The sequence below is a fragment of the Loktanella sp. Alg231-35 genome, assembly GCF_900143545.1.
Lineage (GTDB): Bacteria > Pseudomonadota > Alphaproteobacteria > Rhodobacterales > Rhodobacteraceae > Yoonia.
In genome coordinates this window covers 222,547-333,591 of the sequence record NZ_FREV01000004.1, presented here as the reverse complement: position 1 = coordinate 333,591, position 111,045 = coordinate 222,547, and the positions used below count along the sequence as shown (strand labels likewise).

Here is a 111,045-nt window from a genome sequence, read left to right as displayed (position 1 = left end):
CGCCGACAGCGAAGACTGATCGCGCGCAAATCTTGACCATGAAAAAGGGCGTCCCAACTGGGGCGCCCTTTTGCTATTCCGGGCGTCGCGCCACGATGAACCGCGCCGAGGTATTCTTGCCAAAATAGCCCGTTTCGACCACATCAAATCCCGCTTTGCGGAAGCTTGCCTCAAGTGTTTGTGCATCAAACACCAGCACATGCGGGGCTTTGCCAAAGAACTGCATCACCTTGATCATCGGTTTGATCAGAGAATTCATGTCGCTCAGGCAGGTGGTCTTTGAGATGACGTGCCCGCCGGGCTTAAGCTGGCTGCGCAAGTGCAGCAGCGTCTTGTCCAGGTCATCTACCAGATGCAGGATACTGAACGCGCAGATTGCATCGAAAGGTGCGTCGGCCAGCGGTTTGGTGATCTCGGACTGCACGAAATTGATGTTATGGGGGCCATCACCCGCAATCTTGCCGTCGGCAATCGCCAGCATCTTGCCAGAGATATCGGTGGCAGTGATCCGTTTCACGGATGGCGCAAGTCGAATGGCGGTGCTGCCAGTGCCGCAGCCAACTTCAAGCAAATGATCGTCAGCACGAAGGACGCTGCGGGTGCGCGTCAGCGTGTCCTCATAGGCGGTCATGTCTTTGATCGGAGAGGCCGCATATTTCTTTGCGGCGTTGTCCCAAAACGTGGCGGTGGCCATTGGAGGTTCCTTTATGGCTGTCATATTTGCGATCTCGACAACTATACCTATGCAATAATTCAATATAAATTGCGAAAATTTGGCGAACAGATATACACAATTGTATGAATTGGCAGGCTGTCTCATTCGACTGGAACCAAATCCGCGCGTTTCTCGCCACGGCGGAAGAAGGCTCGTTAAGTGCCGCCGCCCGCGCACTACAGTCAACCCAGCCAACCGTGGGCCGTCAGGTCGCCGCGTTAGAGCAAGACCTTGGCGTGACCCTGTTCGAGCGGGCAGGGCGGTCACTGGTGATCACCTCTGCCGGGCAGGATTTACTAGAACACGTGCAAGCAATGGGCGACGCGGCCAGCCGCATTTCGATGGTTGCGGCAGGGCAAAGTCAGGATGTTGCGGGCAAGGTGTCAATCACGGCCAGCGATCTGTTCGCGGCGGCATTCCTGCCTCAGGTTTTGAAAAAACTGCGCAAACAAGCGCCGGGTCTGATCATCGACATTGTGGCGTCCAACCGGCTTGAGAACCTGACCCGGCGCGATGCCGATATCGCCATCCGCCACGTGCGCCCTGATCAACCTGATCTGATTGCGCGCCAGTTGGCCGATGCGCAGGCAGGGTACTATGCGGCGACCACGTATCTGGATGATCACGGGCGTCCGCAAACCACCGACGATCTGAAAGATCATGATTTTGTCGGGCCGCGTGACACCACGCAGATGCTGTCCTTTCTTAAAGACCGGGGCATCCAACTGTCACCCGACCAGTTCAAAGCCAATTCCGACAGTGGCGTCGTGATATGGGAATTGATGCGCGCTGGGCTTGGGGTTGCCATTGGGCCGGATGGGCTTTGGCCCGACAGGCCTGGTATCGAGCAGATTTTGATCGATCAGGACCCAATCGAATTCCCGATCTGGCTGGCCACACATCGGGAACTCAAGACCAGTCGCCGGATCAGGACCGTTTTTGACGCTTTGGCCGGGGCGTTTCAATCGCCGCGCGCAGCACGGGTCAGCTTGGATTAACCATCTGATCCAGCATGTCCTGAAAGCTGCGGCGGTTGAGCGCTGTTTCATCCGCATAGACCGCAAAGCCGACCGTGGCCTCAAGCCGTTGCGGATTGGTACCCGCGGGCAGGGCTTCCAGATCGGTGATCCACAGTTCGCGCACATCAAGAGTGACATTGGCAAGCACACAGTTGCCCAGTTGCGCACGCAAAGTGTCACAGAGCGCCTGCGCCTGCAGCAAGATCGCTTGTCGCGTCGTGGCATCATTGGCCGGACCGACGTTACCTTCATAGGGCAATGGGACGCGCGCCGTCACGATCTCACCGTTTTGGACCGCAGAAGGATCGCCAAACTCTGCACGCGGGACAAAGCCGAGCCTGCCGGTCAATTCGTATTTGCCAGTGCGGTTCAGGCGGACGCTTGAATAGACAATGTCGCAGGTTGTGCCAACCGTAGCCAGAACGTCGGTGCAATAGGCCATTAGGCGTGCGGGGGCACGTGCCGTGGCATAGAGCGCATGCAATTCTTCGTCAGGCATGTCTTCGTCGGTGGTCAACAGATCTTCAAATGCGACGATTTCTTCGATGTTGATCAGCCGCCGCGCGTTGATGGCCTCGGTCGAAAATGTATCGCGTACCTCGGCGCGGCCCCTGATCCAGCTTGGCGGGGTTTCCGGCATCGGTGGGATGATCACGTCTTCGGCGTTGCCGTTGAGGACAGCCTCGTTCTGGGCTGTGACCTCATCCACCCACAGCGTCATTTGCAGCCCCCAGACGTTTAGCGCAATGAAGGGCGTTGCAATCAGCAACCCAACAACAAACATGATCACGCGCAGACCTGTCATTGTGACACCTCCACCATTGGATCAGGGTTCAGGGCATCGATACCCCCGCCAATTGCCGCCAAAAGCAAGCTGTCATGCAGATCATCAGTAGTCGATTGCCGCGTCGCCGTATCACCGGTGAACATATGGTCGGTGCGCATGACATAGACATCCTGACCAGCCATGGATTGATAGGCGATGGGTTCAGCGGGCACAGGGCCTAGCAACGCATGTGCGGCATCACGGGCTGTGACAAGGTGCGTACTGGCATCAACGCCTAAGGTCTGGGTGAACCATGCGTTATAGGCGTCATACCCTTTCTGATAGGTATGGACCTGATTTTCATACAGCATATTGCCGTCCGCCGCCTTGATCGAGGCAATCCAGTCAGCTTGTGGTTTGCGCCAGGGCCGGATCATGCACTCGCGAACAACATCATCTGCGCCAAACTCGTGACGCGAGACAAAGTCACTGACCAGCAAGGCCTCAAAACTGGCGTCATTGGGCGGGGCGACCAACCCGGAATAGCCGGAAGAAACAATCGCCACATGCGCAATCGTCACGTCAGGGGCCGTGTGGATGTTCCAAATCACACCCGGCCCGAGGTTTTGCAACACCAGATAGATAGGGGCAGAACTATCGGTCACAAAGACATCCATCGCCGTCTTTTGCCCGGTTACCTGCGCTGTGGCATCATAGGCGCGCCCGTCTTGCGTGACGTTTTCGATGTTATCGATCAGGCGATTGGCCAGTTGTTCTTGCGAAAAGGCCTGCACTGGGGCGGTTATCAGCGCCGTCTGAATGCGCAGGTTCATGACCTTTTCGGTTGGCAAAGGTTGGCGCAGATCGCACATCGCGTTGCGGTCAAATCCGATCAACTGCCCGATGGGCGTGTCGCCCGTGGGCAGGTCTGCTGTATCGGTGATCGCGGCAAGCTCTAGCGGCTCAGGGCTTTGATTGGCGACCAGCGGTGAAGCCAATGTTGGCCCCTGATCCGACATCAGCGCTGTTTCACGCGTTGGCGGAGAACCCGCCGAGATCGACGCGACGCCTGCTGTCTGCATCGTGCTTTCGGACGTGGACGCCATACCTGCGAGTGCATCAACCATGTCCTGCGGCAAAGCCTTCCACCCATAGTAGCCGCCCGTGCCAAGGGCCGCAAAAATGAATGCCCAGATGATGCCGTTGCGTATCCGGTGATCTTCTTGCTCTACGCCATACCCGTAGTTGGAGGACGGCTGCGGCCGCGCATCTTGCCCCGGTGTGGTCGGCGCGCCAGTGCGCTGCTCTTCGATCCGACGCAGGCGTTCAGCGAATTGTTCTTGGCGGTAGTCGTTGGTCATGTCAGGCAAATCTCTTGTTGCCTGGCCTGACTAGATGCCGATTGGGGCAGGTGATGTGCGAAGTTATGGCAATATCTGGGTATTGATCGGTTTGCGGGTCACAGGGCTTTGCGCGCATTTAGCGCCGCTGTGATTGTGCCATCATCAAGATAGTCCAACTCGCCCCCTACTGGCACGCCCTGCGCAAGGGATGTGACTGTCAAACCGGGCAGTTGATCGGCGATATAATGCGCCGTGGTCTGGCCATCAATTGTGGCCGCAAGCGCAAGGATAACCTCGGTGATACCCTCTGCCTTGATGCGGTCCAGCAACTTGGGAATACGCAACTCATCCGGACCAATGGCATCCAAGGCGGACAAAGTACCGCCCAGCACATGATAGCGCCCCTTGAAAACCTGTGCCCGCTCCATCGCCCAAAGATCGGCCACGTCCTCGACTACCGCAATCTGGCCGGTCGCCCGTTTTTCGGACTGGCAAATGTCGCAGATATCGCTGGTGCAGACATTACCGCAGTTCAGGCACTCGCGCACTGTCGCCCCCACCTTTTGCATTGCATCTGCAAGCGGGAGCAGCACCAAAGACCGTTTCTTGATTAGATGCAGCACCGCACGCCGGGCCGAACGCGGGCCAAGACCCGGCAGTTTGGCCATTAGAGCGATCAGGTGGTCTAAATCTTCGGTGTCGTTTGTCATGCGGCTCTCGGTGTAGCGAACAAATTTCGAGAAATTTGTTCTGACAGAAGAATTTTCACGAAAATTCTTCGCAGACCTAGAATGGCAGGTTCACACCCGGTGGCAGGCCAAGACCTTCGGTGATCTTGCCCATTTCTTGCTGCATCCGTTCAGAGGCTTTGGCTTGCGCATCTTTGATTGCGGCAAGGATCAGATCTTCGACAACTTCCTTGTCGTCACCGTTAAAGATCGATGGGTCGATATCCAACCCCTTAAGCTCACCCTTGGCGGTCGACGTTGCCTTGACCAGACCGGCCCCGCTTTCGCCGGTCACCATGATATTCTCAAGGTCTTCCTGCATCTGGGCCATTTTGCCCTGCACTTCCTGTGCCTGTTTCATCATCTTGGCCATATCGCCAAGCCCGCCTAGTCCTTTGAGCATCACACTCTCCTGTCTCGATCCTAGTTTCAGATAGGCGTTTGGGCAGCAGGTCGCAAGGATGGCTTTTCTTGATTAAATTTGTCAGATATAAATCCCGATAGAATCACTCAGGTATATAAAGGAGCTTCCCATGCCACGATTCCTAACTACTCTTTTGTTCGGCACAGCCGCTGTCCTACCCTCCGCAATGATTGCGCAAGAGGCGACCACATCCGATCTGGTTTCTGCACTTAAAGGTGGTGGGCACGTCATCTACCTGCGCCATGCAATGACCGAGACGGACTATGCGGATCAGGTTGCTGCCGTCCTTGGGGATTGCGCCACTCAGCGTGTGCTAAGCGCGGACGGATGGGTGCAGGCAAAGTCAATCGGCGGGGCGATCGCGGCGTTGGACATTCCTGTCGGAAAGATCGTTTCGTCAGAATATTGCCGCGCCTGGCAGACGGCTGATCTGGCATTCGGGCAGTTTGAAATGACCGCGGCCCTCAACTTTGCGACGGCAGAGGACTACACGGATGCAGACATTTCGCAGATGCGAGACGGCGTGGCGCCGTTGATCAGTGCTGTGCCGACAGCAGGTAACACCGTCATTGTGGGCCATGACGACCCCTTTGAGGCGGCAACAGGGATTTATCCAGAACCGCAGGGCGTGGCTTATGTCGTGTTGCCAGATGGTGCAGGTGGGTTCGAGGTGTTGGGGCGTATCGGCCCAGATGATTGGTCAGACGCGATGTAGGCAGGTCGCTTCACAGGTGAATGGGATCAATCGTTGTCGAAAGGATCCCATTCATCATCCACTTCCGGCAGTGCATCTTCCAATGCGTCCTGTTCCAGCTCCGCCTCTGTACGGATGTCGGTGATCTTTGCCTTGGGGAAGACGGCAATCACGGCTTGCACCAACGGGTGTTGTTCCGCCTCTGCCCGCACGGCATTCTCGGCGGCATCACGGGTTTCGGCAATGGTCGGGGCACCGCCTTCGGCCACACTGATGGCCCAGCGGTTACCCGTCCAGGCTTGCAACCGCGATCCCAGACGCCCCAACAGGTCTGCGGCTGCCTGCGGCGTCGGGTTCACTTCAATCCGGCCCGGTTGATAGCTGACCAGACGCAAGCCGGTTTCAACCTCAACCAGCAGTTTCACATCTCGGTGCGCGCGGATCAGTTCGACCACATCTTCAAACCGGGCGTAGTGCTGCAAGGCGTCCGAGGCGACCGCAACAGCAGTTTGTGCGCCAGACGCGGTTGGGCCGCTTGGCGCGCTATGCGTAGGCGCTGGCGTGTTGCTCATCGCTGTCGCGCCGCCGCCTGTCGGCGCGGGGCGCCCGCCTGATGGTCCACCGGGTGGAGGTGTTGCATCTTGCAGCTTGCGCACCAGTTCCTCGGGGCTGGGTAAATCTGCTACATGGGTCAGACGGATCACCGCCATCTCTGCGGCCATCATCGCGTTAGGGGCCATTGCGACTTCCTCTAGGGCCTTCAACATCATCTGCCACATGCGCGACAGAACACGCATGGGCAGCGTGCTCGCCATAGCCTGACCACGTGTGCGCTCATCAGGGCTGATCGTGGGGTCCTCGGCCGCTTCGGGTGTGATCTTGATCACGCTGATCCAATGGCAGACCTCGGCCAGATCGCGTAGCACGGCCATGGGGTCGGCCCCATCAGCATATTGTTCGGACAATTCCGTGAGCGCCTTTGCCGCCTCACCACGCAGGATCATATCAAAAAGATCAAGCACGCGGCCACGGTCCGCCAGCCCCAACATCGCCCGGACCTGATCGGCGGTGGTTTCACCTGCGCCATGGCTGATCGCCTGATCCAGCAAGGACTGGGCGTCACGGGCAGAACCTTCGGCGGCACGCGTGATCAGCGCCAGCGCTTCATCGGTGATTTCAGCCCCCTCAGCGGTTGCAATTTTGCGCAACAAGGCAATCTGCGTTTCGGGTTCAATCCGGCGCAGATCAAAGCGCTGGCAGCGCGACAGGACTGTGACCGGCACCTGCCGGATTTCGGTCGTAGCAAAGATAAACTTCACATGGGCGGGCGGCTCTTCCAGTGTCTTCAACAGGGCGTTGAAGGCATTTTTGGAAAGCATATGCACTTCGTCGATAATGTAGATTTTGAAGCGGGCCGAAGCGGCGCGGTAGTGGACGCTGTCAATAATCTCGCGGATATCACCGACGCCAGTACGGCTGGCCGCATCCATCTCCATCACGTCGACATGGCGGCCTTCCATAATCGCCACGCAATGTTCACATTCACCGCAAGGTTCGGTTGTTGGGCCACCGGTTCCGTCCGGGCCGATGCAATTCATGCCCTTGGCGATGATACGGGCGGTTGTTGTCTTCCCGGTGCCTCGAATGCCAGTCATGATGAACGCTTGCGCAATCCGGTCTGCGGCAAAGGCGTTTTTCAGTGTGCGCACCATGGCGTCCTGCCCCACCATATCGGCAAAGGTTTCGGGCCGGTATTTGCGGGCGAGCACTTGATAACTGGGTTGGTCTGTCATGATGGCCTTGGGCTGGGATTCGGACGTTGGCTCAGACTAGGTGCTGCCGAGGCAGAGGTCTACCACATCAAAGCGACCACAGGATGACGCCCGTGGCACATGCTGCAAATGACAACACGCGGGCAATCAAGGTGAAACTCTGCGTTGACGCCGCTGTAAAGAGAAATACCGGGGCGACGGATTTGGCAGCCCATGTCGGATCAAACGCGCCAAAGACAGCCTTGAGGCAGATTGCCCCCAACCCCGTGCCCATCCAATTGGAAAAGGGGCGCTGTTCGGCTTTTTGTTCATTGCTGCTCATATCGGTGAACATAGCAGGGCGCTTGCGCAAAGTGAGTACCCGCGCTATCCAAAAGAGGGCCGTGTTGGGCGGCCACCTGGTTCGCGGAAAGCGTGACGCACCCAATAACGATCAGAACGACCCACATATGTGGTCTTTCTCATTTGCCCAGGCCAGCGAACCACGGGCGCATATGGTGAGGAAGCCAATGACAGACCCACTTGATGACCTGCGCAGGCAGGCAAAGACCCTTCAAAAACGCTATGAAACCGGAGATCGCGACGCGATTGCGCGTGTGGATTTGGCTCAGCTGCGGCGCGATGGCGCGCTGAAACACGCGGATTTCCTGCATATTGTGGCCCGTGAAAACAACTTTACCAGTTGGCCGCAGATGAAGACAGCGGTTGAGACGCGAGGGATGGATCGTGCGGCCAAGGTGCAGCGCCTGAAAATCGCGCTGGCGCATGGGCAAACCGAAGTCGTGCAGCAACTGATCTGGGACACGCCGGACCTTGCCGATGGCGCATTTTGCCTACAGGTCGCGCTTTATGACCTGCCCGCGGTGCGTGCCGCCTTGGTCGAAGACCCGCAACTGGCCACAAAAGCGGCAGGCGGCAGGCGCCCGATCTTGCATCTGAGCTATTCGCCTATGTTGCGCGGTTGGCCCGAAAGGCAGGCCGACATGCTTGCCATTGCTGATCTGCTGCACGTTCATGGGGCCGATGTGAACGACAGCTACACGCCACAGATTGGTGCCGATCATCCGCTTTCGGCACTTTATGGGGCGATTGGGCATGCGCAAAACATGCCGATGGCGCGGTGGCTGCTGGACCGTGGGGCTAATCCCAATGACGGCGAAAGCCTCTATCATGCGACCGAGATGGGGCATGATGCAGGTGTGCGTATCCTGCTTGCGGCAGGGGCCGATCCCACCGGCACCAATGCCTTGTTGCGGGCTATGGACGCTGATGACGCAGGCATGGTGCAACTGTTGCTGGATGCTGGCGCCGATCCGAACGAAGACAACGGCGCCATGACCGCATTGCACCATGCGGCCTTGCGGATGTGTTCGCCTCAGATTTGCCAAATGTTGCTTGCCGCAGGTGCGGACCAAACCTTGTCGCGCAAAGGTGTCACAGTCTACGCCTGCTCTCGGGTTTATGGCAACGCGGCGCTGTCTGACATGCTGGACCCCACACCCCTGTCAAAGGTCGAGACGCTACTGGCCACCGCCGCGGATCAGACCGTGCCGGACGCTACATTTGTGGATACCGCACAGGTGCCCGAGGTCTTTACCAATATCCTGCGCGATGTCCTGCATTTGCCAGGCAAGTTGGCGCATGTGCAGGCGCTCGTGGGCATCGGCATGCCTTGGGACAAACCCGATGACATGGGTGTTACGCCGGTGCAAAGTGCCGGTTGGGAAGGGTTGCCCGAGATGATGGCCTATCTGTTGGCGTTGAAACCTGATCTTGGCCACATCAACCACTATGGAGGCACATTGTTGTCAACGATCATTCACGGGTCTGAGAACAACCCCACCCGCGCAAGCCGCGACTATCTTGGCTGTCTGGAACTTGCATTGAAAGAAGGAGTCGCCCTGCCCAAACGCGCGATCGATCTGGCTGGTGCACCCGATGTCGCGGCATTTCTGGCCGAATGGGCCGCGCGTTTTCCTGGCCAAGTGGTGGAGCACGGGATTGCCTGAGTTCGTCATTCATAGCTTACAGGCAGGGGGTGGTGTGCTTGCCATCAGCCCCATGCCGGGGCGCACCCGGCACTATTATACCGATTGGCTGCGCCTGATAGCGTGGCGTCCTGCGCTTGTGATCACGATGACAACGCAAGCGGAATTGGAGCGCAAGGGTGCGGGGACCTTGGGCGCGGATCTGGCCAATGAGGGGGCTGATTGGCTGCATTTTCCGGTGCCCGATTTCGGCACACCCTTTGGGCAGGACTGGCCCGCAGCGCGCGATCAGGCGCTGGCCGTTCTGGCCAAGGGGGGCCGGGTTCTGGTGCATTGCTATGGCGGTTGTGGGCGGTCTGGCATGATGGTTTTGCGTCTGATGATCGCGGCGGGTGAAGGGCCGGATGAAGCCTTGGCGCGGTTGCGCCACATCCGGCCCTGTGCCGTTGAAACCAGTGCCCAGATGGACTGGGCCCGGCAGGGCTGACGGTCGAAAACAGATCAGCAGGGCTTGTGCGGCTAGCGTCCCTTCTTCTTGGACTGCGCTGACCGATACATCTTACCCAGCTTGCGAAAACGGTCCCGTGCCTGCGCGATGGTCTCGGTGGCATAGGCGTTTTCTCGTTTGAGCTTTTTGAACCGTTTGAGGCGGTCGGGGTCGACCTCACCACTTTCAATACCAGCCTGCACAGCACATCCCGGTTCGGTCTCATGCTCGCAATCGCGAAACTTGCATTGCGTGGCCAGTTCCGAGATTTCGGGGAAGGTGGCGTCAATCCCATAGGCGACCTCTGCCACGCCAAGCCCGCGCATGCCGGGTGTGTCAATAAGCCACCCGCCGCTGCCCATTTGATGCAACGACCGTCCGGTAGTGGTGTGCCGTCCACGTGCATCGTCTTCGCGGATGTCTTGTGTTGCTGCGTCACCGCCCGTCAGCGCATTGGCCACTGTCGTTTTACCAACACCGGATGAACCCGCCAGCGCGACCGTCTGCCCATTGCCGCACCAAGGCGCCAGCAATGTCGGCACATCATCGTTTTTGGCATCAAAGGCGATAACCTCTAGATCGCGCCCCAAACCTTTGGCCTGATCAACGTAGGCCTCTGGATCGTCAGATTGATCGGCCTTGGTCAGCAGGATGACTGGCATGATCATCGCATCATGTGCCAGTGCCAGATAGCGTTCCAGCCGCGCTGGGTTAAAGTCGTTGTTGCAAGACGATGTGATAAAAAGCGTATCAAGATTGGCCGCAATAAGTTGCTTTTCACCGGTGTGGTACTCGGTCCCGCGGGTCAGTTCTGTCTTGCGGTCAAGCACCCGGATCAGTCGGTGTTGCTCCGGCGCGCAAAGCACCCAGTCGCCAACCGCGACTGCCGCTGTGGTGATGCCGGGATCAAGGGTTAGTTCCTGCGGGCCAATTTCAGAAAACCCCACCACACGGTCACGGTGAACCGTTACAATGCGGGCAGGGGTAAGGGTTTCCAACTCTTCGATTTCAAGTTGGGTCATATAGAAGGGCGACCAGCCAAGGGCGTCGCGTGTGAGATCTGTCAATGATCTGTCCTCGTCAAAGGGAAGTCGTGTGCCAGACGCGCAGACGCGTCAGCAAGAGCCGGACGAGGGGGCGGAAATAGCTTCAGCGCACCCGGACCGGGAGGGCGTGTATTGCGACAATCATGAACATCCTCCTTTGCTGGATGCGGTTTCATCAGCGACCCGACTCCGCCAAACTGCTGCGCAGTTTCGCTTGGTTGGGCAACATGTTTGCCGGTGCAAACACTTGGGTGAGAGGCTGACAACGACCCAAGCGGGGCTCGTTATGGCTGCTTCCTTCCGGACCTGACCAGGTTGGCGAGGCGCTCGCCCGCGCCAACCTCTCGGCCTTGATATAGCCTTGCCTACCCCGGTGTGCAAGATGTCAGAAGCGGATCTGATACCGTGACAGCCCGGTCCGTGTCGGGCCAATCAGCGCAATATTGGCAGGCAAGTGCTGCGCGGCTTCTACTGCGCTTTCAAATGTGGCGGTCGCTCCGGGGTTTGGGGCAAAGCGCCAGTTTGGTGTGACGGAAATGTCGATCGTTTTCAGTTGGGTCAGATAGTCAACCAACACAGCGCGCATCTTCCGCTTTGAGCGATAGAGGACGTCATCCTCTGGCACGGGAACAAAGCCACCACCACCCTGAGCGCGAAAACTGGTTGTTGCCACCACGAACTGATCCGTTGCGGCGACAGGATGGCCGTTCCAGCAAAGCGCGTTGATCCGCGTGGCATGCGGCCTGATGCATTTGCCGTGGGCATCAAACCGGGCAGGCTGCGTCAGGTCGATTTCATAGTGTAGATCCGAGATGGTATCGCAGTGATAACCTGCATACAGCGGGTTGTTCAGGGATTGGCCGGATGTGTCGGGGGTGATTTGATTATAGTAGGACGCGGCCCGCTCTAGCCAATCCATCAGTTCCAGCCCTGTGCGCCGCACGGCGACAAGCCGGTCAGCAAATGGAAAAATTGCTGCGGCGTCGTGCAAAGTGATCGGCCCCGGCGGAATGCTGATGAACTGGCCCAAACCGCTGCGCCCGCCAAACCGAAAGGGGGCCGTGGCCGCAAGAAGCGGCATTGTGGCGGTCACATTTGCGGCAAGACCGCGTTTTGCTGTGTCTTGCATGGCCTTCGCCAAAAGCTGTTGTGGCAGGTCCGGGGCGACCGTCGCAAAGTAGCTGTGGATCGGGTCGCTGGTCTGGGCAATGGGTTGACGCATTTGCCGCAGTGTTTCGTCGTGGGCGCGTTGAACAAGTTCGCCAAGCTGGTCTTGCAGCGGCCCATTGGCCGTCGACTGCGGAGCGGGGCGTTCCAGCCGCACGGTGTGGGCCTTAATCGTCCAGCCTTTTGGTTGCCAGCCAAGATCCAGATCAATCACCCCAAGGGCCTTTCCAAATGACGAAGCAAGCACAGTTGGTTTGCCATGTAATGTGCCTTTGACCGGATCGACGCCCGCGGTTACCGGCCGCTCTGCGTCCGGAAATCTGTCATGGGTATGCCCTGCGACGATCACATCGATCCCCGGCACAGCAGCAAGCGGGACGGCGGCATTCTCCATCCGTGCGGTGGGCGTAACGGCCCCAATGCCCGAGTGGCAAAGCGCAATGATGATGTCCGCACCAGCGGCTTTGATTTTCGGCACGATCCGCTCGGCCGCGCCAACAATGTCATCGGTTGCGACCAGTCCGTCATGACTGCTGTAGTCCCAATCAGCGATCTGCGGCGGGCCGAACCCGGTGATCCCGATGCGAATGGGACGGCTGTGTCCGTCATTGCAGCGGACGTCGCGTTTGAGAATCGCGAAGGGTTGCGCCAGCGCGTCACCTTCGGGAACATGGATGTTGGCACTGACGATGGGAAACTGGGCACCTCGTAGCGCCTGCCGCAAGAATCCAAGTCCAAAGTCAAAATCGTGGTTGCCTAAGGTCATGGCGTCGTAGATCAGCAGGTTGAGCGCTGCGATCATCGGGTGGGTGTCATTGGGGTGCAATGTGTCGGCCAAAAAGTCGGCCAGCGGTGTGCCTTGGATCAGGTCACCGTTGTCGCATAATATCGTGGTGATATCAGGGGCGTCGCGCAGCCGCGCAATCGTCGCTGCAAGGTTGACAAGACCAAGCGTGTGATCGGGACGATCTGCAAAATAGTCATACCCAAGCAATTGCATATGCAAATCGGTCGTTGCCAGAATGCGCAACCGTCCTTGGGCAGGATTGTAGTGGTCTGTTGGTGGGGCCGCGCCATCCATTCTACAACTTTCGCGGGAATCTCAAATTCATTTCTCACTATAAAAACAGAAAAAATTGCACTTGAACATGCAGCGTGGCATCCCGGCGGGATGAAGATTGCAGAAACAGTGACATTTGGTGGCTCTGGCCTTGATCGTGCCGCAGAATTGCGGCGCCAGGCCAGTGATTTGCAGACGCAACCCGGCGCACAAATGATCCTGCTGTGGCGGGGCAAACCAATGATTGGCGAGGGCGGCCTTATCCGTGTGGCGGGGGATCATCCGGTGCTTGGTGATGCGGCGCAGGATATGGTGTTTCTGGGTCGCGAGGATGGCGTGCCAACATTTGCGGCAGACCTCTCTGCTTGGACACCCGCCGATCTGGATGAGACGCAACTGGGCGGCTTTCTTGACCCTACCGAGCAGGTACATCCCGCGGTCCCTGATGCAATGTTTTCTGAACTGCGCGCCATCATGACCCGCCTTTCGCCGCGTGACGCTGAATTGGCGGCAACCGCGAAGGCAGTGATGGGCTGGCATCTGTCGCATCGGTTCTGTGCGCAGTGTGGCGCCGAAAGCGCTTTTGCCATGGGCGGTTGGCAGCGTGACTGTGCTGTTTGTGGCGGGCACCATTTTCCACGCACCGATCCGGTTGTGATCATGCTGATCACGCATGGGAACTCAGTCTTGCTGGGACGGTCGCCGGGCTGGCCTGATGGCATGTATTCTCTGCTGGCCGGATTCGTGGAACCGGGCGAGACGATCGAAGCGGCGGTGCGCCGCGAGGTGTTTGAAGAGGCTGGCGTGCGTGTAGGAGCCGTCAGCTATCTGTCCAGCCAACCTTGGCCATTTCCTGCTTCACTGATGTTTGGCTGTGCGGGCGAGGCGATTGATACGACGCTGACCATTGATCCCGAAGAAATCGAAGATGCGATCTGGGTCACCCGCGAAGATGTGGCCCTTGCATTCAGTGGAAATCATCCCACAATCCTACCTGCGCGAAAGGGCGCAATTGCGCATTTTCTGCTTGAGGCCTGGTTGGCTGATAGGCTTGATTGATCCCATGCGCGCAGGACGACCAGCATGAAACTAAGCACCCGCGAAGATCTTGAAGCGCCAATTGATTTTGTTTTTGCGCGCGTTACTGATTTTGCAGCGTTCGAGCGGCGTGCCTTGCGCAACGGGGCGCAAGTTGTGCGTCACGATGAAGGCGCCGCACAGGTCGGCACCATCTGGGACGTCGATTTCACCTTTCGCGGCCGAGATCGCTGCGTGCAGGCCACGCTGGTCCAATTTGATCCACCACATGCGTTGAAAGTGGACAGCAAGTCAGACGGTGTGATTGCCGTGACAGAGGTTGAACTGGTGGCCCTGTCACCCGCCCGCACACGGGTCATTGTCGGATTCGAGATGCGCGCGCGGACATTGACAGCACGGCTGTTGCTACAATCGCTAAAGCTGGCCAAGGCCAAACTGACCAAGCGCTTCAAGGCGCGGGTGCTGGACTACGCCGAAGACGTAGAGGACCAGTATCGGGCCACACGCTAGGGGTTTGGCCCGAACGTTGGTTGTTCTTGCCTTCTAGCCATCGACTGAACTGAGAATTGAAATGGACGTTCGCGCAGAGCGTGGCCGATGGGAAATTTGAACCCAGATCGACCTTTGCTGTGTAACGCACCAATGTCAGCTATCGGCTTCTAAGGCCAACCGTTTGACCAGCACCAAGGCCAGCAGCACTGCAATGAAAAGAAAAACTGCTCCCACGATCCACGCGATAGGAGTGGAGTATATTTCGGCGACGGCTCCGGCAAACACCAGACCTAAAGCGGCACCCAACTGCTGTATCAACGATCTCAACGACAGCATGGTCGACCGCTGATGGTCGCCTACGCAGCGATGCAGAATGCTGCTGGCAGGCGTTTCGCTGGCGCCAAGGATCACAGAATACAGGATAAAAATCGCGGCAAAGCTGATGATATCGCCCTGCAATGCCAGTGCGATCTGAACGCCCGTTAAGCCAGCGAAAGTCGCTGCCAGTGTCATGGCGTGCCGACGTTTGAAGATGCGGCTGATATACGGTGACAAAGATGCGCCGAAGGCAATAGAAAAGAAATAAGTCGCAGTCAGAATACCAATCACGCTGTTTGCGTAACTGTCATCCAACATAGGCTTTGCATGGGTTGGCCAGAGGACCTCGACGGGGTTGGTCGCCATCAAAAAGAACGCCAGTGATCCCAGAAGCATCGACAGCGTAGGATGTTTCAGGGCAAGGAGGCTCGCGTCTTTTATCACTGTTGGTACGCTTGCGAACCCTTGCCTAAGTGCATTGCCGTTCTTTGGACGTGGCTTTTCGTCAATGGCCAACATCGTGAAAACAAACACGCCCAGCATCACGCCAAAGCTTGCCGCATAGGACACATCATAGATGCTGAACCCGAGGCTTTGCGCCACCGCGCCGAAAACATCCGGCAAGAGACCTCCCAGTACAGCGCCAATGGCCAACCCCACGGCATTGGCCCATTGCGCTTTGGCCAGTGCTGGCTGCACATCCACATTTGGCGCGGCTGCCCTGAAAGTTTCGACAAACCACGCATCAAGCGTGCCAGACCGAAGCGCCCGTCCAAAACCGATGAATGCAAATGAAAGTGCGAGAACATGAAAATCGCTGGTTGAGAGAAAGAGCGCGAGCGAAATCAAGCTAGCAATCACCGCCGTCAAAAACACCGGCTTGCGTCCGATATTGTCAGCCAGACCACCGAAAGGCAGTTCCATCGCCATCGTCGTAAGCGAGTAGACCCCGAATAGAAGCGAGATTTGGAAAAGGTCCATACCTCTGTCAGTCAAAGCCAGCGCAACAACAGCAACCGTCAGCCCCATCGCAAAACGGTCAAGGAACTGGTGTATCTGAAACACCCGAATGTGTCGTCGTGCCGAACTTGTTAGTGCTTCTAAGGAAAACTCTACTTCTGTTGCCATGCTTGCAACATCAACATTGCTGGCACCGTGTACAATACCTTGGGGTCGTAAGGATCTATCCGACGCAGGCCGAAGCAGCGGTTCGAACAAGCAAAACGAATGGCGGTTCTATCCCGCAGAACTGCCGAGACGCAGCCTGCAACGAACTTTCGGTTTGCGTCCGGATCGCTGGGCGTTAGGGCCTATACAGCGTTCTGCATCCCACCCATGATGCGAGATCGCCCACCCTTAGCCGCCACTTTTTTCGTGGCGCCGCGCGGCGGCGGGATAAACCCCCATCACATGCAGATGGTCGGTGAAATAACCAAGCTCTTCCATCGCAAGCTGCACATTGGCGTCGTCGGGGTGGCCTTCGATTTCGGCGTAGAACTGTGTTGCGGTGAATTCGCCACCGACCATATAGCTTTCCAGCTTTGTCATGTTCACGCTATTTGTCGCAAAGCCGCCCATCGCTTTGTACAGCGCTGCGGGGATGTTGCGCACGCGGAAGACAAAACTTGTCATCATGCCGGATGCCCCACGGCGGATGTAATCCGGCTCGCGTGCCATGATCAGAAAACGTGTGGTGTTGCGGGCGTGATCCTCGATATGGCGCGCCAGCACCTTGAGGCCGTAAATCTCGGCGGCCAGTTCAGAGGCAAGTGCCGCCACCGTCGGATCACCTTCCGATGCGACCTCGCGCGCGGCGCGCGCGTTGTCAGAGCTAACACGCCCCCGAATCGCATGTTCGCGCAGGAATTGCCCGCATTGCGGCAGGATGACGGGGTGGCCATGGGCCTCTTTGATATCGTCCAGCTTTGCCTCTGGCGTGCCCAGCAGGTTGATATGCACCCGCACAAAGGTCTCATCCACGATATGCAACCCGCTTTCAGGGAGCAGAGAATGCACATCGGCCACCCGGCCATAGGTCGAATTTTCAACTGCGATCATGCCAAGATCCGCGTTGCCCTTGCGGACTGCGTCAATTGCCGTCTCAAATGTGGGGCAGGGCAGCGGGTCATAGTCCGGGCGTGCGGTCACGCAGGCCTCGTGCCCATAGGCTCCCAATTCACCCTGAAATGCGATTTTCTGTGGCATTCTGCTGGCCTCTCTGCTCGCGCCCGTCAAAAAATGGGCGTTTGGTCGCGCCACTATACCTTGCAACCCGATGTGGGAAACGGATAGATAGCGGCAACGCTTTGAACGGAATGGAACGCGACATGTTCGACACAATGACGATGACAAAACTGGTGGGCGGCCTTTGTGGCACGTTTCTGGTCTTTTTGCTGGGCGCCTGGCTGGCCGAGGAAATTTACCACAGCGGTGGTCACGACGATCATCAGGCTTATGTGATCGAGGTCGAAGGTGCTGAAGGCGGTGCTGATGAAGCTGTAGAAGAGGTTGATTTCGCCGTTGTTTTGGCATCTGCCAGTGCCGAAGAGGGCGAAGGCCTGTGGCGCGCGTGTCGGTCTTGCCACGCGCTTGAACCCGGACAGCATGGTACCGGCCCCTCACTGCACGGTATCGTTGATCGTCCGGTCCAGTTCTTTGATGATTTTGGCTATTCTGGTGCATTGGCCGAGGCGGCAGACGTTTGGACCCCGGAGAACCTGAATGCCTTCCTGGAAAAGCCAAGCGCCTATGCGCCCGGCACTGAGATGTCCTACAACGGTATGCGCAAGATCGAGGATCGCGCGAACCTGATCGCCTATCTGGCGGCATTCAACTGATCAACCCGCGCCCTGTGCAGGTAAATGAAAGGTCGCCTGCTGGGCGGCCTTTTTCGTTTTCACGGATGCGTCAATCACCATTTCATCACGCAAACTCAACTTGAATGTTTGCCAAACACCACATTTACTTCATTTAACGTCTCTAAGATCAAAACGAACCGGAGTGCCCCATGCCAAACCGCCCGCAAGCCCGTGCCACAGCCGCCACGCGTGATCGCAATGATGGCGCTGTACGACAATGGGTGATCGGGTCGGTGATCGGTATCGCCGCAATTTTGGCGGGGGCGGACGTTCTGGCGGAAAACCATGAAGAGATCACAGTCAGCCATGGCTACGTGAATTTCGGGGCGTTGAAGTATGGGCCGGATGCGGTTCTTGATTACGTCAACCCGAACGCGCCCAAAGGGGGCGAGTTTTCACAATGGGCGCAGGGAACATTTGATAGCTTCAATTTGTCCACCCGGAAAGGCGTACCCGCGGCCCTTTCGACGATCGGTTATGAGTCGATCCTGACGTCATTTGCTGATGATCCCTATGGGGTCTACTGCTATATGTGCGAAACGCTAGAATACCCCGAAAGTCGCGATTGGGTGATCTTCAATCTGCGCGATGATGTGACGTTCTGGGACGGAACAACCATGACCGCCGAAGATATCAAGTTCACCTTTGAGCTATATCTTGAGCAGGGCATCACCGAATACCGCAGCGTCTATTCGCAGTTCATCGACAGTGTCGAGGTGCTCGACACGCATAGAATCCGCTTTAACTTTACCGAAAGTGCGCCGCGCCGCGATGTAGTCAGTTGGGTTGGCGGCACATCAGCTTTTTCAAAGGCATGGTTCGAAGAGACCGGCACGCGCCTTGATGAGGCCTCTGATGAGCCATTCATGGCGACCGGCCCCTACCGTTTGGATGAGGTCGATATCGGACGTCAGATTATCTATCGCTACGATCCTGACTGGTGGGGCGCGGATTTGCCCATCAATCAGGGGCGCAATAACTTTCAGACCGTGCGTGTAGAGTATTTTGCCGACAGCGGCGCGGCATTTGAAGGCTTCAAGAGCGGTGTCTACGCGTATCGCTCCGAGAACAGCTCGATCCAGTGGGCGACCGGATATGATTTTCCAGCACGCAACAACGGCTGGGTGAATGTAGAAGAACTGCCAAATGGAGCGATTGGAACTGGGCAGGGGTTCGTTTTCAACCTCAACCAAGAGAAATTCCAGGATCCTCTGGTGCGGCAGGCCGTAGGTCTGATGGTCAATTTCGAGTGGATGAATGAATCGCTGTTTTATGGTCTCTACGAGCGCCCGCAGTCGTTCTGGGATAACTCTGATCTGAAAGCCGTTGGCATTCCGTCCGCCGAAGAAATCGCGATTTTGCAGCCGTTGGTTGATGAAGGCCTGCTGGATGCTGGTGTTCTGACGCAAGAGGCAGTGATCCCGCCGGTGTCCAGCACCTCAGAACGCCCACTGGATCGCCGTGCCTTGCGCGCCGCGTCTGAGCTACTGGATGAAGCGGGCTGGATGGCTGGCGATGATGGGATGCGCCGCAAGGACGGCGAAACCCTGTCGGTGACATTCCTTGAACGATCCCCGCAGTTTGATCGCATCATCAATCCCATCGTTGAGAACCTCAAACGTCTTGGCGTCGATGCAGAATTGGAGCGTGTCGACACGGCCCAGTGGATTGAACGGCGCCGGTCGGGCACCTTTGACATTGTGAACGCGTCGCTTGGGCAAGGCTATGAGCCGGGCCAGCAGTTGGCGCAGTTCTTTGGGTCAGAAGCGGCCGAAGACAGCTCGCGCAATCCGATGCGCCTGAAATCTCCGGCAGTGGATCGCATCATTGATGTGATCGTCGATGCGGAGACCCTGGAAGAATTGACGGTCAGCACCCGTGCTTTGGACCGTGTCCTGCGGGCAGAGCAGTTCTGGATCCCGCAGTGGCAAAAGGGCGTCCACACTGTCGCCTACTACGACATGTACCGCTTCAAAGAGATACCACCCTTGGCGCTCTCGCCCATCGATAACTGGTGGCATGATGCGGAGGCCGCAGAGGCGCTGCGCGCCGCCGGTGCGTTTCAGTAAGGTCGCGTAAATGGGCGCATATATCCTAAGGCGCTTGTTGCTTGTGATCCCCACGTTGCTGGGAATCATGATCATCAACTTCGCATTGATCCAATTTGTCCCTGGTGGACCCATCGAACAAATCCTGGCTGAGCTGGAAGGCGGCGGGGATGTGTTTGAAGGCATTTCCGGCGGCGGCAGTGAGTTGGTGGACAGCGGCGACAGCGACTATATCGGTGGGCGCGGTTTGCCTGCCGATTTCATCGCTGATCTGGAACGCGAGTTCGGTTTTGACAAACCGCCCTTGGAACGGTTCCTCAACATGATGTGGAACTATATGCGGTTCGATTTCGGCGAAAGCTACTTCCGCTCGATCAGCGTGTTTGATTTGGTGATGGAAAAAATGCCCGTCTCGATCACGCTGGGGCTGTGGTCGACACTGATCGCCTACATGATCTCAATCCCGCTGGGCATCAAGAAGGCAGTCAGGGACGGCACGCCCTTTGACACCTGGACTTCGGGTGCGATCATTGTTGGCTACGCCATTCCGGGGTTCTTGTTTGCGATCCTGTTGATCGTGCTGTTTGCAGGTGGATCGTACTGGCGCATTTTCCCGCTGCGTGGTCTGACATCCGCAAATTTTGAAGAGTTGAGCCTGATTGGCCAAGTGCTCGACTATTTCTGGCACATTGCCCTACCGGTTCTGGCGTCGACCATATCGGCCTTTGCTACTTTGACCTTGCTGACCAAGAACAGTTTTCTTGATGAGATTAAGAAGCAATACGTGATGACGGCGCGGGCCAAGGGCCTATCCGAGAACCGGGTTCTTTACGGCCATGTTTTCCGCAATGCGATGCTGATTGTCATCTCCGGGTTTCCCGCATTGTTCATCGGCGTCTTCTTTGGTGGCTCGCTGATTATCGAAACACTGTTCTCGCTTGATGGGTTGGGCCGTCTGGGGTTCGAGGCGGCGGTTGCCCGCGACTATCCCGTTGTCTTTGGTACGTTGTTTGCCTTCTCGCTTATTGGTTTGGTTGTGGGGATAATCACGGATCTGACCTATGTGCTGATTGATCCACGCATTGATTTTGAGGCGCGAAACTAATGGAAAAGCGCCCTATTCTGTCTCCGCTTAACAAACGTCGGTTGCGCAATTTCCGCCGCAACAGGCGTGCCTATTGGTCGCTCGTCATCTTTTCGGTGCTGTTTGGTCTGTCACTGATGGCCGAGTTTATCGCCAACGACAAACCCATCGCAGTCAGTTATCGCGGCGAAATCCGCATGCCGATATTCAGCTTCTATTCTGAGAAGGATTTTGGCGGCGATTTCCCGACCGAAGCCGGGTATGGCGAGGTCGAGGTCGATTGTCTGATCGTGACGGGCGGGCTTGACGCATGCTTTGACGCGCCCGAAGAACTGATCGCGGCTGTCGCAGCAGGCGAGGCGCTGGATGGCGATTTTCAGAAAGGCTGGATGCTCTGGCCGGTTATTCCCTATTCCTACAACACTATCGTTGATGTGCGCGGCGTCGCTCCGGCACCCCCAAGTGCAGAGAACTGGCTAGGCACGGATGACACCAAACGCGATGTAGTTGCGCGTGTTATATATGGTTTCCGATTATCAGTGACGTTTGCTCTGACCGTTACGGTTGCGGCCTCGTTCATCGGGATCATTGCTGGTGCCGTGCAGGGGTATTTTGGAGGCTGGATCGACCTGATCTTCCAGCGTTTTATCGAGATATGGACGGGCATGCCGTCGCTTTACGTTATCATCATTGTCTTTGCGATTTTGGGGCGTAGTTACTGGCTTCTTGTGTTTCTCACAGTGCTGTTCGGCTGGCCTGCCCTTGTCGGTGTGGTCAGGGCAGAGTTCCTGCGCGCGCGTAACTTAGAATACGTCCGTGCTGCCAAAGCGCTGGGCGTGCGTGATCGCACGATTATGTTCCGCCACATGCTGCCCAATGCAATGGTCGCTACACTGACCATGCTGCCGTTCCTTGTGACTGGTGCAATCGGCGGTTTGGCTTCGCTTGATTTCCTCGGTTTCGGCCTTCCGTCCTCGGCCCCGTCATTGGGCGAGATGACTTTGCAGGCCAAACAGAACCTGCAGGCCCCGTGGCTGGGCTTCACCGCCTTCTTTACCTTTGCGATTATGTTGTCGCTGCTGGTTTTCATCTTCGAAGGGGTTCGCGATGCCTTTGATCCGCGTAAGACGTTCGTGGCAGATGGCGACTTGATTGTGGACGACGACCTGTTTGCGCAAACCGCAGAAGCGGAGGCAGACCGCACATGAGAAACACTGTCCTAGACGTCAAAGACTTGCGCGTCGCCTTCCGTCAGGATGGTAACACAACCCATGCCGTGCGCGGTGTGTCCTTCACCGTGAACCGGGGCGAAACAGTGGCGCTGGTCGGTGAAAGCGGATCAGGCAAATCTGTGACTGCGCTGTCCACCGTGCAACTGCTCGGTGATAGCGCGGTGATGGCCGGGTCCATCACATATGAAGGCACAGAGATGGTCGGCGCTGATGAACCCGCGTTGCGCCGTGTCCGGGGCAATGACATCAGCTTTATCTTTCAAGAGCCGATGACATCGCTCAACCCCTTGCACACGATTGAAAAGCAACTTGCCGAAAGCATCGAGTTGCATTCAGGTCTGCGCGGTGCCGCGGTGACCAACCGTATCTTGCAATTGCTGCACAAGGTGGGCATCCGCGATGCCGAAAGCCGCCTTGGATCGTACCCGCATCAGCTTTCGGGTGGCCAACGCCAACGCGTGATGATCGCGATGGCCTTGGCGAATGGTCCTGAGTTGTTGATCGCCGATGAGCCGACAACCGCGCTGGATGTAACCATTCAGGCCCAGATTCTGGAACTGCTCGCGGATCTAAAGCGCGATGAAGGCATGTCGATGCTCTTTATCACCCACGACCTGACCATCGTGCGCAAGATTGCCGATCGGGTCTGCGTTATGAAAGACGGGGAGATTGTCGAAAGCGGCCCCACCGCCGAGATTTTCGCCCGTCCGCAGCATCCCTATACTCAAACGCTCTTGGCCGCCGAGAGCAGCGGCGTCCCTGCGCCGGTTGAGGATACAGCCCCGGTCGTGTTGGAAACCAACAGCACCCGCATCTGGTTCCCGATCCAGCGCGGGCTGCTCAAGCGCACTGTGGGCCATGTGAAGGCCGTCAATGACGCGACCCTGACCGTGCGGGCCGGAGAGACTTTAGGCGTCGTTGGCGAAAGCGGCTCCGGCAAGACGACCCTTGCATTGGCAGTCATGCGATTGATCCGCTCCGAGGGGCGGATTGCCTTTCAGAACACCGATATTCACCACCTCAACCAACGCCAGATGCGCCCTTTGCGCAGCGACATGCAGATCGTGTTCCAAGACCCTTACGGATCACTCAGCCCACGGATGACCGTGGAAGAGATCATCGCCGAAGGACTTGGCGTGCATGGCGTCGCACCGGGCCGCGATAAACGCGAGATGGTCGGCGAGATCATGGGCGAGGTTGGCCTTGATCCATCGCTGATGGACCGCTATCCGCACGAGTTTTCCGGCGGTCAACGCCAGCGCATTGCAATTGCACGGGCAATGATCCTGCGACCCAAGCTACTCATTCTCGACGAGCCGACCTCGGCCCTCGATATGACCGTACAAGTGCAGATCGTGCAGCTTTTGCGCGACCTGCAGCAAAAATATGGGTTGGCCTATCTGTTTATCAGCCACGACCTGAAGGTCGTGCGCGCTTTGTCGCATAAAGTGATGGTCATGAAGCAGGGCGACGTGGTTGAGGCGGGCGATGCGGATGCGATATTTGACGCGCCGCAGAACGCATACACCCGCGCGCTGATGGCAGCGGCGTTTGAGGGGAAAGTAGCCTAGATTTCTACCGCTGCGGCTGCTGCAATGTCGGGCAGGGCGGAATTGCCACCTTCGCCAATGACAACGTATTGCGCCGTTCCTGCACTCCAGTACACAAAATCGAACCCATTGATTGTGCGCTCGCCAAATGTCGGTGCGCCTGTGGTCGCGCCATTGCCATGCTGTAAGCACAAAGCGACGACAGCCCCGTCCGCGTCGCGGTACATCAATTGGGCAACCGGTTTGCCATTGGCCACCAAAAGCCGCCCGCCTTCGAAGGTCAGATCGAAACCGGAGAGATCCGGGATCGTGAAGCTGGTACCAATTGTATTGCCCAGCCATGTTTCGATGTGATCGGCCTCATCCGCCCCAACCTCAACCAGATGGCGGCCCTGACTGGCGTATACGGCGTGATAGTCGGCGATATCAGCCAGCCAACCTGCGGTCACGACAGGTGGTGTCTGACCTTTGAACGCGTAGCCGCCAAGACCACCCAAAGCAAAGACAACAGCCGCCGCCGCCAATGTTCCCCAGATGGGACGTGCCGGTGTAGCCGCAGGTGCGTTTGTCTGCAAAGGGGCCGCTTTGATCTGCTGTGCGAGGGCGAATGGTACAGGGTCCGCCAATTGCTCGCCGAATTGTTCGAGCGCTGCCGCGTCGGCCTCCATCATCGCGTCAAGCATGGCCTGGGCTTGAGGATCAGTGGCCAGTCGCGCTTCGACCTCTTGGGCAGCGGCGCCGTCTAATTCGCCATCCAGATAGGCGCTCAGTTTGATTGAAAAGTCAGTCATTTCGCGACCTGCTCCACTTCTGACAGGCTTGAGATCAAGAGTTTCCGGGCCCGGTGAATGCGACTCATCACGGTGCCGATCGGGATGCTGAGCAGCTCGGCCGCCTCGCGGTAGCTGTAGCCTTCGGCGCAGACCAGCAAAAGCGGTTGTGCCAAATCCTGATCAAGGTTGTCGACCTTGCCCCGGACCTGCCGGGCGGCAAGATCATCGGCGGCGGTGTCTTCGGTACGCAATTCTGCGGCTTCTTCGGCGGGGATTTGGCCTTCGCCTTGCCGCGTCTTGCGTTTGCGAATTTCGCTGATCCACATGTTGCGCACGATCCGAAACATCCAACGGTCCAGCGGCTGGGCCGGGTCGTATTGTTCCCATTTCTGTAGGGCGGCGGCGCAGGCATCCTGCAACAGATCGTCCGCATCCGGGCCAGAACGTGTCAGGCTCAACGCGAAACGGCGCAGGCGCGGCAACAGGCCAATCAATTCCGTTTTGAACTGGTCCGGGGTCATCACCACCGCTTTGCTAAGGGTCAGATCAGTGCAGGGGCACAAGTGTTTCACGTTTATCTGTCTGCGCGATGATGATGGTTTTGAAAGGATTTGCAATGTGCGCTGGGCAACAAATGGCTGATGCCACAGCGCAGAAAGAGGGAGAAGCACGATGCTGAGCAAGTACAGACCTCTCTCAGAACCACTTAGTTCGCGATATGCCACACACCGCCGACGCCGTCGCCGGTTGCATCACCGGGGGCCGCGTCACCCACCCAGAGGTAAAGCGGTGCGCCATCCTTGGCCCATTGGGCCATGCCGTCGGTGCGCTCGATCTGTGTGAACCCTGCGCCTGGCGCCTTCTGACCTGCGTCGACCAGATAGGGTGGCCAGCTTGCCGCACAGCTATCGTAACAGTTCGACTGGCCTGCGCTGTCGTTGTCGAAGGTAAAAAGCGTCATGCCATTGGCATCGGTCAGCGGGCCGTGACCTGCTGCAAGTGTGACCCCTTGCGGGGTCTTGTCATAACTGTATCCATAGGATTGTGCGAAGGCTTTGCCACTTGCGGCGACAAGCAGGGCAAGGGTGATTGCGGCAATCATTTTCATGGTCTGATCTCCAGATGCGTTGGTTTTGCAAGCGGCGTGATCGCCGCTCTTGCAAGGGTTACGCATGGAGAACCGGGTTTATTCCCGATGAGGGGGCATTTTTTTGCCAGCTAGGCTCTAGCTGTCCGCGCCGATCATAAAGCAGGTCGTGCCCCGCGCCTGAAGCCTGCGACATGCCAGATCAGCCCCTTCGCGGGTCAACCCCATGAAGTTCGCATCAAACCCGCCAGAGCGCTGCACAACCCGGCGTAGTGAGCCGTCAAGTGCGCTCATCTCGTTCAGGGCCACGCGCAAAAGCACGCGTTCGGCGTCATAGCGCGTATTATAGCGCCCGACGTTCACACCCCAATGCCGTCCGCCGGATGTGGAAATCCGCGTGACAATCTCGGGGCCCGTATCAATCGCCGGGGCAGGGGCTGCTGCAAGGATAGTTTCACCCGGCACAGGCCGTGCGACAGGTACAACAGTAGGGGCAGCGGCAGCAACTTGGACTGGCTCATCGGCTTGGATTGGTTCATCAGCCACACCTGCAAGTGCCTCGGCAAGCGCGGCGTCAACTGCCTCTGCCACAACGGCGTTGATTATCTCTGGGTCAACCGCTGGCGTGGGTGCGGGTACGGGCGCTGGTTCTGCTGCGGCAACGACGACTTCTGCCGGCGCCGCTGGTTCGGCCACTGGCCGCATCACGGGCCGGATACTGCGCGTGACAAGGCCACTGACACGGACGACCTTGCCGGGGTTGCCCACGGTGCCTGTTGTAGGTGCGTTCGTTAGCATGGCCGCAGGTGGGTTCGGCCGTCTGATTGTCGCGCGCGAAGGCGCGCGGTTAAAGCCCATATCCATCAGCTCTGTAATCCGCGCGTTGCGTGCCGACGTGGATGAACCGCCAAAGACCGTCGCAATAACGCGTTCTTGCCCGCGCTGGGCAGAGGCCACGAGGTTAAAGCCCGCTGCATTCGTATAGCCGGTTTTGATGCCGTCACCGCCTTCATAGCTGTCCAACCAACGGCGGTTGGTATGGCGCACCGTGGCGATGCCCGCATCAGCAGAGCGGCGCGAGAAGAGGTTATAATACTGCGGGAAGTCATAGATCACATGCCGCCCCAGCACCGACATATCGCGGGCGGTGGATAGGTGGCCCGATTGCGTCAACCCATGGGCGTTGCGGAAATTGGTGTTGCGCATGCCCATCGCCCGCGCAGTGCGGTTCATACGCGTGGCAAAGGCGGCCTCAGAACCCGAGATCGCCTCGCCAATGGCGGTGGCGGCGTCATTGGCGGATTTCACGGCGGCGGCACGTAGCAAGAAACGCAGGCGGATTGTCTGACCGGCACGCAAGCCAAGTTTCGATGGCGGCTCTGATGCCGCAAGGCGGCTGACCCTGACGGGGGTGTCGAGGGTGATCTCGCCCCGTTCAATGGCCTGAAAGGCCACGTAGAGTGTCATCATCTTGGTCAACGATGCCGGATGCAACCGCGTGTCGGCGTTGCGCGAATGCAGGACTTCGCCTGTGCGCGCATCCATCACCATGGCGGCATAAGGGGCTGCACCCGCGCGGATCGGCGCAAGCAGCAAAGATACCATCAATACCAATAGAAATAGCCCTTGGAGGGCCCACTGTCCCGGACGACTTGCCACGTCGCTTGCCTCTTTTTTGCTGCCTCTGACCCCGGATTTTTCCGGTGGTCTTATTGTTATGAAAGGACGCTAACATAGGTTGGGTTTTCAGAAAATACCCCAATTTCAAAGACTTTGCGGGCGTTCATCATCCGATCAATCCATATCTTGTGGTATTTTGGCGCTGAACCCCTATATGGGCCAGTATCCCGCGAATGTGGCATGCGCCGTCTTTGTTCAAAGACGGGGTTTTCATGCCGAACCTGTGCCTTATATATAACGCCTAGCACACCAAGGCGGAATGATGCAGGCTCAGGTTCATATGATGGCGGACAAGGAAGGGGACGGCGACAGCGATGTCGGGGTCGCCCTTGAGACGAAGCCAAAGACCAAACGCCCACCGATGTATAAGGTGATGATTTTGAACGACGACTTCACTCCGATGGAGTTTGTCGTCCATGTGCTGGAACGGTTCTTTGGCCTGTCCCATGCGCAGGCCTTTGAGTTGATGCTGACCGTCCACAAAAAGGGTGTCGCTGTAGTTGGTGTCTTTAGTCATGAAATCGCCGAGACGAAAGTTGCTCAGGTGATGGATTTCGCGCAACGCCACCAGCATCCGCTGCAATGCACGATGGAGAAAGAATAGCGCCTTTCGCGTTGTTCGCCCTGTTATGTCCCAATCTCGCCTCAGCACCGCCATTGAAGATGGCCTGATCGCGCTACCCGAAGGTGCGATAACGATCATGCGCCCTTCTGCAACCTATGATGTGTCCGCATTGCCCCGTGATGTGGTTCAGATATTGCATGGCTTCTACCCCGATGCGGCGGCCTGGCAGGGTGCGGGCTATGCGGTGTCGCAGACTTTGGGCAAATCTGCGGTCGCAATTGTTGTTGTGCCACGCGCCAAAGCGCTGGCTCGCGCGATGATTGCCGAGGCCTGCGCGCAGGCCGATTTTGTGATTGTCGATGGGCAAAAGACCGACGGTGTGGACAGCCATTTCAAAGCCTGCCGCAAGGTGCTGGGTGATTTGCCCTCACTGACAAAGGCGCATGGGCGCATTTTTTGGTTCAATACCAGCGATGCCTTTGCCGATTGGGCAGCGCCAGCTCCGCAAAAGGGCGCACATGGGTATTTCACCTCGGCGGGTGTGTTCTCAGATGGGGCCGTTGATGCCGGATCCGCGCTGTTGGCAGAGGCCCTGCCGGCCAAACTGCCAAAGCGCTTGGCTGATCTGGGTGCCGGATGGGGCTATCTGGCCGCCCCGGTTCTGGAACGCGCAGGCGTGTCATCACTTGATCTGATCGAGGCGGAAGCCCTGTCGCTGGATTGTGCCAGATTGAACGTCACCGACGAACGTGTGTCATTCCATTGGGCTGATGCAACCCGCTTTGCACCTGACGCGGTCTATGATGGCATCATCATGAATCCACCATTTCACACCAGCCGCGCCTCTGACCCGTCGCTGGGCCGCGCATTCATTCAGGCCGCTGCCCGCCTGCTGACCCCCAATGGCAAGCTTTGGATGGTTGCGAACCGCCATTTGCCATATGAAGCCACGATGACAGAGTGTTTTCGCAATGTTGACACGATCGCTGGCAATGGCGCATTCAAAGTGTTCCACGCGACCAAACCCACGCGATAAGACCTCGTTCAGGAGATCCCACATGTCCTTTTCCATTTCCGGCAAGACGGCTATTGTCACGGGGGCTGCAAACGGCGTTGGCCTCGCTATTGGGCGGCATTTTGTCCAGATGGGTGCGAATGTGGTCTTTGCCGATATGGATGAAAAGAAGCTCTGTAGTGAAATGGGCGAAGACGCGCAGAAAGAAGAGACTGTACGCACATTCTCTGGTGATCTGCGCAAGAAACTGACGATTGCCAACCTGCTGTCCGCGACGGTGGACGCATTCGAGCGTGTCGATATTTTGGTCAATGCCTCGCGGCAGGTGATGACAACCAACCCGCTTGATCCCGATGATAACTCGGTTGAGGAACTGCTGCAGCAGAACACCATGACGGCGCTGCGTGTCAGTCAGGCTGTCGCGCGACGGATGATTAAACAGGCAGGTGGGGAAACCAGCGGGCCAATTGGCTCTATCGTTAATCTTTCGTCCATTGCCGCGCGGCGCACGCATCCGGAGTTGCTGGCATATTCCGTCAGCTCTGCTGCCTTGGATCAGATGACACGGTCGATGGCCGTGGCTTTGGCCCCCAATGGCATTCGTGTAAACGCCGTGGCCTTTGGCAGCGTGATGAGCGCGAGCCTCAAGGGTTCGCTGAAGGATCAAGATACCCTGCGCGAAACGATTGTCGAAAACACGCCGCTCCAGCGGATTGCGAGCCCCGGCGAAGTATCAGATGCGGTGCAATACCTAGCGTCCGATGCCGCTGGCTTTGTGACCGGGCAGATTATCACGGTTGATGGCGGGCGCACGTTGATCGATCCCGCGCCCGTATCGGCGCATTGATTATTCGGGGTGAACCCTGATGCACTGCGCAACCGCCTGATTGGAGGCGCCTTGCGTCTGCACAAAGCGTTCCTGAAGTGACGCAAGTTTGGCGCGTTCGGCGTTTAGATCGATAGCAACAGGAGCCGTCGATGTGACGGTCTGTGTGTCCTTGCAAGGGAATGTGAATTCATCACCGTCCGGTGTGCGGCCAGTGCAACGGCTGTTGATCGTGCGAACATCCTGCCGTTCTTCCAATGCATAGCCGCGGGCGATGTTGCCTTCGGTCTCGGCGATCAGACTGCGCAGGATGCGGGTCTCGCGGGTGACATCGTTTATGCATTGCTCGCGCGGGGTTGCGCATGCGGCCAGGGCGACCAATGGTAGGATGATAAGGACAGGGCGCATGATGTCTCTCCGGTTTTGATCTGGATCATCGGTGTGTGATCGGTATGGTGCATAAAACCATAGCACAATGCTATTCAATAACAGAGGCACGGCGACGCATGGCTGACGGGTTCGCAGCAGAGAAAAACACGGCATCCGCGTGGTTTCGCACTTTACGTGATGAAATCGTGGCAGCCTTTGAGACGCTGGAAGATACGCAAGCCGGCGACGGCGCTGCGGGACGTTTTGAAGTGTCCGAGACAAAACGCACATCTGACGACGGCTCGGACGCGGGTGGTGGATTGATGTCAGTGATGCGCGGTGGCCGCGTCTTTGAAAAAGTTGGGGTCAATGTCTCAACCGTGTACGGCGAATTGGGCGCACCCGCGCAAAAAGCAATGGCGGCGCGCGGTGTGCCCGGCATGGCAGATGACCCGCGTTTCTGGGCGTCGGGTATTTCGCTGGTGGCGCATATGCAAAACCCCCACGCCCCGGCTGTGCATATGAACACTCGTATGTTCTGGACGCCCCATGCCTGGTGGTTCGGCGGCGGCTCTGATCTGAACCCCTGCATCGAATATGCCGAGGATACTGCGCATTTTCACGCGACCCAGAAAGCGCATCTCGATCCTCACGGCGCGGCATACTATCCCAAGCTCAAGGAATGGGCGGATGAGTATTTCTATATCCCGCACCGCAATCGGGCGCGTGGCGTGGGTGGTATCTTTATGGACGACCATTGCACCGGCGACTGGGAAGCTGATTTCAAACTGACGCAGGACATCGGAAAGGCCTTCCTGCCTGCCTATGTGCCCTTGGTTGAAAAGCGGCGGAACATGGCGTGGACCGATGCCGACAAGGACACGCAGCTGGTGCATCGCGGGCTCTATGCAGAATACAACCTTGTCTACGACCGCGGGACCAAGTTCGGGCTGACCACCGGGCATGATGCGAATGCTGTGTTGATGAGCCTGCCACCTTTGGCGAAATGGGTGTGATCAATCCACCTGAATGAAGCGTGGCCCGTCGATATCGCGGTCGCTTTGAATGCCGGATTCTGTGCGCATGGTTGCGGGTTTGCCAGCACCTGTTGCCAATTGGGTCATGGCGATACGCACAAACAGCGGTGAAACACCCTCACCCAGCATACCAGCGGCCATGACATAAAACCTGTCAGGAGCGATGGCGATAACCGCCCGGGCTGAACGCATGGGGCGCAGACCAAATGGGTACTTCTCGTCTGCGGCGGCCCCAAGTGCGGCCTGTTCCTCGGCGTTGGCGGGGATAAAGATCAGCCAGGCACAAAAGAATAAAAGTGCTGCCCGCATGGCAGAGCGAAAACCATGAAACGCAAAGCGCAATGTGAGAGGTATTTTCAAGCGACAAAGCTCCGATCGGTTGCCAGAGCCTAACCTTGGTGTGGTTATGTGGCTAGGCGCCGCGCACAGTATCGATCATCAATTGGACATTTTCAGGGTCAGCGTCGGGCGTGATCCCGTGGCCGAGATTGAAAATATGCGGCCCCTTACTCAGCGCATCGCAGATGCGGCGCGTTTCAGAGATCAAAGCGTCGCCGCCAGTGACCATATGGGATGATTTGAGGTTGCCTTGCACACAGCCGTCCTTTTGAACGTGTTCTGCAACCCATGCAGCATCAACACCGTCGTCTACGGCGACACAATCGGCCCCGGTTGACGCATGCACGCCTGCGTACTTCGGGCCTGCGCCGCGTGGGAATGCGATGACTGGGATGCCGGGGTGTTTTTCCTTCAGCGCTGCCGTGATCCGTTGCATCGGCTTGATTGAGAAGTTGGTGAAGTCATCGCCTTGCAGCGATCCGGCCCAACTGTCGAAGAGTTTGACGCATTCCGCACCCGCCTCGATCTGTTTTGACAGATAGGCGATGGTGCCTTCGGTCAGTTGGTCAATGATCCCTTCAAACACCGGGCGGTTCTCAGCTTTGAGCGCATGGGCTGGACCCTGATCTGGGGTGCCTTGCCCGGCGATCATATAGGTCGCGACCGTCCATGGCGCGCCTGCGAACCCGATGAGCGTCGTCTCTTTGGGCAGTTCGCGCGACAGTATTTTGACCGTCTCGTAAACGGGGTTGAGCGTGTCGTGGATGGCGTCAGTTGGTTTGAGCTTGGCCAGCTCGTCAGCCGAAGTGATCGTGGACAGGCGCGGGCCTTCGCCAGTGACGAACCACAGGTCCGCACCCAAGGCCTGCGGCAACAGCAGAATATCGGCAAAAAGAATAGCAGCATCAAAGCCATAGCGGCGGATGGGTTGCAGTGTGACCTCTGCTGCAAGCTCTGGATTGTAGCAGAGCGACAGGAAATCACCGGCCTGCGCGCGCGTCGCCTTATACTCGGGCAGATACCGCCCGGCCTGACGCATCATCCAAATCGGCGGGGTGGCAAGTGTTTCGCCTGCGAGTGCCCGGAGGATGGTTTTTTGCTGCGCCATGAGAAGTCCTTTTTGTTACCTGCGTGGTCCCAGTTGGATGCAATCATGTCAAGGGAGTTGTCAGGTTAGGTTGACAGGTCTAACAGTCGTCTCATGACATTGACTCTGCCCACCCCCGCGTCACCATTCAACATCGGGACTCGTGGATCGCCCTTGGCCTTAGCGCAGGCGTATGAGACCCGCGCAAGGCTGATGGCTGCATTTGATTTGCCCGAAAGCGTCTTTGAGATTTGCATCATCAAGGTGACTGGGGATGCCATTCAGGACCGACCGTTGAAAGAGATCGGGGGCAAGGGTTTGTTCACCCGCGAGATCGAAGAGGCGCTGCTGGACGGATCTATCGATATTGCTGTGCATTCGATGAAGGACATGCCTGTAGAACAGCCCGGTGGATTGCTGCTGGACACTTATCTGCCGCGTGAAGATGTGCGTGATGCCTTTGTGTCGCTGAGTGCCAAAGGTTTGGATGATCTGGCGCAGGGGGCTACTGTCGGCACCTCGTCATTGCGTCGCCGTTCGCAGCTTTTGGCCAAGCGCCCTGATCTGAATATCGTGGAATTTCGTGGCAATGTGCAGACCCGGTTGAAGAAATTGAGTGATGGTGTGGCCGAGGCGACATTTCTGGCGATGGCGGGGCTGAACCGTTTGGACATGACGGATGTGCCGCGCACGGCCATAGCACCAGAGGATATGCTGCCTGCGGTGGCCCAAGGGGCCATTGGTATCGAGCGACGTGGCGATGACAGCCGCGCGGCGGGCATGCTGGAGGCCATCCATGACGGCCCAACAGGCCAGCGGCTGGCCGCGGAGCGCGCGTTTCTTGCGCATTTAGATGGGTCTTGTGAGACGCCAATTGGCGGGTTGGCGGATCTGGATGGTGGATCGTTGCGGCTGCGTGGAGAAATATTGCGCACCGATGGCACTGAGGTGTTCAAAGATGATATGACCGGGGCCATTGCTGATGGGGCCGAGATGGGCCGCGCGATGGCTGCGACGCTTTTGGCGCAAGCCGGGCCGGATTTTTTCTAGGCAGCGAAGGAATTTCGCCGAAATTCCTTCTATCTACGCAAGAAAATTCTCGAATTTTCTTGCTCAGGCGGGCGGGATCACCTTGCCGGGATTCAGGATGCCTTTGGGATCAAGTGCCGCTTTGATCGCCCGCATCACATCCAATGCGACCGGATCTTTCCGCCGCTTCATGGTTTCCAGTTTTGACACGCCGATCCCGTGTTCGGCGCTGAATGAACCGCCCAGTTCTTGCACCACATCCTCGACCGCTTCGACCAAAGCATCCATCGCATCAGGATCGTTGCGGCTGATATAGCTGGTGTGGTGAATGTTACCGTCGCCCAGATGGGCCACGATGACTTCGCAGGCGTCGGGATCAATCGCCTTGATGCGCGGGGTCAGCATGTCCTCAAAAGTTGCGACCTTGTCCAGCGGCACGGCCACGTCGGTATTGACGAAGACGCCGCCAAAGAAGGCGACCTCGCCAGCGTCTTCGCGCCGTTTCCAGATGTCGCGGCGCTGGGCCTCGTTCTGGGCGATGACCGCATCAAGCACGGTGCCGTCGTCGAGCATTGCCCCCAGCGTGTTTTCCAGCATGGTTACAACGGGCAGGCTGCCGTCATCTGATGGCACTGCATCGCGGGCCATTGTGGCAGCCACTTCGATCATGATATTGACGCCATAAGCGGCTTCAAACGGAGGCGGCACATCGGGGAAAAGTTCGTGGTGTTTATCGATGTAGCTTCGCGGCATGTATTCAAAAGCCTCGACCCCGCCGCCTGTGGCACTTTGCAGCTTGTGCAGCAGGTCGAGTGCTGAGGGCAAGGACTGCACTGCCACCATGGCCGTTGCATAGGCCTGTGGTTTAGGGCGCAGTTTCAGCACAGCGGCTGTGATGATACCCAATGTTCCTTCTGCCCCGATGATCAGATTACGTAGATCAAGACCGGAGTTGTCTTTGTGCAGCTCGCTCATCAAGTTCATGATCCGCCCGTCGGCCATGACAACTTCAAGCCCCAGACACAGCCCGCGCGTGCTGCCGTAGCGTACGACGTTCGAGCCCCCTGCATTGGTGGAGAGCAGGCCGCCGATCATGGCAGAACCACGTGCGCCAAGGGTGAGTGGGAAGATCAGATCATGGGCTGCTGCCGCGTCGTGCAGGTTTGACAGGATGACACCGGCGCCAACGGTGGCTGTTTGACTTGCGACGTTGATGTCAGAGATCGTGTTGAGCCGTTCAACCGAGACCATCAACGCGGCTTCGGCCAAGGTTGCGCCTGTCAGGCCTGTGCGGCCAGAGGCGGGCACAACGGGTGTGTCGGTGTCGTTGGCGATCTTGAGGATGGCAGAGACTTCTGCGGTGCTTGCCGGGCGCAGGACGGCCAGCGGTGAGGATGTATAGGCGCCGGTCCAGTCCTTGCCATAGGGGGCAGCGTCTGCACCTGTCAGAATACGGTCTTTGCCGATGGCTGCGGCGATTTGGTCAAGAACGGACATAGCTATTCCCCAATAGTGGTGGCGAGACGCTAGCGGCATATTGAGCGCGGGGAAAGTGGTGGTGGCGTAGGGGAGATATGAACTCCCGCACTGAGGGTGGCTTGGCGCAGCCAAACGCCCGTTAGTCGGGCAGTCGGCTATATCTGACGGAGGTTTGGTGGTGGCGTGGGGGAGATTTGAACTCCCGACCTAACGATTATGAGTCGTTCGCTCTAACCAACTGAGCTACCGCGCCATTCCACGAGCGACGGGTTACGCAATGGGGGCTGGGCTGTCAAACCGATTCTGCGGGTCAGGTGGGTTAAAACCCACCTTACGTGTCGCAACTGTTGGCCAAGTAAGGTGGGTCGAGACCCACCCACGCCTAGTCGTAGCGCAGCTCGGTCGCTTTGCCCCGGAAAATAACGTAGGACAAGATCGTATATCCCATGATTGTTGGCAAAACGATGCATGTGCCGATCAGGATGATGAACAGGCTCTCTGGCGCGCTCGCCGCCTCATAGATCGTGATCTGCTCGGGCACCACATAGGGGTAGAAACTATATGCCATCCCTCCAAATGCCATCACCCATAGCACCGTCGCCGCCGCAAAAGGCTGCCATGACCGACGGTCCCCTGCGTAGGGCATTTTGCGCAGCATTGACCAGAGCCAAAACACCAGCGACGCCGAGAGGATCGGGAGCGGTGACAGGTAAAGCGCTTCGGGCCAGCTGAACCATTTGTCAAAGATGCGGGTGCTTACAAAAGGTGTTGCCAGTGATATTGCCCCGATCCCCAGCACCAGCCCCCAGATACCGCCCTTAGCCCACTCGACGGCTTTGATCTGCAAGGCGTCCGATGTCTTGTGGATCACCCAGGTCGCACCAATAAAGCTATATCCGACTGTCAGGAACAGGGCTGTCAGCATCGCGAAGGCGATGTTGATCCAGCTCCACTCAAGCCCCATCACATACATACCCAACATGAAACCTTGGCTGAGTGAGGTCATGAGTGAGCCTGTAAAGAACGCGTTATTCCACAGGCGCTTGTGTGGGGCGGGGGCCTTGGCACGGAACTCAAACGCGACGCCGCGCAGGATTAACCCGATCAGCATAATCGCCACGGGCAGATACAGCGCCGTCAAGATCGCCCCATGCGCCGAAGGAAAAGCCACCAGCAGCAGACCAACGGCCAGCACTAGCCACGTTTCATTTGCGTCCCAGAACGGCCCGATGGAGGCGATCATTCGGTCCTTTTCGTTGTCATTTGCGAAGGGAAACAGAACCCCAACCCCCAGATCAAACCCGTCCAAAACCACGTAGATCAGGATTGAGACGCCCATTAGGGCTGCAAAGACAAAGGGCAGCCAGATGGTTGGATCGCCAAAATAAGTCATCTTGTTACTCCGCTGGCGTGGATTTGGGGGCCGCTGTCGGTGACGGTGCGACGCGTGTGCCAATGTCTTCGCCACGTGCCGCTTTTCGCGCCAGGTAGAAGATGACGAAGATATAGGCGGCCAGAAGTGCGGCATAGACCGCCAGATAGGCGATTAACGTGGACAGCACCAAAGGTGCTGGCACGTCGCCCACAGCCTCTTTCGTGGTCATCACCCCGTGGACCAGCCAAGGTTGTCGCCCGATCTCGGTTATGTACCAGCCGGCCAGCGTGGCGAGCCAGCCACTGAAGCTCATGGTAACCAGCCCATAAAGCATTGGCTTGGGCAACCCTTCAACGCCACGTTTGCGGCGCATGATCAGATAGGCGGCGGACCAGCTTACCAGCAGCATCAATAGCCCGGTGCCAACCATCACCCGGAACGACCAGAACACAAGAGAAACACGTGGGTGAAGCACTTCGCCATCTTCGGTCACAAAGTCATTGAGACCTTTTACTTCGCCGTTCCAGTCGTGGGTCAGGATGAATGAGGCCAATTTTGGAATACTGATCTCAAGCCGGTTTTCACGGGCTTCTTGGTCGGGAAGGGCAAAAAGGATCAAAGGAACGCCGGTTTCGGTTTCCCAGTTGCCTTCCATCGCCGCCACCTTGGCGGGCTGGTATTCCTTGGTGTTCAGGCCGTGAAAATCCCCGACCAGAACTTGCACCGGAATCAATACGGCTGCCGCAAAGATAGCCGTTTTTAGCGCAACCCGTACCCCTTCGGTACGGCCGCCAATCAGCCAACGGAACGCACTGACACCTGCAATCAGGAAGCTGACGGTCAGGAAACTGGCCAAGACCATATGAGTAAAGCGGTACGGCATGGATGGATTGAAGATGATGGCGGACCAGTCGGTCGCATAAGCCACTCCATCGATCATCTCGAACCCTTGAGGCGTGTGCATCCACGAATTCAGCACGATAATCCAGAAGGCTGACATCATGGTGCCGAAGGCCACAAGGAATGTCGCCATGGTGTGCAGCCAGTTGGGCACGCGGCTGAACCCAAAAAGCATGATACCGAGGAACACCGCTTCGAGGAAGAATGCGGTCAGGATCTCATAGGCCAGAAGTGGCCCCGCAATATTGCCCACTTTCTCCATGAAGCCCGGCCAGTTGGTGCCGAACTGGAATGACATGGTGATCCCTGACACAACGCCCATCGCAAAGGATAAAGCAAAGATTTTGACCCAAAAACGATAGGCTTCCATCCAACGCTCTTCGCGGGTGCGGTTGTAGCGCAGCTTGAAGAACAGCAGAACCCAACCCAGGGCGATCGTAATTGTCGGGAACAGAATGTGGAATGAAATGTTGGCCGCGAATTGGATGCGCGACAGCAGCAATGTTTCGAGTTCCATAAGGCGCCTCTGTTTTCAGGCTGTGATATCCTAGTCCTGATATAGCTGCATTGCAGCATAGTTTAGGGGGGTGCGACAACAAAGCGCGGACCAGATGGTCCGCGGAGCAGCAGCTTTTCGAAGAGTGTAGCGCTAACGCGTGAAGCGCCAGCGAGTCACTTGGGCGTAAGGTTGATCTTCGGTCACGGCGATCGACCCAAAGCCCCTGTGATTGGGTGCATCGGGCCACGCCTGCGGCTCGATCACTAGCCCCTCGTAGCAGGGTTTGCCCGGCCTCTGCGAGGTGGCCGCATCATGGATTTGCATGCCCGCTTCTGTCGTGGCCACAGTCATACACAGACCAGACCTTCCGGTCAGCCACAGCACGTCGCGGAGCGTCTGCCTGCCGTCTGACAGGCAGAAGTTATGGTCCAGATCGGGTGCGCAAATGTGTGGCGCGCTGCCTTGGCGAAAATCCATGGCGGTACTCGCGACCGGCGCAATCTCTCCTGTCGGGCAGGTACGTGCATCAACGGGCAGATAGTGATCCGCCGCGATTTGTAACTTATGCCCGTCCCAGTTTTCGGCACCATCAAGGTTCCAATAGATGTGGCTGGCAAAGTTCATACAAGTTGCGGCATCGGTATTACCATCAATGGACATGGTCAGCGTTGCGGGCGCGCTGACCTGATAGGTCACCCGAATATCGCGTTGTCCCGGCAGTCCGGCTGCGCCGTCAGGTAGGTTCAGTGCCAACGTCACGCTATCGGCCGTTTGCACTGCGACCTGCCAGACCGAGCGATGCACGCCCTCCGACCCAGAGTGCAGGTGGACTGCGCCGTTTTCATTGCGCTCCAGCTCATACATCATGCCGTCCAGCCGCACCCGTGCATTGCTGATCCGGTTGGCAATGGGGCCGACAATCGCGCCGAAATACCCCATGGTGGTTTCGTAGTCTTGCAATTTGTCCGACCCAAGCGCGAGGCCATGTGGGACGTCAGACAGACGCACCTCTTGAACGATGGCACCGAAGGTCAGGACACTGACCGTCAGATCGCCCGCAGCGATTGTTATCTTTTCGACATCTTTGCCGTTCTGCGTTGTGCCAAAATATGCCATCAAAGGGTTTCCCAATGCACGCCTGCGGCTGGAATTTCCGTTCCCTGCCAGTCCTGCGGATGATCGGCGTAGTTAAAGACAAACCGATGGGTTGCGGTGTCACGGATACGCAGGCCGTCGGGTAGGCTGTGCGCAGTCAGGCTCGATTCAGTGCAAACGTCAGCAATGATTTGATCAAAAGTGGCCGGATCAGGCCAACCGGCAAGGTAGCGCAGATTGGCGCTACCCATCACAGCAGGCTGCCCGCTGGCTGTCGTGACGAAGACCTCCGCGTCACCTTCAAGATGCTCGAACCAATGCACGAATTGCCCGCCGCCTTGCAGCGGGACGGCGTCATCTGGGGGCATGCTTTCGGTCAGGCTGATAGTAACGTCTGCGCCGGACAGGTTGGGGCCAAGCGGGGAAGGGATGCTGAGTTCATCAGTCTTTGTGTCGGTGCGCGGGCCTACCAGAGCAATGCCCTTGAAAGCGGCAAGCGCCTGCCGCAATGGATCGGACAGTTTCATGATCCCCGGTGCCATCACCAGTTTGTAGGCAGAAAGATCGCCGGCATCCGGCGGCAAGATATCAATGTTCAGCCCCGCCCGGCGCATCGCGCAATAGGCGGCAAAGGCCAAACGGAACATCTCAAAATCGGCACCTTGGGGCTGGGCATCCCAAGCCCAGGCGCTTTCATAGTCCAACACCAGTGCAGCCTGCGCCTGTGCGGTTCCGACCTCTGCAAGTGTTTCGATTTCATCGGCCACCTTTCTTGCCTCGGCCAAGGCGGGCGCAGGCGCACTGTCAGGGCGCAATAGACCTGCGTGCATTTGTTCTTGCGCGAAAGGCGCCTGCCGCCAACGGAAATAGCAGACGGTTTCTGCCCCATGAGCAAAGGCCTCCCACGCCCAAAGCCGCGCCATACCGGGCAAGGGGGCAGGGTTGTAGGGCGCCCAGTTTACTGGGCCGGGCTGCTGTTCCATCACCCACAAACGGGTTTTACCCACGGCGCGATACAGGTCGTGGTGAAAGGCTTGGTTGTCGGGATGGCCTTGCCGCAGGAAAGCTTGTTTGAATGCGGGTGTGCCTTCAAGTCTGTCCGACAGAAATCCAATTGGGTAGCTGTCCCATGACGCCACATCCAGATCGGCCCCGACCTTCCAATGATCAAAGGTCATGATCCGGCCCATGTAGTTGTGGATCAGCGGGGCAGAGGTGTATTTGCGCAAAGCATCCGCCTGCGCCTTGTTAAAGGCCACCACCTGATCAGAGCTGTAACGCCGGAAGGCCAGCTGATGGGGGTGGTTGGGTTCGGTCACGGTCAGGTTCGGCAGGTCGATCTGATCAAAACTGTCGTATTCCATTGACCAGAACACATTGCCCCAAGCGCGGTTCAGCGCATCGCAGCTTTGATAGCGTTGCGCCAGCCAATCCTGAAAGCCCGTCCGGGCGGCGTCAGAGTAGCTGAGTGTGGTATCGTGGCAGTCATATTCATTGTCGATCTGCCAAGCGAGCACATGCGGGTTCTTGCCGTACCGCTGGCCCATGATTTCGGCAATCCGACGGCATTCCTCGCGATAGCCAAGGTGGCTGAAATCATAGTGGCGGCGCGAGCCGAACTTGCGCGGGCGATCTTCTGCGTCAACGGCAAGCATATCGGGGTGCTTGTCCACCATCCAGCGCGGTGGGGTGGCGGTCGGTGTGCCAAGGATGACCTTCAGCCCCGCATCGCCCAGCACTGCAATCGCCCGGTCTAGCCAATCCCATGTAAAATTGCCGGGTGTCGGTTCCATCCGGCTCCAGCCGAATTCACCAATGCGCACCCATGTCAGGCCGGTCGCGACCATTTGGGCGGCATCGCTCGTCCATTGGTCCTCGGGCCAATGTTCAGGATAATAGCAAACGCCAAGCGTGCGTTTCATGGCAGTCCTTTTTGCGTTTTGGGCCACGTTGAGACAAGGGTGTCTGCTAGCTACAGGATCACCCGGTGCTCGGCCTGTCCAGTGTAGCGGGTTTGGGTGGCAAATGTTTTGCCCTGTTCAGTACCTTTCACGCCGACAGCGGCAGAGGTGCAATAGAGTGTCGTCAGGTCATTCCCCCCAAAGGCCGGGCAGGAGGTTTGTTTTGCTGCAAAGCTGAAACTTTCAAAAAAGCTTCCATCTGGTCCATAACCAGCCACGCGGCCAACCCCCCATTGCGCGTTCCACAGGTTGCCCGTGGCATCCACGACCGCCCCGTCCGGGCGAAAGTCCGTGCCGCGTAGATCAATGTGCACGGTAGGTTCCGCGCAGGGCCAGCCGTCAGCGTCCAGCGCGACGCGCATGATCATTTGTGTGGGGGTGTCAGTGAAATAGGCCGTCTTGCCGTTAGGCGCGAAACAGATCGCGTTTGAAATCGTGATATCCGCGTAGAGCTTGCGCAACGCGCCTTTGTAGAAGCGGTAGATTGCCCCTGCCTTAGGCTCTGCTTCAATCCCCATTGTACCAATCCAGAACCCGCCCTGTGGGTCGGCGCGCCCATCGTTTGAGCGCGTGATGGGGTTGTCATCTTCCAACGGCACCACAACGCCGTGGTTGCCGGTAGTCAGGTCAAGATGACGGATTGCATTGCTCGTCGCGACAAGCAGATTGTTGTCGTCGATCCATCCAGCGGCACTGACGTAGTCGTCAAAATCCCAGTGCCGCGCCTTGCTGTGCAGGCGTTTACCCAGAATATCGAACCAAAAGAGTTCCTTGCGCACAGGGTGCCACAATGGCCCCTCGCCCAACTGACATTGCTTTTCGTCAAATATCATGAGGCCGCCGCGTCGTATGCCGCAACTATGTCGCGGGCGCGTGCCGTGACTTCGTCCACAGAAAGCCCCGGTTTGTAAAGAGCAGAGCCAATACCAAAGCCATCTGCACTGGCCGCCATCCATTCAGCGAAGTTGTCAGCTCCTGCGCCGCCAACCGCATAAACCTGCGTGCCCTTGGGCAGCACCGCGCGGATAGCTTTGATCCCTTCGGGGCCTATCAGGCTGGCCGGAAAAATCTTTAGCCCATCGGCACCGGCCTTGAGCGCGCCAAAACACTCGGTGGGGGTCATCACGCCCGGCCAGCTTTGCATGCCTGCGGTTTTGGTGGCGACGATCACTCGCTGGTCATAGTTGGGTGAGACGATCAGCTTGCCACCAACTTGGGCAACCCGCCCGACATCTTCAACCGACAGGACGGTGCCCGCGCCAATCAGCGCGTCATTGCCGTGCGCGTCCGCCATGGCCTTGATACTATCAAATGGATCAGGCGAGTTGAGCGGCACCTCGATCTGGGTAATGCCCGCATCGATCAAGGCGGCCGCAATGGGGACCGCCTCATCCGGAGTGATCCCGCGCAGGATGGCGATCAGCGGACGATCCATGGGTTATCCTTTCAAACGTTGATAAGCCGCCGTCAAACCCGCAAGCGTGACGGAGGTTGCATTCACCTGTGTTGCAGGCGCGCCTTGGGTGGCCAGAGCATCGACATAGAGCCTGGAAAGGCCGCTATCGCCGATCACGGCGATCTGCTGGCCCAGCCAATAGGGTTTTGAACCTGCAAGCTCTGCCCCGATCAACAGCCCCGACAGCCGCGCCCGCGCAGATGCGCCGTCCAAGCCGTGCAGCAGGCCTTCTGCGCGCAGCGAAAACAGGCGGCTGGCCAGCCGCTCGGGGCGGGCCAAGGCCGTATCCAAACCCGCAAGAAAGGCGTCCTTGTCCCAGCCATCAACCGCTATGGAGTGCTGTAGGACCGTCTGCTCCGCGATGGTCGCAAAAAGCTCTCCGGTCATGAAGGTTTGAAAGCTGACGACCTCCTGGGCGCTGATATGGGCCCATTTGGTATGGGTGCCGGGCAGGCAAATGACCCCGTCCCAATTGGGGTTCCGCGCCAGAAACCCGCTGATCTGGGTTTCTTCACCGCGCATCACGTCGGCGGGGTTCATCTGTTTGATGCCGGGAATGACATGGACCGAAAGGGCTGCGTCGCGCGTCACGGCGTGGGCAAATCCATCGGGGATCGTGGGGCAGGGCACGGCGGCATAGGGTGCCTCGACCCAGCCTTGCCGTGAGCCGACCATGCCACAAGCAACGATGGTGGTCGGTCCTGCAATCCAGTCGCCGACAACATCCAGCAAGACGCCCTCGAACTGATCTTGCGACAGCTGGCCCATGCCCTTGTCCGAACACGCCTCGGCCAGCACGGTGCCCGAAGCAGACATCGCCCAAGCACGCATGTTGCTGGTGCCCCAATCTACGGCGATCCAATTGGCTTTGATCGTGCTATCGCTCATCCGGTGCCTACTACGCCTGCATCAATCACGAGTGTCTGGCCGGTCATCATTGCCGACGTATCCGAGGCCAGAAAGAGCGTTCCACCTACCATATCGGACGGCTGGATAAAGTTCTTCAGGCATTGTTTTTCCAAAAAAGCGGTTTTCGCTTCTGGCGTTGCCCATTGGCTTTCTTGCTTTTCGGTAAAGACCCAGCCGGGTGCGATGGCGTTGACGCGGATACCCTTTGGCCCCCATTCGCGGGCCAGCGCGCGGGTCATGCCCATGATGCCTGCATTTGCGCTGACGTAGGGCGCCATGCCTGCTGCACCCATCAAATAGGAGATCGAGGAATAGTTGATGATCGACCCGCCTTCGCCCATCAGTGCGGCCGCTTTCTGACATGCAAAGAAGTACGCCTTGAAGTTGACCGCTTGCATGTCATCCCAAATCGCTGGTGTGATCTGCATCGCATTATAGCGCATGTCGTTGGCGGCATTGTTAACCAACGCGAGCAGCCCGCCATAGGTGGCGACTGTCTGATCCATCGCCGCCTGCAAGGCGCCGGTATCGGTGATATCGCATTGGATAAACAGCGGACGACGCCCGTGCTTGTCTGCCATCTCATCCACAAAGGCAGAGGCATCAGAGCGCCCGACAAACGTGACCTTGGCCCCTTGCGCCAAAAAACCATCGGTCAGCGCAGCACCGATACCGTTGCCTCCGCCGGTGATAAAGACAGATGCCCCATCAAGATCATGGAACGTGGCGGTCATAGCCGTGTTCCTTCGAGCACCCACATCCGTTCGGGGAAGGACCACGGCAAGGTAACACCGTGATGCATCAGATAGGTTCCGGACAGTTCCAATGCATCTGTTTTCAATGCGGTGGTGCCGCGTGACAAACGGTGCAACGCATTGCGATTGGCAAGATTGATCCGATACGTCGCATCAGGGTCAAGCCCGGTCAGCCGCAAAGGACGCGGCGAGATCTGCGAACTGGTGGCGGCCTTGCCTGCAAAGACCACAAAGCGGTCCTTTTCACGCGCCAGTTGCTGTTCGGCCAAAACCGCCGGGTCGGCGCTGTCCAAGCGCAGGATATCAGCCTTTTGCATCCAGTCGCGGTTATGCTTCCACCAGGTTGTCACTTCGGTCAGTACAGCCGTTTCAACCTCGTCCAACTCGCGCGGGTCCATCTCAAACCCCATGTGGCGCTGGGCGGCAACCCAGGCCCGAAAAGAGATATCAAGGTTGCGCCCTGACGTATGGCAATGGCGCGGGCCGACGTGACTTCCGGTGACTGAAAGAGGCAGAAACAGCGCTGCGTCATGCTGAATACGTAGGCGTTCCAACGCATCATTGCTGTCGGACAGCCAGACCCGTTGCGTGCGTTGCAAAATGCCAAGGTCGATGCGTCCTCCACCGGAGGCACAGCTTTCAATCTCTACATGCGGGAAGTCAGCGCGCAGCCGGTCGATCAATGCATATGACCCGCGTGTTTGCGCTGCATCGGGCATCGGTAGCACTCGGTTGTGGTCCCATTTAATGTAGTCGACGTCGTGGTCCCGTAGGATCGCTGACATGCGGTCATAAAGGAAATCGCGTACCTCTGGCAGCGCCATGTTAAGCGCCTTTTGCTGCCGTCCCAATGTCTGATTCTCGGCCCCGAAGACCCAATGCGGATTAGCGCGGTGGATGTCGCTGTCTTCGTTGATCATTTCCGGTTCGAACCAGATGCCGAATGTCATGCCAAGGCCATGCACATGTGTGATCAGCGGGTGTAACCCGTCGGGGTATTTGCGTGGATCAACTGTCCAGTCCGACAGGCTGCGCGTATCGTCATCGCGGTTGCCGAACCAACCGTCATCAAGGACGAAGCGTTCAGCCCCAAGCGCTGCGGCGCGGTCGGCGATGTCTGTCAGCACTGGCAGCTTGTGATCGAAATAGACCGCCTCCCAGCAGTTGTAGTGTACCGGGCGAGGCGCGTCAGGCTTTGGCCAAGTCACCACCCGGTCGCGCAGATGCCGTTGGAAGGATACCGCACAGCCGTTCAGACCTGTGTCTGAATAGACAATGTAAAGCGGTGCAGTTTTGAACTGCGTCGCTGGTTCCGTTTCCATCCGGGCGGCGTGGCCCCATTGGATTTGGCGGCGCCCATCCTGCAGTTCTTCTGCGATCATCTTGTGACCACCGGACCAGCCATAGTGAAACGCGTAAGCTTCGCCCGTGGTGTTGGTCGCACCACGGCACGGGATGATCAGACCGGGAAAGTGTTCGTGCCCCGTGCGCCCTGTGCGGTTTTCGCGGTAGCGCATGCCGGGCGCCCAAGCGGTGCGCGATAGTTGGAATTCACCGCACCAACGGCCGGACACGTCGATCATCTCGTCTGATTGTTGTGGGCCGGGAAGAACAGGAGCGGCGAGCCAATGCAGATGCACAGGGCGCGTTGCGTCCAGTGTGGTCTGGCAGGTGATCGTATGGGTATCGTGATCGCTGATAAAACTGACGGTCAGGGTCAGACCGTTGGCCTTGTCCGCGTATGTCAGCTCCAGCGTGCCGTTCTGTTCGGCATTCTCAAAACAGAATTTGGGCAGCAATGGCGTCCCGTCGGTGTCTCGCACGATCAGGCCGGGTTGGCCCGGAAAGCTGCGGGTGGCCTCTGGGCAGATCGACAGATCAGGGTTTTCGTCCAGCATACCGCCAGTGACATCAATGGCATGTGCGGCGTGCAATGTGTCGAGGTTTTCATCATCGGGAAGCGTCGCCCCCCAATAAACCGTCTCGGGCAGACGGTCGTTTCGCGCCGCCAGCACAAGTGTCTGGCGGCCATCGTCGATGCGATAGGTTCTGTTCATGGTCGCTTACTTTACAGCTCCGAGGGTGAGGCCCGCGATAAAGTGTTTCTGCATCAAAAAGAACATGGCGACAGGTGGCAAAGCAGCCACGATGGAACCAGCACTCATTAGGTGATAGGCGGCACGGAACTGCGAGTTGAACTCGGTGATCCCGGCGGTGACAGGTTGCGCTGTTGGTCCTTGGGTCAGCACGACAGCCCAGAAGTAATCGTTCCAGATGAAGGTAAAGATCAGCACGGCCAACGCGGCCAGCGCAGGCTTCATCAGCGGCAGGACCACAAACAGGAAGATGCGCCATTCCGAGATGCCTTCGACGCGCGCCGCTTCAATCAATGGGAACGGCAGGGCGCGAATGAAGTTACGCATAAACAGCGTACAGAACCCGGTCTGGAAGGCGATGTGGAACAACACGAGACCTGTCTTGGTATCGTAGAGGTTCATGTTCACAGTCAGGTCGCGCACTGGCACCATGAGGATCTGGAAAGGTACAAAGTTACCCGCGATGAAGATGAAGAAGATCAACAGGTTGCTGCGGAACTTGTAAATTCCCAACGCAAAACCGGCCATGCAAGACAGTGCCACGGCACCGATCACGGTCGGAATTGTAATGAAGAGCGAATTCCAAAGATACCGTGGCATGTTGGATTCAAAGAATACCTTGCCGTAGTTGGAAAACGCATCAAAGCTACTGGGGATGCCCCAATAGTTGCCGTTGACGAAATCGGCCTCTGGCTTGATCGAGAAGTTGGCGACCGCGATCAGAGGCAGTAGCCAGATGATCAGCATTAGCGGCAAAAGAACCTGATAGGAGATCTGCCACCGGCGCGAGGTTTTTTCGAGCGGAGTTGGAAACATCAGTGCGCTCCCTTTTCGTCACGGTACATGGAGTAGAGAAAATAGGTGATGAACCCCAGCATGAGGAAGAACAGGACCACAGCAATCGCGGCGCCATAACCCATACGGAACCCAAATTCCGACAGAGATTCTTCGAACATATAGAAGGACAGGACCCGTGTGGAACCGAACGGCCCGCCGTTTGTCATGACGCTGATCAGGTCGAACGACCGCAGCGCGCCAATGATCGTCACCACGAAGGCGATGAAGGTCGCAGGCTTGAGCTGTGGCAGGATCACATACCAAAGCATCTTGTGCCCCTTGGCCCCGTCAAGCCGCGCCGCCTCGACCTGTTCGGGGTCAACCGCGTTCAGGCCAGTCAAATAAAGGATCATGCAATAGGCCGTCTGCGGCCAGAGACCTGCGGCGATGATGCCGTAAGTGGCAAGTGTTGGATCACCCAGGATGTTCACCGGACCCGCGCCAAAGACGGCGAGGACAGCATTCAGCAAGCCTTCGCGGGGCAGATAGAACCAGCTGAACACCAGACCAACCACAACCTGACTGATCACAAAGGGGAAAAAGAACATGGACTTGTAAAAGCGGATGCCCGTCACTGTCTGGTTCAGGAACAGCGCAATAAACAGACCGGCAGGGATCGCCAGCAGGTAGAGGATCAGCCATTTGAGGTTGTTCCAGAACGAGACCGTAAACTTACGGTCCATGTTCTGGTCGCCAATGCCAAGCAGACGTTCATAGTTGGCTGTGCCAACCCATGTCTTTTCGCCCAAACCGTCCCAGTCATGAAGCGAGATCCAGAAGGACTGGCCGATGGGGATGATCACGTAGACCGCGAAAAAGATCATCGCGGGCAGCAGGAAAAGCCACGGCGTAATCGCAATCTCATTGCGCTTATACCAGCTTCGGGTTGGTGCAGCGGTTGCCATGGATTTGTCTCCCTTGCGGACAGCACATGTCAAAGACTACATGATCTTAAAGATGGGCTGGGCGATGTGGGTTGCACCCACCCTACGTGAGGGTGGGTGCGTTGGTAGGGTGGGTGAAGCCCACCGCTACGTTTTAGTTATAGATACGCTGACGTGTCTCTTCGAGACGGCCCAGGATGTCATCCAGATTGTCTGGGAACACCATGAACTCTTGCAGGCCTTCCATGCCGACAGATGCCATTTCCGCGTCAAAGTCGCGGTCAAAGAACTGCATGATACCGCCACCAGCATTGCCGGACAGCATATCAAAACCCTCTTTAAGGAATTTGTCGTCATCAATCGACGCGTTTGCGTTCACGGGCAGCTGACCCAGACCAGAACCGGAGTTGATTTCGGTTTGAACGTCAGCAGATGTCACAAAACGCAAGAACTCTTTGGCGGCGTCCATGTTCTGTGCGCCAGATGCGATGTGGAACGTATCTGTTGGCGCATCTTCTGCATAGTCAACGTCAGGGTTGATCACTGGGAACTGGTAGAAGTCCAGCTGATCATCTGTCAGGCCACCGTCGCGGAACGCCGCAACAGAGAAGTTACCCATCAGGTATGACGCAGCTTCACCGTTAACCATGAACGGCAGGGCTTCTTGCCAGCTGTAAGTCTGGTGATCGTCAATGAACGCGCCCATGTCGATCAGCTCACGCCAGTTGGCGAATGTCTGACGGACACGGTCGTCTGTCCATTCAATCTCGCCACGGGCCAGTGCGACGTGGAAGTCATAGCCGTTTGTGCGCGAGTTGATGTAGTCAAACCAGCCGCCAGCAGTCCAAAGGAACTTGGTGCCGATGGTGTAGCACTTGACGCCATTGTCCAGCAGTGTCTGGCAGTTGGCTTTCTCTTCGTCCCAGTTGGAAGGTTCGTTCAGGCCATACTCTTCAAAGATGTCTTTGCGGTAGTAAACACCCCATTGGTAGTATGTGTAAGGCACGCCCCACTGAGCACCGTCGAGTGTCATCGCACCTTTGGTGGATGACAGTGCTTCGAACTCGGGTTCCGCCCAAAGGTCAGAGATATCTGCAAAGAGGCCCGCGTCAACATATGGACGCATGCGGTTTGCCGCATACCAGTTCACAACGTCTGGTGGGTTTGCGCCCAGCGCGTTGCGGATCTGTGTTTTCCATGCTTCGCGATCAACGATTGTCAGGTTGACCTCAAGCTCAGGATGCAATGCGTCGAAATCTTCGACCATACCTTCCATCACTGCGCGCGGCGCAGGGTTGGACATGTCAGAGATGATATTGAGTTCGCCCGACAGCGCGTGGCCGTCAGCGGCAGCCGGGGACGCCGTAACGCCAGCAGCGACCAACGCCGCAAGCGACGTCTTCAAAATGGAATGCATGGTTTCCTCCCAGTATGCTTCCGTGAAAAACTAGTCTCATTATTTGAAACTTGGTTTTGGATGTTGATACTAAACCGTGACTCGGCTAGCCTTGTCAACAGTCGAAGGTAGCACCGGCGAGGAGACTGGTGTCAAAAGCCTCAATCGACGCAGGGAGGACGGATGGGACGAGTGACCGGTGACGGCACAGTCGGCAAAGCACTCGAAGTGCTTGATCAAGTGGCGGCTTTCGGCCGTCCTGTGCGCTTTGGTGAACTGCTTTCGCAATCAGATTTCCCCAAGCCAACGCTCTATCGGTTTGTGCAAACCCTGACCAATCAGGGCATGTTGGCGTATAACCCCGAACGACAGACCTATAGTCCGGGCCTGCGTTTGGTGCGTCTTGCCCATGCCGCATGGGATCAATCAACTCTGGCTCCGGTTGCCCGCCCGCATATTGATGCGCTCAGCAATGCGGTCGGTGAGACCGTGCATTTGGCCCAGCTTGATGCCGCACAGGTGCTTTATATCGACAAGCGCAACGCCGGGAAGCCGGTTGAGATGTACAGTCAGGCGGGCAAGGTTGGCCCAGCTTATTGTACTGGTGTTGGCAAGGTCATGATGGCCTTTCTTGATGAAGTGACGGCCGACAGGGTTATCGAACAGCAATCATTCCATGTCTTTACGGAACATACGCTGGATACCGCTGAAGCGCTCCGCGCGGAACTCAGCGATATCCGCCAGAACGGTTATGGGTTTGATCGGGAAGAGCATGAGCCGGGCATTATCTGTGTCGCCATGCCGATCCTGACCGATACCGGCCGGGTGCTGGGTGCGCTGTCGGTGACGAGCACCACCAGCCGTACGAATCTTGCGGGACTAGAGGCCTATGTGCCCATCCTGCGCGACACAGCCGCAAAGATTACTCGGGAGGCCCAGAACTGGAGCTTCCCCGACTATCACACAAAAGAAGCAACAAGGATTTAAGCCATGTCAGGTGTTACGCTGAATAAAGTGATCAAACGCTACGGCGATGTGCAGGTCATCCACGGAATCGACCTCGAGATTGAAGACGGTGAGTTCTGCGTTTTTGTTGGTCCGTCGGGCTGTGGTAAATCCACCTTGCTGCGGATGGTCGCCGGTCTGGAAGAAACAACCGAAGGCCAGATGAACATCGGCACCCGCGACGTGACCCGCATGGATCCGTCAGAGCGTGGTGTGGCCATGGTTTTCCAGACCTACGCACTCTATCCGCATATGACGGTGAAGGATAACATGGGGTTCGGCCTGAAAATGAATGGCCACCCCAAGCCCGAGATCGAAGAAAAGGTTGCCGAGGCGACTCGCATCCTGAAACTCGAGCCTTATCTCGAACGTAAACCTGCCGCCTTGTCCGGTGGTCAGCGCCAGCGTGTGTCCATTGGCCGTGCGATTGTCCGTGGTCCTGAAGTGTTCTTGTTTGATGAACCGCTTTCAAACCTCGATGCCGAATTGCGGGTAGAGATGCGGGTCGAAATCGCGCGCTTGCATAAAGAAATCGGCGCAACGATGATCTATGTGACCCACGATCAGGTTGAGGCGATGACGCTCGCCGATAAGATCGTCGTGCTGCGTTTGGGCGTGATCGAACAGGTTGGCGCGCCGATGGATCTGTATCGTGATCCGGACAACAAATTCGTGGCGGGCTTTATAGGCTCTCCGGCGATGAATTTTGTGAATGGCACCGCCAAAGGCGGCGCCGTAGAGGCCCCCGGCCTCGCGGCCACTTATGACGGGATGATCAATGCCGCATATGAGGGAAAGGCGCTTAGCGTGGGTGCCCGCCCGGAACACATCACGATTGATCCGGCAGGTGATACGCATACGGTCGAGATGACAGAGAGCCTTGGCGGTGTATCATTCGCCTATCTGACCAGCGCGAGCGGTGAGCGGATCGTTGTGGAAGAGCGCGGGGACGTGCGCAGCGACGAAGGGGCCACGGTCGGGATCGAGATCGATGCGAGCCGGATTTACCTTTTTGACGCAGAGACCGAGCAGCGGATCAGAGGCTGAACCTGGACAAATTGACCTCCAAACTTGCCGCGCCTTGATCAAGGTGGGTTTCACCCACCCTATGCAAGTTGGGTGAAACCCGCACGCTCTTAACGCTTGCCGTAATAAAGTCCAACCACATGCTCGGCCTGTGCAAAGAACAGCCAGCGCAAGGTCAGCACACCTGCGATATGGCTCACCACTGCGAGGGCGGCAAAAACATGGCTGAACGGCAAGATCAGCAGGACCACGGGCAGCAAAAACGCCAGCCCGATGGTAATGATCCGCAGCTTTTCAACATGCTTGCGACCCACCTGATGGATAAATTCACGCATCAGATAGTTGGTCCCTGTATGTGGCGGTTCAAACGCACGGACCGTGCCAATGTGGCCTAGTCCAGTGGCGCTTTCCATGGTGGTGCCGGATGCCTTGAACCGTGTATCTCCGCTGCCCCAGGCAAACATCTGCAAGATGCCACCCGCAATCAGCAGAACGGCTGCGATCTTGATTTGACCAGCCAACAGCGCACCACCACCCAAGGAGAGCATCAGATACATGGCTGGTGTTGTCCAATGCCGCCAACGCGGCACGGTCTTCATCTGGGTGTAAATCATCGATGTCGTGAACACGACACCAAGCGAAGCGATCGCGCCGATAAAGCCAGTGATGCCAAGCCGCGCGCCGGCAAAGACCAACCCCGCGCCATAAATCGCCATGACGATCAGGGCGAAAACAGCGCAAACGCCTTCACGGCTTAGCCAGCTGGTTTTCCATTGGCTGAACGCCTTGATCGCCCGCTCTGGGTGGCCAAGATGGAAGGTTGAGGCGATCAAACCACCAACCGCAAAGAGATAGGCGATGGCAAACCAGATGAATGCGCTTGTCCCTGTTGGAACAATGACGCCCATCCCCAGCCAGAACAACAGGCCAAAGCCGAGGCCAGAGAAGGTATTGAAAAGAATGACTGAATTCGCGGGATGCATTATTTTGCTCCTCCGGGCATAGCGGACAGGGCTTTATCAAGCCAACCGACGAAACCTTTGCCGTCTTGGGCGACAGGTTCCAGATAGGGGGCCAGCACGTCAAATTCCGGCATTTCGTCCTTGGGACGCGGTGGCAGGTATTTGTTGACCGGCTTGGTGCCTTGTTCGGGCATCAGATCGAACCCGCCGCGTTCGGCGACCAGTTGCGACACATCGCTGTTTTCATCACCCAAATCGCCAAAGTGGCGCGCACCTGCAGGGCAGGTCCGCACACAAGCTGGCTGCCGGTCTTCTTCGGGAAGGTTTTCGTTATAGATACGGTCAACGCACAGCGTGCATTTCTTCATCACGCCTTCTTTGGCGTCCAGCTCACGCGCGCCATATGGGCAGGCCCAAGCACAAAGACCACATCCGATGCAGTCACTTTCGTTGACCAGCACGATCCCGTCCTCAGTTCGCTTGTAGCTCGCCCCGGTTGGGCAGACGGTCACGCAAGGCGCGTCCTCGCAATGCAGGCAGGACTTGGGGAAGTGGATCAGTTGTGCCTCGCCTTGCTCTGGCTGCACCTCAAATGAATGGACACGGTTTAGAAAGGTGCCCGAGGGGTTCGCCCCATAAGCCTGTTGGTCAGACAGCGGCGCGCCGTAGTTTTCCGTGTTCCAGCCTTTGCAGGACACCACACAGGCATGACAGCCGACGCAGGTGTCCAGATCAATGACCAATCCCAGTTTTTTGGCGGATAGTGGTGGCAGTTGGGTCATGTTGCGGCCCCTTCGATGAATGCTGGCGCTAGCTGGCCAATCGGTTGTTCTTTGTCGGCGTCCCATGTTGCGATGTAGTAGATGAAGCTGCCCACAGTGAGCGTCAGGAACGCGGCGATTAGCAGGAGGACTTGGAGGTTTGTCATTTACCCACCTTCCAATCCAGCTCGCTCGGCCCTTTGCCGACTGGCGATTTGATCGCTGGCATGGCGGGCTGTGCTTCATTCGGGACGGCGGATTTTTCAATCTTCACGCGCAAGTCGAACCATGCCGCTTGGCCTGTGACGGGATCAGAGTTGGCCCATCTCAGACCGTCGCCTTTGGGTGGCAGCAATTCGTGGATAAGATGGTTCAGCAGGAAGCCTTTTGTGGCCTCTGTCGCCCCTTCATCCAGCGCCCATGCCCCTTTGCGTTTACCGATGGCGTTCCATGTCCAGACGGTGTTGGCGTTCAACGAGGCTTGATGTGCCACCGGCACAACGATGGAGCCGTGCGCGGAACTGACCTTGGCCCAGTCGCCTTCTGCAAAGCCATTTGCCTCCCAAATCTTGGTCGGCACATAAAGCGGATTATGCCCGTGGATTTGCCGCAGCCAAGCGTTTTGCGTGCCCCAAGAGTGGTACATCGCCATGGGGCGTTGGGTCAGTGCGTGGACGGGGTATTCATCCAGATCAACCTGATCATCCTCCAGCGCGCCATACCAGATGGGCAGTGGATCCATTGTGACCTTGAGCCGCTCACGTAAATGTTCGGGCGGTTGCCGTTCGCCAATACCCTCTGCCGCCGCTTGGAATTTGCGCAGCGGTTCGACGTAAAGCTGGAAGATGTAGGGTTGGACCGCATCGTAAAAGCCCATCTTCACTGCCCAGTCTTGATAATCCATGCTGAACGGTTTGTAGTAGGAAGCGTTTTCAGGGACATGTTCCAACCAGAAGCCACCGTTGTCGATGTAGTTCTGGATCTGATTGGGGTTCACGTCACCACGGCCTTTGCCGGACCCGTCCTCATTGCGGAAACCTGCCAGCGGGCCAACGCCGGGGCGGCGGATGTGGTTGGTGATGTAATCGGCATAGTCTTGATACTTCTGGCTGCCGTCTTCATTCACGAAACCCGGCATGCCCAGACGCGCGCCCAGATCACAAAGTACCGATTGAAAGCCGCGCACATCGCGGTCGGGTTCTACCACAGGCCAGCGGATCGCGTCGGCCACGCCGTCTGCTTCGCAGATCGGGCGGTCAAGCAGTGAGATGCAATCGTGCCGCTCCAGATAGGTGGTGTCAGGGAAGATCAAGTCTGCGTAGGCCACCATTTCCGACGAATAGGCGTCGGAATAGATAATATGAGGGATCACGTAGTCGCCGTTTTCGTCCTTATCCGTCAGCATCTTGGTCACGCCGCCAGTGTTCATGGACGAGTTCCACGACATATTCGCCATATACATAAACAGCGTATCGATCTTGTAAGGCACGCCCGCGTGGGCGTTAGAAATCACCATATGCATCAGACCGTGGGCGGACATCGGGTTTTCCCATGTGTAGGCCTTGTCGATCCGCTTGGGGCTGCCATCGTCATGCAGCAAAAGGTCTTCGGGGCCTTGGGTATAGCCAAGGTGCGGACCATCAAGTGCTGCGCCGGGTGTGACTTTTCCGTGCGGCTTGGGGTGTGCTGTCGCGGGCTTGGGGTAGGGTGGTTTGAAACGCATGCCGCCGGGCACCTCGACCGAACCAAGGATGATTTGTAGCACATGTAGCGCGCGGCAGGTCTGGAACCCGTTGGAGTGCGCCGAGATACCGCGCATTGCGTGGAAGCTAACAGGGCGACCGACCATTTTATCATGCTTCTTGCCGCGGAAGTCGGTCCATGGGCGATCTAGCTCAATCGCTTCATCAAAGGCCACACGCGCGAGGTCAGCTGCCAATGCACGAATGCGCTGGGCCGGGATGCCGCAGCGGTCGGCGACCGCTTCGGGTGCGTATTCGTCGGACAGGTAGCGGTCTGCCATCTGGTGGAACACAGGGCGGTGTGTGACGCCCTTGGCACGGTGCGTGCCTGCCAGATCAGGCTCCACCCCTTTGCCGTTCCACGGGGCCAGTTTTCCGGTGTTCCGGTCGATGACCTGCGGTTGACCGTCCTTGTCGCGCAGGAACAGGCCGAATTGTTCTGACTTGGGATCTTCATTGATCAACACGGACGCGTTGGTAAAGCGCGCCAGATACTCCAGATCGACCTTGCCTGCTTTCATCAGGCAGTGAACCATCGCGAGGATGAACAAACCATCTGTGCCGGGTGTAATTCCCACCCAATCGTCGGCCACAGCGTTATAGCCCGTACGGATCGGGTTCACCCCAATCATCCGGGCGCCGCGTTCTTTAATCTTGCCGATGCCCATCTTGATGGGGTTGCTGTCGTGGTCCTCGGCGACACCGAACAGCATGAACAGTTTGGTATGGTCCCAATCCGGCTGGCCAAACTCCCAGAACGCCCCGCCCATCGTGTAGATGCCAGCGGCAGCCATATTCACAGAACAGAACCCGCCGTGGGCAGCAAAATTTGGCGTGCCGAACCCTTGTGCCCAGAAACCAGTGAAAGACTGCGATTGGTCACGGCCGGTAAAGAACGCCAGCTTTTCGGGGTTCTGTTCGCGGATTGGCTTTAACCAATCGGTGGCCATGGTCAGGGCTTCTTCCCATGAGATTTCTTCAAATTCACCCGATCCACGTTCGCCCACGCGCTTGAGCGGTGCCCGGAGTCGCGAAGGTGCGTTGTGCTGCATGATGCCGGCCGAACCCTTGGCGCAGAGAACCCCTTGATTGACAGGGTGATCCTTGTTGCCTTCGATGTAAGCGACCTTGCCGTCCTTCATATGGACGTTGATCCCGCAGCGGCAGGCACACATGTAGCAGGTCGTTTTGCGCACCTCATCCGAGACAGCGGGCGAAGTATCCAGTTGGGGTTGATCCAAAGACATGAGCGAACCTTTCAAGCGATTTGCGTGCGGACGAGGGCGGCACCTGCCAATGTGCAAAGCAACGACAGGCAGAATGGACGATAGTAGGGGGCAAAGCGCGGCGTGAAGAGCCATTGCCCAATGAAAACACCCACAGCGGTGGGGATGGCGAGGGCGAGACCGCGCGCAACAGCGCTGCTGTCCATGACGCCGAACCAAAGTAACATGATCATTGATGTAAGAGAACTGACGAAGAGAAACAGCACCAATGCGGCGCGCATCTTGGCAGCGGGTGCATCTTGCGACAGCACATAGATGGCTATGACCATGCCGCCGATGCTGGCAATGCCAGTGACAATGCCAGCAAGCAGGCCAGAACCATAAAGCCCCGGTTTGGTCGCCAGAAACGGCAGTCGGATCTTGGCAAGTTGTGTCAATGCCAGCGTGATGATCAGCAGCAAAGCGAGGAGTTTGCTGAGTTCCGGCGAAATGGATGTGGTCAGCATCAAGCCGAAGGGCACACCGACCGATGACCCGATCACGAGCCCCAGCACGACGCCGCGATCCGCCTCTTGCCAGCCGCCTTTGGCCATCAGCACCGAGGCCGTCATCTCAAGCCACCAGCAAATAGGGATTAGCTGCACCGGGGGCAGGATGATCACCGCAGAGGCCATCACGATGGCCGACAGCGCAAAGCCCGAAAACCCGCGCACGATCCCCGCGACCGCCACGATGCTGGTCAGGATTGCAAACTCCTGCGCGGTCAGATCGGTCAATGTCAGCAGGCTATCAAGCATTCAACGACCCTCTGCGATCAGGGCAAGGGCATCGCGGGCGATTTGCTTTTCTTCATCAGCGGCGATCACATGGACCGGTACGTCGCCAAAGCAAGAGAGCAACGCCATGATCCGGTTACGAATAGGGGCTGCATTTTCGCCGATGCCGCCAGTAAAGGCGACGGCGTCCAATCCACCCATTGCAACCACGGCAGACCCGGCATGGCGGGCCGCCCAATAGCAGAAATGCTCGACAGCGAATTTGGCGGCGTCGTCGTCACGCTCCAGCAGGGTTTTCATGTTGTTGTCACCGGCAAGCGCCGGCAGGCCAGCGTTCTTGTTGAGCAATCGGTCGGTCTCATCCTCGCCCAGCGATTTGGACATGCGCAGCACTGCGGCCCCGTCGATGTCGCCAGAGCGTGTGCCCATAGTCAGGCCGGACAGCGGCGAATACCCCATTGATGTGGCGATGGATTGGCCATTTTGGATGGCACAAAGACTGGCCCCATTACCAAGGTGGAATGCCAGCAGATGGGCAGGCAGTGCATCGCCGAATTCTGCCACCATATTGGCGTAGGACAGCCCGTGAAACCCATACCGGCGGATGCCTGCGTCGTGGTGGGTTTGGGGAATGGCATAGCGGGTGGCGACCGCGGGGTTTGTTGCATGGAAGGCCGTGCCAAAGCTGCAGTATTGTGGCAAGTCGGGTGCCGTCTCTTGCAGTGCATAGACCCCTGCAAGGTTGTTGGGATTGTGCAACGGGGCCAAGGGGATCACGCTTTCGATGGTCGCAATCACGGGCGGACGCAGCCGTGCGGGTTGGGTCAATACAGTGCCGCCATGCACAATGCGATGTGCTGCGGCGGTGAATGATGAGATGGGAAAACCAGACTCTGCCAAGGCGGCCAGCATCAGCTTCAACGCAAGAGCGTGGTCGCGGGTTTCCACTGGCGAAGCTGTCTTGCCCAGCTTGAGTTCACCCGACGTGCCAAGGTTCGTCACGCGGCCCGAGATGACAGAGCCTAAGCCCTCATCAAATACCTCGATCTTCAACGAGGAGGAGCCAGCGTTCAGAACCAGGATCATTTTGGCAGACCGCAGCTGATGGCAGCAAGAGCCGCTGATGCGATACGCGCCGCAGGTGGGTCGGCGCGCGAGGTTAACAGGATCGGGACCTTTGCCCCGGTCACGACCCCGGCCGCACAGCCGCCGGTGAGATAGACGAAGGCTTTGAACAAAGCGTTGCCCGAAACGATATCAGGCACGATGATTGCGTCAGCATTGCCTGCAACCGGATCGTCGGTCAGTTTCTTGGTCGCAACGGCCTCGGGCGACATGATGAGGTCGAGTGCCAACGGGCCGGACACGTCGATACCCGCTACGTTTTCTTTTGCCCAATCTGCCAAGGCCTTGCCGTCCATCGAAGAAGGAACGGAGGGGATAGCACTTTCCGTGGCCGACAGGATCGCGATCTTGGGCCGGTCATTGCCCAGCTTATTCAGCAGGTTCTTGACCTCAATAATCGAGGACTGCCGGGTCGTCAGATCGGGGGTCACGTTCACGGCCGCATCTGAGATCAGGATCGGCTTGCCGCCGTCAGGGTGCGAAATGTGAAATATATGAACAAAACGTGCCCCGGTGCGCAGACCTGCATTGCGGCTGACGGCGGACTTCATAAAGACGTCGGTGTGTAACTGACCTTTCATCAGAACATCAGCCTCACCTGCACCGCAAAGGGCGGCGGCGGTCTGGCCTGCCTCTCCCTCTCCTGTGGTGTCGTGCAAAGCGTAACCAGAAATGTCCCAATCAAGTTTGTCCGCCTCAGCGCGGATCATATCCGCCTCGCCTACAAACACGGGGGTCATGATGCCTGCTTTGGTGGCGTCCTCTGCCGCCTCCATTGGCAAGGGTGATCCTGCGCGGGCAATTGCGACGCGTGGCGCGCCGAAGCCTTGGGCGCGGACAATCAGATCGGCAGGGGCAACGGCTTCTCGATTGGAAAGAAACGGGGAACTCATGTCATATCCTTATGATTGCGCGCAGCAGTCCCAGAATGGACAGCGCCAAAAGCAGCATCACCGCAAAGCGTCGAAATGTCGAAGGGGACGCTGCCAAAAATTGACGACCACCCAGCCAAACGCCCAATGCCAGCATTGGGAAGGCCAGTGCGATGCCGCGCGCTGTGTCCCATGTCACCAGACCGCCTGCCCAGAGAAACGGCATGGTGATCATATCGAGCCCTGTGAGGTAGACAATCATCGTGCCGCGAAACACGGCGGCTTCCATCGGTTGCGCTGACATGAATGCCGCGACTGGCAAGCCGCCGATCCCCGCGCTGTTGCAGATGCCTGAAATGATGCCAACGCCGCTGTGCCCTACCGGGCCGATCTTGCGCTGCAAGGTCCAGCCCGACAATAGCACCAGCGACAATACCAAAATGATGCACGAGATTACGACCCGTACTGTGCCCTCTCCCACCGACAGCATGAACGAAACCGACATAGGCAGAGCGATGGCAGCCCCCGCCAACAGCCACAAAACCCGACGCCAGTCTATGTGTCCGCGAATGCCGCGGGCCTGAAAGACTGTCATCAACATTTCGCATGCAAAGACCACCGGAATGAGAGGGAGCGGGTTTGTCAGAAGGGCTGCAAAGGCAATGAAGATCGCCGAGAACCCAAAACCCGAATAACCCCGGACGAAAGCGGCCCCCAGCAAAGCAAATGCGAGGGCCGCCGCCGTGCCGGGGCCTAGGTCAAATGGCAAACTTACTCAGCTGCCATGTCGGATGCGTCGATGCCTGCCACTTTGACTGGCTTCTTCATCGCATCACGGCGGAACGGCTCACCCAGTTCCTGGTTGAGGATCACCTCGATCAGCGTGGTTGTGTTGTTTTCCATCTGATCTTTGATCGCCTCGTTCAGTGCCGCTGTCAGCTCTTCCATCGTTTTCGCCTGAACGCCCTTAAGGCCACATGCGTTTGCGATGCCTGCGTAAGACACTTTCATGTCCAGCTCTGTGCCGACAAAGTTGTCATCGAACCACAGGGTAGAGTTCCGCTTTTCAGCGCCCCACTGGTAGTTGCGGAAGACGATCTGCGTGATGGCGGGCCATTCGTCGCGGCCAATCGCAGTCAGTTCGTTGACCGAAATGCCGAATGCGCCATCACCGGCAAAGCCAATTACAGGCACGTCGCGCTGGCCGATCTTGGCACCGATGATTGATGGCAGACCGTAACCGCAAGGACCAAAGAGGCCCGGTGCCAGATACTTGCGACCTGATGGGAAACTTGGGTAGGCGTTCCCAATCGCACAGTTGTTGCCGATGTCGGATGAGATGATTGCATCTTCGGGCATCGCGGCCTGAATGGCGCGCCATGCCATACGTGGGGACATCCAGTCGGGGCGGGCCGCGCGTGCGCGCTCGTTCCATGTTGTGCCCGGATCGTCCTGCTCGTGATCAAGCGAAGTCAGTTCCTGTGCCCAAGCCGATTTGGTCTGTGCGATCATGCTCTTGCGATCTGCGCGACCTGGATCGCCAGCACCATCTGCCAGTTGTTCTGTGATACCTGTCGCCACTTTGGCCGCATCGCCGACGATGCCGACGGTGACCTTCTTGGTCAGGCCAATACGGTCGGGGTTGATGTCGACCTGAATGATCTTGGCATCTGTGGGCCAGTAATCAATGCCATAACCGGGCAGGGTGGAGAATGGGTTCAAACGTGTGCCCAGAGCCAGAACAACATCAGCTTTGCTGATCAGCTCCATGCCAGCTTTGGACCCGTTATAGCCCAAAGGACCCGCAAACAGCGGGTGGTTGCCGGGGAACGCGTCGTTGTGCTGGTAGCCAACACAAACAGGTGCGTCTAACTTTTCCGCCAGAACACGAGACGCTTCGATGCCGCCTTCGGCCAGGACAACGCCCGCGCCGTTCAGGATTACCGGGAATTTTGCGGAAGAAAGCATTTCAGCCGCAGCGGAGATGGATGTTGTGCCACCAGGCGAGACTTCGAAGTTGATCGGCTCTGGGATTTCGATGTCGACCACTTGGGTCCAAAAGTCGCGCGGGATGTTGATCTGGGCGGGGCCAGACAAACGGTGCGCTTTTGAAATGACGCGAGCCAGCACTTCGCAGATGCGGGATGGGTCGCGGACTTCTTCCTGGTAGGCGACACAATCAGCGAACAGGTTCATCTGTTCCATTTCCTGGAAGCCACCTTGTCCGATTGTCTTGTTGGCCGCCTGTGGCGTGACCAGCAGGCAAGGCGTGTGGTTCCAGTAAGCTGTCTTTACTGAGGTCACAAAGTTTGTGATGCCGGGGCCGTTTTGCGCGATCATCATCGACATCTCGCCGGTCGCACGGGTGTAGCCGTCCGCCATCATACCAGCGGTCATCTCGTGGGCGCAGTCCCAGAATGTGATACCCGCAGCGGGGAAAATGTCAGAGATGGGCATCATGGCAGAGCCGATGATCCCGAAGGCGTGGCGGATGCCGTGTGCCTGGAGCGTTTTAACGAATGCTTCTTCAGTGGTCATCTTCATGGCGGTGGGTCCTTCCCTTGGAATTTGTCAGACAGGGCGCAGAATCCCTGTGTCTTGGCTGCGGCGACACTATGTTTTGCCACGGGTCTGAGTTAGGTCCAGATGGATTTGGTTCCTAAGTCCAGAGCAAATTTAATTGAGACTTCAGGTCTCAATAATCAGCTATATTGAATCACTCCAGCAATCAAGCGGATCCCTTCGGGGATCCGGGCAGAGGGGATCGAAGAGTATGCCAGACGCAAATACTCGGTTGGTGGTGCCTCGCCCCCAAAGAACGGAGCACCCGGTTCGACCAGCACACCATCGGCGCGCAATTTCTCGGCCAGAATAGTCGTGTCCGTCCCCGCGGGCAGGCGAAGCCAGATTGATGATCCGCCATAGGTGCCTTGCCCAGCAATTTTAAGGCCATGGTCATTCAGAGCGGCGGCCATCACCTCGCGGCGCTCATGATAGGCCTTGCTCATCCGGCGGACGAGGGCGTCGTAGTGTCCTAAGGACAGATAGTAAGCAACCGTGCGTTGGATATGCCCCGGCGGATGGCGTAGAACAGTGGCCCGCAATGCACGCGCCTCGCGGATGAAGGGGGCTGGTCCTACGAGGTAGCCAAGACGCAGCCCCGGGAAAAGAGATTTGGAAAACGACCCCACATAGATCACCCGCCCGTTCTGATCGAGCGATTTGAGCGAGGGTGAAGGCGATTTGAGAAATGACATCTCAAACTCATAGTCATCCTCGACGATCACGAAATCTTCGGCTTCGGCCTTCTCTAGCAGTGCTCGGCGGCGTGCCATCGGCATTGTCGCGGCGGTGGGGCATTGGTGGCTTGGTGTGGAAAAGACAACATCGGTGTCGGGTGGCAGGCTATCAGGTGGCAGACCATCCTGATCCACAGGCACCATGCTTAGCTGGCAACGCGATTGGGTCAGGATCGTGCGTAAGGCCGGATAGCAGGGGTCTTCAATCGCCGCACGGCGGCGACCATTCAGCAGGACCTGAGCAGAGAGCCAAAGCGCGTTCTGGGCGCCCATCGTCACGAGTATCTCATCGCTATTGGCAAGGATGCCGCGCCGGGGCAGGGTCTGGCGTGCAATGAAATCCACCAGCTGCGGGTCATCGCCATCAAAGTAATCCGCTGTCAGTGCATTGAAGTCCCGCATACCCAGGGCACGCAAGGCGCAAAGCCGCCAGTTGGCGCTGTCAAACAGCGTTTTGTCGGCCTGCCCGTAAATGAAGGAATAGCGGTAGTCGGCCCAGTCGGCAGGTTTATCGAGGCTCAGCCCCGGTGTGAATCGTTGCCCGATGGTGCGGTTCCAATCCACGGTTCCGGCGTTAAAACGTTGGGCGGGAAAGGCGGGTGGTTCTGGCGCATTGTCAGACACGAAATAGCCCGAGCGCCCGCGTGATGTCAGATAATCATCTGCAACCAGTTCCGTGTAGGCCAGCGTGACGGTAATCCGGCTCACGCCCAGATGGCCGGCCATTTTCCGCGACGAAGGCAACCGCTCACCGGGGCGAAAGCGCCCTGCAAGGATACCTTGCGCGACCATCTGCTGAATGCGCGCCTGCAGCGTGCCCTCGGCAGATGGATCAAGAAAGAAGGTTTCAACAGAGATTGACATCGACTGGCCCTAATTTGTGATCAGATTGGACCTATTCCGACAGAGGTGCAAGGCAGCGATATCTTTCTGAAAGGCAGGAGCGACGGAGACGGGCGTCGCGCGCGTTTAATGGTTAACGCAAGCGGAGATGCCCCATGAGATTTCTACAGTTCGCCTTTATTGCCGTGCTTGGCATGACGGCATTGGCGACTGTCGCCACATCCGCGACACTAAAAACAGGCTGTGAGGTAGCGGCGCAGGTGAAAAACCCTGCGCCGACCAATGGTTAACCCAGAACCCGTGTGATTGCGGCATCGACCGCCTCGGTCACTTGGTTCATGTCGTCTTTGGTGGCGACCAATGCGGGCGCGAACAACAGGGTGTTGTTGTAACCGGGCAAAGACCGATTTGTAGCGCCGATGATGATGCCTTGTGCCATGCAATCGGCGACGATGGCGCCAACCTGCTTTTCATCGACAGGTTCTTTGGTGTTGCGATCAGTGACCAATTCAGCACCAGCAAATAGACCCATGCCGCGCACGTCGCCGATCCACTTGTGCTTGTCCATCAGCGCATGAAGATTGTTTTGAAGATGCTCGCCCATCGCAACAGAATTGCCGCGCAAGTCTTCCTCTTCAATGATCTTCATGTTCTCGATCGCGGCGGCGGGACCGCCTGTGCAGCCACCAAAGGTCGAGATATCGCGGAAGTAGCCCATGTGATCGGTGTCATCCTTGAACATGTCAAAGACGCGGTTCGTCGTGACGCAGCAAGAGATCGCGGCATAACCAGAGGCAACACCTTTCGCCATTGTCACGATGTCAGGCTGCACGCCAAATTGCTGGTAGCCAAACCAAGTACCTGTCCGGCCAATGCCGCAGACGACTTCGTCGATATGCAGTAGAATATCGTATTTCTTGCAGATTTCCTGAACCCGCTCCCAATACCCCTTCGGCGGAACAATGATACCGCCACCTGCCGTGATCGGCTCAAGGCAGAGCGCGCCGATGGTATCGGCACCTTCAGCAAGGATGACATCTTCAATGGCTTGGGCGGCTTTCGCGCCGTACTCTTCACCAAGGCTGCCATCTTGTGACCGGTATTCCATGCAATGTGGGACGCGAACAAAACCGGGGGTGAACGGACCATATTGGGCGTTGCGCTCATCTTGGCCGCCTGCCGACATCGTGGCGATGGTCGAGCCGTGATAATCGCGCTCGCGGTAAAGAATTTTCTGCTTCTTGCCGCCATAGTGCTTGTGGCTGATCTGGCGAACCATTTTGAACGCCTTCTCATTCGCCTCCGAGCCGGAGTTCGCATAGTACACGCGGTCCAGACCTGGCATTTTGTCGATCAGCATCTCGGCAAATTGCGCGCCAGGGATTGTGCCAGCTGTGCCACCGAAGAAGCACATCTTGGTAACAGCCTCAGAGATCGCCTTGCCGATCCGCTCACGGCCATAGCCGACGTTGACGGTCCAAACACCTCCGGAAACAGCATCGATATGCTCTTTGCCTTTGATGTCCCAAACGCGCAGGCCTTTGCCTTCGACGATGATGCGCGGGTCAATGGTTTCATAAGGCTTGTGCTGGCTAAGGTGGTGCCAGACGTGCGCGCGGTCAGCTTCGACCACATGCTCGGGATCATTTGCGAAGTTCAGCGTGTCCATGTCCGTTGCTCCAATGTTATTCGGGGAAGGACGGCGCGAATCCATCTGCGAGGCCATCCCAATGGTTATATTTGCGCGTAGGTACGATCTGGCTGATAGGGCCAGATTTCATGCTTGCATATAGCCAAAAATTCCAACGACTGTTAGAATAGCTGCTGAAAGATCAGAGTAAATGATTGAAATATTTGGGTAAATTTTCAAGACGGCGTTCGACGTGGTTTAGTAAGACCATAAGATTGCGCGATATCCGTGATTGACCTGCGGCTCTGAATTTCTTTCGCTGCATTCCAACTTGTCGCTGCTTCGAGGTTTTGAAAAGGCGCGAGGGCACTCTGGCGTGTGACGGCGCCGATCAACCGGCTGGCGATGTTGGGGCTTGGAACCCATGCCATTTCATGTTCAGCTACCACACCAAGGCGGAACAAACCTGCCAAAAAGATCGGTCTTTCAACTAAAGGCCGGAACACGGGAGAAAAATTATGACAATCAAGAACGCACTTATGGGTGCTGTGGCTGGTGTTGCGCTGATGACAGGCGCAACGCAGGCGGTGGCCGATGGTCACGGTGAAATCACAGTAGCTTACTTCCTTGAGTGGCCAATGCCATTCCAGTTTGCCAAAGTAAATGGCACATATGACGAAGCTATGGGCGTGACGGTGAACTGGGTCAGCTTTGACAGCGGTACCGCTATGTCCGCTGCAATGGCATCTGGCGACGTACAGATCGCGGTCAGCCAAGGTGTACCACCTTTCGTTGTTGCTGCATCCGCAGGTCAGGACCTTCAGATCCTCGACGTGGCCGTATCCTATGCTGAGAATGACAACTGTGTTGTGTCCTCTGGCCTTGAGATCGACAAAGACAGCGCAGACGAGCTGGCAGGCAAAAAAGTGGCTGTGCCGCTTGGTACTGCTGCGCACTATGGCTTCCTGCGTCAGATGGACCACTTCGGTGTCGATCTTGCGTCTTTGGACGTTGTTGACATGGCGCCTGCCGAAGGTGCTGCTGCATTGGCCCAGGGCCAGGTGGACATGTCCTGCGGTTGGGGTGGCGCGCTGCGCCGCATGAAAGAGCACGGCAACGTGCTGCTGACTGGCGCTGAGAAAGAAGAGCTGGGCATCCTGGTCTTTGACGTGACATCTGCACCTGCAGGTTTTGTGGCTGAGAACCCCGAAATGGTTGCCAAGTTCCTCGAAGTGACAGCGGCTGCAAACGCATCCTGGAACGACGGGTCCGGCGTTGACGAAATGCTGCCCGTGATCGCAAACGACGCTGGTATGGACGAGGCTGCAACAGCTGAGACTATGGCAACATTCGTGTTCCCAGACGTATCCACACAGCTGTCCGAAGCATGGCTCGGTGGAGCGGCACCTTCCTTCATGAAGGGTGTTGCAGACGTCTTTGTTGACTCTGGTTCGATCCCATCGGCGCTGGACAGCTATGAAGGCGCTGTGAACACTGGCCCACTGACGGACGTCAGCGAGATGTAAGTCATCTTTGCCGGCGCGGGGATAATCCGCGCCGGCATCCCCCATCTTTTTCCGTGATAAGCCCTGCCCGTGACAGGCAAGGTTTATCTGGGGAAACAATGGGATACGCCATGTCAGGGTTACAAATAGATAAGCTGTCGATGCGGTTCGACCTGCCCAATGGGTCGTCTGTTCAGGCATTGAAAGATGTCTCGCTCGACCTCAAAGCAGGTGAGTTGCTGTCGGTGCTGGGCCCGTCGGGCTGTGGTAAAACGACGCTTTTGAACATCGTCGCCGGGTTTTTGGCCCCGACTGAAGGACAGATCATTCTCAACGAGCACACTGTGACAGGGCCAGCCGCCGAACGCGGGATGGTGTTTCAGCAAGGCGCGCTTTTTGAATGGATGAGCGTGCGCGAAAATGTAGGCTTTGGTCCTTCGATGAAAGGCATGCCCAAGGCTGAGAAAACCGAGATTGTGGATCACCTGTTGGACGTGGTCGGCTTGCAGGACTTCAAGGAAAAAGCGGTCTACGAACTCTCGGGTGGTATGCAGCAGCGTGTTGCGCTGGCCCGCTGTCTGGCCAATGAGCCCGATGTCATCTTGATGGACGAACCTCTGGGTGCTTTGGACGCGCTGACGCGCGAAAAGATGCAGGGCCTTGTGCTGAAGCTGTGGAAAGAAACCGGCAAGACGATCATCCTGATCACTCACTCGGTTGAAGAAGCACTGCTGCTGGGCGAACGCCTGATCGTCATGGCACCACGTCCCGGACGTATTCACACCGAGTACCGCCTGCCGTTCGCCGAAATGGGCGTTGGGCAAGACCTGCGTGAGGTCAAGAAACACCCCAAGTTTGCTGAAGTTCGCGAGGAAATCCTCGGGATGATCTGGGACATGGAAGAAGAAATCATGGGCCGGACGGAGGACGCATAATGGAACTTTTGGGAAACCTCTGGGGCGAACTTTGGGCTGTTCTAACAACCCTCTTCGCGGCGGCACCTTACATCATCGGGTATATCCTGATCATCCTGCTGATGATGGTGATCTGGAGTGGTGTAAAGCGTCTACTGACGCCAAAGCATGACTACGGATCGCTGAAAACAGTGACATTTGGCGATGAAAGTGCGGTGACCTCAAATACGGTCGCATCGGTTGTCTCTATCGTGTTGATCTTCGTGTTCTGGGGCGCGTTTACGGGCTCCAAACTCTTGCCGGGCTTCTTGCATGCGCCGGGTCCATTCGTTGGCGAAGGATCGTTTGAATACACGATCACAACGCCTGCCGGAGAGACGGACACAGCGATGGTCAGCGTGGTCGTTCACCCCGCAACACAAGAGACCGCAGCCCCTGAAGTAGAGCCAGGTGATGGCATTGCCAAGAACGATTCAACTGCCATCGCCAGCTACCGCAGCGCGCTGCTGCGTGTAGATCGCAACGACGATATGGGTCGCGATGAAGAGACGTTCATCACCGCCGTTGATGGCCAAGCGATTGCGCCCGGCGGATCAGTTGACGTGGCCTTTGGCCGTGTTGCGATGTCTGAGAAGGGCACGCTGAACATCGTCCCTGCCACCGGCCTGCAGATGGAGCCGATCTGGCTACCAGCCCCCGAAGCGGTCTGGAGCCGCCTAGGCGAGATTGCGACCGTGGGGTATCGGAATTCAACGTTGGCTGAACATCTTGGGTATTCCTTGTTCCGGGTGATTGTGGGCTTCCTGCTTGGCGCTATTGTCGGGATTCCATTGGGTTACGCGATGGGCTTGTCCAACTGGTTCCGCGGTTGGTTTGACCCGATAGTGGAATTTATGCGCCCCGTCCCACCACTCGCCCTGATCCCGCTGGTGATCATCTGGGCGGGTATTGGTGAGGTCGGCAAGATTATTCTACTGTTCCTCGCGGCCTTGTGGATCATGGCAATTGCGGCGCGTTCTGGCGTGTCCGGTGTGCGGATTTCCAAAGTGCACGCCGCTTATTCGTTGGGAGCCTCAAAGTGGCAGATCATGCGTCATGTTATCATCCCCAACTCACTGCCTGAGATATTCACGGGTGCCCGTGTTGCCATGGGTGTGTGCTGGGGGACGGTTGTTGCGGCTGAACTGGTTGCGGCCGAAAAGGGCGCTGGCATGATGATCATGGTGGCCTCGAAATTCCAAAGCACAGACATCGTCTTGATGGGCATTATCCTGATCGGCATCATCGGGTTCAGCATTGATATGCTGATGCGGCAGGCCGAAAAATGGCTGGTGCCTTGGAAAGGTAAGGGTTGATCCTTCCCTTCTGATTGACAGCTCAGAGATCAAGGGTGAAGGTGTAATTCCTTCACCCTTTTTTGATCGATTACATTGCAATTTTCTGACTTTCTTTTGCTTGTGCCTGCCTTTTTGGGCTTTGTCGTTTTGTTTGGCACGCGGTTGCTGCGCGCATCACCTCGGGCCGCAACGACCAAGGCAAAGTTGCCGCCCAATCCCATTCTCGTCGATGGTTCTAACGTGCTCTATTGGGGGCAAGAGCCGTCTCCTATGGTCTTGCAGCGGATCCTGCGGAACTTAGAAGAAAAAGGGTATACGCCCATCGTCTTTTTTGATGCCAACGTCGGATATGTGTTGGACGATCACTATTATGACGAAGCTAAAGTCGCCGGGCTCATTGGCGTTCCTGCGCGGCATGTTTGCGTTGTAAATAAAGGTGAAATTGCAGATGAAGGCATCCTCGCGTTTGCGACGGATCATAACTTGCGCGTCGTCACCAACGACAAATATCGCGATTGGCGGGTGCGGTTCCCGCATGCGGCCAAGAAGGGTATTTTGATCGGTGGAACATGGCGTGATGGCGCGGTTGTCTGGCGTGCCAATATCTAAGTAAGGTTGTTAGTCGGGCAGTTACGGAAGGCCGTGATGGCGGGTCCGATCCCTGACAAATCAAATCCGAGAGATGTCTCGCCAAGGATCGCATGGGCACTGATGTTGAACTCCAATCCGTTGAGAACATTGTCAAAGCCCCGGTCTTTGACGGTGAGGCTGCGACCGTCATTGCTTAGGATGTGCCGGTCCGTTTGGATGTTGATCGGGCGGTCGCCGACAAAGGCCATGGCGAAGGCTTGGGCGTCGGGCCACGTGCCGTCGGGCAGAGTTACGGTGATGGTGTATTCGGTGATAGTGGGGTCGTAGGTGACGGTGAGTTCACCTGCATCGGACGTGTCCGTCAGGGTACAGATTGGGCTGGGTGAAAATTCCCACGCGGCGGCGGGTTGGGCAAAGATGAGGAGGGTGAGGAGGGTACGCATGAGAGGGATGTAGCGGGATCGGCGCGGTGGGCAAGCAACGCGCGGTGGGGTTGATGAAGATGTGATTAATGTAGGGTGGGTGCAACCCACCGTAGGGTGACGCGTGGGTTGCACCCACCCTACGGCTGTCCGGCGCAAAGTAAGACCGCAAGATGCCTTCACGTACGCCTGGCAGGGTGCAAAACAAGAGCATCAGCATAACCGCCGTAGCCACAGAAAAATCGGTTTCAACTTCAAGGCGCGAGAGATTTGCCGTGAAAATTACCGTTTCTTCCCGCCATACCTACTTTTTCCACCGCGCATACCCCCACGTCCACCAGTACTCCGCCCGGACGCTTTCTGCGCATCATCAACAGCCCGGTCCACCGCCTGCTGCCGCGCCAGTGGGTCGTCTGCCACGGTCAGTTCCACGGTCTCCAGCCGTTTGACCTCATCCCGCAGCCTTGCTGCCTCTTCAAACTCTAGGTTCTCGGCTGCTTTGCGCATATCCGTCCTTAGCCCGTCCAGCACGGCCTGCAAATTCGCCCCGGCCATTGGTTTGTCGACCTTGGCCGTGACACGGTTCATGTCGACGTCACCTTTGTAGAGGCCTGCCAAGATATCCTCGACGTTCTTCTTGACCGTCTGCGGCGTGATCCCGTGTTCTTCGTTATAGGCTACCTGCTTGGCCCGACGGCGGTTGGTTTCGCCAATCGCGCGTTCCATGCTTCCGGTTATCCGGTCGGCGTACATGATCACGCGGCCTTCGGCGTTGCGCGCGGCGCGGCCAGTGGTTTGCACCAGCGAGGTTTCGGACCGCAGGAAGCCTTCTTTGTCAGCGTCCAAAATGGCCACCAGCCCACATTCGGGAATGTCGAGCCCCTCGCGCAACAGGTTGATCCCGATCAGCACGTCGAAGGCGCCAAGGCGCAGGTCACGCAGAATCTCGATCCGTTCGATTGTGTCAATGTCAGAGTGCATGTAGCGGACCTTGATCCCCTGTTCATGCATGTATTCGGTCAGGTCTTCGGCCATGCGTTTGGTCAGCGTCGTGACCAACGTCCGATAGCCGTCGGCGGCGACCTTGCGCACCTCGTCCAGCAGGTCGTCGACTTGCATCTCGACGGGGCGGATTTCGATTTCGGGGTCGATTAGGCCGGTAGGGCGGATGATTTGTTCAGTGAAAACGCCGCCCGCCTGTTCCAGTTCCCAAGCGGCTGGTGTGGCCGAGACGAAGACGGATTGCGGGCGCATCGCGTCCCATTCTTCGAATTTGAGCGGGCGGTTGTCCATGCAAGAGGGAAGGCGGAACCCGTGTTCGGCCAGCGTGAACTTGCGCCGGTAGTCGCCTTTATACATGCCGCCGATTTGGGGGACGGAGACATGGCTTTCGTCCGCAAACACAATGGCGTTGTCAGGGATGAATTCGAACAAGGTGGGGGGCGGTTCGCCCGGCGCGCGACCTGTGAGGTAGCGCGAGTAGTTTTCGATGCCGTTGCAAACGCCGGTGGCTTCCAGCATTTCGAGGTCGAAGTTGCAGCGCTGCTCGAGTCGTTGTGCTTCCAGCAGTTTCCCATCGCCTACCAATTGGTCGAGCCGCATGCGCAGTTCTTTTTTGATCCCGATGACGGCCTGCTGCATCGTGGGTTTTGGTGTCACGTAGTGCGAATTGGCGTAGACGCGGACCTTGTCGAATGTGTCGGTCTTGTCGCCGGTCAGCGGGTCGAACTCGGTGATCCCCTCCAATTCTTCTCCAAAGAAGGACAGTTTCCAAGCGCGGTCATCAAGGTGGGCGGGCCAGATTTCGAGGGAGTCACCGCGCACCCGGAAAGTACCGCGCTGGAATGCTTGGTCATTGCGCCGGTATTGTTGCGCGATCAAGTCCGCCATGATCCCGCGCTGATCGTATTCGCGGCCCACATGGATGTCCTGTGTCATCGCCCCATAAGTTTCGACCGAGCCGATGCCGTAGATGCAAGAGACGGAGGCGACGATGATCACATCATCCCGTTCCAGCAGCGCCCGCGTGGCCGAGTGGCGCATGCGGTCGATTTGTTCGTTAATCTGGCTTTCTTTTTCGATGTAAGTGTCGGATCGGGCGACATAGGCCTCTGGCTGGTAATAATCGTAGTATGACACGAAGTATTCGACGGCGTTATCCGGAAAGAACCCTTTGAATTCACCATAAAGCTGGGCCGCAAGCGTCTTATTCGGCGCAAGAATAATCGCCGGCCGCTGTGTTTGTTCGATCATCTTGGCCATGGTGAAGGTTTTGCCTGTGCCGGTGGCCCCCAACAGGACCTGATCGCGCTCACCGCTCAGGATGCCTTCGGACAGTTCCTTGATCGCGGTGGGTTGGTCGCCTGCGGGTTCAAATTCGGTTTGCAGCACAAAGGCTTTGCCGCCCTCCAGCTTTTCACGGGTCTTGACGTCAGGGGCGGGGTTGGCAAGGAATTGCTCTGCCTCGCGTTTGTCGGTTTGGGCATAGGCCATGAGATCGGTCCTTTGGGGTCAGGCCTATAGTTGATGTGTTTGCAGGAGGGTTCAAGGGTGCCTCCTGACAGGATGTGTCAGCAGGCTGTGGCAGGAAACCACGCTTGTGCGATGACATTTGATTTGCTGCGGCTGATGGGTGCGTTAATGTGCCCAAAGTAAAGGGTTACAAACCAGTCGAGTGTCATGCGTACCATCTATCTAAGCCTCCTTTTGTGGATCATAGCGTCACCCGTCACTGCTGCGGAAATCTCATTCACGTCGCCGTCGGGCAATATCCGGTGTCAGATTCAGGATACGGTAGTTGCCAATGCGCGCTGTGACCTTGATGTGACTCGGCAAAGTTTCACCGAACGACCCGCATCCTGTGACGGCGTCTGGGGGACGTCCTTTGCTGTTTTGCTAACCGGACCCGGCATCGTGAATTGCGCGACCCGCACAATTGCGCGGGACGGGGTGGCGACGATCCTGCCCTACGGGGCCAGTATCAGTTTTGCCGGGATCATCTGCCGCTCAGAAGAGGTCGGGATGATCTGCACGAACGAAGACGGCGGCGGGTTCAGTATCCGCCGGGCCGAGCAGCGCGTGTACTGACGCCTCGCCGTTTTCGGCCCAATCTGAGCGAAAGTAAGGAAAGTCAGACTACCGCCACAGTGTGATGCGGGTAGGATTGGCGCGCTCATTTCCCTATATTTTCAGTTTTGAGCGTATTTTATGAAGGAGAGTATTATGAAAATGGAAGATAAAATCGGCAAAGCCGTGCGTGTTTCAATTCCGGCCTCCGTCGCGTCGGATATCGGCAGTCTGAAAAAGTCGTTTGGCACTATTCTGGACAAACTGGGCTGTCCGGCCTGCTGTTCGGGCCACAACATCTATTTGGAGCTGCAGCGCGATCACATCTTTGAACGCGATGTCAAAACGCGTCTGTCGGCGGCAAACCCGATCCGCAATCGCTTTGCCAAAGAGAGTGCGACGGTCAATGTTGCAGTTCAGCCTGCCTTTGCCAACAAGATCGACAACGTCTTTGACGCGATTGATCGCATCGCTGAAATCACCGGCCATGTGGCTTGTGCCACTGGCTGCGATATGTTCCTCAATCTTGAGCAGCAGTTTGCGCTGGATGAGAACCTCAACGTGTCCGAACGCGTCATGGCGGTTGGCTAAGCCATGACCTTTCACCCTCCGAAACTTGGGGTGGGAATGATCTATGCGACGGCGCTTCGACCCTTTCTGGAGCGCCGTCCAGACGCACTTGATGTGCTTGAGATTGAACCCCAAACCCTGTGGCTGGCCGATGATCCAATTGACGGCCCGTTCTTCGAATTCACGCCGGGTGTTGACCAATATGCAGCACTGCCCGGTCATAAACTTGTGCATAGCGTTGGTGTGCCACTGGGTGGCACGCGCAGCCCTGACAGTGACCACCTTGCATTGTTACGCCAGACAGCAGAGCGTTTATCGTCACCTTGGGTAAGCGAACATTTATCCATTGCTGGCACGCCACATCAATCTGCCGGGTTTCTGCTGCCGCCGCTGCAAACAGAGGCGGGCGTGGCGCAGGCGGTGTCCAACATTGAGAAATTCGCAGCAGGCGTCGACCGTCCTGTCGCCGTTGAAACCGGTGTTGCCTATCTGTCGCGCAAGTCCTTTGAGATGCCGGACGGCTGTTTTGTCTCGCAGGTCGTGGAAAGGGCTGAGTGCGGTATCCTACTGGATTTGCACAACCTTTACTGCAATCACCGCAATGGCAGGCTCGATTGGGATGAGTTTCTGTCCCAAATTCCGCTGGACCGTGTTTGGGAAGTCCATCTGGCGGGTGGCGAAGAGCGGGATGGGTTTTGGCTGGACAGTCATTCAGGTACGATCCCGGATGATTTGACTGCCCGTTCGCTGGAGGTGTTGCAATCGCTGCCCAACTTGGGTGCATTGAATTTCGAAATCTTCGATACGTTTCTAGAGCGCTTTACGACGGATGAGTTTGACCGCACCGTCGATGATCTGCGCCATCTGTGGTCGGAAACTGGCCGCGCCAAATCAGATGCCCGGCCAGCCGCTATTGACCCACCTGCACCCACGCCGGCGCCTGACCCCGCGCAATGGGATGCGGTGCTGACCGACGCTGTCTGGAAAGCACAAACGCAAGTCACAGAGTGGGAAGAGAATACCGAGGCACTGACGCTTTACGCCTTTTTGGCACGGAGTTTTCGCGGGTCCATTCTGGCGCGATCGTTGCCGCGGTTACTGCGCTATCTATTGCTGCGCGATGGTGCTGTCGTTGAGGCGCGTTTGAAGCGGTTTTACGCGGATAGCGATCCAAAGCTCTACGCACCATTGGAATGCCAGGCTTTTGCGGCATGGTTGCGGAATGATGGTGAGACGGACGCATGGGCGTTGGCTTTGCTGGACTACGACATTGCCTTGCTAGAGATCATCCGTCGCGGTGCGCCGATTGTTGTCAGTTTTCCCGGCGATCCCACAACAGTGTTCGAAGGCCTTGCAATACGCGATCTTGCCGCCCCGCCACCAACACGACCTTGGGAAATCGAGATTTTGCCAGATGTGTTTGCGGTCGAGGATTTCGCGCAGGCCAGTCTGTCCTGACGGGCTAGCGTTCCGCGAGGTCCAGAACGGCTGCCAGATGCGGTGCGAACTCCTGTCTGGAGGCATCCTTTGGGCTGTTTGAAAAGACCCGCTGAGCAAGCCGCACGGCCAGCCATTGGATCGGTCGCTCGGGTGTGACGCCAATGCCATCGGCAAATATTGGCGCGCGCCTTTTGATCCGTTGGATCAGCGCATCCGACCTCACATCATGCGAGGGGTCGATCAAGACCCGACCAAACTCATAGGCGGGATCAGCACGCAGCCCTTTGGGATCAATCAAGCGTGGGCCGTCGTCCGTCAGCACGACGTTCCCGAAATGCAGATCACCGTGGATGATGCGTTCTTGCGTGGTGGTTGCGACCAGATGATCAAAAAGAGCAATTGCGCGGTGTAGATTTTCGGCCTCGGGGTGGTCAACCGCGTGGGCGCGGCAATTGGCAAGGTTGGTCTTGAGCGCCGGCATCACCCGCCGGTATTGGGCGTGCAGTTTGAAACGGCTTCGGGCAACTGCCCCTGCGACCGCCGCCAGATGACGGGTCGCTGTGTCTTCTTCACCGTTCACGAGCAACGCGCTGAGTGCTGGCCCATCGAGCCATTCCATTAGAACCGCAGCACGCCAAGCGCTGCTGCGGTAGATTTTCACCCCTGCACCCGGTTCGAGATGGCGCAAAAACTGGACGGCCGCCCCTTCGCCCGCCGATCCGATTTCGTTGTAGATTTTCAACGCTGCGGGCCCTTGCGGCGCATCGACCTTATAGACCGTCGCGCGCGGTGTTTTGGCAACGCAGCCGTGCAACGCCAGGTTCCAGCGCTTTGCAATGGCTTGCGGGGCGTCCTTTGAGGTCTTGATACGAATTTTCATCTGCGCGGCTCGACAGTCCAAATTTGCACTGTGTTCTTTTGCGCAATGGCGCCGGAAATAGCAATGAACCACGCGCAGTTGCACCAGTGAGGGTGGTAGCGGTTGACCTTTGTTTGGCAGATCATACTCTTGGTACGATTGACAACAAAGGTGCCCCCATGTCCGACCATATCGACCCCGCTAAACTTGACCGTCTTGCCGAAGTGGCCGTGCGCACGGGCGTGAACCTGCAACCGGGGCAGGATCTGGTGATCACCGCGCCCTTGGCGGCCCTTGATCTGGTGCGCCGCATTGCCGTGCATGCATATAAGGCGGGCGGAGGCATCGTGACGCCGTTCTTCAACGATGATGCGATCACGCTGGCGCGGTATGAGCACGCCTCGGATAAAAGTTTTGACCGCGCCCCGGAATGGTTGTTTGAAGGGATGGCTGCCGCCTTTAAGGGTGGTGCCGCGCGTATGGCGATCACGGGAGATGACCCGATGCTCTTGGCAGAGCAGGACCCTGAGAAGGTCGCCCGGCTTAGCAAAGCCACGTCGATTGCGGCCAAACCGGCAATGAACCCGATTGTGGGGTTCGAGGTGAACTGGAATATCGTCGCCTATCCCGGTGCGGCTTGGGCGTCGCGTGTCTATCCCGATCTGCCGGTGGAAGAGGCACAGGGTAAGCTGATGGATGCGATCTATGATGCCTCTCGCCTTGGCGGCGATGATCCGGTCAGGAACTGGGCGGATCATACGGCCACGCTGAAGGAACGTGTCAACTGGCTGAATGCCCAGAACTTCAGCGCGCTGCACTACACCGGCCCCGGTACAAACCTTACTCTGGGACTGGCTGACGGGCATATCTGGAAAGGTGGGGCGTCTCCGGCGCTGAATGGGGTGGTTTGCCAACCCAATATTCCCACCGAAGAGGTCTTTACCTGCCCGCACGCCTATAAGGTTGACGGCACAGTGGCGGCAACCAAGCCGCTGGCGCACCAAGGTAATGTGATTGAAAATATCGCCGTGCGGTTTGAGGCGGGACGCATTGTTGAGGCAACGGCCACCAAAGGCGCGGACGTGCTGAACGCGCTTCTGAAAACCGATGATGGGGCCAGCCGGATTGGTGAGGTGGCACTGGTGCCCCATTCCAGCCCCATCAGCCAGTCCGGGACGTTGTTTTACAACACGCTCTTTGATGAAAACGCGTCGTGCCATATTGCGCTGGGCCAATGCTATGCCGATACGATTGAGGGCGGTTCAGAGCTGAGCCCTGAAGAGCTCAAGCAGAAAGGTGGCAACCAAAGTATCATCCACGTGGATTGGATGATGGGTTCGGACGCAGTGGACATCGACGGGATCACGAAGACGGGTGAGCGCGTTCCGGTGATGCGGGGCGGTGAATGGGCGTGATCGCAGGCTTGCGCAAACACGTGGATTTGCACATATAGAGACCAGCCCAAGGGAGACCGCAATGCGCGCACGAATCTACAAGCCAGCGAAAACCGCCATGTCATCAGGTACGGCCAAGACCCGGCAATGGGTGCTGGAACACGTGGCAGAAACCGCGCGCGAGGTGGACCCGCTGATGGGCTGGACGTCGTCAAGCGACACGCAGGCGCAGGTCAAACTGGAATTCGACAGCAAGCAAACCGCGCTGGACTACGCCAAAGAGCATGGCATCGATGCGGTCGTGCAGGAACCCAAGCCGCGCAAAGCGAACATCCGTCCCGGCGGCTATGCCGAAAACTTTGCCACCAACCGCCGAGGCGCCTGGACGCACTAACCGCTGGTTTTGGCTTGCCAAAGGGCGGGGCCTCACGTCATACCCGGCCCCAAGCGGTCCGATAGCTCAACTGGATAGAGCAGCTGACTTCTAATCAGCAGGTTGAGGGTTCGAGTCCTTCTCGGATCGCCATATAAATAAGGGGTTTGAGCGACTAAATCTGTTGTATCAAAACGGTCGTTGTGTCGCGTGTTATGTCAAAAGTTGCTCAGGTGTCCCTCAGCTTCATCACCTTGGCAATGTTCTCACTCCGCTCTGGAACGTCTCCATCTGTGGTGCTGACGTTGGAGTGAGCTGCCAGAACCAGCAGAGCCATCGCATTGTCGCCCCTGTTGCGTGCGTCCGTAAGGGCAGACCTACCGTCGCGTTTGAGGTGTGTTTTACTCACGGCGCGTTCACGAATTGACGGTGGAATTCTCCAATTGTTATGAAATCGCCCATTTTTGTGTGCGTTGAACGCAAATAGGCCGTTGGAACCTGTTGAAATTAACTGATCATTAACGCTACGGCAACTACCCATTAACTATAAGGTGTCTTTCGAGATAGGGGCATCACCTAAGGTTGAGAGTGCTGTAGTGTTTGATTTGCGTGAGAGTGGTTTTGGTATTGATGACGCTCCGTTGGCTGAAACAATCTACAAGACGAAAACCCAAGCCGAGAGTGCCCCCAAGATCGTCTTTGACGTCACCCTTGGTGTGCTCTTACTCGTTCCCTTTTGCTGCGTGGCGGTGGCTCTTTTTCTGTTAAACCCAGTTTTCAATCCCGGTCCGGTGTTCTTTTGCCAGCGCCGTATGGGCCGCGCCTGCCAGCCGTTTGTGGCCTATAAGTTTCGCACCATGCGCGCGGCAGCGCCCGGCGCGCGCGGTGCCTTCGATGGGTTAGAGACTGACCGCATTGGCCCGTTGGGCCGGTTCCTGCGCCGCACGCGGCTGGATGAGTTGCCGCAGATTCTTACCATCCTGCGTGGCGAGATGAGCATGATTGGCCCGCGCCCTGACAGCTTTGAGCACGCGTGTGTCTATCTGCGCGAGATTCCCGGCTATGCTGCGCGCCATCAGGTGACGCCGGGCATCAGCGGATACGCGCAAACCGAAGTAGGCTATGTTGATGGGCTCGACGGTATTTACCGCAAAGTTGCGGCGGATCATCACTATATCAAGCACGCCAGCTTTGCTCTGGATTTGTGGATCACATGGCGCACCATCGCCGTGGTTCTGACCCGTCAGGGCAGTTGAAGCACCTCGGCTTTGCCGGATGATATTTTCACTGCAGACAAGACCCCAGTGTGGTGGGCTTGGGTATCGAGGGCGATGCGCCGTTGCGTGATCTCAACCTCTTGCACCGGAGTATGCCCGTGGACGACCCACAGTCCGTCCTTGCGCGGTTTCGTCAGGGAATTTGGGTGCCCCCAAGGGAATGTGATGGGTGGCTGATCGTCAAGCGCCACGTCCGGGTCTGCGCCTGCGTGCACGACGCTGACATTACCGCTTTGCCAGACATAAGGGCAACTGTGGAGCCATTGTCCCAGTTTTGGCATGGCCTCAAGCAGGGCATTGCGGGTCTGTGTGCATTGATAGAGAGCGGGGTGCTCTGGCAGTTCTGCGATCCCGAAACTCGCCAGCGTCTTGCGCCCGCCAAAGCGCAGGAAGGCACGAGCGAACCGCCGAGGTCGCCGCAGGAACCGCAATAGCAGTTCTTCATGGTTGCCCCGCAGCGTGATGATCTGTTCGTTGTCCGCCAGCGCCATTAGCCGCCGTAAGGTGCCCGCACTGTCTGGCCCTTTGTTGATGTAATCGCCCACCAGCACAATCGGCTGCCCTTCGGGCATCAGCCGCGTCAGCAGGGCTTCCAACAGATCATCACGCCCATGCACATCGCCGATCGCCCAAAAGGGCGTATCGGGGGCAAGCGTGCTGGTATCGTTCAGATCCGTCATACTTTGCACATAGCGTGATCACCCTGCTCTTGGCCACATGCTGTTGCGTCCTGTCGCGCACGCAGGCCCAAGCCGTTGGTAAGCCTGGTGGATGTATCCACGCTTCGACAATCTAAACCGGAGTGATTTGATGCCTGATCCTTTTGATACTGACTACGTAAACCTGACATCCCCTGCCGTCGCACAATACCTAATCGCCCCTGATGATGGTGCTGACCTGCCGGTGCGTCCGCGAGCGCTATACGTCAATACCGCGGGCACGGCTGTGCTGGTGGACAATGACGGTGAGGCGATCAGCTATGAGGTGGCAGCAGGTGCGGTCCTGTCCATTCGCCCTGTCCGCGTCATGGCCACCGGGACCACGGCGCAGCTGGTTGCGTGGTACTGATCCGTGATCGGGCTAGAGCTTTCGCCAGGCCATAACTTTGGCGTACGTGCAGATGTTGCGCCGCTTGGCGCGTTCTTTGGCGCGGGCGGCGGGCAGCATGTCGCCGTCGCTGCTGGTGCGGACAATGGTCTGACCCTTTGGACAGAGGTCGACCAAAACCACGCCGCCTGCCTGCGGTTGGACAATGACGATCCCGCCACGCGCTATTCCTGGCGCGAGACGCTGATCGCAGAATTGCGCAACGTCTATGCCGTGGGCGAGATGGCACTGACAGGGTCATGGTCGCAGCTGCAATCCTCAGGCTCTGGTATTGCGGGCAGCTATACGGGCAACCGGGCTGTCAGCACCAGTTCTCTGACTGCCAAAGCTTCTGTCACGGTTGATCGTGCGGCCCCGTACGATGTCTGGGTGCATTACACCGGCCGCACCAATGGTGCTTATCTGCGCGTGGATATTGATGGTGGGCAAACGCTCGTCAACGAGGTTGGTGATCCTGACGGCCTTGGGTTCAAGGCGTTTGCGACCTACAACGCGAGCGATCTTACCCGCCGCCAATCCGTCAAGGTCGCTAGCGGCCTTACTGGCAGCCATTTGGTTGAGGTCAGCGTCGGCGGCGTTGCAAGCCCCGGTGGCAATGCCATTATGCTGGAGGCGATTGCGATCTCTGGTGATCTGTCTGATCCCCGTGTCTTGCCGCCGCTTTGGTCCCCCAGCACCAGCTACGCCATGGGGGACGAAGTGCAATGGGGCGGAGTGTTTTATGCCGCCCGCGCCAATGGTATCAGCGGTTCAATCGCCCCCACCCACGGCGGTGGAATTGCATCAGATGGTGCCTTGGATTGGCGTGCAGATAACCGCCCGACCTATCCGGCGTTTGTTGCGATAGACTATGCGTCGGAACGTGAATATGCGCTGCGGTTCGCCGTGGGTGGTGTGTCTACGGAACTGGGCGGACAGACCCACGGGAATGAGGGCCTTGTGGCGCGCAATATCATGCTGGATGGCGCGCCATGGGCCCCTGTAACAACCGGGAACGGGTTGAGCGTGGGCGCGCAGTTAACACTGACCGAGGACTTGAACTGGCAGACGCAGGCGGGTGCTCTGCTTGGTAGTTGCCAGTTGGTTCGCAGCGTGACACCGGGCAGCGTCCGTCATGATGTTGCCGTCGCGGCCACTGGACCGCAAGCCGATGTTTAATGGTTCTATGCCGGCATGCTGCCTATGGTACATTGGGATGGAGAGAGCGGTACAACCGTTGTCGCCACGCTGGATGCACCAGCGGCTGCGGTCACGTTGTCCGATCATGTAGGGGTGAACCCGCCCAGCATTGAATTCGCCGATACCAGCCGGATCGGGTTGACGGGATCAGTCTTCGGACACGGCCTGCTTTATGGTCATGAGGCTGGCGCGGTGCCCGACGAGAACAATGTTCTGGGTCAGTTCAATACCTTCCTGCGCCCAAATCTGGATGCAAGAACAGCAAGCGGGGGGCTCGATTGGGTGGCCAAAGCCTATGTGCAGGCGGACAATGGAACAGGGCTTAGCTTTGGTTCCGGCGACGTGATCCGCTTCTTTAACCGGCACGTGATGGCAGTGGGCTAGGTCGCTAGGAAAAGACTGCTCTGCGCCAGAGCGATCTTGGGGCCTGTTGATCCTGTCGCAACATGCGCCGACTGACCTTGGTTAGGAAGAGGCCAGTCACAGGACAGCCGGCATCGTGAAGTTTGTCCAGCCCCGCTTGCACTGTTGCAAGCGGGGTTTTTGACCATTGCACCCCATAGAGGACGGCATCTGCCAGTAGCGCCCAGAGCGCTGTTGTGGGGTCCGTCAAGACAGGTGGTGCGTCAATGACAATATGATCATAGCGTTCGCGCAGCGCGCTGCAGATACTGTCGACCCTATCCGTCAGGATCGGGTCGTTGGAGGTGTGTGCGCTGCGTGCCATAAGCAGGTCAAACCCAAGTGGAAGGTTGCCAACCAAAGCGTCCGGCAACGACACGCCGCCTGCAATTACATCGGCAATCCCAGCGGCTGGGCGCGCGCCCAAGCATTGTGTCAGATCAGGTTTTGTCAGGTCAGCCCCCAGCAGCAAGACATCCTTGCCTGCTTGGGTCAGACTGTGGGCCAGTGCGATGGCATGGGCGGTCTTGTCCTCACCACTGCGGCTGGCCGTGACAAGGATCACGGCTGGCGTGTGACCATCCGCCGCCAGCATCAACTCGGTGCGCATGGCCCGCATGGCGGGCGCAAAGCGGCCCATGGAACGCTGTAGGTGGCGGGTGCTGCGCGTAGAGGTCTGGCTGGATTGTGCAAAGACAGGCACGCCCATGGCCGCATGCAGTTGTGCGGCAGTGCCTGCACCGTTGCGCAGCGTCTCGCGTAGCGTGATCAGGGTCAGGCCCAACAACACACCCAGTAGTCCGGCAATCTCAATTATCAGGATTTTGTGCGGGCCAAGGTATTGGGCCGATGTGGCAGGAAAGATAAGCTGGCTGTTGTTGTCCGCCAGCCCGCGCTGCACGCGTGTTTCCTGCAACCGCGCTAAGAAGGTTTCGTATAAAACGCGGGTTGCCTCGGCCTCGCGTTGCATCTGTTGCAAGCGGACCAGCCCGGCAGATTGCGCCGACAGCTGGGCGCGCAGCCGTTCGCTCTGCCCGGACACTTCGGCTATTTCGGTCTGAAGTTGCGAGATCGCGGCTGATTGGCGCGGGCTTTGCGTGGCAGCAGATTGCAGTGCGGCCAGTGCGCCCTGCGCCTCGTCCACCCGTTGTTCGGCCAAAAGGATCTGATTGCTGATCGCGTCCAACTTGGTGTTTTCCTGTATCTGTGCGGTTGCAATCAGATCGTTCACGGCGGTTTCTTGGGCGCCCAGTTGCTGCTCTAACGTGCGCACACGTGCAGAAAGCCAGCTTTCAGCGGCCAGTGAAGCTGTGTCTTTCAGGCGCTGTTGATCCGCCACATAGGCCGCAACGGTCACATTGGCCAAAGTCATGGCCTTTTCATCGGTCCCGCTACGGGCGTTGATCTCAAAGATATAGGTATCCTGTGGCCGGGCGACCGTCAGAGCTGCGCGCAGGTTTTGGATTGTCTTTTCATAGATCGCCGTTTCATCAGGTGCAGTGGGCGTGGTGCCCGCCAGCAAATGCCGCAGCCGCCCCCGTATCGCTGTGACCGAATAGGGGGATTGTTCCTGCAGGTAGCGGTTGAATTCAGGGTCTTCGAGCAGGTTCAGCTGATCAATCACCTGCCCAAGGATGCGGTTCGAGGTCAGTACGGTCACTTCGGTATTGAGGCTGGAGGGATCAGTGCCGGGCCCGTCCCATTGTTCTGCAACACCGCGCAGTGCCGTCGGAGTGGCCTCGATTTGCAGTGTAGCGGTGGCCTGATATCGCGGGTTGGTCATATGAAACGCGTAGTAGCCGCCGAAGGCGAGTGCGCAGATCGTGGTAAATAGCAACAGCAGTTTCCCGCGCCACAGCGTGGACAGCAGGCCCAACAGATCAAGGGGCGCAACTGGTTCGTACCGCTGCGTGGGCAGTGGGTATCGCGTTACCTCATTGATAACTGATTGATATGTCATGGCAACCGCATCCTTTGGTTCGGCAGGCTTGCTTTGGCAAAAGATCACAAAGGGGTTAACCAAAATTTAATCTCAATGAATGACCACTGAAGCGGTGGTGTGGCTTGGTTAATCCGTGCGGAGTATCGTGGTTTGAGATTAAGACAAGAGATTGCACAGCTGGCAAAGGCCGCCGCCATTGGCACCATGATGGTGCGCGCGGGTATTGTCGGGGCCAATTTTGCGATCATGATGGGGTTGGCTTACGCCCTTGGCCTCGAAGCATTTGGCACCTTGGTCCTTTGGTGGAGCGTCGCCCTGGTCGCGGGGACTGCTTTTTCCCTAGGCGGTCCCTTGATCCTGCTGCGCGGGATGACGGATGGCCGCGGCGTGCATTTTGAGGGCATCGTGCGGTTTGCTGTGATCTATCCCGCAGCACTTGCCGCGCTGGCCTATGGTCCGCTGTCATGGATGTGGCCCGCTTTGCCTTGGCCGAAACTCATTGCCGTTGCCTTGGGCGTTAATCTGTTGAGCTGTCTGGCCAGTGTCTTGCGCGGACTGGGCAGCGTGCTTTGGTCGATGGTTTTGCGTGACATTGGTCCGCAACTGGCGCTGGGCGCGGCACTACTTGTGACGGTGGGCAATGTGCAATCCGGTCTTTCGATCACAGCGCTAACGATGGGGCTGGTTGCCTGCGCTGCGATGCTTTGGGTCACCCTGCCGCCGAGAGAGGCGGATGATGCGGCGTGGTCCAAGGACGTGGGCTCACTTTGGGGCGCGTCTGTGCTGGGTGTCGGGGTGGCGCAGGCCGATTTGATCGTCGGCGGGCTGTTTCTACCGCCAGAAGTCTTCGGGCTTTATGCCGTCCTGCGTCGTCTGGCCAACCTTATTGCTTTGCCTGTCACTGTCGCCACATGGGTGAGCGCCGCACCGATCTCTGCCGCCTTTGGTGCGGGCGATATGCTGGCCTTGCAGCGCGCCAGTGCCGCAGGCAACCGCATTGCTATCCTGTCTGGGGGGGCCATCTTTGCCGTGACCATATTGGGGCTAGCATTGGCGCCGCTTGCCTTTGGACCAGCCCATCTGCATTTCGGCCAAGGCGTTTTGGCGCTTTTGGCTTTGGGTGGGTTCGTGCAGGTCTGGTTTGCATCGGGCTTCACGGTTGCCACGCTGTGCGGGTTCGCGCGCTACGCGGCTTTGGCGCGGCTTGCGATGGTTGGGCTATATCTGGTGGCGGCCTTTGCATTTGGTTCGGCTCTGACCGCCGTTGCCAATGCGGCGATCTATGTGGGGGCCACTAGTATCGGCAGTGTCGCACTGTGGTGGGCTTTGCGCCGTTGTGTCGCCGTAGATACGTCGGCGGGATCGCTTCTGCGGGGCAGGGTCGCGCGATGGAAGATTTCCTAATTATCACTCTGGCCGCTTTTTGCACCGGATTGCCCCTGTGGATGGGACGACGCTATGGGATGGTCTCAGTTGTATCGCCCATGCACTTGCTGGCCTATTTCGCGGGCTTCGGTTTCCTGATCAAAGTCGCCGTCTACAGTACCGTGCCGGAATGGGCGTTCTACACCCGGTTTGTGACAACCCCCGGCGCGCAGATGGTGGGCGCGCTTTATCTTGCCGGGTTCATCCTGTTGCTTTGTCTTGGCTATCGCTGTGCTGTGCGCCCTGTGCATACACAGCCCCACATCGCCGATGCGCAATTGATCGCTGTGGGTCTGGTGCGACAGGGTTGGCTTTTTGTGGCGGCCTTTGCGGTCGCTGCCGTGACCATCATGCTTTTGATCCGGGCGCGTGGGGCGGATGCTGTGTCGCTTGATGTGCTGACCCAGTTGAATACGGCCAAGCAGATCAATTTGAACAGCAACGGAGTTGGCGCAACGCTGGCCGGGATCAAGACCCTGTTCGTCGTGCCCAAATTCGCGTTTGTATTGCTACTCGGGCAGGGGTTGGTCTTGCGCCGTCGTTATCTGTTGCTGCAAGCCGCTTTGCTTGCGGCCCTCGTGGTGCTGATCGCGCTGATATCCGGCGACCGGTTTGAACTGGTCGAGCTGCTGGTCTTTGCCATCGCGACCTTTACCATTCTGGGCGGGCGCATCGGTGCGCGTGCGGTGTTGTGTATCGGTATCGCGGCAATAGGTGTCCTGCTGACCTCTGCTTATATGACGGCCTTGCGCGGGCAGAACACTGGGTTGATGTATCAGATCGTGGGATCAACTTATTTTCTGGATATCAATGCCGCCGTCATGGTCACCGACCGCGTCACGCCCTCGATGTATCTGCTGGGCGAAAGTTACGGCTGGTGGAGCTTTGGCTGGGTGCCCCGCGCGATCTGGCTGGACAAACCTGCCATCGATCTTGGCGTGTTTTTTAAGCGCGATGTCATGGGGGTCGACACTGGCGGCGCGTTCAACGTGACCGGCCCAGGTGAAGCCTACATCAATTTTGGCTGGGCCGGGATGGCTGTGGGGTTTGCATTGGGCTGGCTTTGCCGCAAGGGCGAGGTGCTGTTGCTCGCGTCCCCCATGGTCCGGCGTCATGGGGCGTTTTGGTTCTATCCGCTGCTGCTCTACCCCTTCGTGCAGGCCACCCTGCAATCATCCTTTAGCGCCTTTGTTGTTGGGGCCGTAGCACAAGCGATGATCCTTGCGCTGATGCTGGCCCTCTTTGTGCCGCGGTTTCATTCGGCGGGTCTTGTTCATGAAAACTGGAGATATGGCCATGCTGTCTAAAGCCATTCACTTTGGCCTGCGTGCCACCAAGGCAGTGCTGCGGCGGATCGGCACGCGTCTTGCCACGCGGCTGCACTGCGCGACACTAGGGGCGCTGGGGTCGGGGTCGGTCATGCAGGCAGGTGTGTCCTTTGCCCCGCCGGGGAATGTGCGGATCGGGTCTGGGTGCTACTTTTGGCGCGGTGTTCATGCGTCGTCGGAAGAACAGACCGGCGTGTTGGAGATTGCGAACCGGGTTCAGATCAACCTTGATGTGCATCTGGATTTCACAGGAGATCTGCGGATTGCCGAAGATGTGCTGATCTCTGAAGGTGCTGTGCTCTATACCCATGATCATGGGCTGGACCCGCGTTCTAAACCGGCGGTCCTGCCCAAGACCGTGGATCGGGATGCGCGCAGTGATCCTGCCGCAGTGCCAGCATATCGGGGCCAATGCTGTGGCCGGCGCGGGCGCAATTGTGGCTGGTAATCCAGCGCGGATCATCGGACAGCGTGACGTGGCGCAGGTGGCGGCATGAAGGTCTTGCACATCACCCCGTCATTCTTTCCTGCGACCCATTGGGGTGGGCCGATCTGGTCGACCAAGGCGATCTGCGACGGGATCGCCGCGCGGCCCGGCTTCGAACTGCGTGTGCTGAGCACGGATGCGGCCAGCCCCGCGCTGCGCGATCGGGTTGCCCCGGTTCGTCTGCCTTATCCTGTCACCTGCACGCGGCGCTTGGCGGGCCATGCAATCGCGCCGGGGTTGCTGGCGCGGTTGCCTGCAGCGGTCGCCTGGGCCGATGTTGTGCATTTGACCGCCACTTACAACATGCCCACATTGCCGACGCTGATGTTGGCGCGGCTTTTGGATAAACCCCTAGTCTGGTCGCCGCGCGGTGCCCTGCAGGGCACCGCTGAGTGGGAAGATGCCCCGCGCCGCGCGACCAAACGGATGTTTGCACGTGTTGCCAATCTGATCCGCCCGCGTGACACCGTTTTGCATGTGACCGCGCCCAGCGAGGCGGCGGCCAGCATCCGTCAATTGGCAGGTGTCAGGTCGGTTGAGATCTCCAATGCGGTTGATATGCCGCCCGTTGTTGACCGTGAACCATCAGCTAACACACGTTGCCGGCTGCTCTTTTTGGGACGGCTACACCCCAAAAAGGGGCTCGCCTACCTTTTTGACGCGATGGAACGCCTGCCAAGTGGTTTCGTGCTGGATATCTTTGGGACAGGTGATGCGGATTATGTGGCTAAGCTGCGTAAATCCGCAAAACGGTTGAACGGACGTGTCACCCTGCATGGCCATGTAGGGGGTGCTGCAAAAGCCATGGCCTTTGCCCGTGCCGATCTGTTTGTCCTGCCATCGCATTCCGAGAATTTTGGCATCGCAGTGGCCGAGGCCTTGGCCCATGGCCTACCGGTGATCACAACGACAGACACGCCATGGCAGGATGTTGAAAGGGTTGGCTGTGGTAGGTGCATTGATCTTGACCATGACGATCTGACATCAACAATCACCCAACTTGCGCAAATGGATTTGCCTGCAATGGGTGCCCGCGGTCGGGCGTGGATGGCGCGGGATTTCTCGCCTGCCGCGATGGTGGATGCCTTTGCCGATCTCTACACAGAGCTTTGTCATGGCGCACCTGCACAGGTGCCTGCATGACCGCTCCCGTTGATGTCACCGCCAACCGTGCCGCTACAAGCTGGAGCCACCGCGAAAAGCTGGGGCGTGCGCTGTGGGCGCTGGCATATCCACTATTCGGGCTGAGCCCGCGCCCGCTGTGGGGTTGGCGTCGCTGGTTGCTGCGCCGCTTTGGTGCGCAGATTGGCGCAGAGGTGCACGTCTATCCCAGCACGCGCATCGCCGTGCCGTGGCATCTGCAGATTGGCGATCACGCGGCCATTGGGGACCGCGCGATCCTTTATGCGCTGGGCCGAATCGAGATTGGCGCACGTGCCACGGTGTCCCAAAACGCCCATCTTTGCGCCGGAACCCATGCGTGGCGTGAACCGGCAAGGCCGCTGATCCGCGCGGCGATTGTGATTGGCGAAGACGCTTGGATTTGTGCAGACGCCTTTGTCGGGCCGGGCGTACAGATCGGGGCGGGTGCGGTGCTTGGTGCGCGCGGCGTCGCGATGCGTGATCTTGCGCCGGGTCATATTGGTGCGGGCAATCCGATGCAGGTGAGATCCGCAAAATGACAGATCTGACAGTGATTATCCTGACCCGGAATGAGGCGCGGCATATCAGCCGTGCGATTGCCTCGGTCCGTGATGTCGCGACGCGCGTGCTGGTTGTGGATAGCGGGTCAGCTGATGACACGGTGGTTCTTGCCAAATCTGCCGGGGCCACAGTGTTGACCCACACTTGGACCACCCATGCCGCACAGTTCAACTGGGCATTGGGCCAGATCGCAGGTGCATCCGGTTGGGTGTTGCGGCTGGATGCCGATGAGGTGTTGACGCCTGAGCTGGCCGCCGAGATTGCGACGGGGTTGCCGGATGTTGCGGGTCTTTATTTGCGCAGGCGCATTTGGTTCATGGGGCAACCTGTGCGGTTTGGCGGGGTGTTTCCGGTTCGGGTCATGCGGCTTTTTCGCAATGGTGCGGGTCGTTGCGAAGATCGTTGGATGGACGAACATATCGTTGTCAAAGGCCCCACATCGGTGCTGAAAGGTGAGTTGATCGACGACAATAAAAACCCGCTAGACTGGTGGATTGCCAAGCACAACCGCTATGCCAGTCGCGAGGTGATCGATATCCTGAATGCGCGCTATGATCTGTTGCCAAACACCTCTGACCCGCAGCAGGGCGGTCTGAAAAGATGGCTCAAGGTCCGGGTCTACGGGCGGTTGCCGGCCGGTTTCAGGGCAGGGCTTTATTTCTTCTATCGCTACGTGTTGCGTTTTGGGTTTCTGGATGGGCCCCAAGCGCGCGCATTCCATGTCTTGCAGGGGTTTTGGTATCGCTATCTGGTAGATGCCAAACTTGCAGAAGTTTTGCGCTACATCGCCGAGACCGGTGCCGGACCAGAGGTGGCAATCCGCCATGTGTTGGGCGTTGAGCTAAACATCCTCCACAAACACCTGTCGAAAGCGGCCGCATGAAGATTTCCATTGTTACCGCAGTGATGAATGGCCGGGCCACCTTGCCCGACATGTTGCAAAGTCTTGCAGAGCAATCGCAAACAAATGTTGAACACGTGGTGCAGGATGGCGGGTCAACGGATGGCACGTTGGCCTATCTGACCTTGGCGGGGCACCCTGCGATGGCACTGCAATCAACACCTGACACAGGCATCTATGATGCAATCAATCAGGGAATTTCCCGTGCAATGGGCGATGTGGTTGGCGTGCTGCATGCTGACGACCAATTGGCGGACCCGGACGTGTTGGCAATGATTGCAAAGGCTTTTGCCGACCCGGCGGTTGATGGTGTGTATGGTGATTTGCAATATGTCGCCCGCGATGACCCTAACCGCGTGGTCCGGCATTGGCGTGCAGGCGCGTTTGAACCTGCCTTGCTAAAGCGTGGTTGGATGCCCCCACACCCGACGCTCTATCTGCGTCGGGCGGTCTTTGAGCGGGCGGGACTTTATGACACCAGCTATCGGATCTCGGGCGATTACGACGCGATGTTGCGCTATCTAACCACTGGGCAGGTGCGGTTGTCCTACTTGCCCCATGTTCTGGTGCGTATGAAGATGGGCGGCGTCAGCAACCGATCCTTTGCCCAGATGCTGCGTAAGAGCCGTGAAGATTACCGGGCCATTAAGCGGCATCAGGTCGGCGGGGTCGGCACGCTTGTGGCCAAGAACCTGTCGAAGCTGCATCAGTTTGCAGGTCGCCGTCAGGTGTAGAAATAGACCGTGAGCATATAAAAGATCGGGGCGGCAAAGATCACACTGTCAAGTTGATCAACAAAGCCACCCTGACCGGGGATCAGATGCGACCAGTCCTTGACGCCCCGGTCACGCTTGATCGCAGCGACCACCAGATTGCCCAACATCCCCACCAGTGATGCCACTCCGGCCATCAGTGCGGCACCGATCAGCCCGAAGGGCGTGATCCAGTTCAGCATGGCCCCGATGATCATCGCACTGGCAACCCCAAGCAGCACACCTTCCCATGTTTTGGGTGACAGACCGGGGGCGATGCGGGTGCGCCCGATGCGGCGACCAAAGAAGTACTCGAGCAAGTCGCCAAGCTGTACCACCATGACCAGAAATGCGATTAGCAGCAGCGACCGGTCGCCATATCCGTCAATTTCGACCGACATGAGGGCCGGTACGTGGCTGACGCAATAGACCGCGATCATCAGCGCCCATTGCGTTTCGGCCACACGGACCAGAAATTTGTCTGGATTGCCGCGTAGTGCGGACACCATGGGCAGGAAGAGGAAGGCATAGACTGGGATCAGCACGGTAAAGAGCCCCGCCCACTCCATGCCCACAAAGACATACTGTAGTGGCAGCACCACAAAGAAAGCGAGCGCCAGCGACAGGTGATCGGCCTGCGCCTTGGTGGTCAATGTCAGGAACTCGCGCAGCGCCGCAAAGGAAGCAAAACCAAAGAGAACCATCACGCCGGGTTTTCCCAGCAGAAGTGCTATGCCGATAAAGGCGACCATGCCCCACCAGCTTTGCACGCGGGTCATATAGGTATCGAGCACCGGGTTGTTGAAACCGGGCTCTTCACGGGCGCGCAACACCTCGCCCACAAAGGTCAGGGCGATCAGAATTCCAAAACTGCCGAAAGCCAGTAACAGAATATCGGTCATTGTACTGTTCATGACCGCACCTCCGGCCGTTGCGCCAGCAAAGCGTCCGAGGCGCGCTTGAGGAAATCATCCTTGCTTTCGCCGTCCTTCACATGGATCGGCTCGCCAAAGGTGACGGTGCAAATGAGGGGCAGGGGGATGATCTCGCCTTTGGGCATGATCTCGGTCAGGTTGGCGACCCAGGTGGGGACCAGATCGACCTCTGGCCGGGCGATCCCCATGTTGTAAAGGCCTGCCTTGAATGGCAGCAGCGGGTCGTCGGTCATGTTGCGGTTGCCTTCGGGGAAGATGATCAGCGACGCGCCTTCGTCAAGGGCCGCGATGATCTTGTCCATCGGCTTGTCTTTGACCTCTGGCCTGCGATCAACAAGGACGCAGTTGAAAACCTCGGGGCCGACAAAAGCGCGGACCTTGTTTTTCAGCCAGTAATCTGCCGCAGCCACCGGGCGCACCGTGCGCCGCATTGATGGGGGCAGCACTGACCAGATCATCGGCATATCGGCGTTGCTGGTGTGATTGGCGAAATAGACCCGTTGGCGCGGGACCGGTTCGATCCCTTTCCAGTCGGCGCGCACGGCGGTGATGGCGCGGGCAAAGATGCGAATGGATTGGCCGACAATGCGGGCGGCGAATTGGCGCAAGAATTTCATGGGACCGACTTTGGCGAAGGGAGGGACATTTGAAAAGGAAAAAGCCCTGCCCCCGGGGATGAAGGGGCAGGGCAGGGGTGCCGGCTATCAAAGGGGCTCGCCGACATAGTCCTCAAGCAGTTTTTCGTTCTTGGCGTCTTCGATGCGCTGGATGCGGTCTTCTGACATCCGCTCATCAAAGCGATATTTGACAAAATTCACCAAGGCGAGGGTCAGCATCATCACCGACATGGCCCAGAAGCCTTTGGTCGAAAGCGGTACATCGGTTGAGAGCCAGAGCGAGATACCCAGCATGCCGTAGGCGATACCGACACCCAGCAGGTTCACGAACATGATCAGGCCGTTATCAGATTTCTTGTTCAACATTGGTCTTTCCTTTCGAAAAAAGAGGGGGAGTTATGAAGGCTATTTCTTGGTGGACTTCAGGCGCGCCAGCACATCATCGGCGGTGGATCGAGTGGCGGTGCCAAATCCAGCATCGGCCATCCGGCCAGCTATGCTGTCGCCGTCGAGGTCGCGGTTGATGTCAGCCAGAATTTCCGAGCGCTCAAAGGGATCGTCGCGGCCCAGCACACGGGTAATCAACTCTTCGGCCTCTTCGACGCTGCCCGATTGGATGCCGGTCTTGGCCATCTGCATTTGGATATTCTGTTCGCGGCGAACAGCACGGGCCTGAATAGCGCCTTGTTTGAGGTCAATAATCCGGCGGTGTCCGCTTTCGATGGAGGACCGCAAGCGGATCACTTTCTGGTCTAGCCGATCAAGCGTTTCGCGGCGCACCACCAGTTCATTTTCCATGCCAGCGATGGCACGTGCGGCCTCTTCAGCCATGTCTTCGCGGTCATTGTCCAGTGCCTCTTTGGCGCGTGTGGTCAGGTCGCTGATGCGGGTTTTGAGTGCCGCGTGCTGCTTTTCCTCGGACCGCTGGCGCTGGATTAGGCTGGCAAGCGTGGCTTTGGCAGCGCGCAGGCTGTTTTCGCTTTCGCGGATTTTCTGGTCAATCAGCTCGATTGCAAAGGCATCGCGCACCCGGTCTTCGGCGCGTGCGTTCTGTCCGTTGATTAGCGTGGCAAGTGTCTTGAACATCATTGTCTCCGTTTCATTTCAGTGCGTGAACACTGTTCATAAATTAGAGATAGCGAGTCGCTTTCTGCTTTGCAAGCAAAATGTGAACAATGTTCAAAAAATCTAACTTGAGGTCGTGATCTGTCGCAAAACAAGGGCAATCATGCGGTCGATATCGTCGGATGGGACACCGGCCGAGGCTTCATCAAGCCCTAAAAGCACGATTCCATGCACTGATGAAAACAGCGCACGGGTCAAAAGGGCGATCTCTGCACTGTCCCTATCGGGGAAAATCACCGCTAGCGGGTCAGAGATATAGGCGAAAAGCTGACCCATCTCTTGCAGGTACCACTCAGGCGCCGCTTCGCCCGGCGCGCGTTCGACATCAAAAAGCGCCCGCCAACTAAGGTGATTGGCCGCTGCATAGTGGTGGTAGGCCTGTGCCATGACAACCAACTGCTCAACCGGGTCTTCGGGGGCTAGGGCCAGCGCCGCGGCCACATCAGCGCCCAAAGTGTGGAAGGTCCGGGCATTCACCGCAAGGGCCAGATCGGTCAGATCACCAAAGACATTATAGATGGCACCAACAGCACAGCCTGCCTCAGCGGCCAGATCGCGGGCGCGCAGGGCGCCTAACCCGTCAGCGGCAATCCTGCGCTCTGCAATTGCGATCAGGTTTTCGCGCAGTTCCTTGCGCCGGGTTTCGGTTTTACGTGCCATTGGGTGCCCCTGAGTGAACGTAGTTCAGTGATAGGCGAAGACAGGGAGGTTTGGAAGGGGCAGACGAAAGAACAACCACGTAGGGTGGGTAAAACCCACGGGCAACGAACGTCAATCAACGCGTGGGTTTTACCCACCCTACGTTTTCACAGGCGCGCCACCCGCAAAACTATTCACCTTGTGATATCCAATCGGCCCTTCCTGCATTTGCAGGTGCAGGAGGTCGCCGTCGTAGAGATGCGCCCGTGCGAGGTCTTCATCAAAGTCGATGCCAAGCCCGGCACCTGTTGGTGTCGGAATATAACCGTCCTCGACCTTGATGCTGCCTTTGATCAGGGCGTTGTGGAACGGTGTGTCTATCGTTTCGGCCATCAGGATATTGGGGATGGATGCGGCCAGTTGCAGGTTTGCGGCCCATTCCACCGGACCCGCGTAAAGATGCGGGGCCATCTGTGCGTTATAGACCTCTGCCATCGCCGCGATCTTCTTGGTTTCCCAGATGCCGCCAGACCGACCCAAGGCCGGTTGCAGGATCGTGGCCGCGCCAGCGCGTAGGACGGGTGCAAACTCCGCCTTTGTGGTCAGCCGCTCACCTGTCGCTACGGGAATATTCACGGATGCTGCGACTTTGGCCATTTCGGCCACGTTGTCCGGTGGGATAGGCTCTTCGTACCAGAGCGGGGTGTATGGCTCTAACGCCTTGCCCAGGCGGATTGCCCCGCCGGTGCTGAACTGGCCGTGGGTGCCAAAAAGCAGGTCCGCCTGATCACCGACCGCCTCGCGGATGGTTTTGCAGAATGCAACCGAGAGCGAGATGTCGTGCATCGAGGGCATATGCCCGCCGCGGATCGTGTAGGGGCCGGCAGGGTCGAATTTGACGGCCGTATAACCTTTCTCGACCATATCCACCGCGACTTCGGCGGCCATATCAGGGCTGGCCCAGAAATCAGGTAGCGGATGCGTGGGGCGCGGATAGAGGTAGGTGTAGGCGCGGATGCGGTCGTTCATGCGTCCGCCAATCAAGGCGTGGACGGGGCGGTCGCGGTCTTTGCCGATGATGTCCCAGCAGGCCATTTCCAATCCTGACCATGCGCCGATCACTGTTAGATCAGGGCGCTGGGTAAAGCCAGAGGAGTAAACGCGGCGGAACATCAGCTCAATATTCTCGGGGTTTTCGCCTGCCATATGGCGTTCGAAAACGTCCTTGATCACGGCTTTCATCGCTTCTGGCCCGATTGAAGAGGCATAGCATTCGCCGTACCCCACCACCCCGGTATCCGTCGTGACCTTAGGGATGATCCAATAGCTTCCGCCCCAGCCTGGTGCAGGCGGGGCAGTGACAATGATGTCAAGATCGGCGAGTTTCATCTGGGCGGACTTTCGATAGAGGAGCTGGCTTATGAAGGACCCAATCACGCTTCGCAGATTAGGTCCAGACGATCTGGATGTGTTGTTGGCGGTCAACGAGGGGCTTTTTGATCATACGATCCGGCCTGATCAGGCGGCGGCATTTCTGAACGCATCGTCGCATGAGATCATCCTGGCCTTTGATGCCGGAGAGGCCGTCGGCATGGCCTCGGGGCAGGTTTTGTTGCATCCTGACAAGCCGCCCGCGTTCTTTGTGGCTGAAGTTGGCGTGCGCGAGAGCCATCAGCAGCGAGGGATTGCCAAGCGGATGTGCGCGGCGTTTATCGCTTTGGCCCGTGATCGCGGGTGCGAGGGGATATGGCTGGCCACAGAAAGCGACAACGTCGCGGCGCGTGCATTGTACCGTGCGCTTGCGGCGCGCGAGACCGAAGGGATTGTCGTGTACGATTGGGATGGCGCGATGGATGATTGAGTAAGGTGGATCTTGATCCACCTTACCTGCCGCTCCGTCAGTCAAAGACAATGACATTGCGCTTGGCCGATCCGGTCTTGGTATCCGCAATCGCATCGTTGATTTGTTCCAGCGACCAGCGCCCGGAAATCAGCTCATCCAGCTTAAGCCGTCCCTGTTCGTATAGATCCACCATCCACGGGATATCGCGGGCAATCACAACATCACCCATCTTTGAACCCACCATGCCTTGCCCTGTGGCGGCCAGCATTACCGGTTCATAGGTCGACATCGCGCCCGAATGAGGCATGCCGACCATGATCACCTTACCGCCATTTGCCAGATATTGCGGTGCCGTATCATAAGCAGGGATCGCGCCAACTGTGACAAAGACAGCATCGGCCCCGCGTCCCATCGCCGCTTTGGCTTGCCGCCATGGTTTTTGCTCTGTTGCAAGCACACCATCGGTTGCGCCGAATTCCTTGGCAATCGCCAGCTTTTCTTCTGACATGTCCACTGCCACGATACGCCGTGCGCCCGCGATGCGCGCACCCTGAATTGCGTTCAGCCCGACACCACCGGCCCCGATTACCACGACGTCCTGTCCGGCGCGGAGTGCTGCGGCATTCACCACAGCACCTACGCCGGTGATCACACCGCAGGCCAGCAAAGAGGCCACGTCCATCGCTATCCCATCCGAGAGCTTGACGACCTGACTTTGGTCCACAACGATCTTTTCGGCAAAGCCACCGGTGTTCATGGCTTGATGTAGCGGCTCATTATCCGCTCCGGTCAGTGGCCCGCTGGCCAGATCGGTTTCGCAAGCCACAGGTTTGCCCCCCGCACAGGACGGGCAAGTGCCGCAGGCCCGGATCAGCGTCACGACAACCGGATCGCCCAGCGACACACCGCGAACGCCTTCGCCCACGGCAGTGACGTGCCCCGCAGCCTCATGCCCATAGACCGCAGGCAATGTCCCACCCCAAGCCCCATCCATGTAGGAAATGTCAGAATGGCAGATGGCGCAGGCTTTGAGAGTGACTTCCACCTCGCCCATATTGGGGGCGGCAAGATTGACGGTTTCGATGGTCAGCGGTGCGCCGAATTCGCGGCAAATTGCGGCTTTGATCTGTGGCATACTGTGGTCCTCACGGGTCGTGTTTGTACGACCCTGCGGTGCGCACAAAGCAAGCGCAAGTCTGAACGCGACATCAGGTTGCGCGTGCGCGCAACGGACGGGGTGTTTGCATGAAAACGATGATGCACCCGATGGTCAGCACTGCCGAGAACAGGAAGGGCGCGCCGGGCAGGTAGATGGGCGTATTGGCCGCTGTGAAATACCAGAAGGTTTGCGTCACAAGCAGCGGAGCCAAAATGGTGGCCACGGCGTTGATCGACGTCACTGTTCCCTGCAACTCGCCCTGCTGGTCATCTGAGGCCGTGCGCGACATGATCCCTTGCAGCGCCGGGCCAGCGATTGATCCCAGCGCCGTCAGTGGTGTCATGGCCAAAGCGACCCAGCCATTGGTGACAAAGCCAAGTGCCACGAAAGCCAACACATCAACCGACAGCCCAAGGATCACTGCCTTGCGTTCCCCGATCCGGTTCAGGATGGGCCGGATCAGCAATCCTTGCACAATGGCAATGCCGATCCCGAAGATACCCAGAGACAGCCCGATCATCCCCGGCCCCCAGTCAAAACGCTCTGCCCCGAAATAGGCCCAGACGCCGGGATAGACGAAAAACGCGATGGTATAGACGAAGGTGATCAAGAGCAGGCGCTTTAAGCCAGGCAATGATCCGATGTTCTTGAAAGCGCCCAAAGGGTTAGCACGACGCCATTCAAACGGGCGTCTGATTCGATCCGTCACCGTCTCTGGCAAGACGAAATAGCCAAAAATCGCATTGGCTGCGGCCAGCCCTGCCGCCGCCCAGAACGGCGCGCGTGTGCCATATTCGGCCAGCAAACCACCAACCATCGGTCCCAGAACAAAACCTAACCCGAACGCGGCCCCGATCAGGCCAAAGTTCGCGGCCTTTTCGTCAGGCTCGGAGATATCAGCCATATAAGCCGCCGAAGTTGACTGCGTAGCGGCTGTGATCCCCCCGATAATCCGGGCGATGATCAATAGCCAGATTGTATGCGCCAGTGCCATCAACACATAGTCAAAAGCCATGATCACAAGCGAGATGATCAGAATAGGGCGGCGCCCGTAACGATCAGACAAGCTGCCCAGGGTTGGCCCGAATAGGAATTGCATCGCTGCAAAGGTCGTGGCCAGAATGCCGCCCCACACGGCGGCTTCACCCAGGCCTTGCCCTTCAACCTCTTGGATCAGATCAGGCATCACAGGCATGATCAGGCCAATGCCCATACTATCAAGCATGACCGAGATCAGGAGAAAGGTGACGGCGAGACGTTTGTTCATCCGCGCAGAATTAAACTGTTCGGTTCAGTTTGCAAGTGCGGATTGCAGGTGGGTCAGACATGCCCTGTCGCGGTCAGGAACTCATTGATGTGGCCTGCGAAAACCTCTGGCGCTTCGACGCAGGGCAAGTGCCCCACCTTGCGCATCAGCGCAAATTGCGACCCCGGCACCAAATCAATGGTTTCGCGCACCAAATCGGGGGGCGTTGATCCATCCTCTGACCCTGCGATGCCCAGCAACGGAATTCGTAGCCCGCTAGTGGGTGTGTAGAAATCTGTGCCCGCAATCGCAGCACAGACGCCCGCGTACCCCGCAACAGGTGTCGCTTCGAACATTGCTTGCCATGGGGGCATTGCAGGGCTTTCGTAAAACGCCTTGCCAAACCAACGTTGCATGATGGGATCTGCGGCCTTTGCCATACCGCTTGTTGTGACGACCTCTATCCGGTCCTGCCAAAACTTGGGGTTGCCGATCTTGGCGGCGGTGTTGGACAGCACCATGGCGCGAATAATCTCGGGCCGTTTCACCGCCAGTCCTTGCCCGATCATACCCCCAACGGACAGGCCCACGAACATCGCGTCGCGCACATTCAGCGCGTCACATACAGCCTCTGCATCGCTGATCAATTGGCCCATGGTGTAGGGCCCATCCGGCACGTCGGATTTACCATGTCCGCGTTTATCATAGCGGATGATCCGCAAGCCCTGTGTCAGATAAGGCAGGATCGGGCCCCAGAGATGCAGGTTTGTGCCCAGCGAATTGGCAAAGACCAACACCGGCCCATCATCTGGCCCATCAACCTGCGCATGCAGGCACACGCCGTCGCGACTTGTGATCCGATGCTCAGTCGTCATCGCCCAAGACCATATGTGCCATGATCTGCCCGTGATCAGAGGCGAGCTTGTTGTAAGGTGCTTCGGGGTGCGAGCCGTCGGTCAAGTGGTCGTTGAAGACGCTGAAGTACTCCATCTCACCAATGCCATCGTCGTCATCAAGAAAATGCTGCGACATCAGGATCTGGTCGATGCTCTCAAAAACTCCGCCGAATGCAGACGTATAGACCATGTCGCGCAGGGACCGTTTCACGAACAGTTTTTCTGCCGAATGCAGGCGAACTTTCGTTATCTTATCCTGAATGATTTCGTTTTCATCATCGCTATAGCGGTTGCGGCTTGTCTTGGCATCATGTCTGCGCATCCAGGCGTAGTTCTTGAATGGTACCTCGCCGGTGATGATCTCAGAGGACACCGCATGCTCGCTGTCGTTGAAATCACCCAGCACCATCACCGGACGATCAAGCGCGAGTTCCTCTAGAACAGCTGACCGCAGCACCCAAGCCTCTGCCATGCGCCGCAAAGCAGACCGGAGCGAGCCCATCGCGCGTGCTGCTGGATCATAGTTTACAAGATCGGCGGCAGGCGGGAAGGGCGCACCGTCGGGGCGTTCCAACTCGCCCAGTTTGGATTTCAGGTGACAATTTAAGACGGTAACCACTGTGTCGCCCACCGGAATACTGGCTTTCATGATCGGACGGCTGAGCCGTTTGATCTGATAGGTGCCGCCATCGCTGCCGTCCAGATCGCTAAAGGGCACGGTCAACGGTTCATCAAGGTCCTGCAGCACCTCCGGCGGTTCGGCAAAGCCAAAGCGCGACAGGATCGCCACACCGGGACGACGCTGACCGGGGCCTCCGTCAAAGCTGTTGGGTGCAAAGGCGAGGGCCGCTTCAGTGTAGGGTTCAAAGGCGAGTTTGCGGAAAATCGCCTTGCGGGCATAGCGCTTGGACCGGTCAGGGATCACGGCCTCATTGGCGGCTTGGCCCAACTCGTCGGTCTCAATGACCACATCGCGCAGGGCCGCTTCGCTAAATATCTCTTGAAAGCAGACGATATCGGCATTCATGGTCAGCAGTTGATCGGCCAGCCAGGCGCGTTTCCATGCGTATTCCTCGGGCGTGTATTTTTCGAACCGATAGTATTCCTGATCCGCCTCGATCAGGTTCTTGACGTTGAAGCTGGCGATGGTGAAGCGGGTCATTTCAGTGTCTCCAAGGCAAGGGCAAAGACGGCGGCATCGACGTTGCCACCTGTGGCAACGGCAATGACAGCATCGCCGGTGAATGCGTCAGGGTGGAAAAGCGCTGCAGCCAAGGCTGCTGCGCCGCCAGGTTCAACGACAACGCGCAAACGCGCGAAAGCGAGACCCACGGCGCGCAAGCATTCGTCTTCGCTGACAACGATACCCGGCCCGCAGTGTTTCTGCATGATAGGGAACGTCAACGCGCCCGGTTGCGGTGTGATGATTGCATCACAAAGTGATCCGTCGCGGCGCGTGTTGCTCTCGATTTTGCCGCTGGCCAAAGACCGGGTGACATCGTCAAATTCTTCCGGCTCTGCCGGACGCACGCGCAGGCCGGGCGCATCCGCAGCTAGTGCCAGCGCAATGCCAGAGGTCAGACCACCACCGCCGCAACAAACCATAACATCCGCATCTGTCACGCCAAGGGCGTTCATGTCTTCGGCAATCTCTAGGCCTGTCGTGCCCTGACCGGCAATGACTTGCGGTTCGTCAAACGGTTTGATCAACGTCAGCCCGCGTTCGGCTGCAAGCCGTGCGCCAATTTCATCCCGGTCTTCGTTGGCACGATCGTAAAGCACAACCTCTGCCCCCAGCGCGCGCGTGTTTTCGATTTTTACCGTTGGGGCGTCTTCGGGCATCACAATAACCGCTGGCGCGCCATGTTCATGCGCCGCCAGCGCCACGCCCTGCGCATGGTTGCCACTGGAAAAGGCGATCACCCCTGTTTTAAGCGCATTGTCGGTCAGTGCCGACACCGCCGACCAGCCGCCCCGAAATTTGAAAGAGCCCGTGTGCTGCAGGCATTCGGGTTTCACAAAGACACGTCGCCCCGCGATCTCATCCAAAAATGGCGAGGTCAGCATCGGTGTGCGCCGCGCGTGGCCTTTGATCCGCTCTGCGGCGGCCCGGATCATGTCGATGTTCATTGCAGCTGTTCCACCCATTTGTGCAGCGCGTCCAGCGCCTGTGGTTCGTCCAGAAATGGTACATGGCCGCGCCCCGGCACATCAGTGCGGATCATGTCAGGGCGGCGGCGGGTCATTTCATCAGCAGTGTCCTTGGACAAAAGATCAGAGTTCGCCCCACGTACCAGCGCCAACGGCAGGCCAGTGAATGCCGCAAAGAGCGGCCAAAGATCAGGCGCCGGTTGTGCGCCCGCCGCCAGCACCGCATCGCGCAGTTTGGGATCGTAGCGGATCACCAGACCATCGTCTGTTTCCTTATAGTGCGCTTTCACCTCGGCCAGCCAACGCGCCACTGGGACGTCCACGAAATGTGACCAGTGCTTGGCACGTGCCTCTGCCGCGGCGGCATAGGTCTTTTGCGGTGGATTGCGCCCGATGTAGCCTTTGATGATATCAAGGCCCTTGCCATCAATCACCGGCCCAATGTCATTGAGCGCCACACCCAACAGCCGATCCTTGGCTGTTGCCGCCAATACCATCGCAATCAGCCCGCCACGTGACGTGCCTAGGATCGCTGCGGTCTCAAGCTCCAGATGATCCATCAGGGCCAGCACATCCTGCGCTTCGTGGGGGATGGTGTATGTGGCAGCGTCTGCCCAATCCGATTGGCCGCGCCCGCGATAATCGGGCCGGATCAACCTGACCGGCAGATGCGGTGCAACATGGTCAAAATCGGCCCCGTTCCGGGTCAGGCCCGCAAGGGCGATGACAGGAACGCCAACCCCTTCGTCAGTGTAATGCAGTTTGGTGCCGTCTTGCGCTGTAAAGAAAGGCATCAGGTGAACTCCGGGATTGTCGTCAGGTCCGACAGCACATGATGGGGTTTGGCATAAAGCCTGTCGACAGGTTCACCCGCGCGGTTCACCCAAGCCGTCTGAAAGCCATATCCTGCAGCACCTGCCGCATCCCAGCCGTTGGAGGAGACAAAAAGCACCTCTTCGCGGGTACCGCCGAAATGCGCGCCAACAAGGTCGTAGACTGCGGTTGCCGGTTTGAACACGCCCACGGTTTCCACGCTTAGCACCGCATCCAAAAGGTCCCGTATCCCTGCCGAGGACACAGCCGCATTCAGCATATCGGGCGAGCCGTTGGACAGGATCGCGGTTTTCTTGCCAGATGCCTTCAGCGCGGCCAGCATCGCAGGCACCTCGGCATAGGCGTCCAATTCCCAGTAAAGCTCAAGCAGGCGTGCGCGTGTGCTGTCATTGGCCAATCCATGCGCCTCAAGCGCCCAGTCCAGACCGTCCTGTGTGACCTGCCAGAAATCGCAATGCTGCCCAGCCACGGCGCGCAACCACGTATATTGCAGCTGCTTGAGCCGCCAATCGCGGGCAATGTCGGGCCATGTCTCGACCAGTGCCAGATGTGCGGGTTCTTTGGCGGCCCGGCTTGCGGCAGCATTCACATCAAACAATGTGCCATAGGCATCAAACACATAAGTTGTGATTGGCATCGGCGCCTCCGTTCGTTGTGGCCACCCTGTCACGGCACTGCGGCGGCGAAAAGGGGCAATGCGTTTGCATGTCCTACCCGACCCACGTAGCGTGCGCGGGATTTTACATATGACAGACAAGGGATTGGACATGAGCCAGGCAAAAGCAGGCGATACCGTGCGCATCAACTATACCGGCACTTTGGACAGTGGTGAGACTTTCGACAGCTCCGAAGGGCGCGACCCGCTGGAGTTTGTTGTAGGCTCTGGCCAGATCATTCCCGGCCTTGATGCGGCAATCCCTGGTATGGCGGTGGGCGACAAAAAGGACGTGAACGTCCCTTGCGCGCAGGCTTATGGCGAAAGCAATCCTGACGCGCGTCAGGCGGTGCCGCGCGAGCAGATCCCGGCAGAAATCCCGGTCGAGGTCGGCACGCAATTGCAGATGCAGACACCACAGGGGCAGGTTGTGCCCGTGACGGTTGCCGCTGTGTCAGAGACCGAGGTGACGCTGGATGCCAACCATCCGCTGGCAGGTAAAGATTTGAACTTTGCGATTGAGATTGTGGGGATTGATGCGGGGTAGGGAAGGTTGGAGATATTCAAGTAACGCTTTGATGTATGGTTCAAACAGCACTAAACCAAGTGGTCCGGCTGCGGCATCCCCAGCACATGGAAACCACCATCAACGCGAATGATCTCACCGGTTGTGCAGGCCCCGGCATCCGAGGCGAGGTAGACAGCGGTGCCGCCCACGGCCTCTAGCGTGGCATTGCTGCGCATTGGTGCGTTCAAATCGGTGTGCTTGTAGGTTTTGCGCGCACCGCCAATGGCGGCCCCTGCCAGTGTCTTCATCGGGCCGGGGCTGATCGCGTTCACGCGGATACCCTGTGGACCCAGATCGTTTGCCAGATAGCGCGTTGCCGATTCCAGCGCCGCCTTGGCCACACCCATCACGTTGTAGAATGGTGTGACCCGGTTTGACCCTTGATAGGTCAGCGTCAGCAGGGTGCCACCATCTGGCATCAAGGCTGCCGCGCGGTTGGCCACATCAATGAAGGAATAGCACGAGATCGCCAGCGAGTTTTTAAAGTTCTCGCGGCTGGTGTTGATGAAGCGGCCTGTCAGTTCGTTCTTGTCGGAAAAGGCGATGGCGTGGACCACAAAATCTAACGTGCCCCAGCGATCCTTGAGCGTGGCAAAGGCAGTGTCCATGCTTGCGTCATCGGTCACATCCACATCGACCATAATGTCAGAGCCAACAGATTGCGCCAAAGGCTCTAGCCGTTTGCCGAAGGCCTCGCCCTGATAGGTGAATGCGAGCTCTGCGCCTGCTTCGGCCATCGCCTTGGCGATGCCCCACGCGATCGAGCGCTCATTGGCCACGCCCATAACCAGCCCGCGTTTGCCCTTCATCGAGATTGTCATGCGTCTACCCTTTGAACTTCGACAACAGCATTGAGCCGTTTGTGCCGCCAAACCCGAATGAATTTGTCATCACGGTATCCAGTCCTGCATTTTCAACAAGATCGGTTGCAATCTCTGCAGGCTTCAACGCCGGATCGAGGTTTTCGACATTGATCGATGGCGCGATGAAATCGTCTTGCAGCATAAGCAAGCAATAGACGGCTTCTTGCGCGCCAGTGGCGCCTTGGCTGTGACCTGTCATGGATTTGGTCGAGCTGATGGGAGGGGTGGAGCCTTCGCCAAAGACGCGGCGCACGGCCTCAACCTCGCCTACATCACCGACCGGTGTCGATGTGCCATGGGCGTTGATGTAGCTGATGTTGCGTCCTTCTGGCAGTGTCGTAAGCGCACCGCGCATGGCCCGCTCGCCGCCTTCGCCCGAGGGGGCAACCATGTCAGCACCGTCAGAGGTGGCTGCAAACCCGGTGACTTCGGCATAGATTTTTGCGCCACGCGCCTGTGCGCTTTCAAGGCTTTCCAACACGACCATGGCACCGCCACCTGCGATCACAAAACCATCGCGGTCTGCGTCAAATGCGCGGCTCGCCCGTTCCGGCGTGTCGTTGTATTTTGAGGACATGGCCCCCATTGCGTCAAAGAGGCACGACAGCGTCCAGTCCAGCTCTTCGCCGCCGCCTGCAAACATAATGTCCTGCTGACCCAAGGCGATTTGCTGGGCGGCCATGCCAATGCAATGCAACGAGGTGGAGCATGCCGAGGTGATCGAGAAGTTCATGCCCTTGATCTTATAGGCGGTTGCAAGGTTTGCACTGACCGTGGACGACATGCATTTTGGTACGGCAAAGGGGCCAATCCGCTTGGTCGCACCAGTGTTTTTGACAACCTCATGGGCGGTTAGCATGGCCGAGGTTGAAGGCCCGCCAGAGCCTGCAATCAGCCCGGTCATCGGGTTGACGACCCGATCTTCGTCCAGATCGGCATCTGCGATGGCCTGACCCATGGCGATGTGCGCATAGGCCGCACCCGGCCCCATAAAGCGCAGTGTGCGTTTGTCGACATGTTCGGTGATGTCGATCTTGAGCGTGCCCGCGATCTGGCTGCGAAACCCGTGCTCGGCCATTTCAGGCGAGGCTTCGATCCCGGATTTTCCGGCTTTCAATGACGCCAGAACCTCATCAGCATTATTTCCGATGGGCGACACGATCCCGAGACCGGTGACAACAACACGGCGCATGGGCACCTCTCCTTTATTTTCGTCGTAGATTGGTGGCCTAGTTTTCGGACAGCGCAACCTTCATATCGGTGACTTGATAGATGACCTCGCCATCGGCCTCAACAATCCCATTGGCCACGCCCATCGTCAGACGGCGGGTTTGGATGGCTTTGGTAAAATCTACCTTATAGGTCAGCATCTTACGGTCCGGGCGAACCATGCCGGTCAGTTTGACTTCGCCCACACCCAACGCATAGCCGCGCCCTTGCCAGCCACGCCAGCCAAGGTTGAAACCGGTCAGTTGCCACAAGCCATCAAGGCCCAGACAGCCGGGCATAATCGGGTTGCCGGGGAAATGGCAGTCAAAAAACCACAGATCAGGGGTGATATCGAACTCTGCCACCACATGGCCTTTGCCATGTTCGCCGCCGTCGCCGGAAATGTCAGTGATCCGGTCCATCATCAGCATGGGCGGGGCGGGAAGCTGGGCATTGCCTTCGCCAAAAAGCTCGCCGCGGGCGCATTTGAGCAGCCCTTCTTTGTCAAAACTTGTGGGATAATCCGCCATGTTCGTGGTCTCATTGTTGTTGACTGCGTTGTCTGACCTCTACCACCGGGGGGTTTGCAAGAGCAAGTCTGCCGGTTTTCCGACTGTTTTTATTTGATCATAACCCCCAAGTTCCCATATGAATGACGTAAGGCAGCAAAAGAGCGACCATGACACAGATCGAAACACAGCGCAGCGCGGATTGGCTTGCCGGTGCAGGATTGCGCCCGACGCGGCAGCGTATGACGTTGGCGACGCTGCTGGTTGGTGACGGTCAGGACCGTCACGTGACGGCCGAGAGCCTGTTTGATGCCGCCACTGACACCGACGAAAAAGTGTCACTTGCGACGGTCTACAACACGCTGCGCGCGTTTTGCGATGCAGGGTTGATGCGCGAAATTACGGTGGATGGTTCGAAAAGCTACTTCGATACAAATATGACGGATCATCCGCATTTTTATTGGGAAGACAGTGCCAAGCTAACGGATGCACCTGCGGATCAGCTGGAAATCCGGCATTTGCCGGATGCGCCAGAGGGCGCAGAGATTGCATCAGTGGACGTTGTGATCAGGTTGCGACGGACCTGAGGTGTAAGGTGGATCTTGATCCACCTTACTTTTCTGCGGCACTTCACATTTCATTAACTGAGTCGGGCCACTCTGTCGTGATGTCCAACTATCGCCGTCTGCGTGTGCCCGGAGGCACCTATTTCTTTACCGTTCGTTTGCAGGATCAATCCTCTGATCTGCTTATCAGCCATATTGATGTGCTGCGCGATGCCACACGGCTGACCCGCAAGCGTTGGCCGTTTGTGATAGATGCAGCGGTCATTCTGCCAAACAAACTTCATATGATCTGGACCTTGCCCGAGGATGATGCGGATTTTTCCAAACGCTGGCGGTTGATAAAGTCAGCCTTCTCGCGCAATGTTCCCGCGCCAGCCTATGTGCCGCCCAGTCACCGCAAGCGCGGCGAGAAGGGGATTTGGCAGCGCCGGTTCTGGGAGCATTTGATCAGGGACGATGATGACCTTGCCCTGCACATGCATCTGATCCGCTCTGCACCCATTCACACGGGCCTTGTGCGCAAACCAAGTGATTGGCCCTATTGCTCGCTTCATCGCACAAAGGGGTGCGCGCCTGTCAAAACCATTGCCCCGGTTCCATCAGCCCCAAATCCAAAAGTTGTTGGGATTGCCAGTTAAACCGTTCTGACTGCGGACAATGAAACGTGTCGATCACATGGCGACTGCCGGGGTTGCGCCGCAGAGCCTTTGCCGTCCGAAACGAACCGATCGCCGCTGTTAGGTTGTTGTGCCAAGGGCAGGCAAAGGTGTTGAACTCTGCAATGTTGAATGACCGGTCGACGAGCATCTCAAGTCCCGGCACAGCCCGAAAAAACGACACCCGGTTCAGCTGTTGCCGTTTACTGCCGATATGTTCCTCAAACCGCCAACGCAGCCCGCCGTAGAGGTCGATCTGCCGCTCAATTGCATGCCCAGTCGCGTCCTCGCGGGCGAGGGTATAATAGCCCGACCGATCAAAATGCGCGTTTTGACGATCAACGCCGCCGGGATGGCCCGCCAGATCCTGCGGGTAAAGATCAACAAGATGCGTCATGACCGTATCGCGCCGCTCTTCGGTCATAAAGGTCAGCATTTCGCCCACACTGCGGTTTTCGCAGAATGGATAGAAAAGATACTCTGCATTGTAGCAGTAATAGACCCACTGCCCCGGCAAGGCTTTGATCACGGTATTGATCACAGTGGGTAGGGCATCATCGCGGGTGACATCATAGTCGGCCCGGTGGACGTTGGGGGCCAGATCAACTGGCACGTCCATTTCTGCCGCACAAACAAGTACCAGATCGCCAAAACCAAAGCCGAGATGATGCGCAATCGTGCTTTCCACCTCTACCCCGTCGTCCAGCAGGATCAGACCAACGGGCCCCGCGCCCAGTGATTGTCTGGCTTGCGCTTTGAGCATGGACAAGGATGTGAAATGCATGTGCCGTCTGTTCTGTTGCGATTATCGCAAATTCCGCCATATCGGCCCGCATTGCAAGCGATCCGCCAAGCCGCTAGAAGGCCCCCACTTCCCCAATCCAAGGTCTTTGCGATGTCCGCGCCCAAGAAGCTCTATATTAAGACATATGGCTGTCAGATGAATGTCTATGACAGCGAACGCATGGCCGAGGCGCTGGGCGGCAAAGGATATGTCGAAACGCAGACGCCTGATGATGCTGATATGATTCTACTCAACACCTGCCATATCCGCGAAAAAGCAGCCGAGAAGGTGTATTCTGAGTTGGGGCGTTTCAAAGGTTTGAAGGCGGAAAACCCCGATCTGAAAATTGGTGTTGCGGGCTGCGTGGCGCAGGCCGAAGGTGAAGAGATCATGCGCCGGCAGCCGATGGTTGATCTGGTCGTTGGCCCGCAAAGCTATCACCGCCTGCCTGCGATGGATGATGCCGTGCAGAACGGGGCGAAGGCGCTGGATACTGATTTCCCTGACGATGATAAGTTTGAAACGCTCAAGACGCGTGCGAAGGCCAAACGCGGCCCGACCGCATTTTTGACCGTGCAGGAAGGTTGCGACAAGTTTTGTGCCTTCTGCGTGGTGCCATATACGCGTGGTGCAGAGGTGTCGCGCCCGGCGGATCGTATCATTCGCGAGGCGCAGGAACTTGTGGAAAGCGGCGTGAAGGAAATCACCCTGCTGGGCCAGAACGTGAATGCATATCATGGGCATGAGGGTGGCTTGGCCGGGTTGATCTGGGCTCTGGACAAGGTCGATGGGTTAGAGCGCATTCGCTTTACCACCTCGCACCCCAACGACATGGATGAAGCGCTCATCGCGGCCCATGGCACATGCGACAAACTGATGCCTTATCTGCATTTACCGGTGCAATCGGGGTCCGACCGCATTCTTAAGGCAATGAACCGCAAGCATACTGGCGAAAGCTATCTGCGTCTGATCGAACGCATTCGTGCCGCGCGGCCTGACCTGCTGTTGTCAGGGGATTTCATTGTGGGGTTCCCCGGTGAGACTGATGAAGATTTTGAGGACACGATGCAGTTGGTCCGTGATGTCCATTATGGGCAGGCCTATTCGTTCAAGTATTCCACCCGTCCGGGCACGCCAGCCGCTGAAAAACCGCAACTGCCAGAGGATGTTATGAACGACCGTTTGCAGCGCTTGCAGGCCTTGTTGCGCGAACAGCAGCAGGCGACGCAAGCGGCAATGGTTGGTCGAGAGGTTAAAGTACTGTTTGAAAAGGCAGGGCGTGAAGCGGGACAGATGATTGGCAAGTCCGAGTATCTGCATGCGGTTTACGCTGATGCGCCAGCGGATGTGCTGGGGCAGGTGCGCCGCGTGAAGGTTGTGCAGGACAGTCCAAATTCGCTGAAAGGTGAGTTGCTGTAGCGTGGGTTTCACCCACCCTACCGGCGCGTTCATATCATTTCTGTGACATTTCCGTTTGATCCCTTGCGCCTTGCTGTCTGACTTGCCACGATACCTATATATAGACTCAAAGGAGAGCTGATTGGCCACTGGTGCCCTGACCCCACCCGCTGAAGCTGCCACAGAAGCCCTGTTGGAATTTCCTGACAACTTTTTGCTGATCGATCTTTGCGGCGAATATGACCGCAACCTGACCACCATCGAAGACAAACTTGATGTGCAGATCCTGCGCCGGGGCAACCAGCTTGCCGTGATCGGTGAGGAAGACGCCCGCGATGAGGCGACCTTGGTTCTACAGGCGCTTTACAGCCGTCTGGAGGCGGGCCGCACGCTGGAACCCGGTGATCTGGACCGCGAATTGCGCATGGGTGCGGAACCTGTGCGCGGGCCTGCCCGTGACGGTGATCAGATCGAGTTGTTCAACGGCGAGACATCCCGCGTCGAAATCAAAACTCGCAAGAAGCTGGTTGAGCCGCGCACAGATGCGCAGAAGGCCTATGTCAAAGCGCTGTATGATAAGGAATTGGCCTTTGGCATCGGCCCGGCGGGCACGGGCAAAACTTATCTGGCTGTGGCGGTTGGCGTGAACATGCTGATCTCGGGCCATGTCGACAAGATTATCCTGTCACGCCCTGCGGTCGAAGCGGGCGAGAAGCTGGGCTATCTGCCGGGCGATATGAAAGACAAGGTCGATCCTTACATGCAGCCGCTCTATGACGCGCTGAATGATTTTCTGCCGGGCAAACAATCCGCCAAGATGATCGAGGAAAAGGTGATAGAAATCGCTCCCTTGGCATTTATGCGCGGGCGTACCCTGTCCAATGCCTTTGTCGTGCTGGATGAGGCGCAGAATGCCACAACCATGCAGATGAAGATGTTCTTGACCCGTCTTGGTGAAGGCAGCCGCATGGTGATCACTGGCGATCGCACGCAAATCGACCTGCCGCGCGGGGTAAACTCCGGCCTCTGGGATGCAGAGCGTTTGCTCAAGAGCATTCCCAAGATCAGCTTTAGCTACTTCACCTCCAAGGATGTTGTCCGTCACCCGTTGGTGGCCGCCATCATCGAGGCCTATGAGGCGGATGATCCGAAGTGACCGTGGATTGCATGGTTGAAGATCCGCGCTGGGCCGCGATTGAAGACCTCGCTCAAGTTGCCACTGATGCCACATTGACCCGTTTGGGGTTGGAGCCTTCCGTGTTCGAGGTCAGTGTTCTGGCATGTAATGATGCGCGCATTGCGGTGTTGAACGAAGATTTCCGGGGCAAGCCCCGCCCGACAAATGTGCTCAGCTGGCCATCGGCAGAACGAGGTGCAGCGATGGATGGCGAAATGCCGGTGATGCCGCAGTTTGGCCCGGACAATGAATTGGGCGATATTGCCATCGCCTATGACACCTGCGCGCGCGAAGCCGCTGAGGCAGGGAAAACCATAGGTGACCACACCATCCATTTACTGATACATGGCACACTCCATCTATTGGGTTTCGATCACGAGCGTGACCGTGATGCCACCCTCATGGAGGGGTTGGAAACTGAAATACTTGGCAAATTGGGTATTGCTGACCCATATAGGAATGATACGGGCCATCAGGCTTCATAGGTAAGGGAAAAATGGGCGACACAGACGCGGGTCCATCTATCGCAGCGCAAAGCGCGCAACAGGACCAGACAGAGACACAAGCGGGCCTTTGGACCCGCCTGAAACACGCTATTCGCCCGCCCGCACAGCCGGAACTGCTAGAGACGCGCCCATCAGAGCATGTCAAACCGGCAGGCTCTGTTCTGGGTATGCTGAACCTGCGCCGCATGCGCGTCGAGGACGTGGCCATTCCCAAGCCCGATATCGTGGCGGTGCCTGCCACAATCAGCAAGGACGAATTGGTCGAGGTGTTCCGCGAAAGCGGGCTGACCCGACTGCCCGTTTATGCCGGCACGTTGGATACGCCGATTGGCATTGCAAACCTCAAGGATTTTGCCCTGCGTCATGGCTTCAACGGCAAAAGCCCCAAGATGGACCTGCGCGAAATGTTGCGTCCGCTGATCTATGTGCCGCCCTCAATGCCGTTGGGCGTTTTGCTGACCAAGATGCAGGCAGAACGCATCCACATGGCTCTTGTGATTGATGAATACGGTGGCACCGATGGGCTGGTCACAATTGAAGATGTGATCGAACAGGTTGTCGGTGAAATCGAAGACGAACATGACATCGAAGAAGCCAAAAACTGGGTCATGGAAATGCCCGGTTGTTATCTGGCGCAGGCTCGCACCGAATTGGACGAGTTTCAGGCCGAGATTGGCATGGATTTGACCACCCATGATGAGATCGATGAAGAAGATATCGATACGCTAGGGGGGCTCGTCACGATGATTGCGGGTCATCTGCCGGTGCGCGGCGAAGTGATTGTGCATCCTGACGGCCCGGAATTTGAGGTGGTTGATGCCGATCCGCGCCGGATCAAGCGGCTGCGGGTGCGGCTAAGACCCTCGCAGATCAAAACGCAAAGCAGTGATGCCTGATCTCTTGGTGCGGTTTGCTAGTCTAGCCGGTTGGCGGCGCTGGCTGGTGCTTGTCGTGTTGGGCGTGCTCGCGGGACTGGGGCAGGCCCCCTTTGATCTATGGCCTCTGACGCTGCTGGCGTTGGCTGCTGTTTTTCTGCTTACCGCGGCAAGCCAAACCGCCCGCCAATCGGCGTTTTCCATGTGGTCATTTGGCTTTGGCTACTTTGCCTTCTGCCTGCACTGGATTGTTGAACCCTTCCTTGTGGATGTCGCGCGCCATGGCTGGATGGCCCCATTTGCATTGGTCTTGA

The 111,045-nt window shown here is 57.7% G+C and carries 114 protein-coding genes, 2 tRNA genes and 1 other RNA gene (2 of these 117 cut by a window edge); 50 read left to right on the top strand and 67 right to left on the bottom strand.

Features of this window, described 5'->3' with window-relative positions; translation table 11 throughout:
- A protein-coding gene (locus DHN10_RS11565) for a DUF1013 domain-containing protein (RefSeq protein ID WP_108815472.1) crosses the window boundary here: on the top strand, positions 1–19 show its 3' end. The gene continues 731 nt to the left of window position 1, outside the view; 19 of the gene's 750 nt are visible here — the last part of the coding sequence; its start codon lies off the left edge, out of view; its stop codon occupies positions 17–19.
- A 54-nt stretch (positions 20–73) separates the two neighbouring features.
- Here DHN10_RS11565 and DHN10_RS11560 read toward each other — a convergent pair whose 3' ends face one another.
- A complete protein-coding gene (locus DHN10_RS11560; protein WP_159086987.1) occupies positions 74–694 on the bottom strand; it encodes a class I SAM-dependent methyltransferase in 621 nt (206 codons plus the stop codon).
- Positions 695–798: 104 nt separating this feature from the next.
- Here DHN10_RS11560 and DHN10_RS11555 point away from each other — a divergent pair, with 104 nt between their 5' ends.
- Positions 799–1,713, top strand: coding sequence for a LysR family transcriptional regulator (locus DHN10_RS11555; RefSeq protein WP_108815471.1), 915 nt, complete (start codon positions 799–801; stop codon positions 1,711–1,713).
- Here DHN10_RS11555 and DHN10_RS11550 read toward each other — a convergent pair.
- The 4 genes from DHN10_RS11550 to DHN10_RS11535 all read right to left on the bottom strand — a co-directional run bounded on the left by DHN10_RS11550 (position 1,700) and on the right by DHN10_RS11535 (position 4,974).
- Positions 1,700–2,539: a hypothetical protein gene (locus tag DHN10_RS11550; RefSeq protein WP_108815470.1), complete on the bottom strand. Its 840-nt coding sequence runs from the start codon at positions 2,537–2,539 to the stop codon at positions 1,700–1,702. The genes DHN10_RS11555 and DHN10_RS11550 overlap by 14 nt on opposite strands.
- Positions 2,536–3,861 carry a hypothetical protein gene (locus DHN10_RS11545; protein WP_108815469.1) on the bottom strand — a complete coding sequence of 442 codons (1,326 nt, stop codon included), beginning with the start codon at positions 3,859–3,861 and terminating at the stop codon, positions 2,536–2,538. The genes DHN10_RS11550 and DHN10_RS11545 overlap by 4 nt, the downstream gene beginning before the upstream one ends.
- Before the next feature lie 98 nt (positions 3,862–3,959).
- Entirely contained in the window at positions 3,960–4,553 is a 594-nt protein-coding gene (recR, locus tag DHN10_RS11540) for a recombination mediator RecR (RefSeq protein ID WP_108815468.1), read from the bottom strand.
- 76 nt (positions 4,554–4,629) lie between these two features.
- A complete protein-coding gene (locus tag DHN10_RS11535; protein ID WP_108815467.1) occupies positions 4,630–4,974 on the bottom strand; it encodes a YbaB/EbfC family nucleoid-associated protein in 345 nt (114 codons plus the stop codon).
- A 130-nt stretch (positions 4,975–5,104) separates the two neighbouring features.
- Here DHN10_RS11535 and DHN10_RS11530 point away from each other — a divergent pair, with 130 nt between their 5' ends.
- Positions 5,105–5,710, top strand: a complete 606-nt coding sequence (locus DHN10_RS11530) for a histidine phosphatase family protein (protein ID WP_108815466.1) — start codon at positions 5,105–5,107, stop codon at positions 5,708–5,710.
- A gap of 26 nt (positions 5,711–5,736) precedes the next feature.
- Here DHN10_RS11530 and DHN10_RS11525 read toward each other — a convergent pair whose 3' ends face one another.
- A complete protein-coding gene (locus DHN10_RS11525; RefSeq protein ID WP_108815465.1) occupies positions 5,737–7,482 on the bottom strand; it encodes a DNA polymerase III subunit gamma/tau in 1,746 nt (581 codons plus the stop codon).
- Positions 7,483–7,549: 67 nt separating this feature from the next.
- The gene (locus DHN10_RS11520) at positions 7,550–7,783 is read right to left on the bottom strand and encodes a hypothetical protein (RefSeq protein WP_159086986.1); all 234 of its coding nucleotides are present in this window, start codon (positions 7,781–7,783) and stop codon (positions 7,550–7,552) included.
- 187 nt (positions 7,784–7,970) lie between these two features.
- Here DHN10_RS11520 and DHN10_RS11515 point away from each other — a divergent pair, with 187 nt between their 5' ends.
- Both DHN10_RS11515 and DHN10_RS11510 read left to right on the top strand, forming a co-directional pair.
- Positions 7,971–9,470, top strand: a complete 1,500-nt coding sequence (locus DHN10_RS11515) for an ankyrin repeat domain-containing protein (RefSeq protein WP_108815704.1) — start codon at positions 7,971–7,973, stop codon at positions 9,468–9,470.
- Entirely contained in the window at positions 9,463–9,936 is a 474-nt protein-coding gene (locus tag DHN10_RS11510; protein WP_199910665.1) for a protein-tyrosine phosphatase family protein, read from the top strand. The genes DHN10_RS11515 and DHN10_RS11510 overlap by 8 nt, the downstream gene beginning before the upstream one ends.
- 32 nt (positions 9,937–9,968) lie before the next feature.
- Here DHN10_RS11510 and rsgA read toward each other — a convergent pair whose 3' ends face one another.
- The 3 genes from rsgA to DHN10_RS11495 form a co-directional block, all read right to left on the bottom strand.
- The gene (rsgA, locus tag DHN10_RS11505) at positions 9,969–11,003 is read right to left on the bottom strand and encodes a ribosome small subunit-dependent GTPase A (protein ID WP_108815462.1); all 1,035 of its coding nucleotides are present in this window, start codon (positions 11,001–11,003) and stop codon (positions 9,969–9,971) included.
- 228 nt (positions 11,004–11,231) lie between these two features.
- Positions 11,232–11,329: signal recognition particle sRNA small type (gene ffs, locus DHN10_RS11500), an RNA gene on the bottom strand.
- 38 nt (positions 11,330–11,367) lie between these two features.
- Entirely contained in the window at positions 11,368–13,230 is a 1,863-nt protein-coding gene (locus DHN10_RS11495) for a bifunctional 2',3'-cyclic-nucleotide 2'-phosphodiesterase/3'-nucleotidase (RefSeq protein WP_108815461.1), read from the bottom strand.
- A 90-nt stretch (positions 13,231–13,320) separates the two neighbouring features.
- Here DHN10_RS11495 and nudC point away from each other — a divergent pair, with 90 nt between their 5' ends.
- Positions 13,321–14,268: an NAD(+) diphosphatase gene (nudC, locus tag DHN10_RS11490; RefSeq protein ID WP_108815460.1), complete on the top strand. Its 948-nt coding sequence runs from the start codon at positions 13,321–13,323 to the stop codon at positions 14,266–14,268.
- A gap of 24 nt (positions 14,269–14,292) precedes the next feature.
- Complete coding sequence (locus tag DHN10_RS11485; protein WP_108815459.1) at positions 14,293–14,757, top strand: SRPBCC family protein; 465 nt, start codon at positions 14,293–14,295, stop codon at positions 14,755–14,757.
- Between the two features lie 135 nt (positions 14,758–14,892).
- Here DHN10_RS11485 and DHN10_RS11480 read toward each other — a convergent pair whose 3' ends face one another.
- Both DHN10_RS11480 and DHN10_RS11475 read right to left on the bottom strand, forming a co-directional pair.
- The gene (locus DHN10_RS11480) at positions 14,893–16,185 is read right to left on the bottom strand and encodes an MFS transporter (RefSeq protein WP_108815458.1); all 1,293 of its coding nucleotides are present in this window, start codon (positions 16,183–16,185) and stop codon (positions 14,893–14,895) included.
- Between the two features lie 228 nt (positions 16,186–16,413).
- Positions 16,414–17,262: a prephenate dehydratase gene (locus DHN10_RS11475; RefSeq protein ID WP_108815457.1), complete on the bottom strand. Its 849-nt coding sequence runs from the start codon at positions 17,260–17,262 to the stop codon at positions 16,414–16,416.
- A gap of 122 nt (positions 17,263–17,384) precedes the next feature.
- Here DHN10_RS11475 and DHN10_RS11470 point away from each other — a divergent pair, with 122 nt between their 5' ends.
- The 5 genes from DHN10_RS11470 (at position 17,385) to DHN10_RS11450 (ending at position 23,850) form a co-directional block, all read left to right on the top strand.
- Positions 17,385–17,894 (top strand): c-type cytochrome, encoded by a 510-nt coding sequence (locus DHN10_RS11470; RefSeq protein ID WP_108815703.1) that lies wholly within the window; start codon positions 17,385–17,387, stop codon positions 17,892–17,894.
- Between the two features lie 170 nt (positions 17,895–18,064).
- Positions 18,065–19,984, top strand: a complete 1,920-nt coding sequence (locus DHN10_RS11465; RefSeq protein ID WP_108815456.1) for an extracellular solute-binding protein — start codon at positions 18,065–18,067, stop codon at positions 19,982–19,984.
- Between the two features lie 10 nt (positions 19,985–19,994).
- Positions 19,995–21,068: a microcin C ABC transporter permease YejB gene (locus DHN10_RS11460; protein ID WP_108815455.1), complete on the top strand. Its 1,074-nt coding sequence runs from the start codon at positions 19,995–19,997 to the stop codon at positions 21,066–21,068.
- On the top strand, positions 21,068–22,255 hold the full coding sequence (locus DHN10_RS11455; RefSeq protein ID WP_108815454.1) for an ABC transporter permease: 1,188 nt from the start codon (positions 21,068–21,070) through the stop codon (positions 22,253–22,255). Before DHN10_RS11460 ends, DHN10_RS11455 begins: the two co-directional genes overlap by 1 nt.
- The gene (locus DHN10_RS11450; protein ID WP_108815453.1) at positions 22,252–23,850 is read left to right on the top strand and encodes an ABC transporter ATP-binding protein; all 1,599 of its coding nucleotides are present in this window, start codon (positions 22,252–22,254) and stop codon (positions 23,848–23,850) included. The genes DHN10_RS11455 and DHN10_RS11450 overlap by 4 nt, the downstream gene beginning before the upstream one ends.
- Here the strand turns inward: DHN10_RS11450 and DHN10_RS11445 are convergent.
- From DHN10_RS11445 to DHN10_RS11430, 4 genes are all read right to left on the bottom strand, one after another.
- Positions 23,847–24,620, bottom strand: coding sequence for an anti-sigma factor family protein (locus tag DHN10_RS11445; protein WP_108815452.1), 774 nt, complete (start codon positions 24,618–24,620; stop codon positions 23,847–23,849). The genes DHN10_RS11450 and DHN10_RS11445 overlap by 4 nt on opposite strands.
- Positions 24,617–25,174 carry an RNA polymerase sigma factor gene (locus DHN10_RS11440; RefSeq protein ID WP_234417116.1) on the bottom strand — a complete coding sequence of 186 codons (558 nt, stop codon included), beginning with the start codon at positions 25,172–25,174 and terminating at the stop codon, positions 24,617–24,619. Before DHN10_RS11440 ends, DHN10_RS11445 begins: the two co-directional genes overlap by 4 nt.
- Positions 25,175–25,308: 134 nt before the next feature.
- Entirely contained in the window at positions 25,309–25,710 is a 402-nt protein-coding gene (locus DHN10_RS11435) for a COG4315 family predicted lipoprotein (protein ID WP_234417115.1), read from the bottom strand.
- A 117-nt stretch (positions 25,711–25,827) separates the two neighbouring features.
- Positions 25,828–27,294 (bottom strand): D-alanyl-D-alanine carboxypeptidase family protein, encoded by a 1,467-nt coding sequence (locus DHN10_RS11430; protein ID WP_108815449.1) that lies wholly within the window; start codon positions 27,292–27,294, stop codon positions 25,828–25,830.
- Between the two features lie 337 nt (positions 27,295–27,631).
- On the opposite strand from DHN10_RS11430, the gene clpS reads away from it, so the two are divergent.
- Genes clpS through DHN10_RS11415 form a run of 3 tightly spaced genes read left to right on the top strand, consistent with a single transcriptional unit; the run spans position 27,632 to position 29,796 of the window.
- Positions 27,632–27,973, top strand: a complete 342-nt coding sequence (gene clpS, locus DHN10_RS11425; protein ID WP_108815702.1) for an ATP-dependent Clp protease adapter ClpS — start codon at positions 27,632–27,634, stop codon at positions 27,971–27,973.
- 25 nt (positions 27,974–27,998) lie between these two features.
- On the top strand, positions 27,999–28,970 hold the full coding sequence (locus DHN10_RS11420; protein ID WP_108815448.1) for a class I SAM-dependent methyltransferase: 972 nt from the start codon (positions 27,999–28,001) through the stop codon (positions 28,968–28,970).
- Between the two features lie 22 nt (positions 28,971–28,992).
- A complete protein-coding gene (locus tag DHN10_RS11415; protein ID WP_108815447.1) occupies positions 28,993–29,796 on the top strand; it encodes an SDR family NAD(P)-dependent oxidoreductase in 804 nt (267 codons plus the stop codon).
- Here the strand turns inward: DHN10_RS11415 and DHN10_RS11410 are convergent, their stop codons facing one another.
- Positions 29,797–30,183: a hypothetical protein gene (locus tag DHN10_RS11410; protein ID WP_108815446.1), complete on the bottom strand. Its 387-nt coding sequence runs from the start codon at positions 30,181–30,183 to the stop codon at positions 29,797–29,799.
- A 98-nt stretch (positions 30,184–30,281) separates the two neighbouring features.
- Here DHN10_RS11410 and hemF point away from each other — a divergent pair, with 98 nt between their 5' ends.
- Positions 30,282–31,160, top strand: a complete 879-nt coding sequence (hemF, locus tag DHN10_RS11405; protein ID WP_108815445.1) for an oxygen-dependent coproporphyrinogen oxidase — start codon at positions 30,282–30,284, stop codon at positions 31,158–31,160.
- Here hemF and DHN10_RS11400 read toward each other — a convergent pair whose 3' ends face one another.
- Positions 31,161–31,541, bottom strand: coding sequence for a hypothetical protein (locus tag DHN10_RS11400; protein WP_159086985.1), 381 nt, complete (start codon positions 31,539–31,541; stop codon positions 31,161–31,163). It lies immediately after the preceding gene.
- 52 nt (positions 31,542–31,593) lie between these two features.
- Positions 31,594–32,628, bottom strand: coding sequence for a uroporphyrinogen decarboxylase (hemE, locus tag DHN10_RS11395; RefSeq protein WP_108815443.1), 1,035 nt, complete (start codon positions 32,626–32,628; stop codon positions 31,594–31,596).
- A gap of 93 nt (positions 32,629–32,721) precedes the next feature.
- Between hemE and hemC the strand changes: the two genes are divergently transcribed.
- Positions 32,722–33,657 carry a hydroxymethylbilane synthase gene (hemC, locus tag DHN10_RS11390; RefSeq protein ID WP_108815442.1) on the top strand — a complete coding sequence of 312 codons (936 nt, stop codon included), beginning with the start codon at positions 32,722–32,724 and terminating at the stop codon, positions 33,655–33,657.
- A gap of 63 nt (positions 33,658–33,720) precedes the next feature.
- Here hemC and DHN10_RS11385 read toward each other — a convergent pair whose 3' ends face one another.
- The 14 genes from DHN10_RS11385 to DHN10_RS11320 form a co-directional block, all read right to left on the bottom strand.
- Positions 33,721–35,133 carry an FAD-binding oxidoreductase gene (locus tag DHN10_RS11385; RefSeq protein WP_108815441.1) on the bottom strand — a complete coding sequence of 471 codons (1,413 nt, stop codon included), beginning with the start codon at positions 35,131–35,133 and terminating at the stop codon, positions 33,721–33,723.
- Between the two features lie 158 nt (positions 35,134–35,291).
- Positions 35,292–35,368 (bottom strand) — tRNA-Met (locus tag DHN10_RS11380).
- 129 nt (positions 35,369–35,497) lie between these two features.
- The gene (locus DHN10_RS11375; protein WP_108815440.1) at positions 35,498–36,508 is read right to left on the bottom strand and encodes a cytochrome d ubiquinol oxidase subunit II; all 1,011 of its coding nucleotides are present in this window, start codon (positions 36,506–36,508) and stop codon (positions 35,498–35,500) included.
- 4 nt (positions 36,509–36,512) lie between these two features.
- Positions 36,513–37,907: a cytochrome ubiquinol oxidase subunit I gene (locus DHN10_RS11370; protein WP_108815439.1), complete on the bottom strand. Its 1,395-nt coding sequence runs from the start codon at positions 37,905–37,907 to the stop codon at positions 36,513–36,515.
- 132 nt (positions 37,908–38,039) lie between these two features.
- Entirely contained in the window at positions 38,040–39,005 is a 966-nt protein-coding gene (locus DHN10_RS11365; RefSeq protein WP_108815438.1) for an aldose epimerase family protein, read from the bottom strand.
- A complete protein-coding gene (locus DHN10_RS11360; protein WP_108815437.1) occupies positions 39,005–40,906 on the bottom strand; it encodes a beta-galactosidase in 1,902 nt (633 codons plus the stop codon). The genes DHN10_RS11365 and DHN10_RS11360 overlap by 1 nt, the downstream gene beginning before the upstream one ends.
- Before the next feature lie 50 nt (positions 40,907–40,956).
- Positions 40,957–41,778: an SMP-30/gluconolactonase/LRE family protein gene (locus DHN10_RS11355; RefSeq protein WP_108815436.1), complete on the bottom strand. Its 822-nt coding sequence runs from the start codon at positions 41,776–41,778 to the stop codon at positions 40,957–40,959.
- A complete protein-coding gene (locus DHN10_RS11350) occupies positions 41,775–42,380 on the bottom strand; it encodes a 2-dehydro-3-deoxy-6-phosphogalactonate aldolase (protein WP_108815435.1) in 606 nt (201 codons plus the stop codon). The genes DHN10_RS11355 and DHN10_RS11350 overlap by 4 nt, the downstream gene beginning before the upstream one ends.
- Before the next feature lie 3 nt (positions 42,381–42,383).
- Positions 42,384–43,289, bottom strand: coding sequence for a 2-dehydro-3-deoxygalactonokinase (locus DHN10_RS11345; RefSeq protein ID WP_108815434.1), 906 nt, complete (start codon positions 43,287–43,289; stop codon positions 42,384–42,386).
- The gene (locus DHN10_RS11340; RefSeq protein ID WP_108815433.1) at positions 43,286–44,044 is read right to left on the bottom strand and encodes an SDR family NAD(P)-dependent oxidoreductase; all 759 of its coding nucleotides are present in this window, start codon (positions 44,042–44,044) and stop codon (positions 43,286–43,288) included. The genes DHN10_RS11345 and DHN10_RS11340 overlap by 4 nt, the downstream gene beginning before the upstream one ends.
- Positions 44,041–46,122, bottom strand: coding sequence for an alpha-galactosidase (locus tag DHN10_RS11335; RefSeq protein ID WP_108815432.1), 2,082 nt, complete (start codon positions 46,120–46,122; stop codon positions 44,041–44,043). The genes DHN10_RS11340 and DHN10_RS11335 overlap by 4 nt, the downstream gene beginning before the upstream one ends.
- Before the next feature lie 6 nt (positions 46,123–46,128).
- Positions 46,129–46,977 (bottom strand): carbohydrate ABC transporter permease, encoded by an 849-nt coding sequence (locus DHN10_RS11330; RefSeq protein ID WP_108815431.1) that lies wholly within the window; start codon positions 46,975–46,977, stop codon positions 46,129–46,131.
- Positions 46,977–47,903 (bottom strand): carbohydrate ABC transporter permease, encoded by a 927-nt coding sequence (locus DHN10_RS11325; RefSeq protein ID WP_108815430.1) that lies wholly within the window; start codon positions 47,901–47,903, stop codon positions 46,977–46,979. The genes DHN10_RS11330 and DHN10_RS11325 overlap by 1 nt, the downstream gene beginning before the upstream one ends.
- A 133-nt stretch (positions 47,904–48,036) precedes the next feature.
- Positions 48,037–49,299 (bottom strand): ABC transporter substrate-binding protein, encoded by a 1,263-nt coding sequence (locus DHN10_RS11320; RefSeq protein ID WP_108815429.1) that lies wholly within the window; start codon positions 49,297–49,299, stop codon positions 48,037–48,039.
- Positions 49,300–49,470: 171 nt separating this feature from the next.
- Between DHN10_RS11320 and DHN10_RS11315 the strand changes: the two genes are divergently transcribed.
- Together DHN10_RS11315 and DHN10_RS11310 are read left to right on the top strand one after the other, a co-directional pair.
- On the top strand, positions 49,471–50,265 hold the full coding sequence (locus DHN10_RS11315) for an IclR family transcriptional regulator (protein ID WP_108815701.1): 795 nt from the start codon (positions 49,471–49,473) through the stop codon (positions 50,263–50,265).
- 3 nt (positions 50,266–50,268) lie between these two features.
- A complete protein-coding gene (locus DHN10_RS11310; protein ID WP_108815428.1) occupies positions 50,269–51,330 on the top strand; it encodes an ABC transporter ATP-binding protein in 1,062 nt (353 codons plus the stop codon).
- A gap of 89 nt (positions 51,331–51,419) precedes the next feature.
- Here DHN10_RS11310 and DHN10_RS11305 read toward each other — a convergent pair whose 3' ends face one another.
- The 10 genes from DHN10_RS11305 to pdxR all read right to left on the bottom strand — a co-directional run bounded on the left by DHN10_RS11305 (position 51,420) and on the right by pdxR (position 62,936).
- A complete protein-coding gene (locus DHN10_RS11305; protein WP_108815427.1) occupies positions 51,420–52,292 on the bottom strand; it encodes a dimethyl sulfoxide reductase anchor subunit family protein in 873 nt (290 codons plus the stop codon).
- Positions 52,292–53,053 (bottom strand): 4Fe-4S dicluster domain-containing protein, encoded by a 762-nt coding sequence (locus DHN10_RS11300; protein ID WP_108815426.1) that lies wholly within the window; start codon positions 53,051–53,053, stop codon positions 52,292–52,294. Before DHN10_RS11300 ends, DHN10_RS11305 begins: the two co-directional genes overlap by 1 nt.
- Positions 53,050–53,199 (bottom strand): hypothetical protein, encoded by a 150-nt coding sequence (locus DHN10_RS19900; RefSeq protein ID WP_199910663.1) that lies wholly within the window; start codon positions 53,197–53,199, stop codon positions 53,050–53,052. Before DHN10_RS19900 ends, DHN10_RS11300 begins: the two co-directional genes overlap by 4 nt.
- Positions 53,196–56,021 (bottom strand): molybdopterin oxidoreductase family protein, encoded by a 2,826-nt coding sequence (locus tag DHN10_RS11295; protein ID WP_108815425.1) that lies wholly within the window; start codon positions 56,019–56,021, stop codon positions 53,196–53,198. Before DHN10_RS11295 ends, DHN10_RS19900 begins: the two co-directional genes overlap by 4 nt.
- A gap of 11 nt (positions 56,022–56,032) precedes the next feature.
- Positions 56,033–56,797, bottom strand: coding sequence for a sulfite exporter TauE/SafE family protein (locus DHN10_RS11290; protein ID WP_108815424.1), 765 nt, complete (start codon positions 56,795–56,797; stop codon positions 56,033–56,035).
- Positions 56,798–57,862, bottom strand: a complete 1,065-nt coding sequence (locus DHN10_RS11285) for an acetate/propionate family kinase (protein WP_108815423.1) — start codon at positions 57,860–57,862, stop codon at positions 56,798–56,800. It lies immediately after the preceding gene.
- A complete protein-coding gene (locus DHN10_RS11280; protein WP_108815422.1) occupies positions 57,859–58,794 on the bottom strand; it encodes a phosphate acyltransferase in 936 nt (311 codons plus the stop codon). The genes DHN10_RS11285 and DHN10_RS11280 overlap by 4 nt, the downstream gene beginning before the upstream one ends.
- A 1-nt stretch (position 58,795) precedes the next feature.
- A complete protein-coding gene (locus DHN10_RS11275) occupies positions 58,796–59,542 on the bottom strand; it encodes a sulfite exporter TauE/SafE family protein (protein ID WP_108815421.1) in 747 nt (248 codons plus the stop codon).
- A gap of 2 nt (positions 59,543–59,544) precedes the next feature.
- Positions 59,545–61,317, bottom strand: a complete 1,773-nt coding sequence (xsc, locus tag DHN10_RS11270; RefSeq protein WP_108815420.1) for a sulfoacetaldehyde acetyltransferase — start codon at positions 61,315–61,317, stop codon at positions 59,545–59,547.
- A 158-nt stretch (positions 61,318–61,475) separates the two neighbouring features.
- Positions 61,476–62,936 carry a MocR-like pyridoxine biosynthesis transcription factor PdxR gene (gene pdxR, locus DHN10_RS11265; protein ID WP_108815419.1) on the bottom strand — a complete coding sequence of 487 codons (1,461 nt, stop codon included), beginning with the start codon at positions 62,934–62,936 and terminating at the stop codon, positions 61,476–61,478.
- Positions 62,937–63,070: 134 nt separating this feature from the next.
- Here pdxR and DHN10_RS20105 point away from each other — a divergent pair, with 134 nt between their 5' ends.
- On the top strand, positions 63,071–63,205 hold the full coding sequence (locus DHN10_RS20105) for a hypothetical protein (RefSeq protein WP_267895719.1): 135 nt from the start codon (positions 63,071–63,073) through the stop codon (positions 63,203–63,205).
- Here the strand turns inward: DHN10_RS20105 and DHN10_RS11260 are convergent.
- A complete protein-coding gene (locus tag DHN10_RS11260; protein ID WP_108815418.1) occupies positions 63,202–64,584 on the bottom strand; it encodes an aminotransferase family protein in 1,383 nt (460 codons plus the stop codon). The genes DHN10_RS20105 and DHN10_RS11260 overlap by 4 nt on opposite strands.
- 479 nt (positions 64,585–65,063) lie before the next feature.
- Here DHN10_RS11260 and DHN10_RS11255 point away from each other — a divergent pair, with 479 nt between their 5' ends.
- The 4 genes from DHN10_RS11255 to DHN10_RS11240 all read left to right on the top strand — a co-directional run bounded on the left by DHN10_RS11255 (position 65,064) and on the right by DHN10_RS11240 (position 68,910).
- On the top strand, positions 65,064–66,071 hold the full coding sequence (locus DHN10_RS11255) for a taurine ABC transporter substrate-binding protein (protein ID WP_108815417.1): 1,008 nt from the start codon (positions 65,064–65,066) through the stop codon (positions 66,069–66,071).
- A gap of 110 nt (positions 66,072–66,181) precedes the next feature.
- Entirely contained in the window at positions 66,182–66,985 is an 804-nt protein-coding gene (locus DHN10_RS11250) for a taurine ABC transporter ATP-binding protein (RefSeq protein WP_108815700.1), read from the top strand.
- Positions 66,985–68,319, top strand: a complete 1,335-nt coding sequence (locus tag DHN10_RS11245) for an ABC transporter permease (RefSeq protein ID WP_108815416.1) — start codon at positions 66,985–66,987, stop codon at positions 68,317–68,319. The genes DHN10_RS11250 and DHN10_RS11245 overlap by 1 nt, the downstream gene beginning before the upstream one ends.
- Before the next feature lie 75 nt (positions 68,320–68,394).
- Positions 68,395–68,910 carry an NYN domain-containing protein gene (locus DHN10_RS11240; protein ID WP_234417114.1) on the top strand — a complete coding sequence of 172 codons (516 nt, stop codon included), beginning with the start codon at positions 68,395–68,397 and terminating at the stop codon, positions 68,908–68,910.
- On the opposite strand, the gene DHN10_RS11235 is transcribed toward DHN10_RS11240, so the two are convergent.
- Both DHN10_RS11235 and uvrB read right to left on the bottom strand, forming a co-directional pair.
- On the bottom strand, positions 68,907–69,335 hold the full coding sequence (locus tag DHN10_RS11235) for an excinuclease ABC subunit B (RefSeq protein WP_108815414.1): 429 nt from the start codon (positions 69,333–69,335) through the stop codon (positions 68,907–68,909). The genes DHN10_RS11240 and DHN10_RS11235 overlap by 4 nt on opposite strands.
- Positions 69,336–69,596: 261 nt before the next feature.
- Entirely contained in the window at positions 69,597–71,807 is a 2,211-nt protein-coding gene (gene uvrB, locus DHN10_RS11230; protein WP_108815413.1) for an excinuclease ABC subunit UvrB, read from the bottom strand.
- Between the two features lie 186 nt (positions 71,808–71,993).
- Between uvrB and DHN10_RS11225 the strand changes: the two genes are divergently transcribed.
- The 3 genes from DHN10_RS11225 (at position 71,994) to DHN10_RS11215 (ending at position 74,408) form a co-directional block, all read left to right on the top strand.
- Positions 71,994–72,401 carry a DUF6636 domain-containing protein gene (locus DHN10_RS11225; protein ID WP_108815412.1) on the top strand — a complete coding sequence of 136 codons (408 nt, stop codon included), beginning with the start codon at positions 71,994–71,996 and terminating at the stop codon, positions 72,399–72,401.
- Positions 72,402–72,536: 135 nt separating this feature from the next.
- The gene (locus tag DHN10_RS11220; RefSeq protein WP_108815411.1) at positions 72,537–72,971 is read left to right on the top strand and encodes a hypothetical protein; all 435 of its coding nucleotides are present in this window, start codon (positions 72,537–72,539) and stop codon (positions 72,969–72,971) included.
- Between the two features lie 3 nt (positions 72,972–72,974).
- A complete protein-coding gene (locus DHN10_RS11215; protein WP_108815410.1) occupies positions 72,975–74,408 on the top strand; it encodes a DUF692 domain-containing protein in 1,434 nt (477 codons plus the stop codon).
- 4 nt (positions 74,409–74,412) lie between these two features.
- Here DHN10_RS11215 and DHN10_RS11210 read toward each other — a convergent pair whose 3' ends face one another.
- Positions 74,413–75,270 carry an aminoglycoside phosphotransferase family protein gene (locus DHN10_RS11210; protein ID WP_108815409.1) on the bottom strand — a complete coding sequence of 286 codons (858 nt, stop codon included), beginning with the start codon at positions 75,268–75,270 and terminating at the stop codon, positions 74,413–74,415.
- 158 nt (positions 75,271–75,428) lie between these two features.
- Between DHN10_RS11210 and DHN10_RS11205 the strand changes: the two genes are divergently transcribed.
- The 3 genes from DHN10_RS11205 to DHN10_RS11195 all read left to right on the top strand — a co-directional run bounded on the left by DHN10_RS11205 (position 75,429) and on the right by DHN10_RS11195 (position 77,169).
- Entirely contained in the window at positions 75,429–76,664 is a 1,236-nt protein-coding gene (locus DHN10_RS11205; protein ID WP_108815699.1) for an aminopeptidase, read from the top strand.
- A gap of 61 nt (positions 76,665–76,725) precedes the next feature.
- Positions 76,726–77,037: an ETC complex I subunit gene (locus DHN10_RS11200; RefSeq protein WP_108815408.1), complete on the top strand. Its 312-nt coding sequence runs from the start codon at positions 76,726–76,728 to the stop codon at positions 77,035–77,037.
- Between the two features lie 55 nt (positions 77,038–77,092).
- Positions 77,093–77,169, top strand: a tRNA-Arg gene (locus tag DHN10_RS11195).
- 76 nt (positions 77,170–77,245) lie between these two features.
- On the opposite strand, the gene DHN10_RS19745 is transcribed toward DHN10_RS11195, so the two are convergent.
- On the bottom strand, positions 77,246–77,425 hold the full coding sequence (locus DHN10_RS19745) for a hypothetical protein (protein WP_159086984.1): 180 nt from the start codon (positions 77,423–77,425) through the stop codon (positions 77,246–77,248).
- 232 nt (positions 77,426–77,657) lie between these two features.
- Here DHN10_RS19745 and DHN10_RS11185 point away from each other — a divergent pair, with 232 nt between their 5' ends.
- Complete coding sequence (locus DHN10_RS11185) at positions 77,658–78,272, top strand: sugar transferase (RefSeq protein WP_234417113.1); 615 nt, start codon at positions 77,658–77,660, stop codon at positions 78,270–78,272.
- Here DHN10_RS11185 and DHN10_RS11180 read toward each other — a convergent pair.
- The gene (locus DHN10_RS11180; RefSeq protein WP_108815406.1) at positions 78,260–78,973 is read right to left on the bottom strand and encodes a metallophosphoesterase; all 714 of its coding nucleotides are present in this window, start codon (positions 78,971–78,973) and stop codon (positions 78,260–78,262) included. The genes DHN10_RS11185 and DHN10_RS11180 overlap by 13 nt on opposite strands.
- Before the next feature lie 130 nt (positions 78,974–79,103).
- Between DHN10_RS11180 and DHN10_RS11175 the strand changes: the two genes are divergently transcribed.
- The 3 genes from DHN10_RS11175 to DHN10_RS20010 are packed head-to-tail and all read left to right on the top strand — an operon-like array spanning position 79,104 to position 80,963.
- Positions 79,104–79,361, top strand: coding sequence for a spike base protein, RCAP_Rcc01079 family (locus DHN10_RS11175; protein ID WP_108815697.1), 258 nt, complete (start codon positions 79,104–79,106; stop codon positions 79,359–79,361).
- Between the two features lie 3 nt (positions 79,362–79,364).
- Positions 79,365–80,558, top strand: a complete 1,194-nt coding sequence (locus DHN10_RS11170) for a hypothetical protein (RefSeq protein ID WP_234417112.1) — start codon at positions 79,365–79,367, stop codon at positions 80,556–80,558.
- Between the two features lie 15 nt (positions 80,559–80,573).
- On the top strand, positions 80,574–80,963 hold the full coding sequence (locus DHN10_RS20010; protein ID WP_234417111.1) for a hypothetical protein: 390 nt from the start codon (positions 80,574–80,576) through the stop codon (positions 80,961–80,963).
- Positions 80,964–80,967: 4 nt separating this feature from the next.
- On the opposite strand, the gene DHN10_RS11165 is transcribed toward DHN10_RS20010, so the two are convergent.
- Positions 80,968–82,941 (bottom strand): GumC family protein, encoded by a 1,974-nt coding sequence (locus DHN10_RS11165; protein ID WP_159086983.1) that lies wholly within the window; start codon positions 82,939–82,941, stop codon positions 80,968–80,970.
- Positions 82,942–83,073: 132 nt separating this feature from the next.
- On the opposite strand from DHN10_RS11165, the gene DHN10_RS11160 reads away from it, so the two are divergent.
- From DHN10_RS11160 to DHN10_RS11130, 7 genes are read left to right on the top strand one after another with little or no spacing between them, the layout of a single operon-like run.
- A complete protein-coding gene (locus DHN10_RS11160; protein ID WP_159086982.1) occupies positions 83,074–84,327 on the top strand; it encodes a lipopolysaccharide biosynthesis protein in 1,254 nt (417 codons plus the stop codon).
- Positions 84,312–85,655, top strand: coding sequence for an oligosaccharide repeat unit polymerase (locus DHN10_RS11155; protein WP_234417110.1), 1,344 nt, complete (start codon positions 84,312–84,314; stop codon positions 85,653–85,655). Before DHN10_RS11160 ends, DHN10_RS11155 begins: the two co-directional genes overlap by 16 nt.
- Positions 85,624–86,124, top strand: coding sequence for an acyltransferase (locus tag DHN10_RS19740; protein ID WP_159086981.1), 501 nt, complete (start codon positions 85,624–85,626; stop codon positions 86,122–86,124). The genes DHN10_RS11155 and DHN10_RS19740 overlap by 32 nt, the downstream gene beginning before the upstream one ends.
- 45 nt (positions 86,125–86,169) lie before the next feature.
- Positions 86,170–87,306: a glycosyltransferase gene (locus tag DHN10_RS11145; RefSeq protein ID WP_108815403.1), complete on the top strand. Its 1,137-nt coding sequence runs from the start codon at positions 86,170–86,172 to the stop codon at positions 87,304–87,306.
- Complete coding sequence (locus tag DHN10_RS11140) at positions 87,303–87,845, top strand: acetyltransferase (protein WP_108815402.1); 543 nt, start codon at positions 87,303–87,305, stop codon at positions 87,843–87,845. The genes DHN10_RS11145 and DHN10_RS11140 overlap by 4 nt, the downstream gene beginning before the upstream one ends.
- On the top strand, positions 87,842–88,750 hold the full coding sequence (locus tag DHN10_RS11135; RefSeq protein ID WP_108815401.1) for a glycosyltransferase family 2 protein: 909 nt from the start codon (positions 87,842–87,844) through the stop codon (positions 88,748–88,750). Before DHN10_RS11140 ends, DHN10_RS11135 begins: the two co-directional genes overlap by 4 nt.
- Positions 88,747–89,502 (top strand): glycosyltransferase family 2 protein, encoded by a 756-nt coding sequence (locus tag DHN10_RS11130; RefSeq protein WP_108815400.1) that lies wholly within the window; start codon positions 88,747–88,749, stop codon positions 89,500–89,502. Before DHN10_RS11135 ends, DHN10_RS11130 begins: the two co-directional genes overlap by 4 nt.
- Here the strand turns inward: DHN10_RS11130 and DHN10_RS11125 are convergent.
- The 6 genes from DHN10_RS11125 to DHN10_RS11100 all read right to left on the bottom strand — a co-directional run bounded on the left by DHN10_RS11125 (position 89,493) and on the right by DHN10_RS11100 (position 94,225).
- Entirely contained in the window at positions 89,493–90,434 is a 942-nt protein-coding gene (locus DHN10_RS11125) for a phosphatidate cytidylyltransferase (RefSeq protein WP_108815399.1), read from the bottom strand. The two genes, DHN10_RS11130 and DHN10_RS11125, sit on opposite strands and share 10 nt — an antisense overlap.
- Positions 90,431–91,072 carry a lysophospholipid acyltransferase family protein gene (locus DHN10_RS11120; protein ID WP_108815398.1) on the bottom strand — a complete coding sequence of 214 codons (642 nt, stop codon included), beginning with the start codon at positions 91,070–91,072 and terminating at the stop codon, positions 90,431–90,433. The genes DHN10_RS11125 and DHN10_RS11120 overlap by 4 nt, the downstream gene beginning before the upstream one ends.
- Positions 91,073–91,159: 87 nt before the next feature.
- A complete protein-coding gene (locus tag DHN10_RS11115) occupies positions 91,160–91,438 on the bottom strand; it encodes a hypothetical protein (protein ID WP_108815397.1) in 279 nt (92 codons plus the stop codon).
- 39 nt (positions 91,439–91,477) lie between these two features.
- A complete protein-coding gene (locus DHN10_RS11110) occupies positions 91,478–92,158 on the bottom strand; it encodes a PspA/IM30 family protein (RefSeq protein WP_108815694.1) in 681 nt (226 codons plus the stop codon).
- A 102-nt stretch (positions 92,159–92,260) separates the two neighbouring features.
- Entirely contained in the window at positions 92,261–92,857 is a 597-nt protein-coding gene (locus DHN10_RS11105; RefSeq protein ID WP_108815396.1) for a TetR/AcrR family transcriptional regulator, read from the bottom strand.
- A gap of 138 nt (positions 92,858–92,995) precedes the next feature.
- Positions 92,996–94,225 (bottom strand): mandelate racemase/muconate lactonizing enzyme family protein, encoded by a 1,230-nt coding sequence (locus DHN10_RS11100; RefSeq protein WP_108815395.1) that lies wholly within the window; start codon positions 94,223–94,225, stop codon positions 92,996–92,998.
- A gap of 31 nt (positions 94,226–94,256) precedes the next feature.
- On the opposite strand from DHN10_RS11100, the gene DHN10_RS11095 reads away from it, so the two are divergent.
- Positions 94,257–94,697, top strand: coding sequence for a GNAT family N-acetyltransferase (locus DHN10_RS11095; protein WP_108815394.1), 441 nt, complete (start codon positions 94,257–94,259; stop codon positions 94,695–94,697).
- A gap of 37 nt (positions 94,698–94,734) precedes the next feature.
- Here the strand turns inward: DHN10_RS11095 and DHN10_RS11090 are convergent, their stop codons facing one another.
- The 7 genes from DHN10_RS11090 to DHN10_RS11060 form a co-directional block, all read right to left on the bottom strand.
- Positions 94,735–95,814 (bottom strand): Zn-dependent alcohol dehydrogenase, encoded by a 1,080-nt coding sequence (locus tag DHN10_RS11090; protein ID WP_108815393.1) that lies wholly within the window; start codon positions 95,812–95,814, stop codon positions 94,735–94,737.
- 73 nt (positions 95,815–95,887) lie between these two features.
- Positions 95,888–97,105, bottom strand: a complete 1,218-nt coding sequence (locus DHN10_RS11085; RefSeq protein WP_108815392.1) for a TCR/Tet family MFS transporter — start codon at positions 97,103–97,105, stop codon at positions 95,888–95,890.
- 53 nt (positions 97,106–97,158) lie between these two features.
- Positions 97,159–97,959, bottom strand: coding sequence for a 3-oxoadipate enol-lactonase (gene pcaD / locus DHN10_RS11080; protein ID WP_108815391.1), 801 nt, complete (start codon positions 97,957–97,959; stop codon positions 97,159–97,161).
- Positions 97,949–99,142: an endonuclease/exonuclease/phosphatase family protein gene (locus tag DHN10_RS11075; protein ID WP_108815390.1), complete on the bottom strand. Its 1,194-nt coding sequence runs from the start codon at positions 99,140–99,142 to the stop codon at positions 97,949–97,951. The genes pcaD and DHN10_RS11075 overlap by 11 nt, the downstream gene beginning before the upstream one ends.
- Positions 99,139–100,110, bottom strand: a complete 972-nt coding sequence (locus tag DHN10_RS11070) for a threonine ammonia-lyase (RefSeq protein WP_108815389.1) — start codon at positions 100,108–100,110, stop codon at positions 99,139–99,141. Before DHN10_RS11070 ends, DHN10_RS11075 begins: the two co-directional genes overlap by 4 nt.
- Positions 100,107–100,925 (bottom strand): alpha/beta fold hydrolase, encoded by an 819-nt coding sequence (locus tag DHN10_RS11065; RefSeq protein ID WP_108815388.1) that lies wholly within the window; start codon positions 100,923–100,925, stop codon positions 100,107–100,109. Before DHN10_RS11065 ends, DHN10_RS11070 begins: the two co-directional genes overlap by 4 nt.
- Complete coding sequence (locus tag DHN10_RS11060) at positions 100,925–101,602, bottom strand: haloacid dehalogenase type II (protein WP_108815387.1); 678 nt, start codon at positions 101,600–101,602, stop codon at positions 100,925–100,927. The genes DHN10_RS11065 and DHN10_RS11060 overlap by 1 nt, the downstream gene beginning before the upstream one ends.
- Before the next feature lie 130 nt (positions 101,603–101,732).
- On the opposite strand from DHN10_RS11060, the gene DHN10_RS11055 reads away from it, so the two are divergent.
- A complete protein-coding gene (locus tag DHN10_RS11055) occupies positions 101,733–102,167 on the top strand; it encodes an FKBP-type peptidyl-prolyl cis-trans isomerase (RefSeq protein WP_108815693.1) in 435 nt (144 codons plus the stop codon).
- Positions 102,168–102,217: 50 nt separating this feature from the next.
- Here DHN10_RS11055 and DHN10_RS11050 read toward each other — a convergent pair whose 3' ends face one another.
- From DHN10_RS11050 to fabA, 3 genes are read right to left on the bottom strand one after another with little or no spacing between them, the layout of a single operon-like run.
- A complete protein-coding gene (locus tag DHN10_RS11050; protein WP_108815386.1) occupies positions 102,218–103,009 on the bottom strand; it encodes an enoyl-ACP reductase FabI in 792 nt (263 codons plus the stop codon).
- Positions 103,010–103,013: 4 nt separating this feature from the next.
- On the bottom strand, positions 103,014–104,243 hold the full coding sequence (gene fabB, locus DHN10_RS11045; RefSeq protein WP_108815385.1) for a beta-ketoacyl-ACP synthase I: 1,230 nt from the start codon (positions 104,241–104,243) through the stop codon (positions 103,014–103,016).
- A gap of 37 nt (positions 104,244–104,280) precedes the next feature.
- Positions 104,281–104,790: a bifunctional 3-hydroxydecanoyl-ACP dehydratase/trans-2-decenoyl-ACP isomerase gene (gene fabA / locus DHN10_RS11040; RefSeq protein WP_108815384.1), complete on the bottom strand. Its 510-nt coding sequence runs from the start codon at positions 104,788–104,790 to the stop codon at positions 104,281–104,283.
- A 149-nt stretch (positions 104,791–104,939) separates the two neighbouring features.
- Here fabA and irr point away from each other — a divergent pair, with 149 nt between their 5' ends.
- Positions 104,940–105,356, top strand: coding sequence for a Fur family transcriptional regulator Irr (irr, locus tag DHN10_RS11035; protein WP_108815383.1), 417 nt, complete (start codon positions 104,940–104,942; stop codon positions 105,354–105,356).
- An 80-nt stretch (positions 105,357–105,436) separates the two neighbouring features.
- A complete protein-coding gene (locus tag DHN10_RS11030; RefSeq protein WP_108815382.1) occupies positions 105,437–105,973 on the top strand; it encodes an REP-associated tyrosine transposase in 537 nt (178 codons plus the stop codon).
- On the opposite strand, the gene DHN10_RS11025 is transcribed toward DHN10_RS11030, so the two are convergent.
- On the bottom strand, positions 105,912–106,775 hold the full coding sequence (locus DHN10_RS11025) for a glycosyltransferase family 2 protein (protein ID WP_108815381.1): 864 nt from the start codon (positions 106,773–106,775) through the stop codon (positions 105,912–105,914). The two genes, DHN10_RS11030 and DHN10_RS11025, sit on opposite strands and share 62 nt — an antisense overlap.
- Positions 106,776–106,886: 111 nt before the next feature.
- On the opposite strand from DHN10_RS11025, the gene miaB reads away from it, so the two are divergent.
- The 5 genes from miaB to lnt all read left to right on the top strand — a co-directional run.
- Positions 106,887–108,194, top strand: coding sequence for a tRNA (N6-isopentenyl adenosine(37)-C2)-methylthiotransferase MiaB (miaB, locus tag DHN10_RS11020; protein WP_108815380.1), 1,308 nt, complete (start codon positions 106,887–106,889; stop codon positions 108,192–108,194).
- 121 nt (positions 108,195–108,315) lie between these two features.
- Positions 108,316–109,329 carry a PhoH family protein gene (locus DHN10_RS11015; protein ID WP_108815379.1) on the top strand — a complete coding sequence of 338 codons (1,014 nt, stop codon included), beginning with the start codon at positions 108,316–108,318 and terminating at the stop codon, positions 109,327–109,329.
- A complete protein-coding gene (ybeY, locus tag DHN10_RS11010; RefSeq protein WP_108815378.1) occupies positions 109,326–109,835 on the top strand; it encodes an rRNA maturation RNase YbeY in 510 nt (169 codons plus the stop codon). The genes DHN10_RS11015 and ybeY overlap by 4 nt, the downstream gene beginning before the upstream one ends.
- An 11-nt stretch (positions 109,836–109,846) precedes the next feature.
- Positions 109,847–110,752: a transporter associated domain-containing protein gene (locus DHN10_RS11005; RefSeq protein ID WP_108815377.1), complete on the top strand. Its 906-nt coding sequence runs from the start codon at positions 109,847–109,849 to the stop codon at positions 110,750–110,752.
- Positions 110,745–111,045, top strand: the start of a protein-coding gene (lnt, locus tag DHN10_RS11000) for an apolipoprotein N-acyltransferase (RefSeq protein ID WP_108815376.1). The gene runs 1,199 nt beyond the window's last position; only the first 301 of its 1,500 coding nucleotides appear in the window; its start codon is at positions 110,745–110,747; its stop codon lies beyond the right edge, outside the window. The genes DHN10_RS11005 and lnt overlap by 8 nt, the downstream gene beginning before the upstream one ends.

Excerpts from the sequence above, each read along its gene's own strand:
- DHN10_RS11560 (WP_159086987.1), bottom strand. The coding sequence starts at position 694 with ATGGCCACCGCCACGTTTTGGGACAACGCCGCAAAGAAATATGCGGCC.
- DHN10_RS11555 (WP_108815471.1), top strand. The coding sequence starts at position 799 with ATGAATTGGCAGGCTGTCTCATTCGACTGGAACCAAATCCGCGCGTTT.
- DHN10_RS11550 (WP_108815470.1), bottom strand. The coding sequence starts at position 2,539 with ATGACAGGTCTGCGCGTGATCATGTTTGTTGTTGGGTTGCTGATTGCA.
- DHN10_RS11545 (WP_108815469.1), bottom strand. The coding sequence starts at position 3,861 with ATGACCAACGACTACCGCCAAGAACAATTCGCTGAACGCCTGCGTCGG.
- recR (WP_108815468.1), bottom strand. The coding sequence starts at position 4,553 with ATGACAAACGACACCGAAGATTTAGACCACCTGATCGCTCTAATGGCC.
- DHN10_RS11535 (WP_108815467.1), bottom strand. The coding sequence starts at position 4,974 with ATGCTCAAAGGACTAGGCGGGCTTGGCGATATGGCCAAGATGATGAAA.
- DHN10_RS11530 (WP_108815466.1), top strand. The coding sequence starts at position 5,105 with ATGCCACGATTCCTAACTACTCTTTTGTTCGGCACAGCCGCTGTCCTA.
- DHN10_RS11525 (WP_108815465.1), bottom strand. The coding sequence starts at position 7,482 with ATGACAGACCAACCCAGTTATCAAGTGCTCGCCCGCAAATACCGGCCC.
- DHN10_RS11520 (WP_159086986.1), bottom strand. The coding sequence starts at position 7,783 with ATGAGCAGCAATGAACAAAAAGCCGAACAGCGCCCCTTTTCCAATTGG.
- DHN10_RS11515 (WP_108815704.1), top strand. The coding sequence starts at position 7,971 with ATGACAGACCCACTTGATGACCTGCGCAGGCAGGCAAAGACCCTTCAA.
- DHN10_RS11495 (WP_108815461.1), bottom strand. The coding sequence starts at position 13,230 with ATGGATGGCGCGGCCCCACCAACAGACCACTACAATCCTGCCCAAGGA.
- nudC (WP_108815460.1), top strand. The coding sequence starts at position 13,321 with ATGAAGATTGCAGAAACAGTGACATTTGGTGGCTCTGGCCTTGATCGT.
- DHN10_RS11485 (WP_108815459.1), top strand. The coding sequence starts at position 14,293 with ATGAAACTAAGCACCCGCGAAGATCTTGAAGCGCCAATTGATTTTGTT.
- DHN10_RS11480 (WP_108815458.1), bottom strand. The coding sequence starts at position 16,185 with ATGGCAACAGAAGTAGAGTTTTCCTTAGAAGCACTAACAAGTTCGGCA.
- DHN10_RS11475 (WP_108815457.1), bottom strand. The coding sequence starts at position 17,262 with ATGCCACAGAAAATCGCATTTCAGGGTGAATTGGGAGCCTATGGGCAC.
- DHN10_RS11470 (WP_108815703.1), top strand. The coding sequence starts at position 17,385 with ATGTTCGACACAATGACGATGACAAAACTGGTGGGCGGCCTTTGTGGC.
- DHN10_RS11465 (WP_108815456.1), top strand. The coding sequence starts at position 18,065 with ATGCCAAACCGCCCGCAAGCCCGTGCCACAGCCGCCACGCGTGATCGC.
- DHN10_RS11460 (WP_108815455.1), top strand. The coding sequence starts at position 19,995 with ATGGGCGCATATATCCTAAGGCGCTTGTTGCTTGTGATCCCCACGTTG.
- DHN10_RS11455 (WP_108815454.1), top strand. The coding sequence starts at position 21,068 with ATGGAAAAGCGCCCTATTCTGTCTCCGCTTAACAAACGTCGGTTGCGC.
- DHN10_RS11450 (WP_108815453.1), top strand. The coding sequence starts at position 22,252 with ATGAGAAACACTGTCCTAGACGTCAAAGACTTGCGCGTCGCCTTCCGT.
- DHN10_RS11445 (WP_108815452.1), bottom strand. The coding sequence starts at position 24,620 with ATGACTGACTTTTCAATCAAACTGAGCGCCTATCTGGATGGCGAATTA.
- DHN10_RS11435 (WP_234417115.1), bottom strand. The coding sequence starts at position 25,710 with ATGAAAATGATTGCCGCAATCACCCTTGCCCTGCTTGTCGCCGCAAGT.
- DHN10_RS11430 (WP_108815449.1), bottom strand. The coding sequence starts at position 27,294 with ATGGTATCTTTGCTGCTTGCGCCGATCCGCGCGGGTGCAGCCCCTTAT.
- clpS (WP_108815702.1), top strand. The coding sequence starts at position 27,632 with ATGCAGGCTCAGGTTCATATGATGGCGGACAAGGAAGGGGACGGCGAC.
- DHN10_RS11420 (WP_108815448.1), top strand. The coding sequence starts at position 27,999 with ATGTCCCAATCTCGCCTCAGCACCGCCATTGAAGATGGCCTGATCGCG.
- DHN10_RS11415 (WP_108815447.1), top strand. The coding sequence starts at position 28,993 with ATGTCCTTTTCCATTTCCGGCAAGACGGCTATTGTCACGGGGGCTGCA.
- DHN10_RS11410 (WP_108815446.1), bottom strand. The coding sequence starts at position 30,183 with ATGCGCCCTGTCCTTATCATCCTACCATTGGTCGCCCTGGCCGCATGC.
- hemF (WP_108815445.1), top strand. The coding sequence starts at position 30,282 with ATGGCTGACGGGTTCGCAGCAGAGAAAAACACGGCATCCGCGTGGTTT.
- hemE (WP_108815443.1), bottom strand. The coding sequence starts at position 32,628 with ATGGCGCAGCAAAAAACCATCCTCCGGGCACTCGCAGGCGAAACACTT.
- hemC (WP_108815442.1), top strand. The coding sequence starts at position 32,722 with ATGACATTGACTCTGCCCACCCCCGCGTCACCATTCAACATCGGGACT.
- DHN10_RS11385 (WP_108815441.1), bottom strand. The coding sequence starts at position 35,133 with ATGTCCGTTCTTGACCAAATCGCCGCAGCCATCGGCAAAGACCGTATT.
- DHN10_RS11375 (WP_108815440.1), bottom strand. The coding sequence starts at position 36,508 with ATGACTTATTTTGGCGATCCAACCATCTGGCTGCCCTTTGTCTTTGCA.
- DHN10_RS11370 (WP_108815439.1), bottom strand. The coding sequence starts at position 37,907 with ATGGAACTCGAAACATTGCTGCTGTCGCGCATCCAATTCGCGGCCAAC.
- DHN10_RS11365 (WP_108815438.1), bottom strand. The coding sequence starts at position 39,005 with ATGGCATATTTTGGCACAACGCAGAACGGCAAAGATGTCGAAAAGATA.
- DHN10_RS11360 (WP_108815437.1), bottom strand. The coding sequence starts at position 40,906 with ATGAAACGCACGCTTGGCGTTTGCTATTATCCTGAACATTGGCCCGAG.
- DHN10_RS11355 (WP_108815436.1), bottom strand. The coding sequence starts at position 41,778 with ATGATATTTGACGAAAAGCAATGTCAGTTGGGCGAGGGGCCATTGTGG.
- DHN10_RS11350 (WP_108815435.1), bottom strand. The coding sequence starts at position 42,380 with ATGGATCGTCCGCTGATCGCCATCCTGCGCGGGATCACTCCGGATGAG.
- DHN10_RS11345 (WP_108815434.1), bottom strand. The coding sequence starts at position 43,289 with ATGAGCGATAGCACGATCAAAGCCAATTGGATCGCCGTAGATTGGGGC.
- DHN10_RS11340 (WP_108815433.1), bottom strand. The coding sequence starts at position 44,044 with ATGACCGCCACGTTCCATGATCTTGATGGGGCATCTGTCTTTATCACC.
- DHN10_RS11335 (WP_108815432.1), bottom strand. The coding sequence starts at position 46,122 with ATGAACAGAACCTATCGCATCGACGATGGCCGCCAGACACTTGTGCTG.
- DHN10_RS11330 (WP_108815431.1), bottom strand. The coding sequence starts at position 46,977 with ATGTTTCCAACTCCGCTCGAAAAAACCTCGCGCCGGTGGCAGATCTCC.
- DHN10_RS11325 (WP_108815430.1), bottom strand. The coding sequence starts at position 47,903 with ATGGCAACCGCTGCACCAACCCGAAGCTGGTATAAGCGCAATGAGATT.
- DHN10_RS11320 (WP_108815429.1), bottom strand. The coding sequence starts at position 49,299 with ATGCATTCCATTTTGAAGACGTCGCTTGCGGCGTTGGTCGCTGCTGGC.
- DHN10_RS11310 (WP_108815428.1), top strand. The coding sequence starts at position 50,269 with ATGTCAGGTGTTACGCTGAATAAAGTGATCAAACGCTACGGCGATGTG.
- DHN10_RS11305 (WP_108815427.1), bottom strand. The coding sequence starts at position 52,292 with ATGCATCCCGCGAATTCAGTCATTCTTTTCAATACCTTCTCTGGCCTC.
- DHN10_RS11300 (WP_108815426.1), bottom strand. The coding sequence starts at position 53,053 with ATGACCCAACTGCCACCACTATCCGCCAAAAAACTGGGATTGGTCATT.
- DHN10_RS19900 (WP_199910663.1), bottom strand. The coding sequence starts at position 53,199 with ATGACAAACCTCCAAGTCCTCCTGCTAATCGCCGCGTTCCTGACGCTC.
- DHN10_RS11295 (WP_108815425.1), bottom strand. The coding sequence starts at position 56,021 with ATGTCTTTGGATCAACCCCAACTGGATACTTCGCCCGCTGTCTCGGAT.
- DHN10_RS11290 (WP_108815424.1), bottom strand. The coding sequence starts at position 56,797 with ATGCTTGATAGCCTGCTGACATTGACCGATCTGACCGCGCAGGAGTTT.
- DHN10_RS11285 (WP_108815423.1), bottom strand. The coding sequence starts at position 57,862 with ATGATCCTGGTTCTGAACGCTGGCTCCTCCTCGTTGAAGATCGAGGTA.
- DHN10_RS11280 (WP_108815422.1), bottom strand. The coding sequence starts at position 58,794 with ATGAGTTCCCCGTTTCTTTCCAATCGAGAAGCCGTTGCCCCTGCCGAT.
- xsc (WP_108815420.1), bottom strand. The coding sequence starts at position 61,317 with ATGAAGATGACCACTGAAGAAGCATTCGTTAAAACGCTCCAGGCACAC.
- pdxR (WP_108815419.1), bottom strand. The coding sequence starts at position 62,936 with ATGTCAATCTCTGTTGAAACCTTCTTTCTTGATCCATCTGCCGAGGGC.
- DHN10_RS20105 (WP_267895719.1), top strand. The coding sequence starts at position 63,071 with ATGAGATTTCTACAGTTCGCCTTTATTGCCGTGCTTGGCATGACGGCA.
- DHN10_RS11260 (WP_108815418.1), bottom strand. The coding sequence starts at position 64,584 with ATGGACACGCTGAACTTCGCAAATGATCCCGAGCATGTGGTCGAAGCT.
- DHN10_RS11255 (WP_108815417.1), top strand. The coding sequence starts at position 65,064 with ATGACAATCAAGAACGCACTTATGGGTGCTGTGGCTGGTGTTGCGCTG.
- DHN10_RS11250 (WP_108815700.1), top strand. The coding sequence starts at position 66,182 with ATGTCAGGGTTACAAATAGATAAGCTGTCGATGCGGTTCGACCTGCCC.
- DHN10_RS11245 (WP_108815416.1), top strand. The coding sequence starts at position 66,985 with ATGGAACTTTTGGGAAACCTCTGGGGCGAACTTTGGGCTGTTCTAACA.
- DHN10_RS11235 (WP_108815414.1), bottom strand. The coding sequence starts at position 69,335 with ATGCGTACCCTCCTCACCCTCCTCATCTTTGCCCAACCCGCCGCCGCG.
- uvrB (WP_108815413.1), bottom strand. The coding sequence starts at position 71,807 with ATGGCCTATGCCCAAACCGACAAACGCGAGGCAGAGCAATTCCTTGCC.
- DHN10_RS11225 (WP_108815412.1), top strand. The coding sequence starts at position 71,994 with ATGCGTACCATCTATCTAAGCCTCCTTTTGTGGATCATAGCGTCACCC.
- DHN10_RS11220 (WP_108815411.1), top strand. The coding sequence starts at position 72,537 with ATGAAAATGGAAGATAAAATCGGCAAAGCCGTGCGTGTTTCAATTCCG.
- DHN10_RS11215 (WP_108815410.1), top strand. The coding sequence starts at position 72,975 with ATGACCTTTCACCCTCCGAAACTTGGGGTGGGAATGATCTATGCGACG.
- DHN10_RS11210 (WP_108815409.1), bottom strand. The coding sequence starts at position 75,270 with ATGAAAATTCGTATCAAGACCTCAAAGGACGCCCCGCAAGCCATTGCA.
- DHN10_RS11205 (WP_108815699.1), top strand. The coding sequence starts at position 75,429 with ATGTCCGACCATATCGACCCCGCTAAACTTGACCGTCTTGCCGAAGTG.
- DHN10_RS11200 (WP_108815408.1), top strand. The coding sequence starts at position 76,726 with ATGCGCGCACGAATCTACAAGCCAGCGAAAACCGCCATGTCATCAGGT.
- DHN10_RS11180 (WP_108815406.1), bottom strand. The coding sequence starts at position 78,973 with ATGACGGATCTGAACGATACCAGCACGCTTGCCCCCGATACGCCCTTT.
- DHN10_RS11175 (WP_108815697.1), top strand. The coding sequence starts at position 79,104 with ATGCCTGATCCTTTTGATACTGACTACGTAAACCTGACATCCCCTGCC.
- DHN10_RS20010 (WP_234417111.1), top strand. The coding sequence starts at position 80,574 with ATGCTGCCTATGGTACATTGGGATGGAGAGAGCGGTACAACCGTTGTC.
- DHN10_RS11165 (WP_159086983.1), bottom strand. The coding sequence starts at position 82,941 with ATGACATATCAATCAGTTATCAATGAGGTAACGCGATACCCACTGCCC.
- DHN10_RS11155 (WP_234417110.1), top strand. The coding sequence starts at position 84,312 with ATGGAAGATTTCCTAATTATCACTCTGGCCGCTTTTTGCACCGGATTG.
- DHN10_RS19740 (WP_159086981.1), top strand. The coding sequence starts at position 85,624 with ATGAAAACTGGAGATATGGCCATGCTGTCTAAAGCCATTCACTTTGGC.
- DHN10_RS11145 (WP_108815403.1), top strand. The coding sequence starts at position 86,170 with ATGAAGGTCTTGCACATCACCCCGTCATTCTTTCCTGCGACCCATTGG.
- DHN10_RS11140 (WP_108815402.1), top strand. The coding sequence starts at position 87,303 with ATGACCGCTCCCGTTGATGTCACCGCCAACCGTGCCGCTACAAGCTGG.
- DHN10_RS11135 (WP_108815401.1), top strand. The coding sequence starts at position 87,842 with ATGACAGATCTGACAGTGATTATCCTGACCCGGAATGAGGCGCGGCAT.
- DHN10_RS11130 (WP_108815400.1), top strand. The coding sequence starts at position 88,747 with ATGAAGATTTCCATTGTTACCGCAGTGATGAATGGCCGGGCCACCTTG.
- DHN10_RS11125 (WP_108815399.1), bottom strand. The coding sequence starts at position 90,434 with ATGAACAGTACAATGACCGATATTCTGTTACTGGCTTTCGGCAGTTTT.
- DHN10_RS11120 (WP_108815398.1), bottom strand. The coding sequence starts at position 91,072 with ATGAAATTCTTGCGCCAATTCGCCGCCCGCATTGTCGGCCAATCCATT.
- DHN10_RS11115 (WP_108815397.1), bottom strand. The coding sequence starts at position 91,438 with ATGTTGAACAAGAAATCTGATAACGGCCTGATCATGTTCGTGAACCTG.
- DHN10_RS11110 (WP_108815694.1), bottom strand. The coding sequence starts at position 92,158 with ATGTTCAAGACACTTGCCACGCTAATCAACGGACAGAACGCACGCGCC.
- DHN10_RS11105 (WP_108815396.1), bottom strand. The coding sequence starts at position 92,857 with ATGGCACGTAAAACCGAAACCCGGCGCAAGGAACTGCGCGAAAACCTG.
- DHN10_RS11100 (WP_108815395.1), bottom strand. The coding sequence starts at position 94,225 with ATGAAACTCGCCGATCTTGACATCATTGTCACTGCCCCGCCTGCACCA.
- DHN10_RS11095 (WP_108815394.1), top strand. The coding sequence starts at position 94,257 with ATGAAGGACCCAATCACGCTTCGCAGATTAGGTCCAGACGATCTGGAT.
- DHN10_RS11090 (WP_108815393.1), bottom strand. The coding sequence starts at position 95,814 with ATGCCACAGATCAAAGCCGCAATTTGCCGCGAATTCGGCGCACCGCTG.
- DHN10_RS11085 (WP_108815392.1), bottom strand. The coding sequence starts at position 97,105 with ATGAACAAACGTCTCGCCGTCACCTTTCTCCTGATCTCGGTCATGCTT.
- pcaD (WP_108815391.1), bottom strand. The coding sequence starts at position 97,959 with ATGACGACTGAGCATCGGATCACAAGTCGCGACGGCGTGTGCCTGCAT.
- DHN10_RS11075 (WP_108815390.1), bottom strand. The coding sequence starts at position 99,142 with ATGACCCGCTTCACCATCGCCAGCTTCAACGTCAAGAACCTGATCGAG.
- DHN10_RS11070 (WP_108815389.1), bottom strand. The coding sequence starts at position 100,110 with ATGAACATCGACATGATCCGGGCCGCCGCAGAGCGGATCAAAGGCCAC.
- DHN10_RS11065 (WP_108815388.1), bottom strand. The coding sequence starts at position 100,925 with ATGCCTTTCTTTACAGCGCAAGACGGCACCAAACTGCATTACACTGAC.
- DHN10_RS11060 (WP_108815387.1), bottom strand. The coding sequence starts at position 101,602 with ATGCCAATCACAACTTATGTGTTTGATGCCTATGGCACATTGTTTGAT.
- DHN10_RS11055 (WP_108815693.1), top strand. The coding sequence starts at position 101,733 with ATGAGCCAGGCAAAAGCAGGCGATACCGTGCGCATCAACTATACCGGC.
- DHN10_RS11050 (WP_108815386.1), bottom strand. The coding sequence starts at position 103,009 with ATGACAATCTCGATGAAGGGCAAACGCGGGCTGGTTATGGGCGTGGCC.
- fabB (WP_108815385.1), bottom strand. The coding sequence starts at position 104,243 with ATGCGCCGTGTTGTTGTCACCGGTCTCGGGATCGTGTCGCCCATCGGA.
- fabA (WP_108815384.1), bottom strand. The coding sequence starts at position 104,790 with ATGGCGGATTATCCCACAAGTTTTGACAAAGAAGGGCTGCTCAAATGC.
- irr (WP_108815383.1), top strand. The coding sequence starts at position 104,940 with ATGACACAGATCGAAACACAGCGCAGCGCGGATTGGCTTGCCGGTGCA.
- DHN10_RS11030 (WP_108815382.1), top strand. The coding sequence starts at position 105,437 with ATGTCCAACTATCGCCGTCTGCGTGTGCCCGGAGGCACCTATTTCTTT.
- DHN10_RS11025 (WP_108815381.1), bottom strand. The coding sequence starts at position 106,775 with ATGCATTTCACATCCTTGTCCATGCTCAAAGCGCAAGCCAGACAATCA.
- miaB (WP_108815380.1), top strand. The coding sequence starts at position 106,887 with ATGTCCGCGCCCAAGAAGCTCTATATTAAGACATATGGCTGTCAGATG.
- DHN10_RS11005 (WP_108815377.1), top strand. The coding sequence starts at position 109,847 with ATGGGCGACACAGACGCGGGTCCATCTATCGCAGCGCAAAGCGCGCAA.